This is a genomic window from Clostridium tyrobutyricum DSM 2637 = ATCC 25755 = JCM 11008, assembly GCF_000359585.1.
Taxonomy (GTDB): domain Bacteria; phylum Bacillota; class Clostridia; order Clostridiales; family Clostridiaceae; genus Clostridium_B; species Clostridium_B tyrobutyricum.
Map to the genome: position 1 here is coordinate 1 of NZ_APMH01000002.1, position 115343 is coordinate 115343.

Below are 115343 nucleotides of genomic sequence, written 5' to 3' on the forward strand. Positions count from 1 at the left end.
TCTGCTGCCATATCTACATCAAAACCCTTAATTTGATTTTTGCTGTCCCTGAATTCCATCGGTGGAAATGAATCCTCAAGTCCTATTTTTAACACGCCTGCTTTTTTTACACTTTCAAGTGTATTGGTACTAGCAGTGCCTGTTTTTCCACATCCAGATAACATAATAATGGAAACTGTAATCATAAAAAATGTTATTAATAGCGTTTTTATCTTTTTCATATTTATAACCCCTTTATAAAATTTATTTCTTTTTTCAAGAATACTATGTACATTTCTAGATAGTATATTTTTTAAGTCTACTTTACTGTTATGCTTAGAATTTGTATTCGTATTTGTATACAATTCGTTTTAAGATAAAATGGTAAATATTTAGGACTTTATCTGCTTTTGTTAACAGTATGATAACATATGTCTTGATAAATTACAATACTAATTATAAAAATAAGTTTTTTTAATTGATTTATCATAGCCATTAACATAATCTAATTAAATTGAATACTAAAAAATTTCTTAGATTAAGTGAAAAATACAGTTCACTTAATCTAAGAAATCTTCCTACTACTATATATACGCTTTCATACCCAATATAAAAGTCTTTTATCTATTACAATATAACATTTTTAAATAAATCATATAATAAGGACAACTCGTATTGATTTATCTTAATATGATATTTTTTTTCTATCTTTCTAAAAACATCTTTGGAAATTTCATAAAATTCTCTTTCACTATCTGTATAATTCACTTTTTCTTCCGGTTCATAATTATCGGAAGTCATTAACCTTTCAATCATAAAAGCTATGTGCATATACAAATTTAACTTTATATGGCCAATTAAATTTGTATTATAATACTGCTCATATCTATAAATAACATCCTCTACTTCATTAATTACTACATTTGGATTTAGAAATGTAAGCCTACTGGCAATTCCTTCTATGGAGAAAAACTTGACGAACTCCCTTTTCATGGATTCGAACTTTTGTTTATCCATTTCAGATTTCAGACCTTCCCATAGATATCGTTCGCCTTTACCGTCTAAAATATCATAAGCATTAACCCACGGTATGGATGTAAGCTGTGGTAAATTTGAAGTAGTAATTATAAGTTTTGTATATTTGAAATTGTCCTTGTTGTTCTGCTCAATCAAACTTTTTAAATTTTTATAATCCATTATAATAATATCCATAGTCTCGTAATTGACAAACTGTTCAATAATTTCTTTTATCTTGCTGGAAATCCCAACTCCCGACATACAGGATATAATTATATTGTTCCCTCGTGCTATGCCTTCAAAATACTGTATACCAATTTTATAAGCATTGTTTGAGCGTTCTGCAATATCTTTAAACGACATATTTTGAAGAATTTTTATTCCTATATCCATGGCAATTGCAGTTGTAACATTGTTCATAATCAGCAAATCCCCAGACAAGTGATTTTTAATAGAAGAATACATCTGATTTAAAGATCCCATATCTACCAATAATATAAGACCTTTGCTTGTATTTACTTTTTCAAGATATTTATTGACCTTTTGTATTGTTTCATCTGAAGATATTTCCATAGGCATATCGATGGATTCAAATACAAATGTACCGCAATTTTGATTGGCTACGGACTGGATACTGCTTGCAGTTGCATTTCCATGTGCTACAATCAATCCTTGAAGTTCAATGGTCTCCACAACATATTCTTGAAAGAAAATAGTATTTATGATCTCTAAAGATTTATTTACTCCAGATGCAATTGTACCTAATTCTTCACTGAGCTTTACAGCTATATAGTGAGTTCTCGGCCATATAGAATCCAAAAATTCTATAATTTTATCAAAATCAAATTTAACCAACATATCATCCTGAAATATTAAAATCAAGCAGTATATTAATTTCAGCGATTCTTTCGAACAATCAATCCCATAACGCTTAATAATTTTTTTGTAATTTTCTCTAAAGCTTTCTCTAACGAACAAATTCTGTTCTAAAAGTACTACTTCAAAGTAATTTTTAGTAGAATTTATCAAATTTTTAAATACAACAGAAATTTCTAATTTGGCTGATTCAACATTATAAAAAGAAGTTTTAGAAATATACTGGAAAAATTCGATGAATTTTTGTCTTATGTTTGAAATATCATCATACTCAACTTTAGGTAACTTATCATTATAAAGTATTTTAAGCGGACTCAATTTCCTAATAGATGGGTCAAAAGATATATAATGCTTGTACTGCATTAGATCCCAACAGGATTCCAAAGAAAGCAACCAGTGAATATAAAAACCAATTAACAGCCTAAAGTCCAAAATGTAAAGTTACAATCTTATGTTCTTCTCCTCTTGCTGCAAGTTTATCAAAAACAGGTGCGAAAAAACCTACCAGGAAAATATATAAAAGATTTTTAATTTGAAGCCCTAAAATTCCAATAGGTATAGCCAGTGTCAATGCAACTTTCGCTCCACCTCCCACCATAATTGCAAATGCTACCCCCACGGCAGTAGCAATACCTGGCTCGGCAGCTTGTGCACCTCCAATATTGACTACTCCCATAAATACAGCTTCAAGTGATGCTCCTATTAAAATCCCTGTATTCAGATCTCCAAGCAGTAAACCCACTACAGAACCTATAACAATAGGCCTGTTAAGCATGGTAAGTCCTGCTAATTCAGCGCCCCCTACACATATGAAAACAGAAATCGCCACTAAAATAGCCTGTACTAACATGTTTATTCCTCCTCCCGCAAAATCTTATAAGTTCATCTTTTTAATAATATCTTTCATGGGTTTTTTCTCATCAGAAGGTACAACCTGCAAACTAGTACCTGAATCAATTTCGACTAGTTTTTTCAAAGAATCGATTTCATCCTTTGTAAGCATAACGGTTGGACTTACCATTGTTTTTTCAGATGCATCAATTCCATCAAATCTTCCAACATTACCTATATTCACATATTCTATATTTTCCGTATTTTCACGAACCTTCAAAGCATCCTTAATATTTCTGGTCAAAAGTAAAATTCTCATATTTTGTGCTTTAGGATTATTAGCTACCTTAATGGCTTCATCAACAGGTTTTATCAATACCTTGATACTATTTGGCACTGCCATTTTTAATGTCATTTTCTGCATTTCATCTTTTGCAGTTTCATCATTTGCTATAATAATTCCTTTGATTTTCAAATCCTTTGACCAAGTTAGAGCAACCTGCCCATGTATTAATCTATCATCTACTCTTAATGCTACTATCATTATTTATACCTCCAATAAATTTATTTATTCTAAGAAATCTTCATCATTGTTATTTTCGTTTACATCTATTTCAACCAATTTCAATTGTTCTCTGCTCTCTGCAATAATCTCATTTAACCTTTCTTTGGATATTACTCCATTTTCCAATATAACTGTCAGTATAACCGGGAGATTAAAGCCGGAGACAACCAATGCATTTGACTGTGATGCATATGACACAATTTTTTGGTTTACACTTCCACCAATAATATCTGTAAAAACAACTACCTCGTCTTCTGACTTAATACTTTTAAAGAATTTTTCAATACTTTTTGTGATATCTTCGCCTTCCTTATCAACATATGCACTAATACAGGTGATATCTGCTATTTTACCTACTAGAAGTTCAATGGTATTTTTGGCACCTCTAGCCAAAGTTCCATGGGTTGCAATTAATATTTTCCTCACCTTTCATACTCCTTCCTATAGTTGTAATTGCTTTTTAATTTACACCTTTTTATACAGCAAATATCGTGCCAATATTTTTTAGACATAAAAATACTCTCTGAATATGGGGAGTATTGTTTTATTATTGTAGATTTGGTAGATTGATTTAAACACTCTAGGACTATAAATTGTATCTGTCTAAAAAATTATTTTCACAAAGATCCATTTAAACACTAATATATTTTGTGTCTAATGACAATGCCTGCCTTTATTTTAATTTATATATAGATAAAGAAGCCTGATGAACAAAAATGTTAATCAGGCTTCTTTAAGTTTATTATATTGAGTAAACCTTGTAGTATTCCAAATAATTTTCTAAAGAGACTTTACAAATTGCCTGCCGTATTCTCTGCACACATCCAGTTCTTTTTCATCAGGGATCCATAGAGAACGATGGCCGTTATCAACAATTTTAAAACCACTTTCTTCAAGAGCTTTAGTAAGCTGTTTGACAACTTCGCCGCTCCAGCCATAGCTTCCAAAGGCTGCAGCACTTTTACCCTTGAACTTTAATCCTTTTATCATTTCAACAATACCGCCAATTGAGAAAAGATATCCATTGTTGATAGTCGGTGAACCAACCAAAATTGCCTTCGAACGAAATACTTCCGTTATTATGTCATTTTTGTCATATTTTGCTGAATTCATAAGCTTTATCACAGTGGAAGGTGATACCTCATGTATACCTTCAGCAATTGCTTCTGCCATCTTTCGTGTTGAATTCCACATAGTATCATAGATAAATGTTATTTGATCTTCCTGATAACTATCAGCCCATTTTAAATATTGCTCTACAATTTGTGCAGGATTTTCTCTCCAAATCACTCCATGGCTGGGGCATATCATTGAAAGAGGGAGATTAAGTTTCAATATCTCATTGATTTTCTTTTTCACAAAGGTACTGAAAGGATTCAATATATTTGCATAGTACTTAATTGCCTGTTCATACAGTTCACCCTGATCCACCTTGTCATTGTACAATAACTCGGTTGCAAAATGTTGGCCAAAACCATCATTGCTGAAAAGAATATTTTCTCCAGTCAAATAAGTAAACATTGTATCTGGCCAGTGCAGCATAGGGGCTTCTACAAAAATCAGCTTGTTTTGTCCAATGTCAAGAGTATCCCCGGTCTTTACCTCCACAAAGTTCCAATCCTCGTGATAATGACCCTTTATGATTTTTGCACCATTTTTTGTACAGTAAATTGGTGTTCCAGGTATTTCACGCATGAGTTCTGGAAGTGCTCCACTGTGGTCGATTTCATTGTGATTTGCTATAATGTAGTCAATTTCCTTTAAATCGATTTCCTCCTTCAGCCTAGATACAAACTCCTTGTCATAGGGCTGCCATACAGTATCAATCAAGACAGTCTTTTTATCCCGTATCAAATAGGAATTATATGATGATCCCTTATGGGTTGAGTATTCATCTCCATGGAATCTTTTCAATCCCCAATCAACCTTTCCTACCCATGTAACTTTGTCTGTTATTTTCTTTCCCATATAAAAAACCCCTTTCTCAATTTTTATTCAGCAGTATTTTTTAGTGAGTTGTTCCAACATTTCAATATATTTTTTTTGAACTTGATTATCTCCTTCATCTCTTTCAAAATCCTTGATTTGCTTATCTACTGACTCCAATACATCATGTGGTAAATTTTTTTCCGCATATGGATATACTGCATTGTTTTCCTTGTCTATATGCCTTTTAAGTAAATTGGCATATCCCGCTGCACCTTCCAAAATACCAAGTTTATGTATTGTTTCAGGTTCTTTTTTATAAAGTTTCAAAGAGTTTTCCAGATCCAGAATGTGAAGACGTCCCAAATCATGTTCCACCAGCATTCCATGTTGAACCAGGTTTACTCCGATTTTGCCTAAATGCTTCAGCATCTCTGCAAACAATATTTGCTCTTCTTTACCATGATGGTGTTTGTCTGCATAGTTTCTGGCGAATAGAATCATGTTTTCAAAATCATCAAAATCCACTTCTTTTCCTTCCAGAATACCACAGCATGCATTTTCTACAACATGAATAAATTTCAATATATTATCATGCTCTTTTACCATAAGTTCCACAGTATACATGAACTACCACCTCTTTTTTGTAAAAAAATCACAGGGAACAATATAAAGTATTCCCTATGATTGAATTTCTTATTTATTCTATTTTCCAAAGAAAAGTTCTATATCATCCTCTACAGATCCTATACCTGCAATTCCGAAATTCTCAACCAATACCTTAGCTACATTTGGCGAAAGGAATGCAGGAAGAGTAGGTCCAAGGTGAATATTCTTTACGCCAAGGTAAAGTAAAGCCAATAGAACTATAACAGCCTTCTGTTCATACCATGCAATATTGTAGGCAATAGGAAGATCATTGATATCGTCCAATCCGAAAACTTCCTTTAATTTCAATGCAATTACAGCTAAAGAATAAGAATCATTACACTGTCCCGCATCAAGCACACGAGGTATTCCCCCAATGTCACCTAAGTTAAGTTTGTTATACTTGTATTTTGCACAACCTGCAGTAAGAATAATTGCATCTTTTGGAAGTGCTTTTGCAAAATCAGTGTAGTAGTTTCTGGACTTAGCCCTTCCATCACATCCTGCCATAACAACGAATTTCTTGATGGCTCCTGATTTAACTGCTGCTACAACTTTGTCTGCAAGTGCAAGAACTTGATTGTGTGCAAATCCACCTACGATTTCTCCTTTTTCTATTTCTTTAGGAGGAGCACATTTTTTAGCATGTTCAATAATTGCCGAGAAATCTTTTTCTTCTCCTATTTCACCAGCAATGTGTTTACACCCTGGGAATCCTGCAGCACCAGTAGTATAAAGTCTATCCTTATAGCTTGCCTTAGGTGGTACTATACAGTTTGTTGTCATAAGAATAGGTCCATTGAAGCTTTCAAATTCCTCTTTTTGTTTCCACCATGCATTTCCGTAGTTTCCTGCAAAATTGGAGTATTTCTTGAATGCTGGATAGTAGTGTGCTGGAAGCATTTCAGAGTGAGTGTATACATCCACACCAGTTCCTTCTGTCTGTTTTAAAAGCATTTCCAAGTCTCTAAGGTCATGTCCTGAAATCAATATACCTGGGTTATTTCTAACTCCTATATCTACTTTTGTAATTTCAGGATTTCCATAAGCAGAAGTATTAGCCTTGTCCAAAAGTGCCATGCCATTTACACCATATTTTCCAGTTTCAAGTGTCAATGCTACAAGATCATCTATACTTAAACTGTCATCCAGTGTTTTTGACAATGCACTCTGTATGAATGCATCAACTTCTTCATCATCCTGAAGAAGGGCATTTGCATGTTTGCTGTATGCAGAAAGTCCTTTTAATCCATAAGTAACCAACTCACGAAGGCTTCTTATATCTTCATCCTTTGTGGAGAGGACACCAACAACAGCTGCCTTTTTGACAAATTCATCCTTATTTGAAGATTCCCATGTTGCTGCATCAGGAAGGTTGTCCTTATTGTCAAGTTGAGCAAGCAATTCTCTTTTTTTATCTATAGTTTTTGTAATACGTGAAACAATAGCCTCTTCATCAAAATTTGCATTGGTTATTGTTGTAAACAAATTATATGTTACCATGTAATTAACCTGTTTGCTTATTCTCTTTCCTTCTTCACGAAGGCGTGTTGTAACTGCTGAAAGGCCTTTAGTTACATATACAAGCAAATCCTGCATAGCTGCTACTTCTGGTTTTTTGCCACACACACCTGCCTGGGTACATCCTTTGCATCCTGCTGTTTCCTGACATTGATAACAAAACATTTTATTTTCCATAATTACATTCCTCCTGAATTTATATTTATGTAGTTATTTTTGTTTTAAAGTTTTTTTAATTTCCTTTGTTGAATATATAGTAACATTATTATTTTATAAAGTATGTAACATAAGTTACGAAACTACAAATTTTTATAAATTATTTTGTTTTAATGATGTTTATAAGGGTATATAATATCAATATACTGTTTACAAACAGATTTTCGGAAGGATGATATGTATGACAGAAAAGTCTATCGAAAAAGTTGCCAGGCCAAATTACTGTTTGGTTGTTGTAGTTCTTGCACTTACAACTCTCATGGCTGCAATTGATACAAATATAGTCAACATTGCCCTGCCAACTGTAGCCAGGTCGCTTAATGCAAGCTTTGCCAGTGTCCAATGGATAGCCTTAAGTTACCTTCTTGCAGTTACCTCGCTTATAGTTGGAATAGGCCGTATTGGAGATGTATTTGGCAAAAAATCTATTTTCATATTTGGAATCATAGTATTTACTGCAGCTTCACTGCTTTGCGGAATATCCACATCAATATACACTCTTATACTGTTCCGTGCACTTCAGGGGGTAGGCGGTGCTGTACTCATGGCTCTCTCCTTTGCAATTTTAGGAGATTTGGTTTCAAAAGAAAAAATTGTACAGAGTATGGGAATTCTTACTGCAATGCTCCCTATAGGATTTGCACTGGGACCGTCAGTTGGGGGAGCCTTAATAGGTGTTTCTGGATGGAGATCAATTTTCTTTTTCAACGTTCCAATAGGGATCATAGCCCTTATACTTGTACTTAGATTTCCTAAAATTCCAATATCGGAAAAGGTTGAAAAGTTTGATGTGCCTGGGCTTATACTCCTATGTGCCGCCCTCAGCTGCTATGTACTAAGTGTAACTTTTGCAGAAGACAAGGGACTTAGTAAAATTGTGATTTTGTGCATAGCACTAACAATTATATTCATTATAGCATTTTTATCACTGGAGCACAGGATAAGTTATCCTCTTATAAGGCTCAGTATGTTCAGGGACAAGGTATTTAGTGGCAGTCTGGCTATAAGTGTAATCATGTATACTGTAATAACCGGAGCAGTACTCATACTTCCCTTTTATCTTCAGCGTGGAAAACTATTTTCTACATCCACATCGGGACTGCTTATGACTATAGGTCCTATAGGATGTACTATCTTTACACCTGTCTCCACCAAAGCTGCCAAACACCTTGGAAATTATGCCGTAATGATTATTGGAATAATTATTTTTGCCATTGGGTCCTTTTTCATGTCTACTTTAAGTGGTGATACGAGTATACTAAAATTTGCCGCTACAATACTTGTATTCAATGGAAGCCTGGCTTTTTTCCAGACACCAAACAACGCATCTATAATATCATCGGCAAAACCGGAGCAGAGAGGTCTTGCATCGGGACTTTTAAATTTATCACGTACTATAGGACAAACTACTGGAGCGGCTTTGATCGGAGCATTGTTTTACTTTTTCACAAAAACCAAATCCATAACTACAACAAGTCCAGCAAACATTGTATCTGGAATACAACATACTTTTTTAATTGCAGGTGGAATTGTAATTATTGCATTTGTAATTTCATTATTTACTCTTGTACCTAAGATTAAAGAAGAAAGGCGTGCATAAAAATAGCAGGACCTGATTAAATAGGTTCTGCTATTTTTATAATTAAAACAGGTTTGCTTCAAAACATAACGATCTGTTACTAAATCCCGTGATGATATTTCCATCATGTTTTAAATAAACTGGGTTGTCTCCATAAACCGGATGAATGTATTTCACTTCTATTTTTTTAGCTTTAGTTGACTCACAAAGTTCTTTCAAAATGAATAATCCCTGTACAACAGGGTTCTCGGTAAGATGAATGGAATTTGTATCTCCCGTTACATAGCTAAATTCCTTAATTTCTTCTTTTGAGAAATTACGCCATAACATCCAGTCATCTTGAATATTGTCCTTTTCTACGTCAGCTTTAACTTTTACATTCATCATTAAATACACTGTCAATGTCTCTGCAATTTCATCTTCTATATATCCACTGCAATTTATTATACAGAGCCTTCTATTGTTTTTTACAACCTCATTTTTATAAATTTCTTTACATACTTTCGGCTTAAACTGTTGATATTTTACCTTGGCAATAAATCCACCATCATAAGAAATGCCATCTATTTTTGAAAATGCTTTAAATAAATCTATCATTTTTCCTCCTGAATTGTAGTTATTATCATAATGTTATCAAAATGAATAATCAATAGCAATGCTAAAAATCGTCCCGGCTTTTCAACTCATATTTTGCATAAAAAAATAGTACTGGCGATCACCAATACTTTATTAAGTACGTTTAATATTATAATTAATCAGAAATATATATGCATAAGTATATTACTCCAATTATAGTAGATGCTATGTTTCCCAATTCCAGTTCAATCTTGTTAGATTTTATAAGGCTTATTGAACCAAATAAAATAACTGCACCAGATATTACAACAATTGAACTTCCCAAAACCATATGAAATAGTCCACCGAGCATAACCAAGGAAAAGGCCAATATGCATGAAATTGCTGTAAATACATTATCCCTATTCTGTTTAATAATTTCTGGCATAATTTTTCTCTCCTTTTTAAGTTATCTTTAATAATTATACCATATTTTTGCTAATTTATCAACGGTGCATTGTGAAATAGTTTTCATCTAATGAAAAATCAATATCTTTATTCAATAAATCCACGTATATCATACAGATTCCTGACTATATTATAATTTTTATACAGGATTTTGTTATGACTGTATTCCTTGTCATCCCTGGACATTAAAAAGGATTTAATTCCAAGTCTTATGGCACCATCACAGTTTTCCACAATGTCATCTATAAATATGCACTCTTTCGAACAGACCTTCAATTCATTAAGAGCTGTTTTGTACATTAATTCATCGGGTTTGGTTACACCCTGTATTGAAGATATTATAAAGGATGAAAAATATTCTCTCAATCCAGCTGTTACAAATACATTTTCAAGAGACGGCCAGGCATCTGATACAACTGCCAGTTTATATTTTTTACTTAATTCAGGTATTAATTCTAAAGCATCTTTGAAAAAAACATATTTTTTATAATTGTATACCAAATCCTTTGCAATATTTTGTACATCACTATCTTTCAATTTCAATTCCGGTAAATGCTTTGAAAATATACTGTAATAGGTAAAGAAATTTTCATACTCCTCCTGCTCATTTATAATGAGATTGTGTTTTTTCATATGTTTACCCGCTTGCCCTATTGCCTCTTTCTTTTTTTCATAAGATATTGAATCAAATTTACATTTATCTACATACTTGAAAAAATTAGGTGTTATAAGCCAGCTTCCAGTAACCGGTTCATTGAGTACTTTGCCTGAATCAAATAAAATTGCCTTTATTCCATGAATTTTTTCCACCAAATTCATCCCCTTTATTTCACATTCTCAACTTCACATTTCTCTTTCTTTAGATTATTTATAACCCTCATATAATACAAAACACCTGATATAATAATTATAATACTTATCAGTTCAATAAAATCCGGTAATTTTGATTCAAATATAAAATAATAAACAAGTCCAAAAACAGTTTCACCTACAACCATCTGCCCCACCAGGGAAACAGGTAACCCAACAGATGCCTTGTTCCAAAAAACTGCCCCAAGCCATGATACTGCAATTCCAAGGATTATAGAAATACACCAAAATTCAAAAGTGCTGTTGTTAAAATCTATTAGTCTATTCACCGAAAAAGAATGAGGCATTATAATTTTTATTATTACTATAAAAACTGGAACAAGAAACAAAGTAGCTGCACCTGTAATTGTAGACCATACTTGAGGGTTGATCCGTGAAGTTTGCCTTAGAAAATTAGCATTTGCAACTGCATACCATGTCCAGATAAATAGTGCAAACGCACAGGATATAATTCCATATATGTTAAATTTGCTGCTATTCCCTAATGATGCAAAGTTCATTAGCAAACTACCACCTATGATAACAAGAATAGGAATAATCAATTTTTTAAATGAGATATCCTTGTTTGTAAGATTTCCATATAATGAAGTTGTAATTGGCAGCAAACCTATTATAAGTGTGGAAATTACAGAACCCGTTAACTTGATGGACAATGCCAGAAAAAAATAGTAGCCTATATTCCCGCAAAACGCAAATACAATAGCCTTTTTCCACATATTTATGTCTATCAAATTTTTCCTGTGCTGAGTTTTTAAAAGTAAAATAGCCATGGAAAAAATCCCATATACAAGGTATCTTCCAACTGTTATTTCAATAGCAGTATAGTCTGATAATAAATTTGGTACTATGTATACAAATCCCCACATTGCATCAGCCATCAATGCAAAAAATATACTCATAATAGATAATTTTGGCATAGCTCTCTCCCCCATTAGATTTTACATATTCTAAGTAAACAAACTTGTTATTTTATGTCCTGTCATATATGCTAAAATTCCAAATACAATTGTAATTAATATATAACTTATTGCATTTATCTTTTTATCTGTATGAAAAAGCTTTACTCCATCAAACATAAAAGTTGAAAATGTAGTATAGGCTCCTAAAAACCCATCGCAGAGCAGAATATAAAATTTAGCATTCAAATTGGCTGCATTCAATATTCCCAGGACCAAAGCACCTGTTAAATTTATAATAATTGTACCTATTGGAAAGTATTTTCCAAGATGTTTCTGTATATATTGTCCTAAAGAATATCTAGTTAAACTGCCAAACATGCCGCCGATGCCTACAATTAGAAAATTCATTTTATCAATTCCTTTCTGCATGATATGTACTTAATAACCTTCCTTGCACAAAGAACTCCTAGTGCCGAAAGAATAAGTCCAAATATCAATGACATAAGTGTATATGATATTGCCTGCAAATAATATCCTTTTGAAAATATTGACCATATTTCTTTGCATATTGTGGAAAATGTAGTATATGCCCCTATTAAGCCTGTACATATCATAAGTTGAATATTAGAAGAGCTCTCTGCCATGTCAATCAGAATAGTAGTAATAAATGCAAGTAAAAAACTGCCTGTTAAATTTATAAAAAGTGTATTTATAGGAATTACTCCTGTGTAATTGTGGAATTTTAAACTTTCAATAAAATACCTTAAAATTGTACCTATAAATCCTCCTGCACATATATAAACATATTTTTTCATATCCTATATCTCCTTTAAATTTTATCCAATAATATGAAAATGACTTCTACTATATTGTATAGTAGAAGTCATCAATCCCGGAAGAGATGGTTAAAGGTGAACTTCATCACCTAAGATACATTTATTGAATTAATTATATCACATTGCTAAATTTAAATAAAGTGCAAATTTAAAGTATTTGTTCTATTAAACTAGAAAAAATCATACTTATTTTATAGGAGATATAAATAATTGAAAGGCTGAGAAATTCATATGGCTAATAAAATTCTTTATAAAATAAAAAAATCAACTTTTCCACATGCATCGGGAACATTCATACAACCAGATATGGTAATTAACTGGAATGATGCAGCATGGCAAAAGGAACTTTATTATTTAAAAGAAGTTAAAATGAGATATATTGTAATGAACAGTTTTATAGTTCAGGAGCAAAAGATTAAAAGAATATATGATGGTTCATTTAAAAATGATGTAGTGGATATGTGCCTGAGGAACTGCCAGGAATCAGGTTTTAAAGTATTCCTTGGAATTGACTACAACACTATGTGGTGGAAGCTGGGACCAAGGTATCCCTCTTTCCTATATGGGCAAATAAAGAAATCAAATTCCATAATAAAAGAATTATATGAAAAATACCATGAAAAATACAAGGATTCATTTTATGGGTGGTACTGGGTATATGAGGTAGATAATCTCAACTTTAAAAGCAAGAATGACTTTAAAATATTGTCCACAGCTGTGAATATAAATTTAGACTATATGGAGGATAATAATATGAGACTGCCATTTATGATGTCTCCCTTTATGAACTCCAAATACTCTACTTCCCAGGCCTATGCATACAACTGGAGGTACTTTTTTAGCTTGACCAATTTTAAAAGAGGAGATATTTTTTGTCCACAGGATTCGGTGGGTGGAGGCGGACTTACTATAAAAGAGGTAGCAGGCTGGTTTAATGCCCTTGGCAAAGCCGCAAAATCCAAAAGTGGGCTTTTATTCTGGGCAAATGTTGAAACCTTCAACCATAATGATTGGTCAAGTGCCCCCATAAAGAGATTTATAAAACAGATGAGATTGGAAAATCCATTTGTTGATAATATTATAACCTTTGCCTACAGTCATTATTATAGTCCAAATAATATAAACAATGGATTTCACAGAGCCTATAAGACATATTTATATCAGCATAAAATTCACAATAAAAGCCCTCATGCACCTAAATGGAGCAAACTCATCAAGTCAAATAATCAAACTGTTATTCAATGGGAAACATCTCAAAATACAGCAGCCTATAAATTATTCTGTAATGGCAGGAAAATATATTCTCCATCAGTACAGAGAAAATATGGTGGAAACAAAAATCAATCTTTAGGACAATTCAATCATAAAAACAGTCCTGACAATTCCAAATATGAAATTCAATCTGTGGACTTCTGGGGAAATGTATCAAAAAAAGCCACGATTAAAAAGTGACTTTTTCACAATTATACAATATTATATTTTTTGGCAGATAGTGCTTCTACAGCATCATTTACATCTGAATCCCTAATGAGAATATAATCTGTGTCATAGGTGGAAACAGCAAATATACTTATTTTTCTCTCAGCCAATATTGAACTTATGGAAGCTAGAATTCCAATTAGAGAAAAATCCAATGGTCCTTCAATCTTTAAAATTCTCCAGTTCTTCTCACATTTTATATCCTCAGGGATATTTTTTTCACAGCATACAATTGACAGCTCGTCTGATGTTCTAGTTGCAGAAAAGAACTCCCCTTTTTCTGCCCATTCAGGAATTGGTAAAGTATTGTCAAGTCTGCAAACTCCGTACTTGTCCTTCAAAAGCTTCAAAGTCAACATTTTTTCCTTCATTAATATATACACCTCCATAATATATATTATATACATATTTATATGGATTAAAGAACATAATATCTGGTATATTAGATAATTTAAGGAGTGATAAAATGTTTAATCCATTTGACCAAAAGCCAATGCCACTTGAAGATACTATAATGGACTGGCAAACCATGTACCCAAAACCATATTCAAAACAGACTGTTGATCCATACACAAAGGTCCGTATCATATTGATGAATGGAATCGAAGTGGAAGCAGCTCTCTTCTCCCATCAATTCAACCGCCACTGCAGCAACAACGATCTTCGCAGAGAACTGGCAATGATGCGCCGTGTGGAACAGCAGCAGCAAAAACACATCAACTGGTTGAAGCCTATTGACGAGACACAGCTTGAAACAACTATAGGATATGAACACGTTGCTGTAGATTTAACTGCCTGGCTTGCACAAAAAGAACCCGATTCCTATGTAAAACAGGCACTTGATTTTGCACTTCTGGAGGATTTTGATCATCTGTACCGCTACTCAAATCTACTGGATCTTGATGAAAACATTCCTGCAGAAAATCTTGTGAAAAAATATGTAGACATTACTCCAGGACGCCCAACTATAGCAGAACACCGTTGTCCGGAAGAAGAGGCAAAACGCTTTGTTGACTTCAAGACAGCAGATATACGTACAAAATTAAGTACCATGATTATTACTGCAGGTGAGCAGCAAACCATGAACTTCTACATGAATCTTGGTAATACATACTATAACGATATAGGCCGTCAGCTTTACCAGGAAATTGGAATGATAGAAGAGCAGCACGTAAGCCATTACGGATCACTTATCGATCCAAACTGTACATGGCTGGAAAGCCTGCTGCTGCACGAATACATGGAGTGCTATCTATATTACTCATTCTACGAAGATGAAGTGGATCAAAATGTAAAATCCATTTGGGACCTCCATCTTAATCAAGAAATATCCCATCTGCATAAAGCTGCAGAGCTTCTGAACAAATATGAAAACAAACAGTGGGAACAGGTCGTTCCAGGTGCCTTTCCTGAATTACTCAGATTCCACGACACGAGAGACTATGTAAGGGATACTCTTGCAAGTCAAATTGATCTTACTGCAGACAAAGAGGATTTTAAGAATGTTAATGATCTGCCTTCAGATCACAATTTTTTCTTTTATCAGAACAAGGTAAACCATGATATTTCCAAAGTGGCAAGTCATGTAGTAGTACAACAGCATCAGAGCAAAAAAGGTGAGGATTATCGTGCGGAATCCAAGCCTAATCCTGTAGCTGGACTGTCAGACAGAAAACAGGACAATACTGAAATAGCAAGAACAAAGAAATCCATGTCAATGATTTAAACATATAGTAATTATTAAAAAAGCGGTGGAGTTCTAAAAACTCTGCCACTTTTTATATGTCTTTTTCTATACACTTTCATCGATAATTCCTATGACTCTTCCTTAAATTACATTATTCTTGCATTGCAAATTTTCTTAATTATGATATCAACTAATCAGGAAATGATATAATATAATTATAGTTTTATAATTTATATGGATGGTGGATTATATGGATTTTAAAAAAATAGATATGAATACATGGCCGCGAAGAGAACATTTCAACTATTATATAAACAATATAAAATGTAAGTACAATATAACTTCCAATATAGAAATAACCAATCTCTTATTTGAAATCAAGAAGAAAAATTTAAGATTTTATCCAAGCTTCATTTATGTGGTTTCAAAGGCAATCAATGACAATGTGGAATTTCGCATGAGTTATGACAGTGAGGGCAAACTTGGCTACTGGAAGTATACAAATCCAGTGTATACCCTATTTCATGAGGATGACAAGACATTTTCAGATATATGGACATATTATAATGAAGATTTTTCAATATTTTACGCTGATTGTGTAAAGGATTTAGAAACTTATAAAGACGTAAAGGGAATTAAAGCAAAGCCAAACCAGCCTGAAAACTTCTTCCCTGTTTCAGCTTTGCCATGGCTCAGTTTTACTGGATGCAGCAATATTTCCCTGAATGAATCCAGAATGCTGTTTCCCGTTATTACTTTTGGAAAGTATTTTAAACAGGATAAAAAAGTATTTATACCATTTTCAATAATGGTCAATCATGCAGCTGCAGATGGATATCATACCAGTAAACTAATCAATGATATACAGGATTACTGCAAGAATGTTTATGAATGGATACAGGATACAGCAAATATCTAGTATCCTAATTTTGTATATGGTACTTCACCTCTATAAAAAGTGGCCATGTAATGTTGTAATTACCATAGCCACTGTATCATATTCCTATTTCCATGTTACATCTGCTTTTTTTCTTGGTACCGTCCTTACATATTTAACATCAGGATATCCAATCACCATACAGGTTACAATTTCTTTTCTTCTTTTAACCTGAAGAAATTCCTTTATGTCCTTGTTGTCTTTGGCCGCCCTTACAAAAAATCCACTAAACAGTACTCCAAGTCCCATTGCATTTGCCATAAGTTCCATATTTGAGGAAGCTAGTGCTGCATTTACTTCAGATGAAGCCGTAACAACTATTACTAATGGGGCATTGAAAAATATTCTGTCATTTTTAGGATTTTCTTTATAGTCATCACACATTTGAATCCACATCTTCGCGTATCTTCTAAATAGTTTGGCTTCAAGAGTTCTACTGTTTAATACCTCATCAGTTATATCCCTCATGCTCTTATAAGTCAGATTTTTCAATTGGCTTAGATTTTCCTTTACAACTGTATAGGAAACATCCTGGGCATTGCTGCCAGTTTCAGTAAATCGTCCTGCCTCTATAAGCTTATCAATCTTCTCCTGCTCAACTTTTTTGTCTTTAAACTGCCTTATAGTCCTTCTAAATTTTATAAAATTCAACAGATTATCTGCATCTACAGAAAATTTTTCCCTATCATACTCTTTAACATCTTCCATACTGTATTCATCCATGGAAACTGCTTTCTTTGGACAGACTGCAATACAATGCCCACATTTAAAGCAGAATTTATTATCAACTTCAGCCTTTCCATTATCAAGTTTTATACAACCTGGAAAACATTCCTTAACACACTGTCCACATCCAATACATTTTTCAATATCTACCTGTACCATAAATTCCTCTCCTTTTGTAATTTCCTATCAACTATTTTTTATACACTCTACCTCACCAGCATATTTGACTCCCCAACTGCACAAAACTGATAAAATGGGCAATAAATCTTTTCCATAACTGGTTAGAGAATATTCTACCTTGGGTGGAACCTGATTGTAAACCACTCTGTTTATCAGTCCATCCTTTTCCAAAGACCTTAACTGCTGTGTAAGCATCTTCTGGGTAATATGAGGCATGGATCTTTTGAGTTCATTAAATCTCATGGTTTTTTCAGCCAAATGCCATATAATCAATGATTTCCACTTTCCACCTATAATGTCCAAAGTTAGTTCCATGGAACAATTGTATTCTACTCCCCTGAATTTTATCATTCTTCACTCCCCCAACTCAATAATTATAAGTATACATACAGTTACTACATTACTAATAAGTGCGTACTTGCAGGCAATCACACTACGGTATATATTATATACCATAAACGGATTTTTGAATAATTTAAATTGAGGAGTGATGCTGAACAATTTCTTAGCTTTCATATGTAGAACTGTTTGCTACTGCACTTGGACTTGGTTCATGCTGGGCCGGGCTGTTTGAAATGTGTGTATTTGCAGATTATGCTCCGCTGTTGAATCTGTTTAACATACCTGAAGGTAAAATTATAACCGGGGCCCTTATGGTTGGCTATCCTAAATACAAATATAAAAGACTGGTAGATCGTAATCCGATTTCCATATATACTATATAATGATATAAAATAATACCAAAATAGGGCTATATATCATTACTCCCATTTTGGTATTAAAAGTCAATAGCTTTTCAAAACTTATTTATATGCTTCTTCCGCTGCTGATTTCAAGATTTCATATGCCTTGTCGCAATCTTCCCTATTTGCAATAAGCGGTGGCAGCACACGAATTACAGAAGTCCCTATCAATGTAACAAGGAGCTTTCTATCAAAGCAACCATGTTTTATATCCTTGCCTAGTGGTGAATCAAATTCGATTCCTATCATAAGGCCTTTACCACGTACATCTTTTACATGAGGAATTGTCTTTAATTTTTTCATGAAATAATTGCCTACTTCTTCTGCATTACCAGCTAGATTATTGTCCAGAAGTTCATTTATTTCAGCAAGTGAACCGGCACAACATAAAGGGTTTCCTCCGAAGGTAGTTCCATGGGATCCCATAGTGAAAGCTTTTGATACCTCTTCAGTTGCACAAATTGCTCCGATAGGCATTCCTCCACCCATAGCTTTTGCCATGGAAACAATATCAGGTTTTATGCCATAATGCATATATGCCATAACCTTTCCGGTTCTGCACCATCCTGTTTGCACTTCATCTATTAAAAGCAGCATACCTTTGTCATCACAAAGTTTTCTAATTCCTTTCATAAACTCCTGGGTAGCTGGGACAACTCCTCCTTCGCCTTGAATTGGTTCAAGCATAATAGCAATTGTATTTTCAGTCACTAAAGATTTGAAAGACTCCAGATCATTAAAATCGGCGTAGGAAAATCCCGGAAGCATAGGTTTGAGGCCAATTTGGCATGCATTGTCAGGTTGCCCTGTAGCAGTCAATGAACCGTACGTTCTTCCATGAAATCCCTGTTTGGCTGTTACAATATTGTATTTGTTAGGTCCATATTTTTCTACACCATATTTTCTGGCCATTTTGATCATAGCTTCATTTGCCTCAGTACCTGTATTTTGGTAGAATATTTTATCCATTCCAATAGTTTTACATACTTTTTCTGCTAAAAGTGCCTGTGGAATAGTATAAGGATAGTTAAATGTATGCATTACATCATCAATTTGTTCTTTTACAGCGGCAATAACCTTGTCGTTGCAGTTTCCTGCACTATTTACAGCAATACCACCATAAAAATCCAAGTATCCTTCTCCCTTGTCATCATAAAGATACATACCCTTTGCACGTTCACATACAAAATCATAACGTTCATATGTTTCAATCATATATTTTTTAACTAAGGATTTTACATCTTGTGCAGTTAGTCCTTTATCTTTTAACTTCATATTCAAAATCTCCTTTATTTACATAAATTTTATATACAATCATGGTAAATCTCTTTAATCTCTTCACAATTAAACTGCTTTGGATTATTCTTTAAAGATGCCATTGAAACCTTCATGCAGTTTTCAGCCATCCAGTCTACATCTTCGTGGGTAATTCCCATTTCCCCAAGGGTTATATTCAAATTTAAGTCTTCAAGCAATTTTCCAAGAACTTTCGAGCAGTCATTTTCATCTTTTCCACCCAATATTTTGGAAATGTTGGCAAACTTTTCAGGAGAGGACTTAAAAGATCTTTCAATTATAGTAGGCATTAATGCTGCCAGGCCTTTACCGTGTACTACATTCTTTAGTCCACTAACAGGATGTTCCAATCCATGAGAAGCTGCCACCCCTGAAATTCCAATAACCATACCACCTAGTGTAGAAGCAAGTGTCACCTTTTCCCAGGCTTCCAGGTCTTTTGGGTCGTTATAAACCTTTATTAGATTTTCCGACAGGAGATTTATTCCATAAAGAGCCTGAATTTCAGTAATAGGCTGGCTTGCCTTTGAAATATATGCCTCTATATTGTGAGTTAGAGCATCAAATCCTACTGAAGCAATAATTGACTTTGGCATTGTCATCATAAGCTCAGGGTCAATAATTGATGCCTTTGCATAAATAGCATTGGTTCTTAGAGATTTCTTATCCCCATTTTTAGGATTAGTTAAAACTGAAAAATTGTTTCCCTCACTGCCAGTACCTGCTGTTGTAGGAACTAGAATAATCGGCAGTGCAGTTTCACCATAAATTCTTCCAAAAATATAGTCTGAGATATCTCCTTTGTTTTTTACCATAAATGCGATAGATTTACTTGCATCCATTATACTTCCGCCGCCAATCCCAATTACAACATCACATCCAGTCTGAACTGCTAGAGCTGCCCCCTCCTCTACTGTAGTAGTTAAAGGATTCTGGGCTACCTTGTCAAAAACCACATATTCGATTCCCGATTTTTCCAGAAGATTCAATGCCTTATCAAGCAGCCCTGTTTTCTTGGTGCTGTTTCTTCCTGTAACAATAAAAGCTTTTTGCCCATATTTTGCTGTTTCTTCACCTAACACCTCTATCTTTCCAGCCCCAAAAATAAGATTTACCGGCAAATGATAATTAAACTTCATATTATTAGTGTCCTTTCTCTTCTTTAGTAAAATAAATTCTAATTTATTACCATAGTTTTTAAATAAAACTTGATTTTTCCCTATTATAGTTTTTTCCCATAATAAATCCATATTCATGAGGATCATAGTCATTTAATATAAGCCTATTAAGGCCTGTAATATATGCACTTCCTGTAATCTGGGGAATAATTGACTTTCTGCCATCAATTTTAATCTCCTTTGTTGCAATTCCCCTGAATATAGAACCTGTAATACTTTCATAGGAAAATTCTTCTCCAATACCTATTTTGCCTTTTTCATATAGATAGGCCAGTTTTGCACTAGTACCTGTACCACAAGGTGAACGATCCACTTGTGATTCACCAAAGACAACAACATTTTTCAAATCCGCTTTTGGATCATCTGATTTTCCATAAAACTCGACCAAATCCACAGATTTTATATCTAAATATGGATGTATGATTTCTATTGATTCATTGATCTTTTTTATAAGTTTCATAGCTATATCTTTTAATACGGATAAATTATCCTGTTCAATTGTAATGCCCATTTTTTCAGTATCAACAAGTGCAAAAAAACTTCCTCCAAATGAAATATCAAATTGAACTCTGCCATAGCCATCAACTTCCAGTTCCATATCTTCTTTGTATAAAAATGCTGGAACATTTAAAATACTCACTTCTACTGCCCTTCCATGTTCAACTTTTACTTTGGTTCTAATTATACCTGCCGGTGCTTCCAGCACTACATCTGTATAAGGTTCTTTGACTTCAACCAATCCTGTTTCTACTGCTACGGTGGCTGTTCCAATACTTCCATGTCCACACATATTCAAATAACCGCCGCTGTCCATGAATATTACACCTAGATCAGCTTCTTCACTGATGGGTTCTGTAATAACTGCTCCGAACATATCTCTGTGACCTCTTGGTTCAAGCATAAGAGCTGTCCTGTAGTGGTCATAATTTTCCTTTAGAAATTTTTTACGATCCATCATGGTTTTACCCTGTAGTTCCGGAAATCCCTGCAATATGATTCTTGTAGGTTCTCCCATAGTATGGGAGTCCACTGCAAGAAATGTTTTTTCAGCTTTTCGTAATTTTGGTGAATACTTCATGACTGCCTCCTATAAATCAAACATTGTGTCTATATTCATATGGCAATAGCTTCAACTGTCCAAAGTGATCAAATTCTGCTACACACTGAAGTGAATCCTTTAAAATACCCATCTGCATCTCTATGTTATTTGGTTCACCTGCATTTGAACCAATAGGTACATGAGCAGCTGCAATACGTGGAGCTCCCTGCTGCTGTGCAATTGGAGGCAATGCTGCAATTACTATACAGGACATTCCCGCTTCTTCACAAGCTCTTGTAACTATAGTTGCTGAACGATGGCATGTACCACAGCCTCCGGTGCAGAGTACAATGTCCACTCCCTGTGCTTTAAGCTTTGAAGCAATTTCAGGTCCAGTTTCATTTTTAAATTTGTCAACATTTCCACCGCCTCCCATGAAACCATACATTTCATCTGCAAGACTTCCTATAAATCCTTCTTCAACAAGTTCACGAAGCCTGTCTAGTGGAAACATTGCATTTACATCTTTATTGATATCTGAATTATCGAATCCACCATGTGTAACCATTAACTGTGAAGTTGGAGTATCTGATGGAATTGGACGATAAGTATAATCACCTGCTGTATTAAAAGGAACCTGATCTTTTTTATGAATACCCCCAGCTGTTATAAATGCTACTTTACATTCGCTTAAAGGTTTTTTCAGTTCAGTCCAAACTGGTTTTGGCGTAATTGGAACAAATATCTCCGATTTTAATCCTGATGCTGTTGTTAGTTTCATTTTATTTTCCTCCTCGATATAATTATTTATTTTTATCTACATTAAATAGTCTGCATATAACTGAAGTAAAATTGTACCATCTGGCCGGCTTCAAGCTTTTTGTCTGTAAATACCCATCTAAGGGGTACACAGATAACGCCAAGCCTTCCCTGAACATCTACTTTTACTGCAGTATCATTTACTTCAACAATTTTTCCCTTGGTCAATATTGGATTTAACTCAATCATTTCCAAGCACCTCGTCAGCAATTTTTTGATTTTTTTCTATTACTTCAGGATTCCACTTTCTTTCAGCTGGTTCAATAGGAATTCCGGCCATTTTTGTCTTCAACATGAGAATCGCCCTATCTGCATCTTCCTTTGTAATAGAACTGCAGCCTGCAATTTCATTTTCAAATCCATCTTTATCTTTATTTATCTCAATCATTGCATCCATATATTTATTTCCTACAACAAGTTGTCCTTGATAAGCACAAAATGATACACCTACAACTGGAATTCCCCTCATGCCAATTTGCTCAATATGAGATGTGAAATCAATATGATTGTTTCCAAAACCTTCAGTAGTAACTATTGCACCTTCTACTTCCAATGTTTCTACAAGTGCTCCCAGACGTTCTGAAACATAAGTCTTTTCATCATTGACCTGAGGACTTCCTACAAATATAACACCAATCAAATCCACTTCTTCATCTTCTGCCAATCCTTCAACTAATGGTTCACGGAAATAATGTCTTGTCATCTCTTTAGTTGCCGGTCCAATACATGTTAAAGCATGAATTGCACCATCACGTACTTGATTTGGTGTCATCATAACCGGTACATTACCAAGATCTACATTCTTCTGTCCGCCGTGTATTCCTGCAGGTTCTGTTGGACAAAGAACATTATCGTGCATTGCACCCTGCCCCATAATTTCTTTAATCAAAACAACTCTTGGCCTTCCATATTTTTTTACATCCTTGCATATTTTCTCTTCTTCTACTGGTTCGGATGTCTTCTTTATTGCATTTCTAACTTCCTGAATAACTACATCCTCTGCGGAATGTGCTGCAAAAGGTCCTCTTCTTTCCATTCCCGTACCCTTCTGAATAACTGCATGTACACGAATAATTATGTCATTCTCATCTGCACAACCAGGTCTTCCAAATTTCATCTTTTCATCTAAGTATCCTTCCGAGGAACCAAATTCATGAACTTGTACACCATCTTCATCAACACCTGTGAGCATAAATACAACTCCCTCCAGGGTATGCGAAATTCCTTCTCCAAGCTTTCCCTTAACTTTTGTAGATATTGGGCATACATCCATGATAGTTTCTGTATAAACATGTCTGTTATCCGGTGTAATAACATCCATCTTTAATTCCTTTACCAGAGGATCTGCTTTAATTGCCTTGTCTATAATATTTTTATCTATGGTCAATACTCCATCTTGAAATGATGTTTCCAATCCAATTTTTACTTCATTAACTTTATAATACTTTTTAATCAAAGTCCTTATAACTTTATCTTCTACTTTATTTGGTTGTGGTATATTTTCCGCTTCTACAGATTGATTTATAAACATACCTGCTGGTATATCCAACTTAAGGCCTTCCAATTTTGATATTTCAATGTGCATCATTTTATTATTTTCTATTTGATGCAACTCAACTTTTTCTTTTTCAGTTCCTTTTTCAGATTGTTCCGGAACCTCTGATATTGCATTAACACCATCCAGCATATCCTTTGTAATTGGTGTAAGTGCATCAGCATCTACTGTTAATGCTCTTCCCAATACCTGCTCAATTGTAAGACCATCGTCACTTAATGTCATAAGACCTGCTTCCACCATATCATCGAATAATGTAGGATCCTCAAGATCATGTTCACTGATTACGAGTCCCTTCTTTCTCTGGCAGCAGAAAATTGCTGGATCCTTCAAATGTTTTTTTATTGTTTCCTTTGTAATTGACATATTTGTTTCCTCCCATTTCTTAATATTCTATATTTTCTTAATATTTATTGTCCAATTTTAACTTGCCATGTTCAAGAAATCTTCAGTTTTCGTATTAATTTGTGATTGACTGCTCTCATTGCACCATCAGTACAATGGTATACTGGTAGTTTAAGCTTTGGGGCACAAGACATTACAGTATTTGTACAATCGCTGCAATTACTTATTAATAGTGCTTTGGCTCCCGCCTTTTTAAGAGCCATTACTTTTTGAACCTGTCCCGGGCATATTCCAGGATTTTCACATTTGTATCCGTTTTTTACTTTTCGTGCCTGTTTGCAATATTCTATTCCTGCAACCTGTGATCCCATATCTTCTGACATCTGTATCAATCTCTTTTCATCTGCCCCACATGCACATACTAGAAGCCCTATTTTATCAGGTCCCTTTAAGAAAGTTTCTGTAACAATTATTCCGCCAGTAGTTTTTACAATTGGCATCTCCACAGATGTTCTTTTACCTGTAAATGGTCCACCCATAATGATTTCACCATAATCCATATAGCATCCACCTGCTTTTTCTATAAGAGAGCCAACTTTTGTCCCAATCGGTACATCTTCAAAAACCTGTATCAAATCGCCTTTTAATTTTCCTGCTACTGTAACATCCTTGTCAATAAATGGTTTCCTTTCATCCACAGCCTCATAAATTTTATAAACTGTCTCTACATTTATTACAACAGAATTGGCTGAAGAAGGAAGCTTATCAATATCCAAAAGCATTCCCTTAGCTTGTCTTATAATTGCCCTTTCCTCTCCCATTGGATACATGTCAGGCAGCAAACAAATCTGGATTCTATCACTATCAATATATTTTTTAAGTGCTTCTATGGCTTTTTTATTCTTTTCTTTTATTCCGATTACAGCCTTTTGTGAATGAACTATATCCATAACAATCTGAATACCTCGAATAACCTTTTCTGCCTTCTTCTCTATCATAAAAATATTGTGGCTTAGAATAGGCTCACATTCTGCTGCATTTACTATTACTGTTCCATCTTTCGCAAGGGGTTTTGAAAGCTTAATATAAGTCGGGAATCCTGCACCACCCAATCCAACAATTCCAGATTCCTCTACAAGTTCCAGTGGAGTATTTCCCTGAAGCCTTACATATTCTTCAGTATTGATTTCTTCCTGCTGTTCAACTTGAATATATAAATCAGTTACACAGGTAACTTTACCATTCACACTGGAATGAATGTTTATGCCCATTACCCCTGGTGCCTTTCTGGCTATAAGCTGTCCTCGCTTCACCAGGTCACCTTGTTTAACCAGAGGATCTGAGGGTGCTCCAATATGCTGCTTCATCAAAAACCTGTAACTTTGCATACTATGTCTCCTTTCTATTGTCAGATTGTTTACTGAACATGATTTTAATTGCTAATTTGTTTTTTTTATCTGTTTACACTATAATAATTCATATTATGCAAATAGTAAAATTACAATTTTAATGGTTAGACATTATTTTTTTTCATGTCTAATAAATCTAATTGGTATATTGAAAGGAGCAAATATAAAATGGATTTAAAAAAGTATGAACTTCTCGCTGATATAGCAGAAACTGGTAACTTCACAACAAGTGGTGACAAACTCGGATATACACAATCTGGGGTCAGTCACATAATAAAGGGACTGGAAAAGGAAATGGGATTTCCACTGTTTGTAAGAACAAGACGTGGAGTATTGCTTACAGACAACGGCAAGAGAATTGTGCCTCTTATAAGACAACTGCTACTTGAAAATTCCCGTCTGGAACAGACAATCAATGAGTTGAACGGATTGAATACTGGTTCTATTACTATTGGAACATATGCAAGTATTTCTATAAACTGGCTTCCAAAAATCATATATGAATTTCAAAATGATTTCCCGTATATTGATATACACATGAAGGAAGGTGGTATTGATGAAATAGAATCATGGATTGAAGACAGCACCGTAGACTTTGGTTTGTGCAGTCACAGACCTTCTCAAAAATTTGACTGGATACCACTCCATGATGATCCATTGATGGCAATATTACCAAAGGATTTTCCAATTCCTGAAAGTGGAACTTATGAAATTTCAAATTTTCAAAATCAGCCTTTTATCATCTCTGAAGTTGGAATTGATTATGACGTACGTCTTGCATTAACAAAAGAGGATGTAAACCCATATATACGTTTTTCATCAACAGATGATCATGCTATTATTTCAATGGTTGCAAATCACCTTGGCATAAGCATACTTCCAAGCTTGATTATTCAAGAGTGGTCAAATCAAATTACTACTCTACCCCTTGAACCTTATCGTCATCGAAATCTTGGTATTGGAATAAAAGCACTAAATCATATTTCTCCTGCTTCAAAAAAATTTATTCAATACACAGAGGATGTAGTTGAAAATATAATTTTAAAATCATAATAAAATCCGCATAACAACAACATTACAGCATTACTTGGTTATTATTAATTTAAAGCTTTCACTGATTTATTGCTAAATAATCAAACAATTGAATGTATTATTGACAAAATTCTAAACAAATGATACTGTGTATAAAAAGATTAACTAATATCCGCTGTAAAATTAAACATCTATTAAAAATGTTTGATGTTATAATTTAGAGAATTTTTTAAAAATTACAATATTTAAAGGGGGAATACTTATGAAAAAATTATTAACAACATTGCTTATAGTAGTTCTATTAGGATCACTGGCAGGCTGTGGCAACAATTCAAACAACAAAAAGACTTCTACAAAGGCTTATACAGGAGAACTTCAAGGAGCCTTAAAAGACTATTCTTTTAAAATTGGAACTTCCGGTACTTATGCTCCTTTTACTTACTATGATAAAGACGGAAAAACCTTAGTAGGTTTTGACATGGATTTCTTAAAAGAACTGCAAAAATTACTTGGTTTTAAAATTGATGGCGGCGTTCAGGCCATGGACTACAGCCCATTGACTACTTCATTGTCACAGGGAAAACTGGATATTGGTATAGCAGCTATTTGTGCAACAGATACTAGAAAGAAAGTAATGAATTTTTCTAGTACCTACTATCAAGCAGGCCTTACAGTAATTGTAAACAAAAATTCAAGCCCAAAAGGGATAACAGGAATTGACAGCCTTATAAAAGGCAACTATAAAATTGCAGTTCAAAAAGGAGATGCCAGTAATCTATATCTAGTTAATGCCGGTGTATCTTCAGACCGACTTCAAGTACATGATGCCAGCACAACAGCTCTTGAAGCACTTGAGGATGGCAAGGCAGACGCCATGGTTTACGATGCACCCGGTAGTGCCTATTATATATCCAATAAAAAAGATTCAAAACTTAAAATGGTAGGTGACCAGTTTGCACAGGATCAATCACCATATGCAATTGCAGTTTCCTTTGATGCTTCAAAAAAGAATCCTGAATTGGTAAGTATATTCAATGCAGCAATAAAAAAATTAAAAGATGATGGAACAATAGAAAAACTAAATCAAAAATGGTGTAAATAAAATATATTATTCATACTGGAAATTTCTTCTGGCAACTCAATATGATTGCCAGAAGAAAACTTTTATACTTAAAGGAAGGGTTGATATTATGGATTTGAGTTTTTTAAATGTACTCATGCCAATGCTTTTAAAAGGATTGAAAATAACACTTGAAATTTCCCTACTTGGAATTTTATTTGGGTTTTTACTTGGAGGTTTTTCTGGTTTTGTACTTGGCTGCAGAAATAAAGCAGCCAAGTTTATCATTAATATATATTTGTGGATTATTCGAGGAACCCCTATAATTGTTCAAGCTTTATATGTATACTTTGTTGTACCTAAAATTATCGGATACGATCTAAAAAGCAACCTTGCCGGTATTATAGTAATCTCCCTGAATTCAGGTGCGTTTATTGCAGAAATAGTACGTGGTTCCCTGGAAGGAATCGATCCAGGCCAAAAAGAAGCAGGATTGTCACTAGGTCTTACACCATTTCAAACTCTATGGCACGTAATTGTACCACCTGCTTTCCGATCCATGCTTCCGGCTTTATTCAATCAATTCATTATCACGGTTAAAGACACAGCAATACTTTCTGTAATAGTGGTAAATGAAATAACAAAACAAATTCAAAACTATGCTGCAGTAACTTTTAATACAATACAAGCTTATACTGCAGGTGCAGTATTCTATCTGGTAATAATTTCAGTACTCATTATTATCCAAAAACAGGTTGAAAGAAGGGTTAAGGCATGAAAAACTTAATAGAAATAAAAAATTTATCTAAAAATTTTGGTGATTTAGAAGTACTTAAAGATATTAACCTGGAAGTTGCCGAAGGTGAAGTCATATGTATTATTGGTCCTTCAGGATCAGGTAAAAGTACGTTTCTCCGCTGCATCAACCAATTAGAAGTTCAATCTGGTGGTACTATCCATTACAACGGAAAAAATATATGTGATAAAAAGAATGATCTTCGAAAATACCGTGAAGAAGTTGGCATGGTATTTCAGAGATTTAATTTATTTCCAATGAAAAGTGTCCTTAAAAATATCACACTTGCACCAGTTTTAACAAAGAAAAAATCAAAACAACAATCTGAAAAAAAAGCACTTGAACTACTTGAAAAAGTTGGCCTGGCAGACAAAGCCAATGTAAAGCCCTCTACTCTTTCAGGTGGCCAACAACAGCGTGTGGCAATAGCAAGAGCATTGGCAATGGAACCTAAAGCCCTGCTCTTTGATGAACCTACATCGGCCCTTGATCCAGAACTGGTTGGAGATGTTCTTGAAGTTATGCGTGAACTGGCTGATGAGGGCATGACTATGATAGTTGTAACTCATGAGATGGAATTTGCAAGGGATGTTTCTGACAGAGTTATATTCATGAGTGACGGATATATTGTAGAAGAAGGCAAGCCACAGGAAATTTTTACAAATCCAAAGAATCAAAGAACAAAAAGTTTTCTTTCAAGAATAGTGGGGTGATCTGTATGAAAAAATATTGTGTAACCATTAACAGACAATTTGGGAGTTTAGGTAGACCTATAGCCAGAGAAGTATCTGAAATACTTGGTGTAGAGTATTACGACAGGGATATTGTAGAACAGACATCAAAAAAATTAAATCTTCCTGTATCAACTATCAGCAACCAGGAAGAAACAGGTTTCAAATCAAACTTTTTCAATATGCTTTTTCCATTAGGAGATTCGTCTAAAGATAAACAAAATAAAATATTTAAGGCAGAAAGTCAGATCATACTGAATCTGGCAGATAAGGAGTCCTGTATTATAGTAGGAAGGTGTGCTGACTTCCTTTTGAGAGACCACAAAAATTGCCTGAATATATTTATCTATGCTTCAAAAGAAGCACGTTTTGAAAACTGTGTAAAAACATTAAAGATGCGGCCTGAAGAAGCACGTAAGATGATTACAGAAGTAGACAGGGCAAGGAATACTTATTATAAAAACTATGCCGGATATTCCATGGAAGATATTAAAAACAAGCATATTATGATTGACAGCAGTTTATTTGGTGTCCAGGGAACAGCACACATATTATCTGAAATAATAAAAAAGAGATTTCAAATATCTTAAAATATTTTATAAAATATACTAAAAAGATATTGATTAATTATATTTATATGATATAATAATAATTAATCAATAACAATTATTATTTGATGTAAAAACCATATTTCCCCAAAACAATATATTCCCCTAACTTTATATTTTAATTTGAAAGCAGCCGAAAAGCTGCTTTCCTTTTTTGATAACAACAATTTGTAACCATCTTTATCATATGGAAAATAACATATATTGTAATAAAATTTATTATATAACAAATATAAAGTTGAAGATAAAATGCCTGATAATACTGTAATATCCTATGCAAATTTTTCAACTATAAATGTAAATGAACCACCAGTTTCAATCAAAACTGCCAGCTCTTCTGTTAAATTAGATATTGATTATAGATTTTATAAAATTATTGATTTATTGGGTTAACTTGTATTTTATCAGAAACACCAACTCTGTCCCCATAGATAAATCTTTTGATTTTACTGTAACTTTCCTCTAGTCCTATAGCTATAAATACATCATTTTCCTCAAATACAGCATAAGGCCCCGGAGAAAGTATTAGCTCCCCATTTCTTCTTATACCTATTATAGTGGCATTTGTACTCTGCCAGAATCTGCTCTCGGATACCGTTTTGCCTATAATAGGAAGCCCCTTGTATATCTCAAATTCAAGTGGAATAAATGGATTGCTCTTAATAAATCTATTTGAATAATCTATAACCTCATTGATTTTGCCTTCAATTCTCTTGTCCAATATATGTCTTTGATTTTGCAAGTCCAAAATCTCTTTTTTCATGGAATTTATAGAACTTATATTTTTAAACTTATTTATGAATTTCAAACAGTTGTCTACGGATTTAATGATAATTCCACTACCTTTTATGGACTGTACTATATCCATATCATTTAAAAGAATAATAGCCCTTCTGATAGTCTCCGGTGAAACATTATAATGACTTGATAGAGATGATCTGCCGTGAAGTTTGTCTCCTATGGAAAAATCTCCGCTTATTATTCTGTTTGCTATATCTATTGCTATTTTCTGATATACAGGTTCCTTAACATATCCTGATGACATTTTAAATTTTACCTCAAGATATACTTTATCTCAAAGTAATCCTCCCCTCGAAATTTCTAAATCATAAATAGTATAGAATATTCTTTCATACATGTAAATAAGAATATAAAATTTATTTTTATTATAATTTTTTACGCCTCACAAGACTCAAAATTCCCTGAGGGTTTATTGCCTTTACAATAGCATATCCAATTTTTGGAGTAAATATTCTGGAATGATATACTATATATCTTGATTCCCATTGTGTAGGTGCATATTTTTTCTTGGAATGATAAAGGCTTTTAAAGCTATATATCCCATTTAAGTTTTCATAGATAAAATTAAGTATTTTTCCTATAATAAATGATCTTCCATTGCTTCCTGCATTAACAAGAGGTGCAAACCCCATACTTCCCCATTTCACCCCTTCCGATTTCATCTTCATAAAAGCCTTGTAAATTATCTTTTCTATTACTCCCTGAGGTGCTCCAGGTATCCTTCTGGTTACATCTGCAAGATATCCACTTCCTCCTTCAAAAGGTATGAATACAACAAATCCAAGCATTTTTCCACTTGTATCCCTGGCAAAAAAATACCTTCTGTCACAAGGAGTCTCAAGTTCCGCTCCTCCAAGTATAAAAGACAGCAAACCTCCGTGTTTTCCCTTCTTCCACAATTGTGTAATTCCATCTATCTCACTTTCTATATTCTCATCCCTGCACTTCAACGGTTCATATTCTCCTACATCTATCCCAAGTTTATTTGCATGATTTATGGCAGCCCTTACTTTTGCTATTTTTCCACCTTTCAAATTCCAATTTGAAAACTCAAACATTGCATCTTCTCCACATTTCACATATTCAAATCCCATACTCTCATATATCTTCAAAAATTTTTCTGATACATCTATCAATACAAGGCTGTATCTATTCTGTTCACAAAATGATATAAATTCCAGAAGGAAGCATTTTACATTACTTGTCTGACATATTACATCACCACAACATACCACTACATGGGCTACAACGGTAAAAGCGGCAATCCCTTCTACCTTGTGTCCAAAATAATATTGCTTGTCATTGTCCAATACAAGATAGGATATAGTATTTTGTCCATATTGCATTACATAATTTCTCACCCTGTCTTTCTGAGATTGCTCTATTACATTATTATTTTTAATAAGATCTTCTCGTTCTATAAAAGTTTTTATAATATTAAAAGTACGCCTTGAAACAATAATATTTATGTGATTTGTACCTCTTATAACATACATGTGTGCATTTTTCAAATACCTGCTCATTTCTATCTGATGTTTTCTGTAAATAAAATCATATTTGGCAGCCAGTATAAGTATATCCGTATTTATTTTTTCAAGATCTTTTTCCGTTATTCCATAGTTGCTCAGCAATAAATTTATCTTCCATAAGGTAAATCTTGTATTTGGAAAAATCTTCTTGATTATCTCCATAATCAATTTTATAAACAATGCTGGTATTCTAATCAACCATTTTAAACCCTGTGCATTATAGTTACCTGAAATAAGCACCATCTTTCTAGCCAAATCAGGATAACTTGATGCAATTCTCAATGCCACATTGGCACCATCACTGTAACCTATAACAATAATATTGTTCAAAGATTTATTTCTGCAAAATTCAACCATGTCCTCTGCAAACAACTCAATTGAATAGGCTCTTTTCCCACTTTCACTCCCACCATGACCTCTACTGTCTACAGCCACAACATGATAAAATTTAGAAAGGTAATTGAACATTTTTTTCATCATTATACTGTTCATACTGTTTCCATGAATTAGTAATACAGTATCACCAGTACCTTTTTCATAGTATACAAGTTTAATATCACCTATACTGCAATACTTTCTTAAATTTCTACCAATCATTATTGCACGCCTTCTTTTCTTGAATTTTTAATATTTCAGAAAGCCTGTCTCCTATATTTAATTATATAATTAAAAACTTGTTAATTCATAGTATAAATTATATTTATAAAAATAAACATGTATGGATAGAGATATTAAAGGAGCTATTAAATATCCATGGATAATTCAGATTTCAACTGTTCAAACTTTTTGGATAACATAAGAAGCGACAAAGGAATAGAAGATTTAAAAAATTTTTTTACTGAACTGTGCAATAAAGATGTAAAAACTGCTTTAAAATTTATAAATGATGAAAAACTGAATTTTTCAACTCTATTTATATTAAGAGATGAAATCAAAAAATTCAGCCTGGTGAATAAACTTACTATAAAAAATAAAACTGCATTACTTATTATAAAAGAAATTCTATCAGATAATAAACACAATCTGGAACAGGAACACCTTTCTTTTGATTATATTCAAATAATTCATTCTACACTAAACTGGATACTGAAATCCGGTTATAAAAGCGACGGTTTAAATGATGAATATGACCGTGTCCTGGACATTACATGTGGAATACTTACAAAACTTTACAAGGATAAGGCACTGCTTCCAATTATGGCAGACTTGATCTTTGAAAGATATAAAAAGGGTACACTGATTCATGATCTTGTATGGGCATTTTTTCAAGCAGCAGATCCACAAAGTCTTCTTATAATAGGAGAAAAATTACTGTCAACAGCTGCGGAAGATGTTAAAATGGCGTGCAGGCTATTGAATTTCATACCTGCAGTAAACAATGGTATCAGCAAAGAAAAGAAATATACAAACTTTTTAAACTGGATGAAGGAAAACAGTCCTTTTCTCAAGTATACCGGAGAAAGTTTTCAGCAAACCACAAATCCTACACCTTATAAAATAGTTCTTGAAGGAAAATATCTATGTAAGAGGATATGCTGTGATACAGGAAAAGCTCTTCGATCTCCATCTGAAAAAGAGAACAGCCTACTCAATGATTTCAAAAAATTGGATCATGATACAAAAGTTCTTCTCTCAAACTTCTCATTGAGAATACATCATAAAAATATATACCTCTGGAACATATGGCACCGATATTCTTTAAATGAGCAAATAAAGATTGCCAGAATAGGAGGTGTACAATGATTACTATTGCCGGTGATAGAATGGATTTAAATAAATTATCCCATAATTATAAAAATAATAGTCTTGAAAAATATATATTGGACATACTTTCTTCAAGCAGTCATATCTACAATTATAATTCTGAAAAGGAGCTTAAATTTGAGCTGAATTTAAGAAAAAATATTGTAAATGCTTCTATATCACTATATAGAAGTGATTTTGGATTTAGTATATTTCGTAAATCAAGATGCAATACAGATTACTGGAAGAGAACAAGACAAGGCGGTTTTCTTCTAAAAGAGGGTGCAAAGCCTTCGTCTGCCATCGATGACATATTTACAAATGGAGATGAGTACGCTACAGAATGTGCTACAGCTATGGTTATTGTATACTATAAAGCATGTCTTGATTCTTTAGGATCAAAAATCTTCAACAACACCTTTCCGAAAATATATTTGATGAACTGGCACAATGTAGATAAAAACCTTGGGCTTACTACTGTTGAAAATGCAGCTGACAACATACCCGGTGACTGCAGGTATTTTCAAAACCCAGATGTCAATCCCCTAACTCCTGAATGGCAGGGGGAAAATGTAATCTACCTCGGTGACGATATGTATTATGGTCATGGAGTAGGAATAAAAAATAGTGATGAAATAATAACTACTCTAAATAGAACCAGAATTGCAGGTTCATCCCGTTCCGCCCATCTCCTGCCCTCTGCCACAAGGCCGGATTTTGAAAAACTTTCCCAGCTTAAATAAATTATTGGGGAATTATTGGGGAACAGTTAACAACTTTTACATAAAAAAGTTGTTAACTGTCCCCTTGGTTTATCTTCTGTACAATTTTACAATATCCCTGATTTTATGTGCAAGTTTCCCTGTAAGACAATCCTTTTTAATTCTCCAGCACCAATTTCCACCTATAGTAGCCGGAGTATTCATCCTACTCTCGTTTCCAAGTCCAATATAATCCTGCATTTGGACAATGGCAAGTTTTGCAACGGATGCCATAACCCCTCTTATAAACCCCCAGTTATACCCTTCTTCATGACTTAACCTCAAATATTTTTTTGCGAAATCAGCATCATCTTTTTTTACATTTTGAAGCCATCCCATAATAGGTTCATTGTCATGAGTACCTATATAGACTACACAATTTTTTATGTGATTATGAGGCAGGTAATCACTGTCCTCGTTAAAATTAAAAGCAAACTCAAGGACCTTCATACCAGGATACCCGGATTCAGCTCTAAATTTTTTTACGTCTTCTGTTAAATATCCCAGGTCTTCAGCTATTATATCTACATTTCCAAGCTTACTTTTTAATTTATGAAAAAATTTCATTCCTGGACCCTGCACCCATTTTCCATCTACAGCAGTATCATTTCCACAGGGTACCTCCCAAAATGATTCAAATCCCCTGAAGTGGTCTATTCTAACTACATCATAAAGTTCTACATTTTTTCTCATCCTATCTATCCACCACTTATATCCTGTATTTTCTAGATAACCCCAATTATATACTGGATTTCCCCACAACTGCCCGGTACTTGAAAATGCATCTGGAGGGCACCCTGAAACCAAAAGAGGATTTTTATTTCCATCAAGCATAAAAACCTCACTATTTGCCCAAGTATCTGCACTGTCCTCCGCAGCATACATTGGTATATCCCCGATAATTTTTATTCCCCTTTCATTTGCATAATTCTTTAGGGCTGTCCACTGTTTTAGAAATACATATTGAATAAATATCCAGTAATTTATCTCATCATTTAATTTAACTCTATAATACTCAACAGCGGATTTTTCCCTGAGCTTGATACTTCTATCCCACTCTTTCCAGGGTTTTAGAGCAAACTCCGATTTCAGTGCCATGTACATTGCATAATCTTCCAGCCATATTTTATTATTTTCTTTAAACACTTTCATATCTTCATTATATTTATCCCCTGTATTTTCATAAGCTGTTCTTAAAACTTTCATCTTGTTTATAAAAATTTTCCCATAATCTATCTTTTCAGGATCACTTCCAAAGTCCAGGTTATCATATGAAGATTTTTTCAGAATACCTTCTTTATTTAAAAAATCCAAATCTATAAAATATGGATTTCCTGCAAAAGATGAGAGAGACTGATAAGGAGAATCTCCTGCTCCTGTAGGTCCCATTGGAAGCACCTGCCAGTATTTCTGTGAAGAAGACACCAAAAAATCTACGAAATCATAGGCTTCTTTTCCAAAGGTTCCAATCCCATAAGGCGACGACAAAGACGTAATATGCATTAATATGCCACTCTTTCTTTCCATCATTAACATGTCTCCTTTTTTATTTCATATAACAAATATATTTAAATAAATGTAAATTATTTCTATATATATTATACATTTTATTCAAGCATAAAAGAATGTCTACATGGTTAATATAATTTTGTAGTAAAAGATTAAAAATGGAGGTTATATTATGGCTAAAGCTGGTATGAGAAGACCGGATCCAAGTGATCCACACGGTACTGAGAGCAATAAAAAGACAAAGTTTCCCAAAAATAATGGTTCACCTGTTGGAGAAATCCAGGGCAAGGCAAAAACAGGCAATAAAAAAGCTGATCCAATAGAGGAGTGATTCATATGGCAAAAGACAGCCAAATAGACAAGAAAGAAGTAAGGGAACAAAAGGCAAAAGGTCAGACACCACTAACCCGTGAAGGGCAAAACTTTAATCGTAATGCAAAGAAACATTCTATAAAAAACAATCACTTTTAATAAAAATGAGATTCTAGTTTAAACCTCTAGAATCTCTCATTTTTATTATATAATATACAAGTTTTGATATGACGTGAACAATCCACAAAAATGGAATTCCAATCATAGTGTCATAGGAAGGAAGGATAATGCCAAATATCTTATATCAAATATTCTACTCATAAAGCCATGGGTAATCATTGAAATAACTACAGCTATTTTCAAAAGTATACTTTCAGAAACCCAATCCTTGTAAAATATCAAAAATATAGTAGGTGTAGATATAAGATAGTGCATATGTACAAACCTGTCATACATTTTATTATAATTATTGGATAGATTTGAAAGACCCCCATAATACAATGACAATTTTCCAAAATCTCCATTGTCATACTTCCCTATAGCTGGATTAATAAACAATGAATTTACAAGTATAATTATTATTGGTACTAAAATCAATATTTCAATTATGTGTGTTTTAAACTGCATTTACTGGAGTTCCATTTAAAAATTTCTTTAAATTGTCCACTGCTATATCCATCAGTCTCTGTCTTGATTCCTTTGCAGCCCATGCAATGTGGGGCGTAATTATACAATTTTTCGCTTTGAGAAGTGGATTGTTAGCCTCTATAGGTTCTTTTGAAACCACATCAACTGCTGCTGCATGTACTTTTCCACTATTAAGTGCCTCAGCTAAATCCTCCTCTACTATTAAAGGACCTCTGGAAGTATTTATTATTATGACACCATCCTTCATCTTGGATATCGCAGCTTTATTTATCATTCCCCTTGTACTGTCAAACAATGGACAATGAAGGCTTACAACATCTGATTTTTTCAACAGATCATCCAATTCCGCATATTTCACGGTATTATTTTCAAGAGTCCTGTCTCTATGCCTGCTGTATGCAAGTACATTCATATCCAGTGCCTGAGCTATTTTTGAGGTTGCCTGACCTATTCTTCCATATCCTATAATTCCAAAAGTTTTCCCCTTAAGTTCTGTAAGTGGATATTTCCAGTAGCAGAAGTCCTTATTATTTGTCCAACCACCCTTTCTTACATCTTCACTGTGAATCCATACATGATTGCATATCTCAAGCAATAGGGCGATTGTCATTTGGGCTACTGCAGCAGTACCATATGTAGGAATATTTGTTACTACTATATTCCTCTTCCGGGTTTCTTCAATATCCACTACATTATACCCTGTAGCAAACACTCCAATATACTTTAGATTTGGCATACTGGCAAGTGTATGTTTTGATATGGGAAATTTATTTATTAAAATTATTTCAGCATCCCCTGCTCTTTCTTTAATAAGATCCGGACAATCTTCAGGAGTCCTGTCATAAACTTTTATATCCCCAAATGACTTGAATCCATCCCATGTCAAGTCTCCTGGATTTAATGTATATCCATCTAACACAACGATCTTCATAAGAACCCTCCTAATTTTTTCTTGTGAATCATTATAGCACAATTTTGTAATAAAGTTTTTAATTATACAAAAGGCTTTCAAAAACAATTTATTTTTGAAAGCCTGCTAAATTTTACTTTTCTATTATCCTCAACCTCACAATTTCATCATGAACTATTTCAAACAAAAGCCCTGCTGCAAACCATACTGGAATGTAATCTAATCTTATAATTCCATCTATAGAATAACGGCAGTTTCCATAATCCCACGGACAAACTCCAATGAACTTCTTTATTATATTGCCGGTAATATATTCTATTAGAAAGAAAATAACTGTATAAACACCTCCTCTAAGGACAATCGGCCAATGTCTAATCTTATTATGTACAGGCTCTAATAAAACAGCCATGCCATATATGGGAAACATCCATATATAAGTAAATGCAGTAAGCTTTAAGTTTCCATTTAATAATGATCCAAATCCAGTCCACACTATTTCAGTGCACCATCCTAATAAGCCATAAATTACAAATCTTATCTTCATAAAAATATCTTTTACATATAACGAATTTATATTCAGGTAAAATATTCATAAAGGTGAATTTATTTCTTAAATTTAATATAATATTTATCATTGTTTTGGTAACAATATAATTGTACAAATAAGGAGGCGATATTTTATGACACAACAGACAATTACTCCACGTGAAGCATTGGAAATTCATGAATTACTTTCTGCTAAAAATCTTTGCATGACTAAGGCAGTAAATTCAATCTCTCAAGTTACCGACCCTGAGTTAAAACAGATTATACAAGATGACATAACTAAAACTAGAACTCAAATTACAGAATTAAAGACATTACTTTGCAAAGCAGATATGTCTAAAATGGCTATGTCCGGAAGTACGATGTAGCAGCTTAACAATATAGAAAAGGGGTGTAATAATGAACGAACAAATGATAGCAGCTGAATTTTTGTCATCTGCCAAGGCAAGTATGAAAAACTATGCTTCAGCTATTTCAGAAACAGCTTCACCAGAAGTTAGAAGTATTTTGAAAACGCACTTGAATGACGCTATATGTCTTCACGAAAAGCTTACAGAATATATGACAAAAAAGGGATTCTACAATGCTCAGAATCCACAACAGCAATTCCAGAAAGATATACAGGCAGCAGATACTGCTTTGAACCTTAAATAGTTGATTTAAGTGAGGAAATGGCAGAAAATTTATTTACATAGATTTTCTGCCATTTCTATTGATATATATAATACATCCAATTATAATAATATATAAATCAAACAGATTGGATGTGCACTATATGGAAAACGTAAACAGTCAATTCTTTTTATCACTGCTGATTATAGGGCTGGGATATATATTCAAACGATTAAATATAATAAAGCAAGATGATGGAGATGGAGTATCTCGAATTATATTCAATATAACTCTTCCTTCACTTATAATATACAACTTTAATACCATGAAACTGGATGCATCTCTTATATTTATAACATTGACAAGCTGTATTTTTGGAATATTCATGGGCTTTCTGGGAATACTTATTTTTAGAAATGAAAGCAGAAAAATTCGAGGGACTCTATCCATGCTTATTCCAGGCTTTAATATAGGCCTTTTTGCATATCCACTTGTAGAGGGAATATGGGGAAAAAATGGCGTAAAATACTTTGGTATGTTTGACATGGGAAACACTATCCCTATATTTGTAGTATGCTACTTGATTGCAAGCTATTTTTCATCAGATGAAAAAAATCTCGATATAAAAATAACCATAAGAAAACTGCTCACATCTATTCCTCTTATGACTTACATAATAACACTCATATTAAATCTGTCAGGTCATCATTATCCTGGAGTGATAATAAATATTACAGCAATACTTTCCAAAGCAAATGCACCCTTATCCCTTCTTTTACTTGGCATATGCCTGAATTTCACTATAGACAAAGTATATAGAAAAAATATATTTAAAATTCTACTTATAAGATATTCTATTGGACTAGCTGTTGGAATTATACTATTTAATATTCTTCCTTTCAACGAGCTTTATCGCTATACTCTTCTCATAGGACTTATAATGCCCATTGGAATGGCAGATATTCCCTATGCAGTTGAATTCAATTACGATAAAAAGTTTATAGGTACTATTTGTGATGTGACTATAATTATTAGTTTCATACTTATGTGGATTATTGTTGGTTTCTTTTAATAAAAACAATTTATTGTTATTTTTTAATTAATAGCATTAATAATTAACAATTTAATAAAATATTAATGCTAAAAGTATTGAATTTTATGTTATTAATTTTTATAATAGAATTACTAGCTTATATAAGAAAATTTAGAATAATTTTCAAGGAGGTCAATTTATGAATGAAGCTCTAGACAGTATGCTTATAACTGATGATAGCAATCTCAATGGTCTTAACCTTATAGGCTTAACCAGCTGCCCCATGAAAAAAATTTTTAGGGAGAATCTAGAAAACACTCTTCAAAAATATAAACAAGCTACGGATAAAATCTTAAAATGTTATACCCCTACAGGCTGCCACAGCAAAGAACACATTGAGGAATTATTGAAATCCTCAAATTTTGATGATTTACCAGATGTATTTACAGCATTAGGCTATAGAAATACTTTTAAAAGCAGCATATTAGACAACTTCGCATATAGAGGATATTTCAAATCACCCCAAGATAAAAATATAAATAAAGATTTTGATGGGCTTGGGCTGATTGATCCCGAAGGTATATACTCAATATACTCTGTATCTTCTGAGGTAATGCTCATAGACAAGAATAAATTGGGAAAACTTCCTGTACCAAAAACCTGGGCCGATTTACTGGATCCCATATATAAAGGTAAAATAATAATAGGTGGCTGCGATGGTGATATACATGAAGATCAACTTCTCTACTATTATAAAGACTTTGGAGATGAAGGAGTGAAAGCCCTTGCAGAAAACTCCAAAAACACCTGGCATCCAGCTCAAATGGCAAAATCAGCTGCGGTTTCAAGCAGAGATGGTGCGGCTATCTATATAATCCCATGGTTTTTTGCAAATGCTTGTCCTGATAAGCCAAATTTGAAGATAGTATGTCCAGAAGATGGTGCAATGATCAGTCCATCCTTTATTCTCACAAAAAAATCCAAACTTGATGAAGTAAGTGTTTTAACAGATAGCCTTCTTGGCACCGAATTTGGCACCAAGTGTGCAGACAATCTATATCCTTCATTAAACCCCAATGTAAATAATAACATACCCGAAGGCTTTAAATTCAAATGGCTGGGCTGGGATTTTATAAGATCCATAAATATGGAGGAAACTATGAACAATATAGTTGATGAATTTATTGACACCTTTAATAGAACAGGTGGAGATGCAGTACTTGAGAAAAAATAATTAAACTTTATTCAAATAGAAAATCACAGGGATAAAATTACAAATAAGAATATCCCCGTGATTTTTTATTTTATATTGTTTATTAGATAATTCATCTCATCTTTATTTATGGAGCCTTCAATAATCCTACTTAAATCACCTTCCTTGTTGATTAAAAAAGTAGTTGGAAATGCACCTATATTGTATTCATCCATAACATTTCCTCCAATATCAAATAGAACGGGAAAATCATATCCATTTTTATTTAGAAAATCTGTAATACCCTGTTTGGAAATTTCATTTTCAATGTCCGGTGCAGCTACTCCTAGAATTATGACATTATTTTTATTATTTCCATATTGTCTGTATATTTTATCTATATCACATATTTCTACTCTGCAAGGAGGACACCATGTTGCCCAAAAATTCAAAAATACAGTCTTTCCCTTGTAACTGCTAAGATTATGGATTTTTCCATATTGATCAACTAAATTAAAGTCCAAAGGTCTTACCTTTATGGAGGCACCTACAGGGTTGTTTATACATATACAAAGTATTATAATTATACTCAATGTTAAAAACCAAAAATTAATCTTTTTAATATTATTTCCAATCTCCATTTAATCCTTCCCTTCTTTAAAATACGTACTTGTTTTAGTATGGTTGAAATGCGCCTGATTTATCACTACACTTGTAATGACAACATATTGTATTATATAGATAAAATATGTGCAAAATCTTAATAAACAACTATACTTCAAGAAAGGACTGAATAATATTATGACAGACTTAAAACTTGCCATATTTGATATGGACGGATTAATGTTTGATACTGAGAAAATTATGCACAATGCCTATATGGAAGCAGGTAACTTGTATAATTACAAATTTGATGATTCTGTATTTGCAAAAACTACAGGTGCCAGCAGCAAAAGAAGGAATAAAATACTTATTGACACTTTTGGGAAAGACTTCCCTCTTGAAAAAGTATTATCCTATAAAGAAAAGAAATTCAAAGATACGATACATAAGTATGGAGTACCTATAAAACCAGGGCTTATTGAGCTTATGGATTTTTTTAAAGAAAACAAAATCAAAATAGCTGTTGCATCTTCAAGCAAAAGAAGTATTGTTGAATACAATGTGTGCCACGCAGGTGTATATGATGATATTGACTATATAATAAGTGGAGAGGAACTTAAAGAAAGCAAACCAAATCCTGAAATTTTTTTAAAGCCCTGTGAATTTTTTAATATAAATACTGACAATGCCATCGTCATGGAAGATTCTACAAATGGTATAATAGCTGCTATTCGTGCACATATAAAACCTATATGGATTCCGGATTTAATACAGATTCCCGATGATGTGAAGGATAAACTCTTTGCACAGGCAAGAGATCTTTCGCAAGTAATAGATATTGTCAAAAATAAATTTAAATAAACAATAAAAACTCTATGAGATGAAGGTCTGCATAGAGTTTTTATTATATAAAATTTACTATATTCTATAATATACGGCATTGACTACTGAGACTTTTCCATGTGCCTCAACTTTGGTGTCCAGGTATCTATCATCCATATATGCTCTCAATGAAAAAATTTCTTCACCATCATTTACAAATATCTCAAAAGATGACCTGTCAGAAAAAACATGCAACTCTAAATTGTCACTGTGAGGCAACCCTACACTTCTTTTATTCCCAAATGTATAGTCTTTCTATCTACAGCCAATACGTCACTTGAAATTGAACATTTGCAAATTTATCTTGATTGCATCTCAAATGCAATGACAATTTTTCAGTGTGCTTTACACTAAAACGTATTTTCATCTCATATAAATCAGAATTAAAATTATTCAAATTTTTAAGTTCAGCTGCAGGTTGCTGATATATCTTTATCCTTTGATTTTTTACAAGGGGATTTTTTTATAGTTTGAAAGACTTTCTTCCATACTTTAAATACAGCACACACTAATAAGCCTCTCTGTCTCCATCTTTGTCTTTCATATTTCAGGTATATGTAATATGCAATTTTTTATTGACTTCAATATAACTTCCAGAATAACAACCATCCTTGTCATACCATATGTTCAGTAAAAGAGCAGGTTAAAGTCTCTCCCAATTACTGTAAAAATTTATTAACCTTGTCCAATGTAGGCAATGCTTCTGTTGCACCCATTTCTGTACAAGTTAATGCACCTACTGCATTTGCAAATTTTACAATATTGGAAAATGCATTATTGTCTTTTAAAATATCTTTGGAATCAGAATATGCCATTTTATATAGAAGAGCTCCTACAAAGGCATCTCCTGCACCTGTAGAATCAACTGATTTTATCTTCACGGAACCTACAGTTTCAACATGATCCCCTGCAATAATCAAAGTCCCTTCTTTTCCAAGAGTTACAAGAAGCACAGTTTCTCCAAGTTTTGAAAGTGCAAGTGCTGCATCTTTTACATCGGATATACCTGTTATAAGACATGCTTCTGCATCACTTACCTTTACTATGTCAGATTTTGCTATGTACTTTTTAGACAGCTCTATAAATTCCTGATCTCTTCCAGCCCATAGATTATCTCTATAATTTGGATCAAAGCATATTAATTTTTGACTTTTTTCTGCATAAGCAAAAAACTTGTCATATGTATCTCTAAGTGAACCACCTAAAAGAGCTGTAGCTGACCCAAAATGGAATATATCAAAACTTTCCATTTCCTTAGCTTCTTTTTCATCTGGTTCATAAATTTCGTCTGCACCTCTTGCAAATACAAAATCTCTTTCTCCATCTTCTTGAACTGAAACAAATGACATAGTAGTTGGCTTGCCTTCTCTCTTCAAGAAAGTAGTATCTACTCCTTCTTTTACAAGACTGTTTTCAAGGAAATCTCCAAACGGGTCTTGTCCAACGCTTCCCCCAAAGCTAGCCTTTCCACCTAATCTTGATATAGCTGATGTAACATTTGCAGGGGCTCCACCTGCCTTTTTCAAGAAATTATCTCCTGAAGAAAGAGATACTCCTATATCCGTACATATAAAATCGATAAGAAGCTCTCCTATGCATAGTACTTTTTTCATAAACTGTCTCTCCTTTTTTTATTTATTTTATCACACTTATAAAACCATCACCTATGCTTATTTCAGTGTCATCTTTGGATGCAACATCTGAATATTAATCTGCATTGGTAACAAGTACACATGTAGTTATATCATATCCTGCTTCTTTTATCTTTTCAATATCAAATTCTACCAGAACCTCTCCTTTTTCAACTTTGACCCCAGTATCAGCATAGGCTTTAAAATATTTACCTCCAAGTTTGACTGTATCTATTTCAACATGGATAAGTACTTCAACTCCATTATCGGCTGTAAGTCATATAGCATGTTTTGCATTAAAAAGTACACTTATAAAATGGTCATTCCTATAATATAATTAATCATTGACACGCCTATTTTTATAGCAACTTTTGGAACTCCTGCAGCTTCCCCGCCTTGTGCCACATTTTCCATATATTATATTGGGAAGAGACAACTTATTCCTATGGCTTTGTTTGCAAGCATCCCGACCTCTACAGCATGAAAACTATATTATATTCCTGTTATAACTATTAATGAATACAGCCCAAAAAAATTATTCTTGCTGCCAATCCAAATGTATAAAACATTCTTCATTTAACTTTCTCAATTACATGTAGAAAATTTAGAAATTTTACTGTAAAATTTAAGTTATACAAAATATATACAGGAGATGTAAAGTCATCATGATTAATTTTTTCAAAAAATTAAAAAATAATTCCTATAATAATAAAGATAATGATGCAAAATTCCACGATGATCTTAGAGAACTGTATAATAATTTCTCTTTAAGAATTGATCCTGAAAAATGGGATGCTCTTATACACAATGCTTCAAACAAATACAATTGGTATATGGATATTATGGGTGATAAACTAATGCATTTTCTCATGTCCAATTACAATCTTCCCTATCAGATATGGACTTTACTGGATCAACATTTTCAGTGGAAAAGTGGAAGTAGGGAACTTTCAAAATCCTATCCAAAGGATTTCATACAATTTGTAATATCAAATATAAACAACCAATATAGGTTAAGATACGATCTGTTCAAATCAAAAATAAATGGTTCATATGATGATTTCATAAATTTATATTACAAAGCTTATTTTTCACTGCAAAACAAAAATCTCCATACTGCCCAAAAGTCAATCCTTCAGGCAAAGCAAATCTTTGACGGACATCCTGACCTAATTATCCTTGAAGGCAGTTACCATGTTGAAATCAATAGGATTGATAAAGCTATCGAAAATTTCTCCCATGTTATAAATAAAGACGATAATGATTTTTATGCCCATTTGAATAGAGCTGATACTTATATAAAATCAGGAAAACTTAGCATGGCATATGAAGATTATAGAAAATGCCTGAGTATTGATCCTGAAAACACAAGAGTTCAATACCAGCTTGGGGATTGCTGTCTGTACATGGGAAATTATCAAGAGGCAAAAGATATATATACTAAAATACTTTCAAAATACCCAAACGACAAATTAATTTCACAAAATTTAAATTCAGCTTGTGACTTTTTAGAGGAGGAATTGAAATGCCAATCTTAGGAATAGATTTAGGAACTACAAACAGCCTTGTTTCATACTGGAACAATGAAAAATCCGTAATAATACCAAATGTTTTCGGCGAAAATCTGACTCCATCGGTAGTAAGTGTAGATGATTCAGGACAAATATTCATAGGCAAAATTGCAAAAGAACGCCTTATAACACATCCGGACATGACGGCAAGTGTATTCAAGAGAAATATGGGTTCAAAGAAATTATTTAAATTGGGAAATAAGGAATTCCTGCCTGAAGAACTTTCTTCACTTATAATCAGATCGCTGAAACAAGATGCCGAATCATATCTTGGACAATCTGTGGAAGAAGCCATTATAAGTGTCCCTGCATATTTTAACGATACCCAGAGAAAAGCTACAAAAAGAGCTGGAGAGCTTGCAGGATTAAAGATAGAAAGACTCATAAACGAGCCCACTGCAGCAGCCATAGCTTACGGATTGTACGAGAGAGAATCCAATAGCAAATTTTTAGTTTTTGATCTAGGTGGAGGTACTTTTGATGTATCAATACTGGAACTTTACAAAAATATAATGGAAGTAAGGGCTGTAGCTGGTGACAACTATCTTGGGGGAGAAGATTTTACCAATATCATTATGTCACTCTTCCTGGAACACAATAATTTAAAACTGGAGGATATTGAATACAAAACTGCAGCATATATAAAGGAACAGTCGGAAATGGCTAAAATTAAATTTTCCACAGCCAAAGAGGTTTCAATAAAATGTAAGATAAAAGACAAATTACTTGATTACACTTTAAAAATAGATGACTACGAAAGAGACTGCCAAAGTTTAATTTCAAAACTAAGGAGGCCTATAGAAAGAGCCCTAAGCGATGCTAAAATAAAAGCAAGTGAAATTGACTCTATAGTTTTAGTTGGAGGTGCTACAAAACTTCCCATTATACGAACTTTCGTAAGTAAATTATTTGGGCGTATACCAAGTGTAAATATAAATCCAGATGAAGCTGTAGCTCTTGGAGCAGGAATACAGGCTGCAATGAAAGAGAGGAACAGGCATTTGAAGGAAATAGTACTTACAGATGTGTGTCCTTATACTTTAGGTACTGATATATCAATAAGAAAGCCTGATGGATACTACGAACCAGGACATTTTTGTCCTATAATTGAAAGAAATACAGTAATTCCAGTAAGTAAAAGTGAACGTCTTTACACTATACAGGACAACCAGGAGAAAATAAATATTGAAATACTTCAAGGTGAAAGCAGACTTTCTAAAAACAATATACTACTTGGTGAGATAAATATTGATGTGCCCCCTTCACCTGCAGGAGAGCAGGCCATTGACGTAAGATATACTTATGACATAAATGGCATTTTGGAAGTTGAAGTAACTGTACTTTCAAATGGATTGAAGAAAAGAGCCATAATAGAAAAAAATCCAGGTTACATGTCAAAAGATGAAATTGAAAAAAGATTTCAAGAACTTAGCAGTATTAAAATTCATCCTAGAGAAAAGGAAGAAAATAAACTTATTATGGCCAAAGGGGAAAGATTATACGAGGAATCCACAGGTAAAATTAGAGAATTGCTGGATTATAATTTACAAGTTTTTGAAGATATTTTAAATAGACAGGATGATCATGAAATAGAAGAAGCTGCAAAGAAATTAAAAATGATATTTGCTCAAATTGAACAGATGAAGGAATTTTAATAATTTTATTATGATATAAGGAGGTAATTATGAGTTTTTGGGATATATTAGGGATAGAGCCTACAGAAGATAAATCCGCTATAAAAGAAGCTTATGCATCACAATTGAATTTACATCATCCTGAAGATGATCCTGAAGGATTTCAAGCTTTAAGGGAAGCCTATGAAGCTGCACTGAAATACGATCCAGACAATCAGGACATTTCTTCAAATAATGACATTGACATAATGCAAAATTCTCCAATAAAACAATGGATATCAAAAGTAAATATTATATACAATGACTTTTTTCAGAGGATAGATGAAAATAAATGGTATGACTTATTAAATGAAGACATATGCTTTCAAATCGATACATCTGAAGAAATAAGTTATGAACTTCTCAATTTTTTAATGGTCAACTATTATCTTCCCCATAAAATATGGAAAATACTTGATGATCATTTTTTATGGAGTGATAAAGCTGAACAACTGTATAATATTTTCCATCCTGATTTTATAAATTTTGTATTGGATAGTATAAAGAGGCCAACAACCTTTAGATATAATCTATTTAAAAATGGATTGAATATAAATTATGATAAATATATAGCAAACTACTATAATGCTGTTCGTCACCTTAATGCAAATAATATATATGATGCCAGAAAATCAATAGACAGTGCTGCTAAAATGTATCCCTGTCATCCAGATTTGAAAATTTTAGATGGAAGATACTATTTAACAACAAACAATCTGTCTAAAGCTATCAAAATATTCTCTAAAGTTATAGAATCACATGAAGATGATTTTGATGCCCATTTAAATCGCGGCATTGCACTTTTAAGACTTGGAAAGCTTCATGAATCCTATAAAGACTACAGCAAGGCTGTTAAAATTCTCCCCAACAGTACTAGTGCTGCATATGGACTTGCATATTGCTGTTTTTGCATGGGGAAATTTGGGCAGTCCAGGGAACTATTCCATGATTTATTGGAAAAATATCCATATAACTCGGATATAAAAGCAATGTTCATTTCCTCCAATGATTATTTGATTGATGAATATAAAAATAAACCAGATTGTCACTATAAACTGGCTCAATGCTATTTTTACGCTGATGAATTTGAAAAATGCCATGAACTCCTAAAAGACATTATGAAAGATCCAAAAGCAGACTCCAAAATCTATCTGCTGCTTGGTAATACATTAAAAATCTTAAACTCATTCAAAAAAGCTGAAATGTATATAAATGAATCCATAAAGTTAAATCCTGAAAACTGGGAAGCCTATTATTCGAAAGCTTTGTTATTTGAAAAAATGAACAAATATAAAGAAGCTTTAAATCTATATAACAGAGCTGAAATCATCAACAACACCTCACCTGTATTATATGACAATAAAGGTAATCTTCTATGCAAACTTGAAAAATTCGAAGATGCTGTTGAATCCTACGGGAAATCCATAGAACTAAATTCCAATATTCCCCATGTGTATATTCATAGAATTTCTGCACTTGTTGAACTTGGACTCTATGATCAAGCACTGGATAATTGTGATATTGGTCTAAAAGCATTTCCCTACTACCCTGATTTATATATAAAAAAATCAAAAATACTTTTCGACTTAAAAAAATATGAAGATACAATCAATACATGCGACAGTGCTCTTAAAATAAACATTGAACACAGTAAAATATACTATTACAAGGGAATGTCATCATTAATGCTTGACAATACAGATGCTGCAATCAAAATGTACTGTAAAGCTATAGAAATGGACCCTGGCAATGCAAAATACTGCTATCATCTGGCATGTTTGTATTACGATGAAAATAACTATGAATTAGCTTTCGAGTACTATGGAAAAGCATTGGATATAGAACCAGAGTATATAGACTGTTATAATGACAGAGGGGTATTATATAAAAAGCTTGGGGATTTGGAGAGAGCAAAACAGGATTTTGAAAAGATACTGGAAGTTGACCCCAAATATATAAGTGCCTATAATAATTTAGGTGCTATCTATGGCACGTTAAAAGATTTTAGAACATCAATAGACTACTATAATAAATCACTGGAATTAGATCCGGACAACCCAGAAGTATACACTTCAAGGGGATTTTCATATAAATGCATGAAAAAATATCAAAATACACTCTCAGACTACAAACATGCTATTGAGTTAGATCCAGAGTATTTGCTTGCCTATAATAATTTGGGGATTTTGTATTTTGACAATCTAAACGACTATGATAAATCATTGGAATATTTTCAAATGTGCATAAAAATATCCCGTGATTACCATGAAGCTTATAATAATATTGGACTTTTATATAATAAATTGAAAGAATATGACAAGGGAATATCCTATATAACAAAAGCACTGGAAATAGATCCTGACAATGAACTGTACAATCTAAATATAGCTATTCTGTATCAAAACAACCATGACTATCTAAAAGCCATAGAGCATTATGAAAAAGTCATGGAGATTTCTCCTGACAATCAAACCGTAGAAAGAGCTTTAAAGAAATTAAAGAAAAAATCAGGTAAAAAATAAACTCTCCAGCAGATGTACTGCTGGGGTTTTACATAGACTTATCACATTAAAAATACTGCAAATATAGTTGTAACAACCAGACCTATTACAACAGGTATCAAATTTCTCTTGGTGAGTTCAAAGGCATCTACTTTGCATATTGCAGCTACAGGTATAACCGCCCATGGTATTATAGTCCCTCCACCTACATATATAGCCGCTATCTGTCCAAGCGCTGTAAGTACATCTATTCCTCCACCAAGTGAAATGGAAAACATGTGGGCTATGGAACCGACAAGGGATATACCTGAAAATCCAGATCCATCGAGACCTGTTATAGCACCTACTGCAGTCAAGGTTCCAGAAGCTACAAATGGATTCAGAGGTACTATACTAGAAAGTGCAACTCCGAGGTCATTTACTATTCCCTGGGAATGTTTTGGAAGTATATTTCCAAAAATTTCACCAAAGGCTGAATCCCCAAGGTAAAAAAATGCGGCTATTGGAATTACAACACCAAATATTTTAAATCCAAATTGAAGCCCCGCCACAATGTTGTCAGTTATTTTTTCAAGAGATGCCTTTTTATAATATATAATTGAAATTATACTGAGGATAAATACTGCAGTTCCACCTATAAGTGCTGTAGCATCCCCTCCTTGAAATTTATAGGTATACATGAGGAATATATCTAATATGAAAACAGCAATTATTATAGCTGCCAGTGTTTTTCTAAAAGTTTGTGGGATAACCATTTGTGACTCTTCATTCGCTTCATCTTCCAAATCAAAATCCGTATTGATTTTTCCCCTTTTCATATCCTTTCTAAGCATGTAAAATGCAGTTATAGTAGTAACTGCACCCATTACAATAGTAAGGGGTACACTGGCAGATATTACTTTGGATACAGGTATACCAGCTGCATCTGCTGTAAGCTTTGGAGCTGCTTGTATTATAAAATCACTGGACAGTGCTATACCATGCCCAAACAAGTTCATTGCAACTGCAGCCCCTATTGCAGGCAGTCCAACTTTTTTAGCTATAGGAAGAAACAGTGCCCCTATTAAAGCTACTGCAGGAGACGGCCAGAAAAGCCAGGAAAGTGCCATCATCACAATACCTATTACCCAATAGGCAGATGCTGGTGATTTGATTATCTTGCCAAAAGGTTTAACCATCTCTTTATTTATCCCGGAAGTAACCAATACATTGCTCATGGCAGTTATTATAGAAATTATAAATATGGTTGGCATAAGCTCTTTGGTTGCATATACAAGACTGTTGAATACTCCAATGAGGGATTTTGAAACAGATGCAGTTCCGACTATCCCAAGAATAAAAATTCCGACTATACATATCAAGGATATATCCCTTTTCATTATCATTGCAACAATTATTACAACTATGAATATAAGATATATAAAGTGGAGATTTGTAAGTACAATATTCATATTTTTCCCCCGGACAAATTAGTATACTAATAAGTTATGCAGTATAAAATATGCTGTGATAGGAAATATTAAATAACAATAAGGCAAAAGTTTTTTTGACTTGTATCATTTTAAGTGTTATAATTAAAAACTGCATCAAGTATTTAATTGTTGCAGTTCTTGCTTAAAGAGCAATTTGCGTTTTACATTATGGGGGCGCATTTTGGTTTCGACGGGGGCAAGTTGGGTTTGAGAAGCGAGTCGAGGGAACCTGTGGACCCGCGTTAAAAAACTATGGGGTTTAAATATAAACGCAAATAATAACGAAGAATTAGCTTTAGCAGCGTAATCTGCTAGCCGTCAGTCCGGATTTCCCGCGTTCCGGAGCCTGGCGCCGATAGCGGGGTCCCGAGTCCAGGAAAGCTTTGACTTGGAAACGGAATTTATGAAGCTACTGAATTCAGAAGCCTGTCCTTAGGCGTCTGAAGGAGGGAATGTTAAAATAAGGACTGCACTCGGAGATGCTCAGGCGTTTCTGCTTTCGGACAGGGGTTCGACTCCCCTCGCCTCCACCAATTGGTAACAGAGTATTTTAATAAATGACTATTTATCATCATTTGATAAATAGTCATTTTTGATATTGCATAATATCATTACTGTATGGTAACTAATATATAAAAGTTTTATGCTTTGGATGTCAAAATGGATGTCATTAAATTATCTCAGATACCTGTAAATTCAAGGCTCTACAAATCTTTATTGTTTTACTTAATCTCACTTTTGTAAATGGTAAATGTAATAAAAGAATTAAAGAAAGAATGTTTATTTTTGTAATTTTAGACAAGCTAATAATTCCAATATTCTTACCTTGCATATTATTTTTAAGAGGTATATGATTAAAAAAGAAAATATTATGATTGCATCTATAATTCCTAAAAAAGTTTATGCAATGCTTGTTAAAGAAGCGGAATATGAAGATAGGTCTGTTAGTGGAATGATACGTAAAATAATAAAAGACCATTATAATATAAGAGATGATGAATAGAAGCCTTGATAGGTATATACTATGAATGAAAAGACTACATTATATATAGAACCAGAATTAAAAAAGAAAGTACAAGTAGAGTTAATAAAAGATGAAGACAAACAAAGTCTATCTAATTTAGTAAATATATTATTAGGTAAGTGGATAAGAGAGAGGGAATTGAGAGATAAGGAATATTAATATAAAGAGAGTTCTAAACTTAATTAGAACTCTCTTTATATTAAAGTTAACCTTGGATCCTATACGCACTTTTAAATCGAAATGTTCTGTCTCCTTTGCATAATCAATTTAACGTGCCACAAGCTTAAAAGCTCTATTTCTGTATTTTTGTAATTTACTGTCCTTGTCAATATTCTTGTCAATAATTGTAATGCTTTTAGTCCATTTGTTTTTAGAAGATTTACTGTTTAGCTTGTCGAAACTTTTGTACACATCTGCAAGATTGAGCTCGGTATTTTTATATACCTTTTCCATGTTAATCTTCCTCCTCATTATTATTAATTCTATCACAATATTTATAAGATTGATAGGCAGTTGCATTTAATAATGCCATGTTATAGCAATAAACTTCAATCACCTTAATCTCATGTTCGGATGGTTTGTTAGAAAAATCAACAGTTAAAACACCAAAATTTTTAATTGGTATTGCCAATATAGCACTGTACGTTTGTTTCCCAGAAAAGCCATTCCAATCAGGGTCATTTTCTAAATCATAAACAAATTCTTCTTTTTCTTTTCTGAAAGCTCTGCCTGCAATAGAATCATCAATAGGCAAATATTTTGTATCAGTTTTATAACTGGTATAATTTGCACTTCTATAGAATGATTGGAGAACAGGTTTCTTATCTTTTTCTATACGTAAAGCCCATAAGCTCACTCGTTTTTGATTACTTCCTACAATATCATTTGAAATTAAATTATTTATTATCTTAAATTGTTCCCCTATTCAATTACATTTTCATTTTCTATAGAATCAAATATAACTGATTGAGAACTATACAAAAAATTTGTCAATGTGTTTAAAGAATTCAGTATATTATTATTTATTGCTTCTGCTTTAGATAAATCATTATGCAATTCGTGATTCTGTTTGGATAAGTCAAAAATTTTTGTTTCCTTTGCAACCGACTTAGTATATTTATAAGCCGACGTTATTAAGAGTGCACAGATAGCCATAAAAGCTATTATAAAAGTTACCTCAAAATGCGAAGTCCTGTTGGAGAAAAAGAGCCTAAAACTGCTTTTATAGTGTCTTCCATATCATATAATATTCTCCTATATAAGTATATGTTAAATACATTTAATTATTATAATTCAAATATGTCTTCGTTAAGATTAAGTATTCTACAAATATATTTAAATTCCTGCTTATTTTTACAATACAAATAAAATATAGTTATACTACTACTTACAGTATAATGTAATTTCTATACACTAGCTGTATGAGGTGGCATATGAAAGGCATAGAAGAAGTCTTACTAGAAATAGAGAAATTAAGAAGTGAATTATACAGATTAATAAATAGCAAGGGAAATTTAATGGATAAGGATGTAGTTAAGGTAAGTCAAGAATTGGATAGGGTCTTGAATGAATACAGGAAATTAATTAAAAATAGTATAGATAATGAATAAAAGCCTTGGTTTAATCCAGGGCTTTTATTGAAAAAATGTCGACAATTAAAACAAAGAAAACAAGGTGCTGTTTAATTTTATTATATACTATCTATTGATAATTACAATAAAGCCAATGTTAAGTTTTCGTTATATAATACTCAAGTAATAAATTTGCAATGTGAGCATATATTGTAATATGTTCATCCTCTAACTAGCTTTCAGTTTGGCTTTTATTACATTAAATAAGAGAGCCCTAAATAGGACTCTCTATGCTGTGAAAAACTTATGGTATATAGGAGATATACCATGTATATTTTAACATAGCTTTCATATAATTACAAAACATATAGAAATAAGCCTTGGCATTAACCAAGACCTATTTTAAGGGAACTATAAGAAAAATATTATAGTGTTATTTTATTATATACGCTTTATTAAATAATTTCAACAGTAAAAGCCCTAGATTTGACTAGGGTTTTTACTAAAAAACTTTATGACAAAAGAAGAACTATGATTCAATTATATATAATTATGTAATTTATTTCAATACCTAGAATAAATTTATAGAATATGATATGATTATAGAGAACACAGTTGTGTTCTATCATTACTTAAAATTAAAAGCCGTCCTTTTCTTTTAACTGACTTAGTTGTCAGTTATTTTTTTATGTAAGAAAAGCCCCGAAATCAATCGAGGCTTTAGCTATTAGGAGGAAAATATGCTTTACTTTATTATATGAAGTTAATTATATAATGTTTCTACTTTTTTCTTGCCTCTTTATATTATATAGATTTATATTCGAGTTGTTACAATGAATAAAATTTTATTTTACAGAAATACTATTATTGTCTTGTAGATGTATTGGCTTTTTTCAGTATAAATAAATATATGATGATTTGAAAAACCTAGAGAGTAGTTAGCTTTCTAGGTTTTAAATTGCTACTCTATCTAGCACTATTTATCACCTCATTTATACGCATCCCATTTACTCTTAGGCTTGTCTTCCTCTTCGTTTTTGGGTATTACAAGTTTGCATCTGCTGGATATAGTTAATCCTAAATCAGACGCCGCAGCCCTGCACTGTTTGAAATATTTATCTTGTATGCCTACAATATCCTTATTAAATAAATAATCTGTTTCTGTAAGCATCTCTTGTGTGACTTTTACATACATTTTTCTTGCAATAATAAATCTAGCCAAGGCATCTTGATCAAGATTAGACATTATCTTAACCCTAATTAATTCCTTAGCTATTCTATCAAATTCCTCTTTTAAATCGCCATCCAAATAAGATGGTGCCCTTATATTATCATCTGGGGCTTTCACTTCTGCATTTTTTCTTTCTTCAATTTCAGCTTTGGTTAAGTGTTTCTTTCCTTTAGCTGCAATCAGGTCTATAGGTTGCCTAGGTCTAGCCATATCAATGTTTTTCCTCCTTTCATAGTGCAGTATATGAACTTTTAAAATTCATTTAGGGAGTTTGTGTGCACGAACAGGCCCCCATGTGGTGCTACGTGATGAGCCCAAACTTTCTTATATCCCCCTAGCATCAGTAGTTTCGAGGTTTATGATTTATATATAGGAATTTATTATAATCTTTTCTCTTGCCTTGTTTTACTTTATTTACCATTACGTGTATGAATATTGCATGATTACATATGTTAACTTGCAAACTGTTTGTTCCATTCATTTAATATGAATCTTAATCGTTCTTGTGTTCTTACTTTATCTTTCTTATATAATTCATGTATATACTTATGGTTCATGTCAGTTAGTGGTACAAGGTTATCTATATCTAGCTTCTTACTGTAATCATCTTCTATTGGTATAATATCCGCCTCCTATTTTCCAGATATGCATAACTTTTCTAACTTAGTTATGTAGCGATAAGTCATTATATCCAACCTCAATTTATACTTGAACAATTACATTGTCTTTTTGCAACTTTAAAAACACTCCGTTTATCTTTAATTATCTTATAATATCTCTGTATATAAATAAAAAGCTTACTTCCTTTATATTTTTTATTTATTGCTCACAACATTCAATAAAAATAAACTCTGCCAAATTAACTTCAACAGAGTTTGTAATTAGTATCAATAATTTCTAATAATTAACTCACTATACTTATACTCTTTATCTTTGTACTTTCCCACTAGATTGTGATTTCTCTCAACCTCATCTATATTGAAATCCTTGTATAATTCTCTTACGAATTCACAGTCATTATATGAAAGAATAAATCTGCCTTTCACATTTTTAAGAACTTCACACAACCTCATATGATCCTCTTTTGAAAATTGCGCCTGATAGTATTTTTCAGTACCGTAAAGAGTACTATGATAATTATATAATTGAGTAAAATACTTAACTTAAGTAAATACTATAAGGGAAAGTATTTAGAACCATAAAACATTCCATTTGCAAAGTTTTTTACTTTATGTATATTTGTAACTTATTAATTTTATGGGAGGAAATTTATAATGGATAATAATAAAAACAGAATGAAAGACAGACCTAAGTCTAACACTGAAAAAAGAAAAATGTATTGTGAAGCAGGCGCCGAGATAGGTATCGAACATGGCAAAAAAATAGGTTCTCACTCAAATGGGAAAAAATACACAAAGAGATCAAAATTATCTCATAACAAATAATAAAGCCTAGAGCATTTTCCCACTCTAGGCTTAAAATTTCTATTGAGCTGCTGCACTCCCGGCAGTACTTTGAATACTAGCAATAGTCTGCTTTAACTGAGTATTCTCAGCCTGTACTGCAGCCAAATCCTGATTTATCTTAGCAATCTGTGCATTCTTTTCAGCTTCACTTACAGGAGCATGTCCAAGGTCATTTACTGCTTCCTGGATAAAATCATCTATCAATTTCTTCTGATTTTCAGTAGGAGTTATATTGATTTCTTTTAACGCTGCATAAACTGTTTCCTGTGCAGATTTAAATTTTTCTTCATTCGTCTGAAGGCTTCCAGCATGAGCCAGCTGCTCTGCTGCTTTAACTCCTGCCACTGCTTTTTGTTCAATCCAATCTACAAGTGTTGCTGCAGGTTTTAGACTTGGGATTGTCTTTGCTACCTGGATGAGTGGCTCTGTTGCTTTTAATACATCTCCTGTAGTATCAAGTACCTTTTCAGTGTTAATATTCTTTTTCTTTAAATAAGGTACCAATCCATAGATACCACCAATTACCCCTACTAAAACTCCACCTACTGCTACAATATCATTTACATTAATCATATTTATTACCTCCATTATTTTGATAATTTCATAGATTAGCTATTTTACTAGCCCTGTAAAGCAAAATTCTCACACTACTTTCCAGTAGATAAAATGAAAATTTATTATTCATATAATTTTCACTTTACATTTTCATTAAAGTTTTGCATTGACTTTACAATACATGTTGTAAACAAAAGCTTGTCTATTTACCCCCATTTTTAATAAAATTAAGAACTAATTGCATAGTTGCATATCTATCTGAACCTGATATCAGTTTAGTAAGATAGCTTGTATACTGTTTTTCATTTCCACCAACTGCATATACATTCTCCACCTGGCTGAAATCAAACTTTCTACCATTGGAAATTGTAGGACAGTTAAGATAGTCAGCAAGTATTTCAGCACTATTCTGATCGGGTCCATAATTGTAAACTACTATATTTTTCACTTTTTTCTTTCCTCCCTTTAGAGAATTATAAAAATCCTCTGTCATATAATTGAGATCTATATATCCAATTACACCTGATATCTGTCCCTTGTCTATGAACTGCCATATTGAATATTTATCCCATAAAGTAAAGCTTGGTGATTTAACTCCATAATGAGCCACCCACAATGGATATTTGGTTATTTTACTGTTTAGATGTTCCTTTATATAGCTTGGATTACAATAGATAAGTGCTGGTGCTATATCTGATATAATATCCAAGAAAGCTAGACATGCATCTGTCATATCTCTACTGCATTTTTGCTCAAAGTCCAGGACTACAAAGTCAGGCTTTGCTCCTGCAGCAATTGACTTGAAAAAGTTAGCTTCACGAATGGCTTTGGCCCTATCCTGGAAGTTAGCGAAATGATATCCTCCAGCAATAAGTCCTAAAGCCTTTGTATTAGCAATATTATTATTGTAAAATCTATCTATAAAGGTTGCCCCTTCGGTTGCCTTTGATATAACAAACTGATGATCCTCATTTTTAAGCAGATTGATATTAACCTTTCCGTTAAGATTACTTATATCAACACCTTTAATCATATAAATACCTCCTCGTTTTTATATTATTTATGTGCCTTAAAAACTGACATTCTTTTCACTTCAGATGCAATTCAAGCAAATAAATAAAGAGCCCCAAAAATGAAGCTCCCAAATTCCCATACCCCACTTAAAAGTACTTATTAAACTTTTAAGCCTATCACATAAATCTTCCAGTTTTTCATCTACTCTCTCCCCTTTTACTTCAAGCATTTTAAGTCTGCTGTCATGTTCATCAAAAGTATTATCATATTCCTCTAATTTTTCTTTTATATGTCTGTGTCTTTCTTCATCTAGCTTTGCATCATAGCATTCACTCATTTCTAACCTCCTGTTTTTAAGTATCAAAAAAGAGTCCTGGATTTATTTTTATTTTGTTGTTCAACTTTATCCTTGAGGATCTACTTGACTTTCACACCTCTCCACCTTCTTTCAAAAACAAAAATAAGCACCAGCTTTGACCAGTACTTATTTTTGTTATCATTTTTACTTATATAATAGGGGGACTATTATTTTCATTTTCTCTAAGGCCATTTCCTTAGGACACTTATAATTATATATAGTATTTGTTACGGTTTAATGTCATATTTATTAATACTATGTAAACATATTCCACTATTTCATGAATAATGTTAAAAGACACCCAGATAACCAGATGTCCTGCACAAGATATAGTATTAAATTTTGCGGTTTCCCGCATTGGAGCTCCATTTAACCATGGAGGTATAGGTTTATTTGCCCCAACAGTTTCGCATTGTTAAGAGGCTTGATGGGTTATATTAAAAAAGGAGAACTTATGTCTTAGCCACAATTGACTATATATAGTATGTAATACTTTTACATGAATTTTGTCCCAGCTTTGTCTCACTTTTGTCCTATTTTTGTCCCAAATCTGTCTCATTTCTGTCTCACAATTTTCACTATTTATCTTTTACTTTTAATCCCAGTACCTTTACTTAACAAATATAAACAATATTGATTCATTACTTATACCTTCTTCTTTAGATTTTTCCATTAGTTCTTTATGAAGTGATTTAGGCATTCTCAACTTAAACTGACCCGAAAAATTTTCTTTTTCCATAATATTTAATATGTTCGTAAAATATCCAAACAGGAGCGTGACTAAGGTAAACGTAAGCTGTTTACCGTTTATATTTTCTTTCTACATTATTGTTTTATACTCCATATTATTTCTGGCATCCTTCCAAAACCAACACTGATCCAAAATTCTTCAGGCTCGTGCACAGATCTTCTCTTTCATGCACCGGCCCATTTCGCAAACCTGTAACAACAGGTACCTCTTCAGCATCAAATTCCAGTACCTCAAACATGTGTTTCGTATAATCAATATAAGATTTGAACAGGCCAGCATCAGGATTACCTTGATTAAATGAAAGAATCAGCTTTTGTTTCACAGCATTTTCTTTGAAAAACGGAGAGAATCGCGGGGAAAACCGTGCAAACAACCTATCGGTAAATATCTTGCCTTGGGCACTCATCTGACCCATGTAAATCGGTGAGCCTAAAACAATGGCATCTGCATACTCAAGTGCATCATAAATTTTCTGCATATCGTCGTTGATAACACACCCCTGATCGCCGTTGTGGCAAGCCCAACATCCACAGCATGGTTTGATATCAAGATCGCTGAAACTGAAAGTACTCGTCTGGGCACCCTGTTCCTTTGCACCTTCGAGTATTTTATTTACAATAAAAGCAGTATTGCCTTCTTTACGCTGACTTGCGATAATTCCGATGATATTCATGCTTTTTCCTCCTTGCATATCAGTTTTGTTTTCCGTTTGTTATGCGGATTGTATGTTCATTGTACGATCTCCTCTTATAACGGCATTTTTGTTTCCTTGTCAACATAATTATTTTATCATCTCATTGTTTCCTTGTCAATATCAATATTGAAGAGGAAACAATAAAGTCTGTGAATTTAAAGACGCACAAAAATGCAGCCCATCCTCAATAAGGGAGAGCTGCCGGAAATTTGTTGTTTCTTAATATGTTTCAAGGAGAGTCCGTAAAACTATAGGTTATCAGATTTCATATCTACACCCAGTTTCTTTATTTCCGTGTCCAAATGCATATTATACTTTTTCGCGAAGCCGAGTATAATATCAAGCTGTTCCTCTGTTACTTGTTCAAAAAAGGGTTGATCTCTATCCTTAAACTCTCTGTGCATTTCCTCATGGATATCGTAAATTGTTTTTCCTTGCTCAGTGAGTTCAAAATAGACTTCTTTATTATTATTCGGCTTCTGATAACTTTCTATAAGCCCTTTTTTTACGAGTTTCTTAGTTAGTTTGCTTATGGCACCTCTGGTCATGCCAAAAGACTCCGCCAGCTTTGTCACGTTGGAATCTTCATCTTCTCCTATATAAGCAATACAATGTATTTCAGAAGGATTATAACCCTTAAGCCTATCTTTCATCTTAAAGCTATCAAGCCATATTCTTTTTTTAAATATGTCCCATAAACCCTTCATTGCCCGTTCTTCTTTGTTCATTGCTTGTCCTCCAATCTGTTGACACTTAATCGTATTATATAATAGTTTCGTTTCCCAGGCAACAATAGCAAGGCAATTAGATATATAAACAATACATAAAAATGAGCACCCTAAATGACGAATGCTCATTTTGTAATATATTGTTGGGAGAACAACAATTATTGGTATCTAATGGCGGTTGCACTTAAGTTTGGTGTGCCCTGCAACCACAGGCACCAGTCTGGTAATTACCATTACTTTTATTCATTTATGTAAAAGCATTATTTCCGTTTTCTCTAAGGTATTTCCTTAGGACACTTATTATTCTATATAGTTTTTGTTACGGCTTAATGTCATATTGGTTAAGTATTTGTAAACAATTTATACCATTTTATGAATATTGTTAAAGAACAATTAGCATATGCCTGCTTATGAAAATAACTATTTAACAGCCTACCAAAATAAAATTATATTAATGGAATATAATATAAAATTATATCCGTATAACTTCCATCACCAAGCAAGTAACCAGCAGGAATAATACCAATACGATTAAATCCTATCTTTTCATACAGATGAATCGCACTTTGATTTGTACTTACAACAGCATTAAACTGAAGAATGGAAAAATTCAATTCCCTTGCCTTGTCCATAGAATGGCGCACCAACTTTTCTCCAATATGCTCCCCCCTATAATTTGCACAAACAGCATATGAAGCATTTGCAATATGACTACAGCGTCCAATATTATTGGGGTGTAAAATATACAATCCCAAAATTTGATTATCACAAACAGCAACTGCTGTAAATGACTGAGATGCAAAAAATATTTCTGCCTCCTTTTCACTCATTTTTTCTATTTGAGGAAATGCTTTTGCTTCTTCAACTATATTATTCCAGATCCTTGTAATGCATGGTATGTCTTTATCAATATACTTACGTATTGTAATTTTCATCTTTGGCATTCCTTTCTTTATCATAACTATTGAATATCGAAATTTACAAGAGATACTATATTAAATAAATTATATCATTATATTTCAAAAATAACCTTGAATGTGATGTATATAACAATGGTTACTAAAAGTAATCAGTTTAATATACTCCTATTTTTTCCTGTAAGCATAGAATTTTTAGTTAATGTCACAGTTTTGTAAACAAATTAGTCGTATAAGTAATATTTTTGTAAATAAAACATGCAATTTCTAATATATAATAGGCTTATATGCAAAATTAATTACATCAACTATTTTATGTAATAGGGAGGGTGATATTATTTATAAAATTATAATACTATTATTTATTAATCTGATGATTTCATCAATAGCTAATCCAATTTTAAGGTGCAATAATAATAATAAAAATACTTTAAAAAGTTTATATAATACAACAATAAAAGTATCTACCATAAGTAAAAATCCCAAAACCATTAATTTAAAATATACATCAGCAAAACCAATTTATACTTCTATAAATCTAAATTTTAACAAACCAGTTATAATAGCTCACCGTGCTGCAAGTGGTGCTGCCCCTGAAAATTCTATTCCTGCAATTGATGAAGCGTCAAAAATCGGATACTGGGGTGTAGAACTGGATGTGTGTTCATCATCTGATGGAGTTTTATATTTGCTCCACGATGGTACACTTGATAGGACCACTAATAGTTATGGCCCAATATCGTCAAAAACTTCCAAGGAAATAGACAAGCTTGTGATCAATAAAGGCCCGAATATATCCAATTACCCAAACTTGAAATTGCCTAGATTTGAAGATGCTCTTTTAGAATGTAAAAAATACAATCTTATACCGGTATTTGATATAAAATTTCTTAGCAACAAAACTAGAGATTTAAATACAATGTTAAGAATTATAAAAAAGCATAACTACAGCCATAAATTATTAATTCATTCATTTAACTATAAGGATTTAGAGTATCTTCGTAAAAGAGACAAAGGACTTATCTTGATGCCTATGGTAAACCCAAATAAAGAACTTTATGGCTATAGATATATAAAATCATTTAAATCTACTGAACTAGATTGTAATATTGACTATCTAAACAAGAATCTTATACATAAAGCCCATAAAGATGGGCTAAAAGTATTCTGCTGGACAATTGACAATCCTGAAGAACTTAAAAGGGCATTAAATCTAGGTGTAGATTTCATATACTCTGATAAATTTAATCCCAATGACATAAATGCATATTATAGGCCTAAAACAATAAGATAAGTAAAAAATTCCAGCTTTAAAATCAGGTTGGAGTTTTCTATTTATGAAGGATTTTTAAAATTATTGTCGAATATATCTATTTGGTTTTATTACATCGGAGGGAATGTGAGCAATGGTCAAAATTTTATTAATTATACTCGTTATCTTTGCACTATACTTTTTACTTGTATTTTTCAAAGACTATGTACAAAGATTAAAGGATAAAGAAGTAGACAATAAAAAATTTTTTATATTTGGAATAACAGGTTTTATAGCAAATTTTTTTGATACTCTTGGAATAGGGAGTTTTGCAATTTTAACTACACTTTTAAAAAACCTCAAACTTACTGAAGACAGACTCATACCAGGTACACTAAATGTAGCTTGTTCCATACCTGTAGTAGTTGAATCCCTTATATTTATAACTATAGTTAAAGTAAACGTATTTACTTTAGTGTCCATGATTATATCAGCTACAATTGGCGCTATTTTAGGAGCTTCATTTATATCAAAATTAAATGAAAGGAAAATTCAGATAGGAATGGGTTCAGCCCTCCTAATAGTGGCATTTATAATGTTTTCAGGACAGATAAATTTAATGCCCTCTGGAGGAAATGCTACTGAATTAACTGGAATACGTCTGGTTATAGGTTTAATAGGAAATTTCATATTTGGAGCTCTTATGACTGTTGGCATAGGAATTTATGCTCCCTGCATGGCATTGGTATTTGCCCTTGGCATGAGCCCAAGAGTAACATTTCCCGTTATGATGGGATCATGTGCATTTTTAGAAATTGCCGCTTCAATAAAATTTGTAAAAGAAAAATCTTATGATATAAGAGTTCCGATTCCAACTATGATATTTGGAAGTATTGGTGTCATAATAGCTGCATACATAGTTAAAACATTGCCTGTTTTTATACTCAAGTGGGTACTTATAGTAGTCATAGTATATACCTCGATAATCATGTTCAGATCTTCAAAACATAACTCCAAATAAATCTATATAAAAATATCCAACCTTGGTATAAGATTATATTAAGGTTAGATATTATATGATTAATATATATTTATCTCTTCAGTTATCTATATCTTTCTTTCATTTGCCTGTCTATATCCCTCTTGGCTGCCTTTTCCATAAGAGAATTTCTCTTGTCATAGTCTCTTTTACCTTTGGCAACCGCCAAATTTACTTTTACGCGTCCATGCTTAAGATAGAGAGACATTGGAACCAGGGTATACCCTTTTTGGGCTGTATATCCAAGAAGCTTCGATATTTCAGATTTATGAAGTAGTAACTTTCTCGTCCTCAAAGGATCCTTGTTAAAAATATTTCCCTTTTCGTAAGGGCTTATATGCATATTTTTTACATATATCTCACCATTCATTATATCTGCATAACTATCCTTCAGGTTTGCCTTTCCTTCTCTTATGGACTTTACTTCCGTTCCTACGAGTTCAATTCCAGCTTCCATTGATTCCTCAATAAAATAATCATGCCTTGCCTTTCTATTTTCAGCCAGGGTACTTCTCCCTGTCTTCTTTTTAGTCAACCATATCACCCCTTTACAAAGTTCAAATATTAAAGTTTAAATTTGCTCTTTGATATTTTTTTCATCTTTAATCATCTCAAAATAAATTTCATGAGCTGCCATATCAACTTTGAGCACCCTTACCCTAACTTCATCCCCCAATTTATAGATATTCCTGGTCTTCTCCCCTACAAGTGACAAATGCCTGTCATCATATATATAATAATCGTCAGTCATAGTACTTAGATGAATCAATCCTTCAATTGTATTTTCAAGCTCCACAAACATTCCAAAATTGGTAACAGAGGATACTATACCATTGTATTCTTCTCCTATTCTCTTACTCATGTATTCAGCCTTCTTCAAGTCATCCACTTCTCGTTCAGCATCCTGTGCCACCCTCTCCATTTCTGAAGATTGCTTTGAAGCATATTCAACTTTTACATTCAATCTCTTTACTTCTTTTTCATCCAGTTTACCATTTATTAATTCCTTTATTATCCTGTGAATGATTAAATCCGGATACCTTCTTATTGGAGATGTAAAATGGCAGTAATACCTTGCCGCCAGGCCAAAATGTCCTATACATTTAGAAGAATATCTTGCCTGTTTCATGGATCTTAAAAGAAGTGTACTGACTACTGTCTCTTCCTTTTTGCCCTTTACCTTTTCTATAATTTCCTGAAGTGCCTTTGGATGAACTTCCTGTCCCCACTTTATAGTGTACCCCAAGTTGTGTACAAACTCATTAAAGTACATCAACTTTTCTTCATCAGGGTCTTCATGTATTCTATATACGAAAGGCATATTGCTCCAGAACATATGCTCAGCTATAGTTTCATTACATACAAGCATAAATTCCTCTATTATGCGATTTGAAATTCCTCTTTCATAAGGCTTTATTTCTACAGGTTTTCCCAGATCGTCAAGTATTATACTGCATTCTTGAAAATCAAAGTCTACAGCTCCCCTAAGTATTCTCTTCTTATACAATATGTCGGCAAGTTTTCCCATAAGCTGGAATGTACCTGTCAGATAACTATATCTGCTTATCACCTTGTCGTCTTCACCTTTTAATATCTTGGTAACATCTGTATATGTCATTCTTTCACTTGTTCTTATTATGCTCTCCACAATTTTATGGTCTACTACCTTGCCTGTATCATCTATTTCCATAAAACAGCTTAAAGTAAGTCTGTCAACTTTAGGGTTCAAACTGCATATTCCATTTGACAATTTTTTAGGGAGCATAGGTATGACCCTATCTATTAAATATACAGAAGTTCCCCTCTTAAGTGCTTCTTTATCCAATGGGCTTCTATCTGTTACATAGTTGGAAACATCTGCTATGTGAACTCCTAAATAAAAATTACCATTTGGAAGCTTTTCAATAGATATGGCATCATCCAAGTCCTTTGCATCTTCACCATCTATTGTGACTATTGTAAGATCCCTTAAATCCTCTCTTCTTTCATATTCCTCCTCTGGAATTTCATTTGGTATATTATCTGCATAGCTTTCAACTTTTGCAGGGAACTCTTCAGGAAGACCATTCTTTTTGATTATGGTCAATATGTCTATTCCCTTTTCAGTCTTCTTTCCAAGTACGTTTATTACCTTCCCTTCTGGATTTCTTCTCCCATCAGGCCACTGAACTATCTCCACAATAACTACTTCCCCGGTTTTTGCCCCTTTTTTGCAATTCTTGGGTATAAATATATCCTGATATATTCTCTTTTCTTCTGGCACTACAAATCCAAAATTTCTGCTGTCCTCATAAATACCTATAATAGTCTTGTTAGCCCTTTCAAGTATCCTTATTATTTCTCCTTCACATTTTTTTCCGCTGTTTTCTTCTTTTAAAACTCTTACCATTACCTTGTCTTTGTTCATGGCACCATTCACACCGGAAATAGGTATAAATATATCGGTTCCCTCTTCAGGAATTACGAATCCATAACCTTTTTGATGCCCTTGAAACTTTCCTACTACAAGTCCCATTCTCTCAGGTACACCGTATTTATTGGTCCTTGTCTTAACTACCCGTCCGTCCTTTTCCATATTTCTAAGTATCTTCTTGAATTCCTTTTTTTCATCTTTTTTTATACCGAAAATTTTTTCCAATTCCTTTATATCTGTAGGCTTATATGCCTTTTCTCTCATAAAATTTAAAATTGCTTCTGTTATATTCATATATTCACCACCTTTTATTATGTTGGTACAATTTCACTAAAAATATTCAATATTTTTATAAACATATCCACTATTTACATTATACTTCTGAACTTAACCCTCGTATATAATTTTTTAAAAGTAATTCCAAACCCGAAGAAAACAATTATATAAAAAAATGAATACCTCAGAATCTAAACTCTGCTGTATTCACGGTATACCTACTTTATTAAATACTGAATTATACACAACACTGCAAAAATTATAGCTAAAATCACAGTCAATCTTGAAAGCATGGCTTCTGAAGTTCTTGATTTATTTTTGGAATAAAAACTCTCGCCAGCCCCACCTGATATAAATCCGCTTAACCCATTGGTCTTTCCAGGCTGTACCAATACTACAGCTATTAAAAGTACTGCTATTATAACTTGCACTACCAAAACAAAAGTATGCACGAAATCGCCCTCCTAATTATCAACTAACAACGCTATTGACATAACATACATTTTATCACATATAAAGCCTAATTTCAATTTTTAAAAGTATATATCTGAAAATTCCATATTTATCTTGTTTAAACTGCTATCACTATCAATAGCTATTTCATCATGATTTTCAGATACATTTTTTGCAGGTAAATTTACTATAAATTCACTTCCGACCCCCAGTTTGCTTTTCACATCTATAGTTCCTCCATGCAATTCTACAAATGATTTTACAAGATAGAGGCCTATGCCGCTTCCTTCACATGGCCTTCTAAGGCTTTTATTAACCTGGCCGAATCTTTCAAATATCAGTTTTATCTTATCTTGAGGAATACCTATGCCTGTATCTTTAAATTTAATGAGGACATGATCATTTTCATCTACTATATTTACAAATATCTTACCGCCTTTATCAGTAAATTTTATTGAATTGGAAAGAAGATTCAATACTATTCTTTCCATTTTGTCTGTATCTATAGCTACTATCTTTTCCTCAGTATCAGTATCAAAAATCAATTGTATACCCTTTTCATCCAAATAAGGAACTATGGATTGTGTTATATTCTCTACAAAGCTTACAATGTTGCTATTATGTAGACTAAGTTTTAAAAATCCAGAGTTGAGTTTTGTAACATCAAGTAGATTTTCTATAAGCCTCATAAGTCTGTAACAATTTTGCTTAACTATTTGCAAATATTTCTTTTCCTTTACTACATAGTTTTTTGAAGTTAAATCATCATTCATATCCAATACCTGAACAGCTGAGAAAATAACATTAAGGGGTGTTTTTAGTTCATGGGAAACATTTGACAGGAATTCTGTAATGAGCTTGTTTAACTCCCTGCTTTCATTTAATAACTTAATACTTTTTTGAACATCTTTTTCAAGCTTTTGAATTTGTTTTTCCGAACTAATATCATGTATTCTGGTAAGTACAGTAGGCTTGCCTTCATATGTAAAATATGTTGAGGTATTTCTTATTAATAGCATATTACCATTAATGTCCACTATTTCCTGATCAAAGGTATAATTAGTCTTCTTTTTAATATATATATTATTATATATTCCGTTTACCAATTCTCTATTATCCTTTGGTATTATATCATCCATACTTATATCCTTAATACTATTATATTGAGATATCCCTATAATTTTAGCTGCACTTTCATTTAAAAATATAATTTTCCCAAATCTATGCACAATAATTGAATCTCTTGAATTTTCTATCAACAGATTATAACAGGCCTTGTTTTTCAATATCATATCTTCTATTCTTTTTCGCTTAATATCCTGAATATTTATTTTGCTATTTAAATTTTCAAGTTCAATATTTTTTTCCTTATACTCTCATCTTCGATCTCCACATAGTGGCCTAATGGCCAGGCTGTAAGCACATATACTGCAGCTACAATCAGATCATTTTGGAATTGGAAGTTAACCCCAGAACTTGAAACTGGAACATATATCAAGTCTATGACCAGTACTGATACTGCTGACACCAAGGCTGTAATCATTCCATGTTTTATTCCAAGCTGAAGAGTGGCTGTAATAATTATAAACAAAAACATGAATTTATATTCAGATACACTGGATCTGCACATTATATCCAATACAGAATACAATGCTATAAAAATAAAGTTTTCAACTATCTCTATGGTTCTAGTATTTCTGAAATTAAGTATTTTTACAGAAAAAAAAGACCATGCAATATATATTAAAATTATGGAACAAATCAACACCTGAACTGTAAATACATTGGGAAATGCATTATTCATATTCAAATATATGTTCTTTGTAGAAATTCTGTTATAAACTATAATATAACAGAACAATAGGGAAACCAATTTTACAATGGATATAATATTGTATATCTTCTTTCGTTTCATATCCTCCAAATATCTCATATAATTACACATCCGTATCTTAAAATTTATAAGAAGTATAGGAATACTTCCTATACTTCACTCCATGATGTTATTTCTTATGTCTCATGCACTCAGGCTCTTTAGGTTGATATGCTGAGAGAACACATGCTGAATTATGTGTGGAAAATGCTGCATGAATAAATATTTTTTTGCTTAACTTGGCTACAGTTTTTTTAATTGAAATTTTCATAGTATATCATCTCCAAAATTTTATATTAAAATATTAAAATAAATTATTTTCTCTTTTCCTGTAAAGTACTTTATAACAAATTATTATACCTATAAAGAATAAAATCATAGATGGCATAAAATATATGTTCTTAAACAAATCATCATTTAATATTGTACTTACATTTTGTCCAAATATATGATTTAATACTACAGTATTTAATTGTTCACTTGCTGAAAGCATAGCCATTAAAATCAGAGAATATGCAATACTTTTAGCAAATGGAATCTTATTTATTTTTATACATAGTGTCACATACACAAGTATATTTAAAATAGTGTGAATTCCAAACTGTATTGGAAGCAATCTTATAGAATATACTGCGAAAGAAAAAATAACAGTACTGGCAATTATACGATTTCTATCAAATTTTTTATGACAGAACAAATATACAGCAAATACAAACAAAAATGATTCTGGAAATGTTCTCAATAATAAATCTAATAAAGATATTTTAAGCATGTGTCTATCTCCCCTATTATTAGAATATATTATCATTGTACTATTGTTCTGCATAAAAATAAATAATCAGACAGCAAATAAGTTTTTATGTATTAATTTGTCTACTATACATATTTTTCATTAGCAGATCTACTCCATATAAAGTTTTATATCCAATAGGTGTAAGGGTAAATGACTGCCATATAACTCCCATATATATACATACTGCTAAATTCAACAACATAGTATTATAATATTTAAAATAGAATGTCATAAGTAAGGTATCAATTATAACTAGCCCACATACAATTAAAATAGAATTTTTCTTTAGTCTATATATCATATTTTTATCTGAAATAGGCTTGGATCCAGTATCTGCTGGGGCAAACTTAAATACAAGACAAAATGAAATTATGAAACATAAAACTCCTATGGATACTATGAGTGCAATATTAAAATTTACAAATATATTTTTTATGACAAGTCCAAAAGATGTTGAAATAAATGTAGTAATTATCATACATCTTGATGGTGCAGTTGCATGCTGCCCCCCTGAATACTTTCTAAGAGCAGCTATTGTGCATACTACCAAAAGAGATTGAGGAAGTACATGAAATATGATTCCAAATAAAACAATCCAAAAAAAGCTTAATATTGTCTGTAAGGTACAAAATGCTCCATAACATATTATATCCTTTTCATCATCGTTCACATTTAAAATTGAAGCTATTTTTACAGCTATCTTATTTGATGCCTGTTCTACCAATGACATCAAAATTACCTCCTCTTTTGTGTTTGCAAAATAAATTGTAATATAAAGAAATACCAACTATAAAAAGTATGAGTGATGGCGCAAAATATAGATTTTTATGAAAATCATTTTTAATTATAATATTAAAACTATCTTCACATAATATATTTACAACAGCTATATTCAGTAATTCACTTGTAGAAAGCATGGCCATTAGTACCATTGCATACTCTATACTTCTTTTACACCCAATTTTATTTATATTAATTAACAATATCAAATAAACCGTCATATTTAAAATTATATGAACTCCAAACTGTATTGGAAGCAATCTTATAAGGTATATGCTAAGAGCCATAATAATACTGCTCTTGATTATTGAATTTACAGCAAATTTTTTATGAGAAAATATATAACTGGAAACAACAAATAAAAATGACTCTGGTGTAGCCCTTAACAATAAATCCAATAAAGTTATTCTAAGCATAGTAAAATTTACCTTTCCCAATATCAGACACATTATTATATATTATGACATAAATATATAAAATTATAATTTTTAATATATTATTACTTATAATATACTAATTATACCACTTTATTATGAAAAAGGAAGTACCCTTCCAAAAATTTTTATGTTTTTCAACAAAAAAGAATCTGGTACATAATACTTACTACCAGATTCCAAAATAAATTGCCTATTTTTTTAAATTATAGAATGCATTCAATCCTCTGAACTCAGCAGCTTCACCAAGTTCTTCCTCTATTCTCAAAAGTTGATTGTACTTAGCAACTCTTTCTGTTCTTGCCGGCGCACCAGTTTTTATCTGACCTGCATTTACACCTACAACCAAATCAGCTATAGTAGTATCTTCAGTTTCTCCTGACCTATGGGAAACTACTGCAGTATATCCGGCTCTTTCTGCCATTTCTATAGCATTTAATGTTTCAGTAAGGGTTCCTATCTGATTTAATTTTATAAGTATGGAATTTGCTACTCCAAGATCAATTCCCTTTTTAAGCCTTGTAGTATTTGTTACGAAGAGATCGTCACCTACAAGCTGAATCTTGCTTCCAAGTTTTTCAGTCAGGACTTTCCATCCATCCCAATCTTCTTCGGCCATTCCATCCTCAAGAGAAATTATAGGATATTTGTTTGCCAAATCCACATAAAAATCTACCATCTGTTCAGGAGTTAAAACTTTTCCTTCTCCCTTTAGATTGTATTTTCCATCTTCATAGAATTCAGATGAAGCTGGATCAAGTGCTATATATATATCTTTTCCAGGTTTGTATCCTGCTTTTTCTATAGCTTCTACAATTATCTGTATAGCTTCTTCGTTGGACTTTAAGTTTGGAGCAAATCCTCCCTCATCACCAACACCCGTATCATAACCTTTTGATTTTAAAAGTGACTTTAATGTATGATAAACTTCAGTACTCATTCTTATAGCTTCACTAAAACTAGGAGCTCCAGCCGGCATTATCATAAATTCCTGTAAATCTACATTGTTGTCAGCATGCTTTCCTCCATTTAATATGTTCATCATAGGAACTGGAAGAACCTTGCCATTAACTCCGCCTATATATTGATATATGCTGAGTCCAAGATATTGAGCTGCTGCTCTTGCGCAAGCAAGTGATACTCCAAGAGTTGCATTGGCACCCAATTTTGCCTTGTTGTCCGTACCATCTAGCTCTATCATAGTTTTGTCAATTAATATCTGGTCGAATATATTCATTCCTATTAATTCTTCTGCTATGATGTTATTTACGTTGTCAACGGCTTTAGTAACACCTTTTCCTTGATACACGTCTTTGTCTTCATCTCTGAGTTCAACAGCTTCAAAAGCTCCTGTTGATGCTCCTGATGGTACTCCAGCTCTTCCAACAGTTCCATCTTCCAAGGTAACTTCCACCTCTACTGTAGGATTTGCTCTTGAATCAAGAATTTGTCTTGCACTTACATCTACAATTTCTACATAATTTTTCATAAATGCCACCGCTAAATAAAATAACGGTTCTTTCAACTCCTTTCTAATTTATACTTTTTGTTTCAAACTAATTATATCATTTAAATGACAAATCATACAATTAATATTGGAAGCTATAACTAAAATACACTATTTTTTGATAAGGCTCCTGCCAGTCATTTCCTTTGGTTTTTCAAGTCCCATGGCTTCAAGCATAGTTGGAGCTATATCTGCAAGTACTCCACCGTCTCTCATCTCTGAAGCATTATTTGCCACATATACAAAAGGAACGGGATTTGTAGTATGTGCTGTCATAGGATTTCCTGTAGAGTAGTCTATTTCCTGCTCTGAATTACCATGATCGGCAGTTATAAACACAGTTCCATCTTTCTCTAGTATTTTACCCACAATTTTGCCGAGACATACATCTACAGCTTCAATTGCTTTTTTTGCAGCTTCAAGAATTCCTGTATGGCCTACCATGTCTGGATTTGCAAAATTCAATATGATCATGTCATATTTATCCTGATCTATTCTCTTCAAAAGTTCATCGGTAACTTTGTAAGCACTCATTTCTGGCTGAAGGTCATAAGTTGCAACCTTTGGTGATGGTATTAAAGCTCTGTCTTCATTCTTGTTTGGTTCTTCCACTCCGCCATTGAAAAAGAATGTGACATGAGCATATTTTTCAGTTTCAGCTATTCTAAGCTGATTTTTTCCTAAATTGCTTACATATTCTCCTAATGTATTCTTGTAGTGTTCATTTTTGAAAGCTACGTCTACATTTTTAATTGTATCGTCATATTCTGTCATGGTGACAAATTCGATATCCAGGTTTTCTCTCTTGAATCCATCAAATTCTCTGTCTATTATAGCTCTTGTAAGTTGTCTTGCCCTGTCTGGTCTAAAATTGAAGAAAACTATAGAGTCTTTATTTTTAACAGTTGCAATTGGTGCATTGTTTTTTTCAATTACTGTTGGAATTATAAACTCATCTGTCTTTCCATCTTTATAGGAATTATCTACAGCTTCCTGGGCACTATTGGCATTCTTACCTTTTCCAAGTACTATGGCATTATAGGCAAGTTCCACCCTTTCCCATCTTTTGTCTCTATCCATAGCATAGTATCTTCCTGAAACCGATGCTATCTCACCTAATCCAATTTCTTTCATGTAATCTTCCATATCTTTTATGAATTCTTTAGCAGATGATGGTGGTACATCCCTGCCATCTGTAAAAGCATGAACATATACTTTCTTTAATCCCTTTTTTTTGGCAAACTTAATAAGTCCCTTTAAATGCTCTGAATGAGAATGAACTCCTCCAGGTGATAAAAGCCCAAGCAAATGAAAAGCTGAATCATTTTTCAATGCATTGTCCGCAGCCTTGTTAAGTGCTTCATTTTCAAAAAAGTCTCCATCTTGTATTGATTTTGTTATCTTTGTAAGAGCCTGATATACTATTCTTCCTGCACCTATATTTAAATGCCCAACTTCTGAATTTCCCATCTGTCCATCAGGTAATCCTACACTTAATCCACTTGCACCTAATTCAGTGTGAGGATAATTTTTGTAGTATTTATCAAAATTTGGTTTGCTTGCTGCTTTAACTGCATTTCCTTCTACTTTATCGGAAATACCGAAACCATCAAGTATCATAAGCATTACTGGTTTTTTATTCATATTTACCTCCAAATTTTATTACAAATTAGTAATTTACTATCTTTGAGAAGTCTTCTGCTTTAAGACTTGCTCCTCCAATTAATCCACCATCTATATCTGGTTGAGCCATCTGAGCTTTTATTGTAGCAGGCTTAACTGATCCACCATACTGAATTCTAGTCTTTTCAGCAGTATCTTTTCCATAAAGTTTTCCAATTACGCTTCTTATATAAGCTATTGTAGCATTTGCCTGTTCATCTGTAGCAGTTTTTCCTGTTCCTATAGCCCATATTGGTTCATAAGCTACAACTAATTTTTCTACTTGTGATTTTTCAAGTCCTGCCAAATCCAATTTAATCTGTTTTCCAAGTACTTCTTCAGTTACATCTGCTTCTCTTTCTTCTAAAGTCTCTCCACAGCAGATTATAGGAATTAAATTGTGTTCAAAAGCTTTCTTTACCTTTTTATTTATAGCAGCATCTGTTTCGTTGAAATACTGTCTTCTTTCACTGTGTCCAAGTATTACATATTCTACACCCATTGATTCCAGCATAGCTGGTGCAATTTCTCCTGTATATGCACCACTTTCTTCAAAATGCATGTTTTGAGCTCCAACTTTTATGTTGGTTCCCTTTGCAGCTTTAAGAACCGTGTCAAGGCATACATAAGGTGGACATACAACTACATCTGCCTTGGCATCCTTTACCAATGGTTTTAATTCTTCAATTAATTTTGCTGCCTCATCAACAGTTTTATTCATTTTCCAGTTTCCTGCAATTATTGCTTTTCTCATTTATATCTCCCTCTCTTTTTTTAAAGTTCAAAGTTCAGAGAACAAATATCAAATTCGGAAGATTTTCGGCTGTATCCGAAAATCCTCATTATTTGTTCTTTGTTCTTTGTTATTTATCATTAAGTGCTGCTATTCCTGGAAGTTCTTTTCCTTCTAGGAATTCAAGTGAAGCTCCACCACCTGTAGATATGTGAGTCATCTTATCACCAAATCCCAATTGGTTAACTGCAGCTGCACTGTCTCCGCCGCCTATTATTGTAGTGGCACCTGATTCTGCCATAGCCTTAGCTACTGCAATAGTTCCTTTGGCAAAGTTTTCGAATTCAAATACTCCCATAGGTCCGTTCCATACAACAGTCTTTGCATTCTTTATAGCATCTGCATATAATTTAGAAGTTTTAGGTCCAATATCAAGTCCCATATATCCATCTTTTATGTTTTCATCTTCTGTTATAACAGGTTTTGCTGATGCATCAAATTTGTCTCCTACAACATTATCTATAGGCAGAAGTAATTTTACTCCCTTGTCCTTTGCCTTTTGTATCATTTCTTTTGCATAGTCTATTTTATCTCCTTCAACTAATGAAGTTCCTATAGTAAATCCTTGTGCTTTTTCAAAGGTATAGGACATTCCGCCTCCGATTATAAGTGTATCTACTTTTTCAAGTAAATTGTTTATAACATTTATCTTGTCTGAAACTTTTGCCCCTCCAAGAATAGCTATGAAAGGTCTTGTTGGATCTTCTACTGCATTTCCAAGGAATTTAAGTTCTTTCTGGATCAGGTATCCACATACAGCTGTATCTATGAACTGAGTAACTCCAACAGTTGAGCAGTGTGCCCTGTGAGCTGTACCAAATGCATCATTTACAAATACATCTGCAAGGGATGCAAGCTCTTTTGAAAAGTTTTCTTTATTCTTTGTTTCTTCTATTCTATATCTTGTATTTTGAAGTAATACTGCTTCTCCGTCCTTTAACTTTGCAACTGCAGCTTTTGCATTTTCTCCTACTACATTGTCATCTGCTGCAAACACTACTTCTTTTCCAAGCATTTCTGAAAGTCTCTTTGCAACTGGTGCCAAAGAAAGCTCTGGCTTTGGTTCTCCCTTTGGCTTTCCAAGGTGTGAACACAATATAACCTTTGCACCTTTCTCCAATAAATATTTTATTGTAGGAAGTGCTCCAACCAACCTGTTTTCATCTGTTATCTTTCCGTCCTGAAGTGGAACATTGAAATCGCATCTAACTAAAACCTTTTTTCCCTTGACATCTATATCTTCAATTGTCTTTTTATTAAAAGCCATAATAATATACCTCTCTTCTTAAATTTTTTATTTATTTTGGTATTAATTATTAAAGGCCCGGCCTCATAGCCTCAACTACAAAACCAGACCTTTACTATGCTACCAGTTTAATATATACATATTAAATAATCAGCTGTAAATTTTAACTATTTAGCAATTTTTGCAAAGTAAGCTAAAGTTCTAACTAATTGTGAAGTGTATGACATTTCATTATCATACCATGAAGCAGTCTTAACTAATTGTGATCCGTTAACATCTACTATTTTAGTTAAAGTTGCATCAAATAATGAACCATAGTTGATTCCTACAACATCTGCAGAAACTATTGGATCTTCAGTATATCCGAATGATTCATTAGCTGCTTCCTTCATAGCTGCATTAACTTCTTCAACTGTAACATTCTTCTTAAGAACTGAAACTAATTCAGTTATTGAACCAGTTGGAACTGGAACCCTCTGAGCATTTCCGTCTAATTTTCCTGTTAAGTCTGGAATAACCTGGCTGATAGCTTTAGCAGCACCAGTTGAGTTAGGTATTATGCTGACAGCAGCAGCTCTAGCTCTTCTTAAATCACCTTTTCTGTGTGGTCCGTCTAATGTATTCTGGTCATTAGTGTATGCATGGATTGTAGTCATGAATCCTTTTTCTATTCCGAACTTGTCATTTAATACTTTAGCCATTGGAGCTAAGCAGTTAGTTGTACATGATGCACCTGATATAACTGTTTCAGTTCCATCTAAAGAATCATTGTTTACATTGAAAACTATTGTCTTCAAGTCATTTCCAGCAGGAGCTGATATAACAACTTTCTTAGCGCCGGCTCTTATATGAGCTTCAGCTTTTTCCTTCTTAGTGAAGAAACCTGTGCATTCAAGAACAACGTCTATTCCAAGTTTTCCCCATGGTAATTTTTCAGGATCTGCTTCAGCAAAAACTTTAACTTCTTTTCCGTTAACTACGAAAGCTCCTTCTTTAACTTCTATTTCACCATTGAATCTTCCCTGTGATGAATCATATTTGAATAAATGAGCTAACATCTTTGTATCAGTTAAATCATTGATTGCAACGACCTCTAAGTCTGGTACTTCAAGAATTCTTCTTAATGCCAATCTTCCTATTCTTCCAAAACCATTAATAGCTACCTTTGTCATTTAAACTCCTCCTAAATAATTAAATATTTATAATAAATAAAAAATTTATTGACCATTTATAAGTTCTACGATTTTTTTTGCAGCACCTTCGTCTGTAATCAATACACCACCATGTGTACTTATTTCTGTGGAAAGTATGGCTTCTGCCTTACTGCCTCCCCCTGCAACTGCTATTACTGTACTTATTTTGTCTATTTCACTGTTTTTTATTCCTATGCTTGGGGTTGCATAAACTATATTTCCCTTTTTATCAAAATAGTATCCAAAGGCCTCTCCAAGACCTCCGTCGGCTTCTATCTGGTGTATTTTTTCATCACTCAGGCCTCTTCTTTTAGCCATCTTGTTGGCCCTGCCTATACCATATATCAGTATATCTGCATTGTAAATAAACTGCAATATATCCTGTATGGACTTTTCCTTTATAATAGTACTAACAGCGTTATCACTTAAACTATCCGGGATATGAAGTAATTTATAATTGCCATCCAACTTTTTAGCAAGTCTTGCCGACAAGGTATTTGCCTGGGTCTCTACATTGGCACCCATACCACCTCTTGCCGGTACTACAAGAACATTTTTTATATTAGTTACCCTTGGCATATTATCAACTACCTGTTTCATTGTAGAGCCTCCGGTAATGGCAATAGTACTGTCATTTTTTAAGATACTCTTCAAATAAATTGCGGCTGCCCTTCCTATTTCACTCATTATGGTTTTATCTAGATCACAATTTCCAGGCACAATTATAGCTTTTTCAAGTTTGAATCTTTCCTTTATAAAATCTTCGATTTCAGACAGGCCCCTTAGCTCATGTATGGAATCTTTCAACTTATCTATAATGTCCTCTCCATCTTTTGTTATAGTCATTCCAGGAGTATTTATTTCAATAAAGCCTTGAGTTTTTAAAAAATTTATTTCTGTTCTAACTATTCTCTCACCAATTCCCAAATCATTTGCAAGTACTCTTCTGCCAATAGGTTGGTTATAGTAAATAGTTCTTAAAATATTGTACCTTTTTTCCAGTAAATCAACTAGTTCGGGTACTATTCTTTTTTGTAATTTAAGTACTTCTTCCACATCCATACCTCCTGGCCTGTTAGTGTCCCAGTACTTTACTAACTGTCCCACTACTATTATAAAACATATACAAGCTTTTTTAAATAGTATTTTAAAAAAAATATTAAAAACTTGTTATTAAAGGCATATCATCAGTACCTTTTTCTCCCTTTTGACGACTTTATTCCAAGTTCCTCTCTATATTTTGCTACAGTTCTTCTTGAAATATTCATACCCTTTTCATTAATTAAATTGCACATTGACTGGTCAGATAATGGTTTTTTCTTGTCCTCCCCGTCTACTATACTTTTAATTTCCATTTTAATAATCGATGCAGAAATATTTTCACCATTTAAAGATGAAGAAATTCCAGTAGTAAATAAATTCTTTATTTTTACCGTTCCTCTGCTTGTGTATATATATTTCTCTCTTATTGCTCTGCTTATAGTAGATTCATGCATGTCTAAACTTTCTGATATTTCTTTTAAAGTCATAGGTTTTAAATAACTGTCTCCATAATCAAAATAATCTCTTTGAATTTCAAGTATCTTTTCCAGTACTCTATATATAGTACTTTTTCTATGTTGGATACTCTTTATTAAAAATACAGCTCTGTTTAGTTTGTCCTTTACATAGTCCAGTGCATTTTTATCATTTTCTTTTGAATCTTCACCCTTTATTATATCCTTATACATGGAATTTATGGTCAATCTAGGTACAAGATCATCATTCATCAAAATAAAATATTCTCCATCAATTTTTCTTATATATGCATCAGGCATTATATATTTTACCTCTTCGCCTGTATAAAAACCACGTGATGGCTTAGGATCCAATCCTTTGATTATATCTCCATATTTTTGGGCACATTTTACATCTATATTCAATTTTTTTGCTATAGTATCATATCTATTTTCAGCAATAAGTTCCAAGTAGTTATCTATAATCTGTATTATATTTTCATCCGATAATTTTTTTCTATTTAATTGTACTTTAAGACATTCATTTAAATTTCTGGCACCTATTCCGCTTGGATCTAAAGATTGTACAATTTTTATACAATAATCTGAAAGGTCTTTTGAAATTTTAAGTTCTTTTCCAAGTTCCTCATTGGACAGAATCAAATACCCTCTTCTATCTATATTCTCTATAATATAATTACATACGGCTTTTACGTAATCCTTTTCACCCAAATATCTTATTTGTTCTGTTAAATACTCTTTCAATGACTTTTTCTCAGATATAAAATTAAAAGGGGAAATTTCTTTATCTTCATTTCTTTCATAACTATGATGACTATAATTATCAAACTCTATATTTTTTATAAACTCCTTATAATCAAGTTTAGTTTCTTCTTTATTATTGTTGTTTAATTCAATATCTTTTGCATCTAGAATAGGATTTTCCTGTACTTCCTTTTCTATATATTCTTTAAGTTCAAAACTTGACATTTGGAGAAGCCTTACAGAAAGCTGCATCTGCTGTGTCATTACCAACTTTTGTTCTTGTGTTAGATTGAGTCCAAAATTCAAGTTCACATTTATACCCCCTTTATTCAATTAGCAGTTCACAATTAACAATTCACAATTGCACACTGTGAATTGTTAATTGTTAATTGTCTAACTATATTATATCATTAAGTTATTTAAAAATAGAGCCCAAATTATATAAATCAGACTCTATTTTATGTATTTAACATAAATATTATAACTTTTGGTTTTCTATATATGCTTCAGCTTCTACAGCTGCAATTGCACCATCTGAAGCCGCTGTTACTATCTGTCTTAAAGTCTTTTGTCTAACATCCCCGGCAGCAAAAACTCCAGGTATATTGGTTTTCATATTTCCATCTGTAATTATATAATCTCTTTGATCCAAATCTACCTTGCCTTTAAATAACTCTGTTACAGGGTTGTATCCTACAAATACAAAGCATCCATCTATTTTGAGTTCACTTGTCTCTCCAGTGTTTTTGTCCTTTATTCTGAGTCCTTCAAGTACTTCTTCTCCTAACGCCTCTTCTACCTGGGAATTCCACATAAAACTTATTTTAGGGTTTTTAAATGCCTTTTCCTGAAGTGATTTAGCCGCCCTAAGTGCATCTCGTCTGTGAATAACTGTGATATGTTTTGCAAATTTAGACAAATATATGGCTTCAGTTATTGCTGAATCTCCTCCTCCTACAACTGCTACATCAAAGTCAGTGAAAAAGTCTGCATCACAAGTTGCACAATAGGAAATTCCTTTTGCCCTTAGCTTATCTTCATTTTTAAATCCGCCTGGCCTTGGGTTCGCTCCTGTGGCTATTATAACTGTCTTGGTTTTATAAGTCTTGTTTTTACCTTTTATAGATTTTATTTCAGGGGAAAAGTCAACATCAACTATTTCATCTGAAATAAATTTAGTTCCAAACATTTCAGCCTGGCTTTTCATTCTTCTGCTTAAAGTATCTCCGGTAGCATTTTCTACAGATCCTGGATAATTATCTATATCTACAGTAGTAACCACCTGTCCGCCATAACTTTCTCTTTCTATTACAACTGTATTTAATTTTGCTCTTGCGGAGTAAAGTCCTGAGGACAGCCCTGCAGGGCCTCCTCCAATTATTATAGTATCGTAAACGTCATCCATATTTCATCCTCCTTATTATATAAATATCATATTATTAGAATTTTTCTATAAAAAATAATCCACATGCACCAGCACCTGAGTGTACCCCAACTACACACCCTACTTCACTTTCTATAAACTCTATTTTTCTATTGATAAGCTCCTGCCTCAATGGGTCAAGTACTTCCGTATTCCCTACATGTAATAGTATGGCTGGTTCTCCTTGTTTTACTCCCTTTTTATCTATATAATCAAGCATACTTTTAAGGGCTTTTTTGCTTCCCCTCACTTTATCTGAGACTGCCATCTGGCCATCTTTTACATTGATTATAATCCTAATTCCAAGTATATTGGCTATAGTACCTGCAGTTTTGGAAAGCCTTCCTCCCCTGACCAAGTTTTTAAGACTGCTGAATTCCAATTTAGTCTTTACATGAGGTTGAATCCTCTTTATTTCCTTTTCTATCTCCGCTAGGCCAAGATTCTTCTCTATAAGTTGAGCTGCCTTTATAACCATAACACCCAGACCCGAAGTAACATTCAGGCTGTCTATTATTACTATATCATCAGTTTCCAGCATATTTTTGGCAACACATGCAGATTGATAAGTGCCGCTCATTTTAGAGGATATATGAATGGAAATTATCTTATATCCCTCATCCAGATATCTTTTGTAGCATTTCATAAACATTTCAGGATTAACTTGAGCTGTGGCCGGGAACTCACTGGTATTCTCCATTTTTTCAAGAAGTTCAGGAAGTTTTATATCTATTCCATCTCTATAGGTCTTCTTGTCAATAATTACGAAAAGAGGCAGCACTTCTATATTATATTTTTCTATTATATAATCAGGTAGATCCGACGTACTGTCCGTAATCAATTTTATCTTTTCCATAACAAAAATCACCCTCCTCTATTTCATAACAGGAAAGTTCATCTGCCTTAACGCTTCATACGCCACTATAGCTACTGTATTTGATAAGTTCAATGAACGTGTAGTAGTATTTATCATTGGAACTCTTATACATGTATCACTGTTCTGTTCCCTTATATAATCAGGCAATCCACAGGTTTCCCTGCCAAATACTATGAAATCTCCATCCTTGTATTTAGCTTTATCATAATAGTGTCCTCCATGAGTGGTAGAAAAATAAAAAGTTCCATCTTTATATTTTTCTCTCAGTTCTTCATAAGAATCATATAGTGTCAAATCAAGATATGGCCAGTAATCCAGTCCTGCTCTCCTTAAATGCTTTTCATCAAGGCTGAAACCTAAAGGTTTTATCAAATGCAATTTGGAACCTGTAAGCACACAAGTTCGTGCAATATTTCCAGTATTTTGCGGTATTTCCGGTTGAAACAGTACTATATTTAAACTCAAAAGTTTTCCTCCTTCAGTATATAAAACAATTCAAAACATACTATTTATACTATTCAGTATAAAGTCTTATTAATATATTACTATATTATAATTGTTCTGTCACTATACTGTAAAGATTGAGATAATAGAAAAGATGCTGTTACACAGCTTTGCTCTGCAACAGCATCTTTTCTATTATTCCATATACTCCATTCCAATTGAAAACTCTAGTTATATTTTCATCTGATACTTGTCTATTATAGTTTGTATCAAGCAAAATTACCTTGAATCCACTTTGTGACAGTTGCAGAGCATTTTGTGGACTATCTTCTATAAATACATCACAATTGAGTTTCTCTGCTATGTCAACTTTATGGGGAGATCCTAAAAGATATACACCATCATAAGGTATATTGTGTCTGTTTAAATAATTATAAGTTAAAATCTCAAGCTCCTTATATCTAGCAGTTACAAAGTATATATTGCTGGTATTATATAACTTGCATATAATATCTCCGGCATCTTTTCTTATCTCTTCTTTATCATGAATTTCAAACTTGTTTTCATTGTAAAACTTTATATATTCCTCCTCTGATATTCCCATAGTTTTATCTATAGGATATTCAGTAACTTCTTCAGGCTTAATATTTTTATGAAAATATTCATTTGCACTTGGAATCCAGTAGTAAGGGTCAGTAATTGTTCCGTCTATGTCTATACATATATTAAATTCTTTCATTCGAACACTCCTTTTTATTATTTAATTGTAAATGTGATTTTTATAGAATACTATATAATAAGATTAAAGTTAAATAAGTGTGATTAAAATATTATTTGAAAAGTTTTTATAAAAGACACGTTAATATATTAAGCATCATAGATATTATGTTAATATAAAACTATTAAAATGATATTAAATTCATATTAAATATTTGTAATTAATTTTAATGCTACTTATTATATATAACATTTGATTTATAAACTGTCAATGTTATTTACAAATCTTTTCCAATTATACTAACTTTCAAAGATTTATATATTGGAGCATCAACAGAAAACCAGACAACTTTATAGGCTGATAATTCCCATATGTTCCAGCAATATTTTCAAACCCATCAACATCAGTATAATTCCTCCGGAAAGCTCAGCCCTGGATTTAAATCTCGCACCAAATATATTGCCGATTTTTACACCCAGCATAGATAAAATGAGAGTTATAATCCCGATAAATAAAGTTGCCGAAACAATATTTACACGAAGGAAAGCAAATGATATTCCCACTGCCAGTGCATCAATACTTGTAGCAATAGCAAGAGGCAGCATTTCAACAGGTTTTAAAGATGCTTCCTTTTTACTTGGACGCTCTCCACCAGGACATTCCCTATCCACACATGTTTCAGTAGGGCATGTCCTGTCAGTACATCCTTCTTTTTTAAAGCTTTCAACAATCATTTTGCCTCCGATAAAACAGAGCAAAACAAATGCTATCCAGTGATCAAAGGCCATTATTTTATTGGCAAACTGTTTGGCAAATATATATCCGATAAGGGGCATCACACCTTGAAAAATGCCAAAATACAAGCCTACAGTCGAGGCTTTTTTTATAGTTAGCTTAGTCATGGCCAATCCGGAGCAAATAGCTACGGCAAAAGCATCCATGGAAAGTCCAATAGAAATAATAAATAATTCCAATACATTCATTTTACATTCTCCTCTACAAAGTCAAATTTCAAAAAGGAAAAGCCCAAGTATTACTCATACGAGCTTATATTTGGGCTTTCATAAAAATAAGGACCATGCATAGCTGTAAAAGTTATACATGAGTCTCGTTTTTTAAGACAAGCCAGACCGCTATCGGTCAGTATGTTGACTTGTCACGCACATTGCGCTAACTACTCCCTCACGGGCATTTTCAATTTGTAACAGTATATCACGATTTTGTGTAAAGGTCAATCCAAGGCAATAACACCTTCATGGCAAATGCATTTTTGGATAAATTTATAAGTTGTATTGTAAAATAAAAATACACTAGGTCTCAAAAGATTATTTGAACCCTGGTGTATAAATATTACTTAACTATATATTTAAATAATTATATTACCTGATTTGGTGCGGATAACAGGACTTGAACCTGCATGAAGTTACCCTCACTAGGACCTGAACCTAGCGCGTCTGCCAATTCCGCCATATCCGCAAATTATATGACTTTTATAAATCCTTCGTACAAAAGACCATAAGTTACTTACATAGTATATCACAAGGTAAAAAAGAAAACAACTGCCCTTACATATGATTTCATCCTGACTTTCAATGAATTTTTGACATGAAAACTTTCTTGACATAAAAACTTCAAAAATGCTTTAATATAGTAATAGCAAATAACTATTTTCAAGAAAGAAGGTACAAAATGAGCTCCTTTTTTGACTCATATAAGAAAAATATTTACGGAATTTTATTGATTTTTATAGCATCCCTGTTAACCTCCTTTGGACAGATGTTCTGGAAATTATCATATCAGAATTCCAAATATCTCGTATTTATAGGCTTCATCTGTTATGGACTAGGTGCACTATTGATGATTGTAGCCTTCAAACATGGCAGCTTTTCCGTTCTACATCCCATGTTAAGCCTAAGCTATATTTTTGCTATATTTCTAGGTATCATTGTTATTAAGGAAACTGTAGATTTTATAAAATTGCTTGGAATATTGTTTATTATGTCTGGAGTTGTTTTAATAGGAGGTGGAGACAATTAATTATTTAGTTTTGGTCTGCATGACTATTATAGGAGCCTTCGCAGGATTTTCCCTGAAAAAGTCCACTTCCCAGTCATCCAGTATATTCAAGGTAATTTTAAGTAAATGGTTTTATATAGGTTCTTTTCTATATCTTATGGGTGCATTGTTAAATATATATGTTTTGAAATTTTTACCATATACTGTAGTACTGCCGATGACATCTCTTACATATATATGGACAATGATTATATCATTTTATCTGCTTAAAGAAAAAATAACTTTTAAAAAAATACTTGGAGTCATGCTCATATTAATCGGTGCATTTTTGATAAGCATAAGCTAAAAAATTGCATATAAAAAGTCCTCTCAATAATATTTTAGAGAGGACTTTTACTATTTTTTCTCTGCTGAATTAGAATATATATTAAAAACAACACTTCCGCCTGAGGTATATCCTTGCACATATACCGGATATTTAAAGTCATTTCTGAATTTATAATCTATATTTCCATAATCTACAGTAGCATCCATACCTTTTGCAACATAATGTACAGGCATTGTATGATGTACTCTTTCAGTAGAGGTCAATCCAGCTGCATTTACTGCATTATAAAGTGTAGTGGAAACCTGACATATGCCACCGCCTAATCCATCTTCCAGTTTATCTCCAATTATAACTGGGGCTGCTTTATAGCCTTTAGCTGCTGTTCTCTCCCCTACAACTCCATTAAAACTAAATTCTTCTCCCGGCATAATAACCGTACCATTTATACTCTTTGTAGCAAGTTCTATATTATTTGCCCTTTGTGAGGATGACACCGATCCATAGTTTGTACTAAAATTAGAAATCAACGTATTCACTTTCTGTAAATCCGAACTTTTAATAGATGCAGCAACAGTATCTATTTTAGCATTTATTTTCAAGTCACCAGTTACATCTCCATCTATTTTAGATAATAACTGCTTTTCTAAATCTTTCTGGTCAAGTTTAAGTCCATTTACTTCAGGAGTTATGTTAAATCCAATTCCACCCATACTTATAGCAGCATTTTCAGGATCCCTATCCACATCACCTGCTATCTTTTTTACAAGTTCCTTAACAGGCTTTTCATCATAAGTAAATTTCAGTTTATAAATTACCTTGTTTGAACTCTTGATCATACTATACTTTTTAAGTATATTTGAATTCTTTCCGTAAGAATATGCCTGGTTAACTATATCATCCACATTAAATTTCCCATTAATATTTGAATAATTTAACGTATAAGTGCTGTCTGAAGCAGATATAATTATTTTTTTATTTTTCAATTTTTCTACATAAGCCTTGTTTATCATATTCTTTGCCTCAGCTTTCGTTTTACCTGATAAATCCAGACTCTCAACCGTTACACCAGGATATATCAATTTGTCCCAATATTTAACTTCATTATAATGATATACCATGAATCCTGCAGCAACACCTAAAAAAGCAATTACACAGGCAATGATTATAATCATCAGCCTATTCGTGCGTGCCTTGTTTCTAGATTTTCTAGACCTTCTAGGATTATTCATTTCATCCATCTCAACACCTCTTTTTACAATAACTATATAACATTATACTATACAAGCATTAATTTTAATATACTAATTAACCATCTATATATATTTATGCTATTATAAAATTATATAATATAATTCAACAAAATAATAGTTACAAAATAATTAACATTGGAGGAAACATCTTATGAAAGCAGAGATATTATGTGTAGGAACAGAAATTCTATTAGGTGATATAGTGAATACAAATGCACAATTTATTTCAAGAGAACTAGCAAGTATTGGCATAGATGTATATCATCAATCAGTGGTAGGTGATAATCCAAAACGTCTTTTAGAAGAATTAACAAGCTCTTTCAAAAGAGTAGATATAGTTGTAACTTCTGGAGGGCTTGGACCGACTCCTGATGATCTTACGAAAGAGATAGGTGCACAATTTTTTAAAAAGAAAATGATTCTGGACCAAAATACAGTAGACAAATTAAAAAATTATTTTGATAAAATGGGGAGATCATACCTTAAAGGCAATAATATGAAACAGGCCTATTTCCCTGAGGGCTGCACAATAATGGAGAATGATCATGGAACCGCCCCTGGCTGCATTATAAATGAAAACGGGAAAATACTTATAGTTCTTCCAGGTCCCCCAAGAGAATTAAAACCTATGTTTCTAAATTCAGCTGGTCCTTTTTTAAAAAAATACAGCAGTGAAACTATAAAATCCAAAATTCTTAGACTATATGGAATTGGTGAAGGAGAAATGGCCCAGAGAATAAAGGAATTAATAGATAAAAGTTCTAATCCGACAATAGCTCCTTATGCCAAAGAAAATGACGTTACACTTAGAATTACAGCTAGGGCAAATACTGAAAAAGATGCCTTGAAGCTTATAAAACCCCTGGAGGATAAGGTAAAAAATATATTTGGAGATAATATATATGGTTATGGAGAAACTTCCATGGAAGAAGTAGTTGCTAAAATTCTGGTTGAACGAAATTTAACTATATCTACTGCTGAATCCTGTACTGGAGGACTGATAGCCGCAAAATTCATAAATTATCCCGGTATATCTTCAGTATTTTTAGATGGTGCTGTTACCTATAGTAATGAGGCAAAAATGCACAGACTTAATGTAAAAAAAGAAACCCTGGATAAATTCGGAGCTGTAAGTGAAGAAACTGCAAGAGAAATGGCTGAGGGCATAGCAAAAACTTCTGGAACTGACATTGGCTTGTCAACCACAGGTATTGCAGGTCCAGATGGAGGGTCTGAAGAAAAACCAGTAGGTCTGGTATATGTTGGATTGTATATAAAGGGAGATGTCTTTGTTAAAAAGCTGCAACTTTCTGGTGAGAGAAACAAAGTTAGGAATAGGGCTGCCGTATCAGCCATAGACTATCTCAGAAGAAAACTAATATAATGATAATGAGCATGGATTTTTATAAAAACGAAATCCATGCTTATATATATTTGCCTAATTAAAATTTTAATGCTTCTCTGCAGGATGATTGAAATAATCACAATAAGGAGCCACCGGACAGCGTTCACAATCCGGTTTCCTTGACTTGCATATTTTTCTTCCATGCCATATTAAATAATGATGGCTTATACTCCACATATCCCTAGGTATATTTTTCATAAGTTCTTCTTCGACTTTTAGGGGAGTAGTTCCCTTACCTATCCCAAGCCTGTTTGAAACTCTAAATACATGTGTATCTACTGCAATAGCAGGTATACCAAAGGCATTGGACAATACTACGTCCGCGGTCTTTCTCCCTACACCTGGAAGCTTTATAAGCTCTTCCATAGTATTTGGCACATGTCCACCAAACTTTTCAATAAGAACCCTACTGGTAGCCAGGATATTTTTACTTTTATTTCTATAAAAACCACAACTTCTTATTTTTTCTCCCAATTCCGGTTCCGTAAGTGTAACCATTTTTTCAGGAGTATTATATTCTCTATACAATTCATCAGTAACCTTATTTACCCTCACATCCGTACATTGAGCTGAAAGTATTGTGGAAACAAGAAGTTCATAGGGAGAGCCAAAAGAAAGTGCACATTTAGCATCAGGATAAGTCTCTCCAAGTACCCTTAATATTACATCTACATTTTTATTTTTCAATTTTATCACCTTCATCAAAACTGTATACCCCTCTATATCTTTCAGGCAAAAGTTTTGCTATTTCGCACATAAAAAAATCACTTACTCTATCTTCATATTCATGTTTTTTTTCATCTTTATGTTTCTTTGGTATTTCTAATTTCTTTCCTATATTTACTTTAACTTTGGCATATTGAAAACTTTCATCAGCCATATCTTTATCACTTATTGGAAGAAGATTTTCCGTACCGCAGATTCCTACTGGAATTACTGATGCTTTAGTTAGTTTCTGTATAAGCACTACTCCCTTTTTTGCCTTATTCATAGAAGCTGTTCTACTTCTGGTGCCCTCTGGAAATATAAGCACACTGTCACCTGATTTAAGAGCTTTAACTATATTGGATATAGCATTCTTATCCGCAGTATTTGGATTTATACATATTGTCTTCGTCATGCTCATTCCCAATTTAGTAAGAGAATTATTGTTTAATTTTTTTCCAGCTACAAAAGTAAGATTTTCTTCTTTGAATACGTTGCCAAGAACCAAGGCATCTGAATTACTAAGATGATTGCTGATAAATAGTATAGGCCTTTTAACACCATTTAAGTGTTCCTTGCCTATTATATCCATATCAGCATATTTTTTTACATAACCATTTAGGACCTTATCAGAAATATATCCTGTAATACTTTTAGGAAAGCATCCTACTAATTTTACCACAAGTGGAGATATCATAATATACTAAAACCACCTTTCTTTAATAAAACTGTCTATAAATATATAAACAATAAAGTTTTAAATGTACCCATTAATATAAATTATAGTTTGAAAAGCTTAAAAAGTCTATTGTAATAATCCTGAACATAAGGTGATCTTATATTTTTAATTGTAATATTCTTACCTAAAATGAAGGAATTTATTAATGCATTCCTTATAATTATATTTTTCCCTCTCCATCCACAAGAAGTTATAGCGTATTTCTGCCTGAATATTTTATTATCCATATTTAAAATTTCAGATAGATCTACATCTTCCATAAATTCAAATGGTCTAAATTCCTGTATATTGGAAAATAAGATTTTCCTATTATATGGACATATATTCTGACAAATATCACATCCAAATAGGTTTCCTCGAAATTTAAGAATCCACTCATCTTTAATATGTTTTTTTTGTGTAATATAGGACATGCACTTGTTGGAGTTTTTTTCTCCTCTTATGGCCCCAGTAGGACAAGCTTTTAAACAAATATTGCAACCCCTGCATTGAGATTGTAATATTTCACTGTTGCCAAGAGCCAGATCCGTTATTATCTCTCCAAGAAATACATATGACCCATATCTTTGTGTAATAAGCATGTTATTCTTTCCTAGAAATCCTATTCCACAAAGTTTGGCAATATATCTTTCTGGAAGCATATTGCTATCCACAAGCGGCACTGCACTGCCTCCCATACTCTCTATAAAGCGGCATATTTTATTTAGATACTTAAATACTACCTTATGATAATCCTGCCCTCTAGTATAAAGAGAAAAACCTATTTTATCTTTTGTACTTCTATTAAACAAATAGGGAAAGGCAACTGATATTATTGTCTTTCCCTCTTTCATATATACAAAAGGATTAATCCTCTTATTTTCATCTTTTTCTTCAAATTCATTGCTAAGTGAATTCAATCTTCTAAATTTAAGAGAATTGTATAATTCACAAAATTTTCTGCATTCTGTAAATCCAACAGTATCTATTCCAATTTTTCTACAAAACTCTATTAACTCATTTCTATAATTCATATACACACCTACTGAAAGAAGATTATATTATCATCTCATTATATATCTTTTTCCTTTTGCCTGCATAGTCCTTTATTTCTATAACTTCACATCTTTTTTTGTATATTGTTCTCGCTGGTATTCCAACTGCTGTACAATCTGATGGTACGTCTTCCAGTATAACTGCATTGGCACCTACTTTTACTCTATCTCCTATTACTACAGGTCCAAGTATTTTAGCTCCACTTCCTATGAATACATTATTTCCTACAGTAGGATGTCTTTTACCTGTGTGCTTTCCTGTACCTCCTAGTGTAACGCCATGATATAGTGTTACATTATCTCCAACTTCAGCTGTTTCTCCTATTACTACACCCATTCCATGATCTATAAAAAGTCCCTTACCTATTTTGGCACCAGGATGAATCTCTATTCCAGTGAATAATCTTGAAAATTGAGACACAAATCTTGCACAGAAAAACATTTTCTTCTTATAAAAAAAATGTGATATTCTATAACTTATAAGTGCATGTATAAAAGGATACAATAAAAATACTTCTAGTGAATTTCTCGCCGCAGGATCATTTTTCATGGCATTTTTTATATCATAGTTTAAAAGTTTAAATAAATTCCTCATTTTAATCTTCCTTTCATAATAATAAACCCGTTTCCCAATGATTAAATTACCTAAAACCCAAGTGCACTTTTATATAATCTTAGGTTTTAGATAACTCAAATGTTTATGTGCAATAAGTCTACTTGATTAACTAGAAAGTATTATTTATACAATCCCATGGATAAATATTTTTCTCCTCCATCTGGTGCTACTGTAACTACAGTCTTTCCACTACCAAGTTTTTTAGCTAGTTCAAGCGCTGCATATACATTGGCTCCTGAAGATATTCCTACCAATATGCCTTCTTCTTTGGCTACAAGTCTTGCATACTCAAAAGCATTTTCATCACTTACAGTTATTATCTGGTCCACTATTTCAGGCTTGTATATATCAGGTATAAATCCTGCTCCAATTCCCTGTATTTTATGAGGTCCAGTCTGTCCTCCTGAAAGCACTGGTGAGCTTGCTGGCTCCACTGCAACTACCTTAGTACTCTTGTCATGTTTTTTAAGGTTTTCTCCCACTCCTGCCAATGTACCGCCAGTACCTACACCTGCAACAAATACATCTACTTTATTTAAATCCTTTAATATTTCTTCTGCAGTAGTCTCATAGTGTTTCTGTGGATTAGCAATATTTATAAACTGTTGTGGTATATAATATCCAGGCTTATCCTTTGCTATTTCATAAGCTTTTTCTATAGCACCTTTCATTCCCTTAGTTCCATCTGTTAAAACTAATTCGGCACCATAAGCTTTTATAGTATTTCTTCTTTCAATACTCATAGTCTCAGGCATTACTATTATTACATTATAGCCTTTTAATTTTCCTATCATTGCCAAAGCTATACCTGTATTTCCACTTGTAGGTTCAACTATTGTATCACCTTTTTTTATCAGATTATTTTTTTCTGCCTTTTCAATCATTCCAAGTGCAGCTCTGTCTTTTATACTTCCACCTGGATTAAACTTCTCCAATTTCAAATATACATCTGCAGATCCTTCTACCTTTAAATTATTCAATTTCAATAAAGGTGTGTTGCCAATCAAGTCTATAGCATTTTCAAAAATCATTTTTAGTCCTCCCAAAATAATATTTAAGTTAATATTAAAAAAGCTTCATCTCTATAGTTAACTATAGAGACGAAGCTTAGACTCCGCGGTTCCACTCCAATTAGACATGAAAGTCCCATCTTTATTCAAGCACAGTATCATGCTTAATCACAGTAACGGATGAATCCGATGCAGCCTACTGTTAATTCGGTGCATAACTCAAAAGGGCACTTCACTTAAACTAAATTTAGAAATCTTTCAGCATAAAATTTCCTCTCTTAAAATTCACATCTAAGTTACTTTCCTTTTTCAAAGTATTTAATCACTTTCATCTATTGTTTTAATTCTATATTATATATTATACAACTACCTATAATTTTGTCAATAAATTTAAAATAAACTTTTAAAAATATTTGGGATGTCTGCTTATCTACAGAATCTGTGTTTTCCTATTACTTTTATAAGGGGTCTAGACCAAATCCAGTTACTGGTAGCTGTGGCAGGATTGAAATAGTAAACAGCTCCTCCAGAAGGATCCCAGCCGTTTAAAGCATCTCTTGCCGCATTTATAGAATTTTGTTCTAAATTCGCATGTATCTGACCATCCACAATGGCTGTAAATGCTCCTGGTTGATATACTACTCCTGCTATGCTGGATGGGAATCTTGGATCTCTGGTTCTATTCAATATTACGGAACCAACTGCTACCTGTCCTTCATAGGGCTCACCTCTTGCCTCACCATTTATAATTCTAGCAAGCAGCAATTCATCCTGACTGCTACCAGATAATTGAGAAGATGAATTGCTGCTTGCTGTATTTATTCCAAGAGCTTTTAGTGTAGCATCCCCTGCTACTCCATCTACTTTAAGTCCATTTTTTGATTGAAAATATTTTACAGCAGTAAATGTTTGATATCCATATACATTGTCAATACTTCCATTGTAATATCCCCAACTCTTTAATTTTTTCTGTATAGTTCCTACCGCATTTCCTTTGGAACCATAGTAATAAGCTATAGCCTGCACTGCATTATTATAAGGAGCTATAAAAATAGAATTTCCTATGTAGGTTACGAGAATTACTAGGACAAGTATTATTGCCTTTCTAAATTTAAATATTTTTTTTGTCATAAAAACTGCACCTCACAAATGTAAAAAGTGTAATAAAATTTGGCTTCTATGCTTATATTGTGCAGATAAATTAAAAAAATACGTAAAAATATCAACTTCAAAAAGTTTTGAAGTTGATATTAATTTTCAATAGGTAAAATTCAATTTTTACATTTTATATGCGTGTCTTATATGGCCTTTTTTAATTTTTTTTTCCAGTTTGGAGCAAGTACATCCTCTACAATATCATTCATTATAACTATCCCACATAATTTTTTATCGTCATCTACTACTGGAATTGATAATAGATTATACTTTATGCATAAATCTATTGCCTCATTTATATTTTTTTTATGATTTACTTGTTCTACTTCACAGAACATTATATCTTTTAATTTGCTATTAAGATCAGCTAATAGCAGATCCTTTAAAGATACTACACCTTGGATCTGACTATCAAAATCAGTTACATATATATAATGGCATACCTCTTCATCTGGCTTTATATCTTTTAATATATTTACAGCTTCTTGAACAGTCAAATTTATATTAAAAGATATAAAGTCTTTATTCATTATACTTCCTACAGTTTCATCCTCATAATCCATAAGCGACCTCACTTCATCAGCGTCTTTCTTCTTCATATCGGAAAGTATTTCATATGCCATATCCCTGTCTGTTTCTTCCAATATGTCTGCAATCTCATCATTTGGCATATTATTAAGTACTTCGTTTCTTTTAACCTGACTTAAATTCTTCAATATATCAAATTGCAAATTAGGTTCTATTTCCTCTAAAGTATCTGCTGCCAGATCATCATTTAAGCTTTCAAATACCTTTTTTCTATAATTTATATCCATATCTTCAAGTATATCTGCTAAATCTGCAGGATGTAGTTTGGAAAGTTTTTCATATGGTACTGAAAGCTGGAGATTTTTATCTATCATTTCAAGAGACTGAACATTATCCCAAACTATAAGACTATCTTCCAATTTTTTATGAAATTTTCTGCAACAGTTTTTTACAAAATTTTCTATTCCAAATCTTCTTCCAAGCGCCAAAATTCCTGTGTCAACAGCAACTACTCTATATTCTCCTGCCATTTCTGTAATTCTGAGATCATTTACCCGTACAAGTTTTTTTCCATTTATATCAACTATTTGTTTATCTAAGAGATGTTTTGAAAGCAAATATGAATATTTTTGAAGCATGATGTCTCTCATACCTTCAACTTTAATTATGACTTGATCTCCATCTCCATAAAAATTTATATTCTTGAATTCACAATTGTATATTCCCAAGCTACTTCTTATCTGATATGCTATAGCTCTAGGCATTCCTAAATCAGTTGCCACATAAATATCTTTTAACCTTCCAACTAATTCATTTGATTCATTATAAATTTTTTTATGAAGAATTTTGCTTAAGAAAAAACTAGATAATTTTTTCATAAATATTCCTCCTTTACATATACAGAGAAATATCTATAAATAATTAACCATTGATACTTTTCTGTATATCAAATATTCGATTTTTTTTGTAACTACACCGACCTCCATAAGGGCCAATATCCATTTAATATACACCACCTAAGAAAAATATTTTGGTATAATATAATAAAAAGAAGCTCTATCAGGCTTCTTAAAACTGTAATAGTTTTAGCACTATATAACTTTGGACACAAAAATCCAGCTGCGTTAAGTAAAACCTTGATACGGTAGTACCTGTTAAACCCCAGTGGCATCTTGCGATGGTTAAGGGCAGCAGCTTATATTTATATAGGAGCCTCACCTAATATTCTAATTTTATAATTTATTATATTACTAATTATATTACAACTACGTATAAAAATACAACCCAAAATATAATTTTATACCTACATTTAAAATGACATATTATCTATAAATTGTCTATTAAATTCATCATCCATTGATATATCAATGTTCTCTGCAATATCTATTATATGCTGCATATCTCTTTTTGTGTTCTTATTGAGCATATACTGTACAGCTCCTGATAATGAGCTATTACCTACAAGTTCAACCTTGCTGAGTATATTCTCAGGCACAAGTCCTATAGCTGCAGCATTTTTAAGATTAATTTTGCTTCCAAAACCTCCTGCTATGTATACTTTTTTTATTTCATCATAAGAACAATTAAACTTTTTTATTAAAATTTCAATTCCAGATCTTATAGCTGATTTGGCCATCTGAATTTCTCTTATATCCTTCTGTGTAAATACTATATCAACTTCATCTTCTTTGTCCCCAGTTATATTTATAAAACTATTTTTCAATTTGTTGTCATCAAATTTTCCAGTTTTGTCTATAATTTTATTTTTAAATAACTCTGCAGTTATATCGACAATTCCAGATCCACATATACCTAATGCAGGTTTATTGCCTATAGTATCATAATATATATTGTTTTTATCTATTTTTACTGAAGAAATAGCACCCCCTATACTTCCCACTCCATTTTCTATGTTTGCTCCTTCAAAAGCAGGTCCCGCTGCTGTAGAAGTACATAGTATTCTTTCCTTGTTTCCAAGAGCCATTTCTCCATTTGTACCTATGTCTACAAGCATGCATATATCCTCAGTTTTGCCAAAATCACATGCAGTAAGCCCACTTACTATATCAGCTCCAACATATGCAGAAATTGATGGCAAAACTGATACTTTGCAATTTAACATTCTACTTTTAAAGAGCTCATTAAATTCCATCTCCACAATATCGTTTGTTACAGTATTAAAAGGATATAATGCTATAGAATCACAAAACAGTCCCATTAGCAAATGCTGCATTACATTATTTGCAGAAATGCTCAACTCATATATTGATTGTCTCTTTATATTGGACTCATCAATCAATTTTTCTACACCTTCTATTATGTCATCTTTTACACATCTGCTTATTTCCTCCAGACTGTTTTCCATGCTGTATTGTATCCTGGACACTACATCTGCCCCAAATTGTCTTTGTGAATTCAGTAAAGATGTATAATTTATCTCCCTGCCTGAAGCAATATCTACAAGACTCATAACTATAGTTGTAGTACCAATATCTACCGCAATTCCATAGGTATTTGAGTCCTCCTTGTTATTAAATATATCAATAACCTGATCCTCACTGCACACCATATGAATTTGACTATCTTTATAGAAACTACAGTCTGCCTGCTTTACTGAACTTTCATTTATTAATGTGGATAATTTTCTAAGTGCCTTTAAAGTAAATTTATAATTGGTATTTAATTTTATATTTACACTTTCAGTTAGGCTTTTATTGCCCAGACTGTTTCTATCAATTTTAAGTGAAACCTTTTTAATTTCCGGATCTATGTCGACTTGATTCACCTTAAAATCCTTCAATACGGAAAAGCTCTGACTTTCAACTTTTGATAATGATATTGTACAATCATCCTCGGCATATGTCTGGCATGCTAGATAATCATTATTATTATTTTTAACTTTTGTATTTACTTTACCATCTATAAGGTGAATTTTGCATTTTCCACAGGTTCCATGTCCATTGCAGGGTGCAGATATCTTTATATTATTATCTATCAAATTTTCCAATATGGTCTTTTGGGAATTATATTTTATACTATATGTTTTATCATATTTTATAATCTTCAAATTCAACTTTATTTCTCCTCTCAATAGCCTGTATTCAGTATATCATAAGTTTATACATTTTTATTTGATTATGCTATACTGTATTAAGTTTACAAATAATATACAAAAATCTATCAAAAGGAGATTTTTATGAAATTAAATGATACATTTTTACCAATAAACAAGCAGGATATGAAGAATCAAAATATAGATCAGTTGGACTTTGTACTTATAACAGGGGATGCCTATATAGATCACCCATCTTTTGGAAGCGCCATAATATCCAGAGTGCTTGAGGATCAAGGCTTTACTGTGGGCATAATAGCTCAACCCAACTGGAAGAACACATCGGATTTTAAAAGACTTGGAAAACCCAAATTAGGTTTTTTAATAAACTCAGGAAATATTGATTCAATGGTAAACCACTATACTGCAGCCAAGAAGAAGCGACATAATGACCTGTATTCTCCTGGAGGGAAATCTGGATATAGACCGGATAGAGCTTTAATAGTATATTGCAACCGTGCAAAAGAGGCGTATAAAGATGTTCCCATAATAATAGGTGGCATCGAGGCCAGTTTAAGAAGATTTGCCCACTATGACTACTGGAGCAATAAAATAAGAAGAAGTATACTTCTAGATGCAAAAGCTGACCTTCTAATATACGGCATGGGTGAAAAAACTATAGTTCAAATGGCCAATTTACTTAAATATGGAATGAAAATTGAAAATATGACGGATGTAAAAGGTACAGTATATTCCTCAGGCAGTACAGATGGACTTGATAATTTTGTGGAAGTCCCTTCTTTCGAAGATATACTTAAAGACAAACTGTCTTATGGAGAAAGCTATAAGCTGGAATACTATGAACAGGATCCTATAAGAGGAAAAACTATTATTCAGAAACATGGAGATAAATATATAGTCCAAAATCCTCCTCAGATTCCCCTGACTCAAAAAGAAATGGATATGGTATACAATCTTCCCTACACAAGAACCTATCATCCAATCTATGAAAAGATGGGTGGTATTCCTGCAATAAACGAGGTTCAATTTTCAATAACAAGTCATAGAGGCTGCTATGGAGGCTGTTCCTTTTGTGCCCTGACTTTTCACCAGGGTAGAATTATACAAAATAGAAGTCAGGACTCCATAATTGATGAAGCAAAGCTTTTAACTACTTTAGATAACTTTAAAGGTTACATACATGATATAGGAGGGCCTACTGCCAATTTCAGGCACAGAGCCTGTAAAGTACAGGAAAATGCTGGGGTATGCAGGAACAGGCAGTGTTTATTTCCTTCACCCTGTAAAAATCTTATAATAGATCACAGTGAATATTTGAATCTTTTAAAAAAGACAAGAAAACTTCCTGGTATTAAGAAAGTATTTATACGTTCCGGAATAAGATATGACTATCTTATTGAAGATAAGCACAATGAAGCCTTCTTCGAGGAATTATGTGAATATCATATAAGCGGCCAGCTAAAAGTGGCGCCGGAGCACATAAGCGATAAGGTACTGCAACAAATGGGGAAACCAAAAATGTCTGTATACAACAAATTTGTAAATAAGTATAATGCTATAAATAAAAAACTGGATAAAAAACAATATCTAGTTCCATACCTCATGTCAAGTCATCCAGGTAGTGATTTAAATGCGGCTATAGAACTGGCGCTATATATAAAAAATATGGGATATATTCCAGAACAGGTACAGGACTTCTATCCTACTCCTGGAAGTCTGTCAACAACTATGTATTACACAGGTATAAATCCTCTTACAAATAAAAAAGTATATGTACCTAAAACACAGGAAGAAAAAAATATGCAGAGAGCACTCCTGCAGTTCTCAATACCTAAAAATTATAGATTAGTTAAGAAAGCGCTCATAGAAGCAGACCGCCGGGATCTCATAGGAAAAGGTCGCAATTGCCTTATACCTGAATTTATGCCAAAGAAAAACTTTAATAAAAATAAACGCCATAAAAAATTCAATTAATTGTTTTTTAATTTAGTAATACCATAAATACAGGTTATAATAAAGCAAAGGTCACCAAATATATTTTCCGGAAAAAAACTTATATTTATGATAGTTGCTAAATATTCCAATATAGTTATGAATGCAGAAAATGCAAGCATATATAATCCTATTTTATTTACATGGGGTTTTCCAGAAAAAACAATACTGAGAAATAATAAAGCTGTATTAAATATTATGTATATCCAATATACAATCATATTGTTTTCAAATACCATATTATAGCCAAAACCACTAATATCCCTAGTTACGCATGAAAGATTAATCATTCCAAAAATATAGGCTATGATTACAGCAGCAGAAAATAAAAACACATAATTAAAATTTATATTGTTCCTTCTTAAAAACACATAGCCTATAATGAATACAATTATAGGTATACCAATAAAATTTAAAAAATAAGTAATTTTTAACATGTATAAATTCAAAATACTGTAAGATACAAGCATTTTAAAAACACATATATATCTGGCTAGCATCAATGCAATTGCAATACTTCCCAGTATTCTTATTTTTTTAGGTGAAAACTTAATTATATAAATTGAATAAAATAAAAGTACAAGTATAATAGGCAGTATAAAAATATAAATATTAAATAGCATAATTCAACCTCGCTTCATATTGCTATATTTATATTTACTATAACTGCCAAATTTATATTACTATTATTTTATTATTTGTGGATTATTTATTCCAAGAACCTGTATTCCGTGTTTTACACACTCTATGGATAATGGAAAATCCGGGCCTCTTTCTCCATCTATATCAGTCACTATACCCTCATCACATTCAATTTCCAATTTATTAGCCTTAAAATATACGAGCCCAGGAGTATTTTCAAGATGGTCTCCTCTTATCATTTTTATAAAGATGGTTATTATATCCTTTATCACTACTGCTTTTACTATGATAACATCCAGCATACCATCATCTATTTCCGCCTTATATGCAAATTTAAGATTGCCTGCAGTCTGTCCGTTAAATACCATAAATAGATACATATTACCATCAAATACTGCATCTTCCGATTTAACCTTGACCTTTATATTCCTCAAGCTGGGAAGTTGTTCCAATCCTTTGACATAATAGGCAAGTTTACCTATAGTATTTTTCAAATTTATATCTATCTTTTGAGATACGTCTGTAAAAAGTCCTGCACTAGCTACATTTATAAAATACTTGTCATTTATTTTTCCAATATCCACAGACTTAGGACTACTATTCAGTATCTGCTCACAGGCGGATTTTATTTTGTGAGGCATACCTATGAATTTTGCAAAGTCATTAGCAGTTCCTACAGGTAATATCGCTATAGGTATATTTATATTTAATTTTTTCATATGATTTACTACATTGTCTACTGTTCCATCTCCACCTGCTATGAGCACATATTTATAAGTCTCATCAATTTCCTTAAGTGTTTCTTCAATACTATAATCTGAACCTATTCTAAAAGGCATTACTTCATAACCATATTTTTGATGAATCATAATAACGTTATCTATATTGGATATTATATTGCTTTCACCCGAATACGGATTATAAATAAATTTTACTTTATTCATAAAACTTCCCCTACTTCCAAATAAAGTTTAATTGTTGTTAGTTCAAAATTAACTATTATATTATATCATTTTATGTAATAAATTCACAAGATTATCAAAATCATCTTGTTTTTATACCAAAAAAGAGTTGTTTCAATATACAAAATATTTCTGTATTGAAACAACTCTCGCAAAATACAAGTTCAGTTTAATATACTAAACTTTAAATTTTTAGAATACAGACCCACTTGTTTCTGAAATACTGCTAAGTGCACCCTGTGCCTCATGATCGCATTTGGGCTCTACTGCCAGGTCTCCAAGTGCAATTACTCCAACTAAATTTCCGTTTTCAACAATAGGAAGTCTTCTTATCTGTCTCTCACTCATTATTCTAGATACATCATGAATATCCATATCTGGAGATCCAGTTACAGGATTTGAAGACATTATATCTCTTACGACCTTAGTTTTTGAATTCTGACCTTCTGCTGAGGATCTTATAGCTATATCTCTATCTGTTATTATACCTACTACTTTGTTTTCCTCACATACAGGAACAGAACCTATATTGTACTCTTTCATAAGTTCAGCCGCTCTTTCTATAGTATCATTTACATTTAAACTTACTACAGATTTGGTCATTATATCCCTTATCTTCATTTACAATCACCTCTCCAAATTAGTTTACAGGCTTATTATATGTGTTATTTCAATTTTCTTACCTGTAAATTATTAGATGTTTTTTATCCTCTTTCTTAATGCTATTGCAATTATTACTACAATTACCAGCAATAGTATTGGGAGAATGAATTTTATGGAAAATGGATGTTCTATATTTTTTCCCATAAATGAATATGTAATCATTTCAGGAAATATTCCTATGAGAGTCCCAAGAATAAAATCCCTGTATTTCATTTTGCTAAGACCACTTGCATAACTTAAAGGATCAAACGGGAATACAAAACTTAACCTCATCATAGTCATTATCTTAAAACCATATTTTTCTATATTATTGTCCAGTTTTAAAGCTTTACCACGCAAAACTTTATCCACAAAGGTTCTTCCAAAAAATCTGGCAAGAAAAAAGGCTACAGTGGCAGATCCAAAACAGCCTATCATGCTCAATATGGCAGCCACATAAGGTCCATATATGCTTCCTGCTAAAATAGACATGAGGGAAGAAGGTATTATAAATAGAACAGGTTTAAAAGAATATATAATTATAAATATAAATACAGAAAACTTGCCGTAACTCTGTATATAGTTTCTAAGTTTATGTAATCTTAAATGACGTAAGCTTTTACCATATTTAAATAATATGTATATTACAACAACTGATAGTATGGCCAAGAATGTGTATTTTATGATTTGATTTTTTTTAATTTTATTTTCCATAAACTAACTCCTATAATAAATTTTAAGTTTAATTTCATAATATATTATAGCAAATAAACCCTTCTCATATTATATTATAAGTCTTTTAATTACAAATAATTCTATAGATTACTTATAAAGGTTAACAAAAAATTAATAAGTTTTTTACCAAATTGTATTACTCTTATTCAAAAATTAGTTTATAATGAATCTATATCATTAAGGCGTAAGATGTTGGAATTATGTTTATTTTTAAATTTTAAAGATTTTTATTTTATAAGGAGTGGTTATTTTGGCTAAAATAGCTAAAAGTTCCGTACCTAATGCGTTTACACTTGCAAATCTTGCTTGCGGTATAATATCGGTTTTAATGTCTTTTCAAGAGGATTATGTATTAGGTGGAATTTTTATTTTACTTGCCTGTTTAGCGGATAGATATGATGGCAGAGTAGCCAGATATTTAAATGTATCCAGTGAACTAGGGAAGGAATTGGATTCACTTGCGGACTTGGTATCCTTTGGTGTTGCACCTTCAATTTTAATATTCAATATATATCATTTTTCAAGTTTGGGAATATTGGGTTATATAATGGTTCTTGTGCTGCCATTGTCAGGAGCATATAGATTGGCTAGATTTAATGTAACTGAATTCGATGGAAAGTTTTTTGGTATTCCTATAACCTTTGCAGGTATGTTTGTAGCAATATTTTGTCTAATTACAATGAGACGTCCCATTCATATTGAGTTTGCTTTATTAATAGTTATATTACTGTCTTATCTTATGGTTTGTAATAAAAGATTTAAGAAATTTTAATAGGTGCAGATTAATTCTCACCTATCTTTTTTATCATCATCTTCATCTAAGTCTTCATCAATTTCATTTAAATACAATTCTTCATCAATTTCATTTTCCATGTACTCCATTTTTATTTTCCCCTTGATTAATTCAGAACGAATTCTACAATAATTGGTATAGCATCCGCTGGATTTATTTAATGCATTTATTATTTCATCAATAGTGTTTCCCAACTTATTCACTCTATCTATAGCAGCTTTTACATCCTTTTTATGTGCCAATGCTACTGTATTCAGTTCACTAGCCCCTCCAATCAACAATCTGTATGAGTTGGTAAGTTTTCCGAGCATATCTGACAAGTTGTTTATATCACAGTAGTAACCCTCAATTATTTTTCTATGAGACATTTTAAATCACCCTTTTTAACCCTTATAATATTAAAATTAATGATAAGTAACCTGGGGCTCTAATCGAGCTTGTATCTTAAATATTTTGTTAAAAAGCTGATTTTTTATATTAAATCTTACAAGGGTTCTTTGAAAATCATTACTTTTTATATAAAAAATTAAATTCTGATCTGTAACTGAAATGCTATTTAATACATTATTAAATTTATGTTTGTGATCAAGTGCATCTGAAATTCTGAGTATAGATATTAAAATTTTCAATTTATCTTGTATATTCTCATTGTAGAGCTTAATACTTTTATCTATACTTTTTCTATGACTTGAAGATATTATAGATAAATAGTGTCTTAAATCATCTGGTATTACATCAAATTCCGAATCTGTCAAAATTATATATCGTGTATGTTTATGGTGTTTATTTTTACTTATAAAGCACCCTATATCATGTAAAAGTGAACTACAGCACAAAAGATTTTTATATGAATCGGTAAGATTGTGTATATGTTTGGTCTTGTCAAATACTGCCATGGCAAACGAAGCTATTTTTATTTCATGATCCATTGTTTTATCTGCATTGTATTTTTCTGCAACATAAATTGCAGACTGAAAACTTAAATAATTATATATATCAAGCATAAAAAATCTCCCATTACATAATTTATACATTATATGATGAAAGATTTTTATTTATTATTCTATAATCAATCTTCTGCCAAATGCCTTTTCAAAAGTGTCCCTATAATTCTCAATTGAATTTATCTCAATAGATGGCTTTTGTTCTGAAACCAGCTTCAAAATTATATCTTCACCTTCTACATTAATAGTTATGTCCAATATATTGTTATCCATTGCCCTATCTAATCCTCTGGCTACATGTAGCACGGCAGACATCTTTTGCACTGTCAATATATCCTCATATGTAATCATGCTTTCAAAATAACTTGAATTCTTAATTTTATCTTCTTCAAAATTCAAGACTGTAAATGCAGCCATGATCTGCTCCCTATGGGTCAATCCATTTATCCTAAGGTCCCTCATAATTGAAAATGAATATTTTTCACTGTTGTCAAATCCAACAAATCTTCCACAGTCATGTAAATAACATGCAGTTTTTAATATTCTTGAATTCTCTTCCTTAAAATCAGTATTATTCAAAAGAGGTTTGCTTAATTTATTACACATTTTCCAAACCTGTTCTACATGAATTTTATTTAGTGAAAATTTATTTATTATATTATTCAACGAAAAGTTCAATATGTCTTTAATGATAATAGGATAATCATTGATCAATTTTCTGTAAAGCACACCCTGACGTATTCCATTTTGGCTTATTATTACTTTTTTAGACTTACAATATTTTATAATGGCTATAATAGATATCATGGCACCTAAGAATATATCTGCCCTTTCCTTTGATATGCCCTTAACTTTTTTGTATTGGGATATTTCTCTGTATTTTAATAAATCATATATATCTATAATCTGTTTTGAAGACATTCTATAATTATGTAGATTATTTATAGGATAATCATACTTGTTTCTATGGACTTTAGCCATAGTTCTAAAACTTCCCCCTATACCTACAATAGGCATACCTTTTGCATTCTTGAGCCATACTATAGATTTAAAAGTATCATTTAGGAACTTATTCATTTCCTTTAATCTTTTATCAGTGCTTCCACTAAAAGATAAGAATTTATCTGTAAGTGTAATCGCACCCATTGGAATACTTATGGAATTCTGTATTTCCCTGTCTTTAACCATTATAAATTCAGTACTACTTCCCCCTATGTCCATAAGGAGTGCGGAATTTACATCTATACTGTTTATTGCTCCAAGATAATCATGGTATGCCTCTTCATCCCCAGTTAACACCCTTATGTCAATTCCAAAGCTATTTTTTACTCTTTCCAAAAACTCTCTTTGATTGCTGGCTTTTCTAACCGCTTCTGTGGCTACTGCAATAATTTCACTAACTTCATTTGAATCACATAATCGTTTGAACTTGGATAATGCCTCCATTGCCATTTCTATTCTAGTTTCACTTAAGCAACTATCCGTGGTCATATCCTTTCCCAGCCGAACAGTTGATTTAAGTTCATCTACAACTTCATAGTACTTATCTTCACAAAGTTTCACAATAAAAACTCGCATGGAATTTGACCCAATATCTATTATACCCAATTTACTCATACAAACACTCCCTGTATAATAAGTTTAATAGCTACTATATTATAAATGATTTTACTAATACTTATTAAAAAAAGCAACTAAATGTTAATATATCGTTAATTTAAGTTTGTTACTTGAAAAAATACTGTATAATTTAAATATGGATTACAATACTAATAAATAGGGTGATACATATGATAAACAATGGTTCCAGCCAAACAGCAGCATCTATAGATGTAGGTTCAAACTATTTGAGAATGATGATTGCAGATATAAACAACAATAGTGACATAAGTATACTTGATGATATAATAAAACCTGTAAAAATAGGAAAAGATACTTTTTCACATGGGCGGATTTCTGTAGAAACCATTCATGAGACCTGTAATATCTTAAAGAGCTTTGCACTTCTAATGAAAGAATACAAAATAAAGAATTATAAAGCTGTTTCTACCAGTGGAATCAGAGAAGCTGAAAACAAACAGTACATACTGGAACAAATTCACTTGAGAACTGGAATTGAAGTTGAAAGTATAAATATATCACAAGAACGATTTTATATTATGAAAGCTCTTAGATATAATACAGCAAATACAGACCTTTTTGATATGAAAACAAGTTTGGTTACAAATATAACAACAGGAGCTGTAGAAGCATCAATTTTTAAGAACGGAAAACTGAAATTTACAGAGCATGCTCAAATAGGTTCATTGAGGCTAAGTGAACTTCTTGAAGGCCTACAGCATACAAATGCCAATTTTATAGATTTGATGGAACAATATATAGACAGCAAACTCTACTGGTCAAAGTCAAATATTGGTAATATGACTATTAAAAATTTTATAGCCTTGGGAGGAGAACTTACCTCTATAATAAAATTAATTGGAATAGAAAATAAGAATAGTATTCCTAGAAATACCATATCCAGAAAAAACTTTAATGACCTATATAATAAACTCAAAGATATGAGCAGCGACCAGATTAGATTCAAATATGGTCTAAGCAAGAAAAAAATAGATCTTTTAATACCTACTATATTAATATTCTATAGTTTTCTAAATATGACGGAATCCAAAGTAATATATACACCTAATATAAATTTAAGATTGGGTGTAATTCTGGATCTGGCTGATAACATTTTTCATTTTCAAAGAAGACAGTTTTCACTAAATGATATATTAAGTTCAACATTGTATTTATCAGATAAATATAAAATAGATAAAGTCCATGCAGACTATGTAGAAAAGATATCCATGTCCATATTCGATCAGACTCCCAAAATACATAAATTAGGCCCTAGAGAACGTCTATACTTGCAAATTGCAAGCAAACTGCATGACATAGGAAGCTTTATAGATATAGTAGATCATGAAAATCAATCCTATAATATAATAAGTTCTCAAGATATAATGGGATTTTCGGACAGGGAACTTCTTATAATTGCAAATATAACAAGATATCATTCCAGTACTATACCTGATGATAACCATTATAATTATTTCATTCTAAGCTATAGGGATAAAATGGTTGTTTCAATGTTATCCGCCATATTAAAATTATCAGAAGCGCTTGATGTATCTCATCTACAAAAAATTCAGAGCATAAAGCTTGTTCTAAAAAATAATATGCTTTATTTTAATATTACTTCAAATGATGATTTAGGTCTTGAAGAATGGAATTTTAACAAAAGAGCCAATTTCTTTGAGGAAGTTCTAGGCGTCAAACCCATAATATAAAGGAGGACCTAACATGAATAAATTTAAGCGGCACGAAAATTTTATAAATAGAGAATTAAGCTGGATAGAATTTAACAAGAGGGTTCTTGAAGAATGCAGGAATACAAATCATCCACTTTTTGAAAGGCTTAGATTTATAGCTATTACCAGTTCAAATTTAGATGAATTTTTTATGGTTAGAGTAGGTTCTCTTCTAGATCAGATAAAAGTAGGATTTACTAAAACTGATCCTTCGGGAATGACTCCAAAACAGCAACTGAGCGAAATATGCAAAAGTACTGCCAAATTGGTAAACAGCCAGTGCAACTATTTTAACCGTTCCCTTAAGATAGCTCTTGGAAGGGAAAATATAAATTTTTTGACTATAAAAGATTTAAATCGAGAACAACTTGACTATATTCATGATTATTACTATAAAAATATTTTTCCTGTAATAACTCCAATGTTAATAGATAGAAGCACTTCATTTCCATTAATTTTGAACAAAAGCTTGAATATAGGTTTAATAATAGAAGAAAACGATGAAAAGACCTTTGCTACAGTGGAAGTACCTTCAGTACTTGATAGAATAATAAAAATACCTTCGGATTCTGGCCTAAATATAATAATGCTGGAAGATATACTGAAATTAAATCTTTCTTCACTATTTGGTACTTCAAAAATACTGGCTTCAGGTTGCTATAGGATTACACGAAATGCAGACTTAACCTTGGATGAAGAAGGCGCCGAGGATCTGCTGGAAGCCATAGAAGAGTCTATAAAACAGCGTAAATGGGGTGCAGCAGTAAGGCTTGAAGTAGAACATGGAATGGATAGCGATATTTTAAGTATTCTTGAAAAGGAACTTGAAATAACAAAAGAACAGGAGTATAAAATAAATACTCCCCTTGATCTGTCTTTTCTAAATAAATTAATCAACAACAAAGAATATGAGCGTTTATGTTACAAACCTATAAAACCATATAATCCTTTAAAGTATATTGATGATGAAGATATATTCGACACTATATCAAAAAAAGATATACTTCTGCAGCACCCTTATGAATCATTCGACCCAATTGTAAATCTCGTGAGACAATCTGCCAAAGATCCTTCTGTACTTGCCATAAAACAGACATTGTACAGGGTAAGTGGCAATTCTCCTATAATAAAAGCCTTAATTGCTGCTGTTGAAAATAAAAAACAGGTTACAGTTCTGGTGGAATTAAAGGCACGATTTGATGAAGAGAATAACATAAACTGGGCAAAACAACTTGAAGAAGCTGGATGCCATGTAATTTATGGACTTGTAGGCCTTAAAACCCACTGCAAACTTCTCCTTATAGTCAGGAGAGAAAAAAATGGTATAAAAAGATATGTTCACATGGGTACGGGAAATTATAATGATGTAACAGCAAAAATATATACGGATATAGGTCTTTTATCTTCGAATCCATACTATGGTGAAGATGCTTCCATGATATTCAATATGCTAAGTGGAAGATCCATTCCAAAAGATTTGAAAAAATTGTGCATAGCTCCACTAAATTTAAGAGAAAGATTTTTATACCTAATAGATCAGGAGACTAAAAATGCAAAAATTGGCAAGCCTGCAAAAATAGTCGCCAAGATGAATTCAATTGTAGACAAAGAAATAATTCAAAACCTGTATAAGGCATCCTCTGCAGGAGTTAAAATTCAATTGATTGTACGGGGGATTTGCTGCCTCAAGCCAAAAATTCCTCAAATAAGTGACAATATAACTGTAATCAGTATAGTTGGAAGATTTCTCGAGCACAGTAGAATATTTTATTTCTACAATGAAGGTGAGGAACTCATATATCTCTCCAGTGCAGATTGGATGAATAGAAACCTTGACAGAAGAGTGGAACTTCTATTTCCAATTGAAAATATAGAGATTAAAGAAAAGATCAAACGCACTTTAAGAATTTACTTAAAGGACACATTAGGGGCAAAACAATTAAATAATGATGGAACTTATTCAAGAATAGATAAAAGAGGCAAAAAACCCCTTGATAGCCAGGAAACATTCTATCAGTACAGTTTAATAGAAAATGATAAACACTCCAGTTTAGAAAAGACAAAAATTTCAAAGACAAAATGGAGGGAAGAAGGTTTTAAAGTAAAACAAAATCAAGATTAAAAAACAAAGGAGATTAAGTTTTCTTAATCTCCTAATACTTCTTCTTTCAACTTTAATCCTGTTTTTGTTACTGCAAGTCCTCCCATTGCAGTTTCCCTGAGTTCACATGGCATGTGCCTGCCTACCTCATATAAAGCCGAAACTGCATCATCAAAGGGAATCTTGCTATATACACCTGCCATTACCATATCTGCAGTAGTAAGTGCACTTACAGCTCCTGAAACATTTCTTTTGGCACATGGTATTTCCACAAGACCTGCTACAGGATCACAAACCAATCCAAGTATATTTTTTATAACTATAGCTGCTGCACTAAGGCACATTTCCGGAGTTCCACCCATCATTTCAACTACAGCTGCAGAAGCCATGGCAGCTGCTGAACCACATTCAGCCTGACATCCCCCTTCTGCTCCAGCAAGAGTCGCATTTTTAGCTATCAAAACCCCAATACAGCTTGAAGTAAAAAGAGCCCTAACCAGATCATCTTCGCTTTTATCGAGTTTCTCCCCTGCACTTATTATAACTGCAGGTAAAATTCCACAGGAACCGGCTGTAGGTGCAGCAACTATCTTTCCCATAGCTGCGTTTACTTCAGAAGATGAAATTGCCCTTGCCATGGCTTTTACCATAAACTCTCCAGTTAATGTATCTGATTTTTTCAAATAAGTATTTAACCTGTATGCATCCCCTCCTATAAGACCGCTTACAGACTTCAAACTCTTATTTAATCCATATTCAGAAGATTGCTGCATGACCTTCAAATTTTTTCTCATGCTTTCAAAAACTTTGTATTCGTCAATTTCAAATGATCTTGCCTCTTCCTGAAGTGCATATTCCCATATCTTAATATGGTTTTTTTTACATACATCTATAAGTTCACTACCATAATTAACCATGTTATTCCTCCTCTTTTACAGGATTTATCGCTATAGCATCTTTTATATGTGGAATTTCGTTTATACATTGTATTAGATTTTCAGGAACCACATTATCTACTTCCAAAACCATAAATGCATTGGAGCCTTTTCCACTGGTCCTGTAAACTCTCATAAAAGCTATATTTATATCATTTTTATATAGCACATCACATACTTTTTTTATCATTCCAGGCATATCATAATGCCTTATGACTATAGTAGGGTAATTTCCTGTAAATTCCACCTTATTTCCGTTTATCTCGTTTATAACTATATTTCCTCCACCAATTGAAGAACCAACTAGCTCTGTTTTATTTCCATCCTCTTTAGTTATGACAAATTTCACTGTATTTGGATGTACATTTCCTAGATCAGTTTCTATGAATTTAATGTCTATACCCTTTTCCTTTGCTATACTCATTGAATTTCTCAAGTTTTCATCCCATGGATTCATTCCAAGTATTCCTGCAACCAAAGCTTTATCTGTTCCATGTCCCTTATAGGTTTTGGCAAATGAACCATGAAGATAAAACTCTACTGCTGAAATTTTTCCATCAGCTATGGTTCGTGCAACTTTTCCAAGTCTTGCCGCTCCTGCTGTATGAGAACTGGATGGACCTATCATTATAGGACCTAAAATATCAAAAACACTGTATTCTCTCATATTATCCCCTCTTTTAGTTATAAAAGCAGCTTCCACCTATAAATTCCCTGAGTATCGAATTTTCAGGCACATATTTTCCATCTAAATTTTTAAAAAATTTAAGAAAATTTATCAGCCTAACAGCTTCACAGTAGACACTGCTGCTCTTTTTGATTTTCCTTAGTTCCTTTAAAGCATATTTTTTTAAAACACATAATTCATATACTAATGTAGAATTAAACATAACATCTGCATTTTCTTGAAACACAAATATATTCTTTTCTTCTCCTCTTTTTACTGATGGCCACATTTTCAACGTATCTTCTGCACTATATCCCCTGAACAGGTGGTCTCTTACTATCCTTCTTATTATTCTCACATCCGTAGTAGATATTCTAGTATGATTGTCTAAGTTTAATTGAGTAAGGGCACTTATATATATCTTAAATTTATTTTCTTTAGGTATGGATGAAGTTAATTTTTCATTTAACCCATGGATTCCCTCTATAACAATCAATCCATTCTCAGGCAGAGAAACTTTTTTCCCATTCCACTTCTTTGTTCCAGTTTTAAAATCAAAAGTGGGAAGCTGTACTTCCTTTCCCTCCATAAGAATGCTTAAATCTCTATTAAACAATTTAAGGTCCAATGAATTTATAGATTCAAAATCATAATTGCCATTTTCATCTTTAGGGGTATATTGCCTGTCCAAAAAATAGTCGTCTAGAGATATTGGCAAAGTAGAATATCCATTTACTCCAAGCTGAATGGCCAGCCTCTTTGAAAAAGTAGTCTTTCCAGAGGAACTTGGTCCTGCTATTAATACAACCTTTACTGACTTATTTTCGTGTATCATATCCGCAATACTGGCAACTTTTTTCTCGTGAAGGGCCTCCGATACTCCAACTATATAAGAGATATCATTATTCTTAATTTTATCGTTCAAACTACCTGTATTGGATATCCCAAGCAAATTAAGCCATTGTTTTGTTTCTCGAAATATATTATTAAGTTTTTTATAGTCCTCAAGCTTTGGTATGGCTACACTATTGTTTCCATCAGGATATATAAGCAAAAATCCTGAATTATAATATACAAGATCAAATAATTGTACTTTACCCGTGGATTCAGCTGTATTTCCATAAAAATAATCATATGTGCCATCTAATTCATATAAATATAAATAAGCTACATCTAAATCATTTAACAAATTTACCTTATCAATCATATTATATTTTGTGAAAATGCCCATAGCTTCATTCTTGCCAACTTTTATTTTATTTATAGGTATGTCCTTATCTATTATTTCCTTCATTCTATTTTTTATCTTCATTACATCCAATTCATTTAACGGTGTATTCTTGCTTATTTCACCAAATACACCCCTACCTAAGGAATGTTCTATAGTCAATTTTGAATTTTTAAACACATCATAAACAGCTTTAATTAATACAAACTGCAATGTTATCTCATAGGATCTATTTACCATAATCTTGCTGGATTTGCTGCTGCATATTATTTCAGATCTCAATTCGCTCACTTTACCACCTTCTTGAATTTGTTCTGTACTAATATTATACGTCATATTTATATATAATTGTTCTAATTTTACTTATATTTTTAGCATTAATGCAAAACATAATTACAGAGGTGATTTTTGTGCTTATCGTACTTTTTAGAGCAATATTACTATATATAATTGTAGTAATTTCCATGAGGCTTATGGGCAAAAAACAAATAGGGGAGATGGAGCCTTTTGAACTGGTAATAGCTATTATGATATCTGAACTTGCGTCTTTACCAATGCAGGATACAAGAATTTCTTTAATGAGAGGTATAATTCCTATAATCACACTTTTATTTCTTCAAGTTCTCTTTGCTATTTTAGAACTAAAAAGTGAAACTGTCAGATTAATCTTCAGTGGAAAACCAAGCATACTTATAAATAAGGGAAATTTGAACTTTGAGGCCCTTTCAAAGGAAAAATTCAATTTAAATGACCTACTGGAAGAATTGAGACTTCAAGGTTATTACAATATATCAGATGTAGAATATGCAGTTCTTGAAACAAGTGGAAAGATTTCAATAATACCAAAGACAAATATGGAGCCAGTTACCAAAGAAGATCTTCAGATTAAAACTACCCAGGATAAATTACCCACAACACTAATATTAGATGGTAAAATAAATTTTGAAAATTTACACAAGATAAATAGGAATAAAAATTGGCTTGGAAATATGCTTAAAAAAAATAATATCAATTCTCCTAGGGAAATCCTAATAGCAATGATGGATTCCAAAGGCAAATTTTTTTACCAAAGAAAAAATACCCGAAATTAAAATTTTACAGAATGGGAGATGATAAATTGAAAAGTTCTATAACCTCTATCTCTATATTTATAATAATGGTATTGTTTATAGTGTTTTCTGTACATTATTTAAAAATTATAGACTCTAAACTTATTTATTCCAGCAACCAGATAGAAAAATCACTAGACTCAAATTCCTTTGATAAGGCCGATGACTTCTTGAAACAGTTCAAAATTAATTGGAACAAATATTCAAATAAGATGACTCTGTTTACAAACAACAATGAAATAGACGATATAAACCTTGAACTTTCAGAATTGAGTCAACATATAAGATTCAAAAATAAGGAAGAAGCCCTTGTATCCATAAACTCCATAAGAAACATAATTAATAGCATAAGTGATATGGAAAGATTAAGTTTACAAAACATTTTTTAAAATAATTATACTGTTCACAAAGCCCATAAAATAATTTATAATTAAACTATAGAAAATAATATCCTTATGGATTATAATATAATTGTAGATTAACATTAGAGTCCCAGTGGGACTTATGTTGCCCCACGAGGGATGAATATACAATATATATTTTTTAAAATAAAATTTTCGAAGGGTGGAATAAAAATGGCACTAGTCACTACAAAAGAAATGTTCAAAAAAGCTTATGCAGGAAAATACTCTATAGGTGCTTTCAATATCAACAACTTAGAAATACTTCAGGGAGTTGTTAACGGTGCAAAGGCTAAAAATTCAGCTGTTATAGTACAATGTTCATCAGGTGCAATAAAATATGCTGGCCCAAAATACTTACAGGCAATGGTTAAAACTGCAGTTGAGGAAACTGGAATAGACCTGGCTCTACATTTGGATCATGGTCCTGATTTGGATACTGTTAAATTATGTGTAGAAAATGGATTTACATCAGTTATGTTTGACGGATCACATTTTGATTATGATGAAAATGTAGCAAAAACAAAAGAAGTAGTAGATTATGCTCATGCTCATGGAGTAGTAGTAGAAGCAGAACTTGGAGTTTTAGCAGGAGTTGAAGATGATGTATCTGCAGCTGAACACATCTATACTGATCCAGACCAAGCTGTAGACTTTGTAGGAAAAACAGGAATCGATTCATTGGCAATAGCTATTGGAACATCCCACGGAGCATTTAAATTTCCACCAGACTTTAAACCATCCTTAAGATTTGATATACTAGAACAGGTACAGGAAAAATTACCTGATTTCCCAATAGTTCTTCATGGAGCTTCAGCTGTTGACCCAGAAGCTGTTGCTACTTGTAACAAATATGGTGGAAATATAGCAAATGCAAAGGGTATACCTGTTGATATGCT

121 protein-coding genes, 1 tRNA gene, 1 other RNA gene, 5 pseudogenes, 2 riboswitches and 1 other annotated feature (1 of these 131 running past the window's edge) are annotated in these 115343 nt (G+C 32.5%); of the genes and pseudogenes, 40 read left to right on the forward strand and 88 right to left on the reverse strand.

Going from position 1 to position 115343, the window contains the following annotated elements:
• From J418_RS15385 to hcp, 8 genes are all read right to left on the reverse strand, one after another.
• On the reverse strand, positions 1–221 hold a 221-nt coding region (locus tag J418_RS15385), incomplete at its 3' end, for a transporter substrate-binding domain-containing protein (protein ID WP_027084106.1).
• A 385-nt stretch (positions 222–606) separates the two neighbouring features.
• Complete coding sequence (locus J418_RS15390; protein WP_235806994.1) at positions 607–2256, reverse strand: PRD domain-containing protein; 1650 nt, start codon at positions 2254–2256, stop codon at positions 607–609.
• 37 nt (positions 2257–2293) lie between these two features.
• Positions 2294–2722 carry a PTS sugar transporter subunit IIC gene (locus J418_RS15395; protein WP_017894599.1) on the reverse strand — a complete coding sequence of 143 codons (429 nt, stop codon included), beginning with the start codon at positions 2720–2722 and terminating at the stop codon, positions 2294–2296.
• Between the two features lie 24 nt (positions 2723–2746).
• Positions 2747–3247 (reverse strand): PTS sugar transporter subunit IIB, encoded by a 501-nt coding sequence (locus J418_RS16750; protein ID WP_017894600.1) that lies wholly within the window; start codon positions 3245–3247, stop codon positions 2747–2749.
• A gap of 24 nt (positions 3248–3271) precedes the next feature.
• The gene (locus tag J418_RS16755; protein WP_017751690.1) at positions 3272–3694 is read right to left on the reverse strand and encodes a PTS sugar transporter subunit IIA; all 423 of its coding nucleotides are present in this window, start codon (positions 3692–3694) and stop codon (positions 3272–3274) included.
• 354 nt (positions 3695–4048) lie between these two features.
• Positions 4049–5236 (reverse strand): anaerobic nitric oxide reductase flavorubredoxin, encoded by a 1188-nt coding sequence (locus tag J418_RS0101050; protein WP_017894601.1) that lies wholly within the window; start codon positions 5234–5236, stop codon positions 4049–4051.
• A gap of 27 nt (positions 5237–5263) precedes the next feature.
• Positions 5264–5821 carry a hemerythrin domain-containing protein gene (locus tag J418_RS0101055; protein WP_017894602.1) on the reverse strand — a complete coding sequence of 186 codons (558 nt, stop codon included), beginning with the start codon at positions 5819–5821 and terminating at the stop codon, positions 5264–5266.
• Positions 5822–5899: 78 nt separating this feature from the next.
• Positions 5900–7540 carry a hydroxylamine reductase gene (hcp, locus tag J418_RS0101060; RefSeq protein WP_017894603.1) on the reverse strand — a complete coding sequence of 547 codons (1641 nt, stop codon included), beginning with the start codon at positions 7538–7540 and terminating at the stop codon, positions 5900–5902.
• Positions 7541–7760: 220 nt separating this feature from the next.
• On the opposite strand from hcp, the gene J418_RS0101065 reads away from it, so the two are divergent.
• Complete coding sequence (locus J418_RS0101065) at positions 7761–9179, forward strand: MFS transporter (protein ID WP_017751686.1); 1419 nt, start codon at positions 7761–7763, stop codon at positions 9177–9179.
• Positions 9180–9221: 42 nt separating this feature from the next.
• On the opposite strand, the gene J418_RS0101070 is transcribed toward J418_RS0101065, so the two are convergent.
• The 6 genes from J418_RS0101070 to J418_RS0101095 form a co-directional block, all read right to left on the reverse strand.
• Positions 9222–9755, reverse strand: coding sequence for a hotdog family protein (locus J418_RS0101070; protein ID WP_017894604.1), 534 nt, complete (start codon positions 9753–9755; stop codon positions 9222–9224).
• A gap of 154 nt (positions 9756–9909) precedes the next feature.
• On the reverse strand, positions 9910–10161 hold the full coding sequence (locus J418_RS0101075) for a hypothetical protein (RefSeq protein ID WP_017751684.1): 252 nt from the start codon (positions 10159–10161) through the stop codon (positions 9910–9912).
• 107 nt (positions 10162–10268) lie between these two features.
• The gene (locus tag J418_RS0101080; RefSeq protein WP_017894605.1) at positions 10269–10991 is read right to left on the reverse strand and encodes an HAD-IA family hydrolase; all 723 of its coding nucleotides are present in this window, start codon (positions 10989–10991) and stop codon (positions 10269–10271) included.
• A 14-nt stretch (positions 10992–11005) separates the two neighbouring features.
• Positions 11006–11968, reverse strand: a complete 963-nt coding sequence (locus tag J418_RS0101085) for a DMT family transporter (RefSeq protein WP_017751682.1) — start codon at positions 11966–11968, stop codon at positions 11006–11008.
• Between the two features lie 30 nt (positions 11969–11998).
• Positions 11999–12358 (reverse strand): fluoride efflux transporter CrcB, encoded by a 360-nt coding sequence (gene crcB / locus J418_RS0101090; protein WP_026093905.1) that lies wholly within the window; start codon positions 12356–12358, stop codon positions 11999–12001.
• A complete protein-coding gene (locus J418_RS0101095) occupies positions 12355–12765 on the reverse strand; it encodes a fluoride efflux transporter FluC (RefSeq protein WP_017751680.1) in 411 nt (136 codons plus the stop codon). Before J418_RS0101095 ends, crcB begins: the two co-directional genes overlap by 4 nt.
• 55 nt (positions 12766–12820) lie before the next feature.
• Positions 12821–12885: riboswitch (Fluoride riboswitch) on the reverse strand.
• 132 nt (positions 12886–13017) lie between these two features.
• On the opposite strand from J418_RS0101095, the gene J418_RS0101100 reads away from it, so the two are divergent.
• Positions 13018–14238, forward strand: coding sequence for a DUF4434 domain-containing protein (locus tag J418_RS0101100; RefSeq protein ID WP_017894606.1), 1221 nt, complete (start codon positions 13018–13020; stop codon positions 14236–14238).
• 11 nt (positions 14239–14249) lie between these two features.
• On the opposite strand, the gene J418_RS0101105 is transcribed toward J418_RS0101100, so the two are convergent.
• Positions 14250–14636: an ACT domain-containing protein gene (locus tag J418_RS0101105; protein ID WP_017751678.1), complete on the reverse strand. Its 387-nt coding sequence runs from the start codon at positions 14634–14636 to the stop codon at positions 14250–14252.
• A gap of 95 nt (positions 14637–14731) precedes the next feature.
• Between J418_RS0101105 and J418_RS0101110 the strand changes: the two genes are divergently transcribed.
• Both J418_RS0101110 and J418_RS0101115 read left to right on the forward strand, forming a co-directional pair.
• A complete protein-coding gene (locus J418_RS0101110; RefSeq protein ID WP_017751677.1) occupies positions 14732–15991 on the forward strand; it encodes a hypothetical protein in 1260 nt (419 codons plus the stop codon).
• A 211-nt stretch (positions 15992–16202) separates the two neighbouring features.
• Positions 16203–16871: a CatA-like O-acetyltransferase gene (locus tag J418_RS0101115; protein ID WP_017751676.1), complete on the forward strand. Its 669-nt coding sequence runs from the start codon at positions 16203–16205 to the stop codon at positions 16869–16871.
• 84 nt (positions 16872–16955) lie between these two features.
• Here J418_RS0101115 and J418_RS0101120 read toward each other — a convergent pair whose 3' ends face one another.
• Positions 16956–17774, reverse strand: coding sequence for a nitroreductase family protein (locus tag J418_RS0101120; protein ID WP_017751675.1), 819 nt, complete (start codon positions 17772–17774; stop codon positions 16956–16958).
• Between the two features lie 27 nt (positions 17775–17801).
• On the reverse strand, positions 17802–18146 hold the full coding sequence (locus J418_RS0101125; protein ID WP_017751674.1) for a winged helix-turn-helix transcriptional regulator: 345 nt from the start codon (positions 18144–18146) through the stop codon (positions 17802–17804).
• 158 nt (positions 18147–18304) lie between these two features.
• Here J418_RS0101125 and J418_RS16000 point away from each other — a divergent pair.
• Positions 18305–18520 (forward strand): annotated as a pseudogene (locus J418_RS16000) (nitroreductase family protein); the annotation flags it as partial.
• A gap of 78 nt (positions 18521–18598) precedes the next feature.
• On the opposite strand, the gene J418_RS0101130 reads toward J418_RS16000, so the two are convergent.
• The 7 genes from J418_RS0101130 to prdC all read right to left on the reverse strand — a co-directional run bounded on the left by J418_RS0101130 (position 18599) and on the right by prdC (position 26176).
• Positions 18599–19813: an aspartate aminotransferase family protein gene (locus J418_RS0101130; RefSeq protein WP_017894607.1), complete on the reverse strand. Its 1215-nt coding sequence runs from the start codon at positions 19811–19813 to the stop codon at positions 18599–18601.
• A gap of 29 nt (positions 19814–19842) precedes the next feature.
• Positions 19843–20973 (reverse strand): iron-containing alcohol dehydrogenase, encoded by a 1131-nt coding sequence (locus J418_RS0101135; protein ID WP_026142608.1) that lies wholly within the window; start codon positions 20971–20973, stop codon positions 19843–19845.
• Positions 20974–21031: 58 nt separating this feature from the next.
• Positions 21032–22090, reverse strand: a complete 1059-nt coding sequence (locus tag J418_RS0101140; RefSeq protein WP_017751671.1) for a proline racemase family protein — start codon at positions 22088–22090, stop codon at positions 21032–21034.
• Between the two features lie 16 nt (positions 22091–22106).
• Positions 22107–22832, reverse strand: a complete 726-nt coding sequence (gene prdB, locus J418_RS0101145; protein WP_017894609.1) for a D-proline reductase (dithiol) protein PrdB — start codon at positions 22830–22832, stop codon at positions 22107–22109.
• A 41-nt stretch (positions 22833–22873) separates the two neighbouring features.
• A complete protein-coding gene (locus J418_RS0101150) occupies positions 22874–23059 on the reverse strand; it encodes a CBO2463/CBO2479 domain-containing protein (protein ID WP_017751669.1) in 186 nt (61 codons plus the stop codon).
• Positions 23052–24791, reverse strand: coding sequence for a D-proline reductase (dithiol) proprotein PrdA (gene prdA, locus J418_RS0101155; protein ID WP_017894610.1), 1740 nt, complete (start codon positions 24789–24791; stop codon positions 23052–23054). Before prdA ends, J418_RS0101150 begins: the two co-directional genes overlap by 8 nt.
• 71 nt (positions 24792–24862) lie before the next feature.
• Positions 24863–26176, reverse strand: coding sequence for a proline reductase-associated electron transfer protein PrdC (gene prdC, locus J418_RS0101160; RefSeq protein ID WP_257725539.1), 1314 nt, complete (start codon positions 26174–26176; stop codon positions 24863–24865).
• A gap of 171 nt (positions 26177–26347) precedes the next feature.
• Between prdC and J418_RS0101165 the strand changes: the two genes are divergently transcribed.
• The 6 genes from J418_RS0101165 (at position 26348) to J418_RS16525 (ending at position 30799) form a co-directional block, all read left to right on the forward strand.
• Complete coding sequence (locus J418_RS0101165; RefSeq protein WP_017751666.1) at positions 26348–27232, forward strand: LysR family transcriptional regulator; 885 nt, start codon at positions 26348–26350, stop codon at positions 27230–27232.
• A 241-nt stretch (positions 27233–27473) separates the two neighbouring features.
• On the forward strand, positions 27474–28313 hold the full coding sequence (locus tag J418_RS0101170; RefSeq protein ID WP_017751665.1) for a substrate-binding periplasmic protein: 840 nt from the start codon (positions 27474–27476) through the stop codon (positions 28311–28313).
• Between the two features lie 88 nt (positions 28314–28401).
• Positions 28402–29049 carry an amino acid ABC transporter permease gene (locus tag J418_RS0101175; protein WP_017751664.1) on the forward strand — a complete coding sequence of 216 codons (648 nt, stop codon included), beginning with the start codon at positions 28402–28404 and terminating at the stop codon, positions 29047–29049.
• Complete coding sequence (locus J418_RS0101180) at positions 29046–29780, forward strand: amino acid ABC transporter ATP-binding protein (RefSeq protein ID WP_017751663.1); 735 nt, start codon at positions 29046–29048, stop codon at positions 29778–29780. Before J418_RS0101175 ends, J418_RS0101180 begins: the two co-directional genes overlap by 4 nt.
• A gap of 5 nt (positions 29781–29785) precedes the next feature.
• The gene (locus J418_RS0101185; protein ID WP_017894612.1) at positions 29786–30388 is read left to right on the forward strand and encodes a cytidylate kinase-like family protein; all 603 of its coding nucleotides are present in this window, start codon (positions 29786–29788) and stop codon (positions 30386–30388) included.
• A 267-nt stretch (positions 30389–30655) separates the two neighbouring features.
• The gene (locus J418_RS16525; protein WP_017751661.1) at positions 30656–30799 is read left to right on the forward strand and encodes a hypothetical protein; all 144 of its coding nucleotides are present in this window, start codon (positions 30656–30658) and stop codon (positions 30797–30799) included.
• Here J418_RS16525 and J418_RS0101195 read toward each other — a convergent pair.
• Together J418_RS0101195 and J418_RS0101200 are read right to left on the reverse strand one after the other, a co-directional pair.
• Positions 30780–31451 carry a GntR family transcriptional regulator gene (locus J418_RS0101195; RefSeq protein WP_017894613.1) on the reverse strand — a complete coding sequence of 224 codons (672 nt, stop codon included), beginning with the start codon at positions 31449–31451 and terminating at the stop codon, positions 30780–30782. The genes J418_RS16525 and J418_RS0101195 overlap by 20 nt on opposite strands.
• Positions 31452–31572: 121 nt before the next feature.
• Positions 31573–33333, reverse strand: coding sequence for an alpha/beta fold hydrolase (locus J418_RS0101200; RefSeq protein WP_017894614.1), 1761 nt, complete (start codon positions 33331–33333; stop codon positions 31573–31575).
• Positions 33334–33489: 156 nt separating this feature from the next.
• Between J418_RS0101200 and J418_RS0101205 the strand changes: the two genes are divergently transcribed.
• Together J418_RS0101205 and J418_RS0101210 are read left to right on the forward strand one after the other, a co-directional pair.
• Positions 33490–34479, forward strand: a complete 990-nt coding sequence (locus tag J418_RS0101205) for a hypothetical protein (RefSeq protein ID WP_017894615.1) — start codon at positions 33490–33492, stop codon at positions 34477–34479.
• Complete coding sequence (locus J418_RS0101210; protein ID WP_017751657.1) at positions 34476–35222, forward strand: protein-glutamine gamma-glutamyltransferase; 747 nt, start codon at positions 34476–34478, stop codon at positions 35220–35222. Before J418_RS0101205 ends, J418_RS0101210 begins: the two co-directional genes overlap by 4 nt.
• A gap of 69 nt (positions 35223–35291) precedes the next feature.
• Here the strand turns inward: J418_RS0101210 and malQ are convergent, their stop codons facing one another.
• On the reverse strand, positions 35292–36767 hold the full coding sequence (gene malQ, locus J418_RS0101215) for a 4-alpha-glucanotransferase (RefSeq protein WP_026142609.1): 1476 nt from the start codon (positions 36765–36767) through the stop codon (positions 35292–35294).
• A gap of 154 nt (positions 36768–36921) precedes the next feature.
• Here malQ and J418_RS16530 point away from each other — a divergent pair, with 154 nt between their 5' ends.
• The gene (locus J418_RS16530; protein WP_017751655.1) at positions 36922–37080 is read left to right on the forward strand and encodes a hypothetical protein; all 159 of its coding nucleotides are present in this window, start codon (positions 36922–36924) and stop codon (positions 37078–37080) included.
• Between the two features lie 5 nt (positions 37081–37085).
• On the forward strand, positions 37086–37220 hold the full coding sequence (locus J418_RS16920; RefSeq protein WP_017751654.1) for a hypothetical protein: 135 nt from the start codon (positions 37086–37088) through the stop codon (positions 37218–37220).
• Between the two features lie 102 nt (positions 37221–37322).
• Here the strand turns inward: J418_RS16920 and J418_RS0101230 are convergent, their stop codons facing one another.
• From J418_RS0101230 to J418_RS0101240, 3 genes are all read right to left on the reverse strand, one after another.
• Positions 37323–37688 (reverse strand): hypothetical protein, encoded by a 366-nt coding sequence (locus J418_RS0101230; protein ID WP_017894617.1) that lies wholly within the window; start codon positions 37686–37688, stop codon positions 37323–37325.
• Positions 37678–38640 carry a D-2-hydroxyacid dehydrogenase gene (locus tag J418_RS0101235; RefSeq protein WP_017894618.1) on the reverse strand — a complete coding sequence of 321 codons (963 nt, stop codon included), beginning with the start codon at positions 38638–38640 and terminating at the stop codon, positions 37678–37680. The genes J418_RS0101230 and J418_RS0101235 overlap by 11 nt, the downstream gene beginning before the upstream one ends.
• 112 nt (positions 38641–38752) lie before the next feature.
• On the reverse strand, positions 38753–39163 hold the full coding sequence (locus tag J418_RS0101240; RefSeq protein WP_017894619.1) for a putative ABC transporter permease: 411 nt from the start codon (positions 39161–39163) through the stop codon (positions 38753–38755).
• Between the two features lie 136 nt (positions 39164–39299).
• Between J418_RS0101240 and J418_RS0101245 the strand changes: the two genes are divergently transcribed.
• From J418_RS0101245 to J418_RS0101260, 4 genes are all read left to right on the forward strand, one after another.
• A complete protein-coding gene (locus J418_RS0101245) occupies positions 39300–39533 on the forward strand; it encodes a hypothetical protein (protein WP_017751650.1) in 234 nt (77 codons plus the stop codon).
• A 31-nt stretch (positions 39534–39564) separates the two neighbouring features.
• Positions 39565–39819 carry a spore coat protein gene (locus J418_RS0101250; RefSeq protein WP_017751649.1) on the forward strand — a complete coding sequence of 85 codons (255 nt, stop codon included), beginning with the start codon at positions 39565–39567 and terminating at the stop codon, positions 39817–39819.
• A 121-nt stretch (positions 39820–39940) separates the two neighbouring features.
• Positions 39941–40849: an AEC family transporter gene (locus J418_RS0101255; protein ID WP_017751648.1), complete on the forward strand. Its 909-nt coding sequence runs from the start codon at positions 39941–39943 to the stop codon at positions 40847–40849.
• A 160-nt stretch (positions 40850–41009) separates the two neighbouring features.
• On the forward strand, positions 41010–42044 hold the full coding sequence (locus J418_RS0101260; protein WP_017751647.1) for an ABC transporter substrate-binding protein: 1035 nt from the start codon (positions 41010–41012) through the stop codon (positions 42042–42044).
• A 65-nt stretch (positions 42045–42109) separates the two neighbouring features.
• Here J418_RS0101260 and J418_RS0101265 read toward each other — a convergent pair whose 3' ends face one another.
• Positions 42110–42643: a peroxiredoxin family protein gene (locus tag J418_RS0101265; protein ID WP_017894620.1), complete on the reverse strand. Its 534-nt coding sequence runs from the start codon at positions 42641–42643 to the stop codon at positions 42110–42112.
• 160 nt (positions 42644–42803) lie between these two features.
• Between J418_RS0101265 and J418_RS0101270 the strand changes: the two genes are divergently transcribed.
• A complete protein-coding gene (locus J418_RS0101270) occupies positions 42804–43466 on the forward strand; it encodes an HAD family hydrolase (protein WP_017751645.1) in 663 nt (220 codons plus the stop codon).
• A gap of 57 nt (positions 43467–43523) precedes the next feature.
• On the opposite strand, the pseudogene J418_RS0101275 reads toward J418_RS0101270, so the two are convergent.
• The 4 genes and pseudogenes from J418_RS0101275 to J418_RS17040 all read right to left on the reverse strand — a co-directional run.
• A pseudogene (locus J418_RS0101275) lies at positions 43524–43712 on the reverse strand (GH32 C-terminal domain-containing protein); the annotation flags it as partial.
• Positions 43713–44034: 322 nt separating this feature from the next.
• A complete protein-coding gene (locus J418_RS17035; RefSeq protein ID WP_145915619.1) occupies positions 44035–44118 on the reverse strand; it encodes a glycoside hydrolase family 32 protein in 84 nt (27 codons plus the stop codon).
• A 28-nt stretch (positions 44119–44146) separates the two neighbouring features.
• Positions 44147–45100 (reverse strand): carbohydrate kinase family protein, encoded by a 954-nt coding sequence (locus J418_RS0101285; RefSeq protein WP_017894621.1) that lies wholly within the window; start codon positions 45098–45100, stop codon positions 44147–44149.
• A gap of 94 nt (positions 45101–45194) precedes the next feature.
• Positions 45195–45383 (reverse strand): annotated as a pseudogene (locus tag J418_RS17040) (PTS glucose transporter subunit IIA); the annotation flags it as partial.
• Between the two features lie 400 nt (positions 45384–45783).
• Between J418_RS17040 and J418_RS0101295 the strand changes: the two are divergent.
• The 3 genes from J418_RS0101295 to J418_RS0101305 are packed head-to-tail and all read left to right on the forward strand — an operon-like array spanning position 45784 to position 50884.
• Positions 45784–46656, forward strand: a complete 873-nt coding sequence (locus J418_RS0101295; RefSeq protein WP_017894623.1) for a tetratricopeptide repeat protein — start codon at positions 45784–45786, stop codon at positions 46654–46656.
• On the forward strand, positions 46644–48344 hold the full coding sequence (locus tag J418_RS0101300) for a molecular chaperone HscC (RefSeq protein ID WP_017894624.1): 1701 nt from the start codon (positions 46644–46646) through the stop codon (positions 48342–48344). Before J418_RS0101295 ends, J418_RS0101300 begins: the two co-directional genes overlap by 13 nt.
• A 29-nt stretch (positions 48345–48373) precedes the next feature.
• Positions 48374–50884 carry a J domain-containing protein gene (locus J418_RS0101305; RefSeq protein WP_017894625.1) on the forward strand — a complete coding sequence of 837 codons (2511 nt, stop codon included), beginning with the start codon at positions 48374–48376 and terminating at the stop codon, positions 50882–50884.
• A 41-nt stretch (positions 50885–50925) separates the two neighbouring features.
• Here the strand turns inward: J418_RS0101305 and J418_RS0101310 are convergent, their stop codons facing one another.
• Positions 50926–52314 (reverse strand): hypothetical protein, encoded by a 1389-nt coding sequence (locus tag J418_RS0101310; protein WP_017751637.1) that lies wholly within the window; start codon positions 52312–52314, stop codon positions 50926–50928.
• 191 nt (positions 52315–52505) lie between these two features.
• Here J418_RS0101310 and ssrA point away from each other — a divergent pair.
• Positions 52506–52868: a transfer-messenger RNA gene (ssrA, locus tag J418_RS16010) on the forward strand.
• Positions 52869–53005: 137 nt separating this feature from the next.
• Here the strand turns inward: ssrA and J418_RS17045 are convergent.
• Positions 53006–53167, reverse strand: a complete 162-nt coding sequence (locus J418_RS17045; RefSeq protein WP_136710855.1) for a helix-turn-helix domain-containing protein — start codon at positions 53165–53167, stop codon at positions 53006–53008.
• Between the two features lie 39 nt (positions 53168–53206).
• On the opposite strand from J418_RS17045, the gene J418_RS16925 reads away from it, so the two are divergent.
• Together J418_RS16925 and J418_RS16535 are read left to right on the forward strand one after the other, a co-directional pair.
• Positions 53207–53338: a hypothetical protein gene (locus tag J418_RS16925; RefSeq protein ID WP_254903704.1), complete on the forward strand. Its 132-nt coding sequence runs from the start codon at positions 53207–53209 to the stop codon at positions 53336–53338.
• A 21-nt stretch (positions 53339–53359) separates the two neighbouring features.
• On the forward strand, positions 53360–53518 hold the full coding sequence (locus J418_RS16535) for a hypothetical protein (protein WP_017894627.1): 159 nt from the start codon (positions 53360–53362) through the stop codon (positions 53516–53518).
• 108 nt (positions 53519–53626) lie between these two features.
• Here J418_RS16535 and J418_RS0101325 read toward each other — a convergent pair whose 3' ends face one another.
• Both J418_RS0101325 and J418_RS0101330 read right to left on the reverse strand, forming a co-directional pair.
• On the reverse strand, positions 53627–53812 hold the full coding sequence (locus tag J418_RS0101325) for a hypothetical protein (protein ID WP_017894628.1): 186 nt from the start codon (positions 53810–53812) through the stop codon (positions 53627–53629).
• Position 53813: 1 nt separating this feature from the next.
• The gene (locus J418_RS0101330; RefSeq protein ID WP_017894629.1) at positions 53814–54215 is read right to left on the reverse strand and encodes a GAF domain-containing protein; all 402 of its coding nucleotides are present in this window, start codon (positions 54213–54215) and stop codon (positions 53814–53816) included.
• Between the two features lie 577 nt (positions 54216–54792).
• Between J418_RS0101330 and J418_RS0101340 the strand changes: the two genes are divergently transcribed.
• Entirely contained in the window at positions 54793–54969 is a 177-nt protein-coding gene (locus J418_RS0101340) for an aspartyl-phosphate phosphatase Spo0E family protein (protein ID WP_017894631.1), read from the forward strand.
• A 949-nt stretch (positions 54970–55918) separates the two neighbouring features.
• On the opposite strand, the gene J418_RS0101345 is transcribed toward J418_RS0101340, so the two are convergent.
• Both J418_RS0101345 and J418_RS0101350 read right to left on the reverse strand, forming a co-directional pair.
• Positions 55919–56371 (reverse strand): phage terminase small subunit P27 family, encoded by a 453-nt coding sequence (locus J418_RS0101345; protein WP_017894632.1) that lies wholly within the window; start codon positions 56369–56371, stop codon positions 55919–55921.
• 677 nt (positions 56372–57048) lie between these two features.
• Positions 57049–57291: pseudogene (locus J418_RS0101350) on the reverse strand (DNA adenine methylase); the annotation flags it as partial.
• Positions 57292–57435: 144 nt separating this feature from the next.
• On the opposite strand from J418_RS0101350, the gene J418_RS16540 reads away from it, so the two are divergent.
• Positions 57436–57606, forward strand: a complete 171-nt coding sequence (locus J418_RS16540; RefSeq protein ID WP_017751634.1) for a hypothetical protein — start codon at positions 57436–57438, stop codon at positions 57604–57606.
• Positions 57607–57645: 39 nt separating this feature from the next.
• Here the strand turns inward: J418_RS16540 and J418_RS0101360 are convergent, their stop codons facing one another.
• The 7 genes from J418_RS0101360 to J418_RS0101390 all read right to left on the reverse strand — a co-directional run bounded on the left by J418_RS0101360 (position 57646) and on the right by J418_RS0101390 (position 62662).
• Positions 57646–58200, reverse strand: a complete 555-nt coding sequence (locus J418_RS0101360; protein WP_017894634.1) for a hypothetical protein — start codon at positions 58198–58200, stop codon at positions 57646–57648.
• 184 nt (positions 58201–58384) lie between these two features.
• Complete coding sequence (locus J418_RS0101365) at positions 58385–59215, reverse strand: glycoside hydrolase family 25 protein (RefSeq protein WP_017894635.1); 831 nt, start codon at positions 59213–59215, stop codon at positions 58385–58387.
• Positions 59216–59275: 60 nt separating this feature from the next.
• A complete protein-coding gene (locus J418_RS15400) occupies positions 59276–59533 on the reverse strand; it encodes a hemolysin XhlA family protein (protein WP_023625217.1) in 258 nt (85 codons plus the stop codon).
• A 631-nt stretch (positions 59534–60164) separates the two neighbouring features.
• Positions 60165–60293, reverse strand: coding sequence for a toxin-antitoxin system HicB family antitoxin (locus J418_RS16015; protein WP_023625216.1), 129 nt, complete (start codon positions 60291–60293; stop codon positions 60165–60167).
• A gap of 106 nt (positions 60294–60399) precedes the next feature.
• A complete protein-coding gene (locus J418_RS0101380) occupies positions 60400–60978 on the reverse strand; it encodes a flavodoxin family protein (RefSeq protein WP_017753164.1) in 579 nt (192 codons plus the stop codon).
• 269 nt (positions 60979–61247) lie between these two features.
• Complete coding sequence (locus tag J418_RS0101385) at positions 61248–61727, reverse strand: MarR family transcriptional regulator (RefSeq protein WP_017753163.1); 480 nt, start codon at positions 61725–61727, stop codon at positions 61248–61250.
• A gap of 446 nt (positions 61728–62173) precedes the next feature.
• Positions 62174–62662: a GNAT family N-acetyltransferase gene (locus tag J418_RS0101390; RefSeq protein ID WP_017753162.1), complete on the reverse strand. Its 489-nt coding sequence runs from the start codon at positions 62660–62662 to the stop codon at positions 62174–62176.
• A 355-nt stretch (positions 62663–63017) separates the two neighbouring features.
• On the opposite strand from J418_RS0101390, the gene J418_RS0101395 reads away from it, so the two are divergent.
• Positions 63018–63938, forward strand: coding sequence for a glycerophosphodiester phosphodiesterase (locus J418_RS0101395; RefSeq protein ID WP_017894636.1), 921 nt, complete (start codon positions 63018–63020; stop codon positions 63936–63938).
• A gap of 112 nt (positions 63939–64050) precedes the next feature.
• Positions 64051–64917, forward strand: a complete 867-nt coding sequence (locus J418_RS0101400; protein ID WP_017894637.1) for a sulfite exporter TauE/SafE family protein — start codon at positions 64051–64053, stop codon at positions 64915–64917.
• An 82-nt stretch (positions 64918–64999) separates the two neighbouring features.
• Here the strand turns inward: J418_RS0101400 and smpB are convergent, their stop codons facing one another.
• The 21 genes and pseudogenes from smpB to J418_RS0101505 all read right to left on the reverse strand — a co-directional run bounded on the left by smpB (position 65000) and on the right by J418_RS0101505 (position 85557).
• Complete coding sequence (gene smpB, locus J418_RS0101405; protein WP_017753159.1) at positions 65000–65470, reverse strand: SsrA-binding protein SmpB; 471 nt, start codon at positions 65468–65470, stop codon at positions 65000–65002.
• Positions 65471–65506: 36 nt separating this feature from the next.
• Positions 65507–67642 (reverse strand): ribonuclease R, encoded by a 2136-nt coding sequence (gene rnr / locus J418_RS0101410; RefSeq protein WP_017894638.1) that lies wholly within the window; start codon positions 67640–67642, stop codon positions 65507–65509.
• A 200-nt stretch (positions 67643–67842) separates the two neighbouring features.
• Positions 67843–68076 (reverse strand): preprotein translocase subunit SecG, encoded by a 234-nt coding sequence (gene secG / locus J418_RS0101415; RefSeq protein ID WP_017753157.1) that lies wholly within the window; start codon positions 68074–68076, stop codon positions 67843–67845.
• Between the two features lie 81 nt (positions 68077–68157).
• Positions 68158–70010: pseudogene (locus J418_RS15405) on the reverse strand (sensor histidine kinase).
• A 70-nt stretch (positions 70011–70080) separates the two neighbouring features.
• Positions 70081–70221, reverse strand: coding sequence for a cyclic lactone autoinducer peptide (locus tag J418_RS16020; RefSeq protein WP_017894639.1), 141 nt, complete (start codon positions 70219–70221; stop codon positions 70081–70083).
• 33 nt (positions 70222–70254) lie between these two features.
• Positions 70255–70722, reverse strand: a complete 468-nt coding sequence (locus J418_RS0101430) for a hypothetical protein (RefSeq protein WP_017894640.1) — start codon at positions 70720–70722, stop codon at positions 70255–70257.
• 85 nt (positions 70723–70807) lie between these two features.
• Positions 70808–71473 carry an accessory gene regulator ArgB-like protein gene (locus tag J418_RS0101435; protein ID WP_017894641.1) on the reverse strand — a complete coding sequence of 222 codons (666 nt, stop codon included), beginning with the start codon at positions 71471–71473 and terminating at the stop codon, positions 70808–70810.
• Positions 71445–71939, reverse strand: coding sequence for a hypothetical protein (locus J418_RS0101440; protein ID WP_017894642.1), 495 nt, complete (start codon positions 71937–71939; stop codon positions 71445–71447). Before J418_RS0101440 ends, J418_RS0101435 begins: the two co-directional genes overlap by 29 nt.
• 211 nt (positions 71940–72150) lie before the next feature.
• A complete protein-coding gene (eno, locus tag J418_RS0101445) occupies positions 72151–73446 on the reverse strand; it encodes a phosphopyruvate hydratase (protein ID WP_017894643.1) in 1296 nt (431 codons plus the stop codon).
• Positions 73447–73575: 129 nt separating this feature from the next.
• On the reverse strand, positions 73576–75108 hold the full coding sequence (gpmI, locus tag J418_RS0101450) for a 2,3-bisphosphoglycerate-independent phosphoglycerate mutase (RefSeq protein ID WP_017894644.1): 1533 nt from the start codon (positions 75106–75108) through the stop codon (positions 73576–73578).
• Between the two features lie 25 nt (positions 75109–75133).
• The gene (gene tpiA / locus J418_RS0101455) at positions 75134–75880 is read right to left on the reverse strand and encodes a triose-phosphate isomerase (protein WP_017894645.1); all 747 of its coding nucleotides are present in this window, start codon (positions 75878–75880) and stop codon (positions 75134–75136) included.
• Between the two features lie 109 nt (positions 75881–75989).
• Positions 75990–77186 carry a phosphoglycerate kinase gene (locus J418_RS0101460; RefSeq protein ID WP_017753148.1) on the reverse strand — a complete coding sequence of 399 codons (1197 nt, stop codon included), beginning with the start codon at positions 77184–77186 and terminating at the stop codon, positions 75990–75992.
• A 146-nt stretch (positions 77187–77332) separates the two neighbouring features.
• Positions 77333–78337 carry a type I glyceraldehyde-3-phosphate dehydrogenase gene (gene gap / locus J418_RS0101465; RefSeq protein ID WP_017753147.1) on the reverse strand — a complete coding sequence of 335 codons (1005 nt, stop codon included), beginning with the start codon at positions 78335–78337 and terminating at the stop codon, positions 77333–77335.
• Positions 78338–78382: 45 nt separating this feature from the next.
• The gene (locus tag J418_RS0101470) at positions 78383–79414 is read right to left on the reverse strand and encodes a sugar-binding transcriptional regulator (protein ID WP_017894646.1); all 1032 of its coding nucleotides are present in this window, start codon (positions 79412–79414) and stop codon (positions 78383–78385) included.
• A gap of 131 nt (positions 79415–79545) precedes the next feature.
• Complete coding sequence (gene rpoN, locus J418_RS0101475; RefSeq protein WP_182915968.1) at positions 79546–80925, reverse strand: RNA polymerase factor sigma-54; 1380 nt, start codon at positions 80923–80925, stop codon at positions 79546–79548.
• Positions 80926–81097: 172 nt separating this feature from the next.
• Entirely contained in the window at positions 81098–82024 is a 927-nt protein-coding gene (gene trxB, locus J418_RS0101480) for a thioredoxin-disulfide reductase (RefSeq protein WP_017753144.1), read from the reverse strand.
• A gap of 34 nt (positions 82025–82058) precedes the next feature.
• Positions 82059–82898, reverse strand: coding sequence for a DegV family protein (locus J418_RS0101485; RefSeq protein ID WP_017894648.1), 840 nt, complete (start codon positions 82896–82898; stop codon positions 82059–82061).
• A gap of 18 nt (positions 82899–82916) precedes the next feature.
• The gene (trmL, locus tag J418_RS0101490) at positions 82917–83384 is read right to left on the reverse strand and encodes a tRNA (uridine(34)/cytosine(34)/5-carboxymethylaminomethyluridine(34)-2'-O)-methyltransferase TrmL (RefSeq protein ID WP_017894649.1); all 468 of its coding nucleotides are present in this window, start codon (positions 83382–83384) and stop codon (positions 82917–82919) included.
• Positions 83385–83523: 139 nt separating this feature from the next.
• On the reverse strand, positions 83524–84102 hold the full coding sequence (locus J418_RS0101495) for a 5' nucleotidase, NT5C type (protein WP_017894650.1): 579 nt from the start codon (positions 84100–84102) through the stop codon (positions 83524–83526).
• A 329-nt stretch (positions 84103–84431) separates the two neighbouring features.
• Positions 84432–85064, reverse strand: coding sequence for a manganese efflux pump MntP (locus J418_RS0101500; RefSeq protein ID WP_017894651.1), 633 nt, complete (start codon positions 85062–85064; stop codon positions 84432–84434).
• A 406-nt stretch (positions 85065–85470) separates the two neighbouring features.
• Positions 85471–85557: transfer RNA gene (locus tag J418_RS0101505), tRNA-Leu, on the reverse strand.
• Between the two features lie 213 nt (positions 85558–85770).
• On the opposite strand from J418_RS0101505, the gene J418_RS0101510 reads away from it, so the two are divergent.
• Positions 85771–86118 carry an EamA family transporter gene (locus J418_RS0101510; RefSeq protein ID WP_017753139.1) on the forward strand — a complete coding sequence of 116 codons (348 nt, stop codon included), beginning with the start codon at positions 85771–85773 and terminating at the stop codon, positions 86116–86118.
• Positions 86105–86443 carry an EamA family transporter gene (locus tag J418_RS0101515; RefSeq protein WP_257725350.1) on the forward strand — a complete coding sequence of 113 codons (339 nt, stop codon included), beginning with the start codon at positions 86105–86107 and terminating at the stop codon, positions 86441–86443. Before J418_RS0101510 ends, J418_RS0101515 begins: the two co-directional genes overlap by 14 nt.
• A 50-nt stretch (positions 86444–86493) precedes the next feature.
• On the opposite strand, the gene J418_RS0101520 is transcribed toward J418_RS0101515, so the two are convergent.
• Positions 86494–87663 (reverse strand): VanW family protein, encoded by a 1170-nt coding sequence (locus tag J418_RS0101520; RefSeq protein WP_017894653.1) that lies wholly within the window; start codon positions 87661–87663, stop codon positions 86494–86496.
• A 163-nt stretch (positions 87664–87826) separates the two neighbouring features.
• Here J418_RS0101520 and J418_RS0101525 point away from each other — a divergent pair, with 163 nt between their 5' ends.
• Positions 87827–89059, forward strand: coding sequence for a competence/damage-inducible protein A (locus J418_RS0101525; RefSeq protein ID WP_017753136.1), 1233 nt, complete (start codon positions 87827–87829; stop codon positions 89057–89059).
• A gap of 66 nt (positions 89060–89125) precedes the next feature.
• On the opposite strand, the gene nth is transcribed toward J418_RS0101525, so the two are convergent.
• The 8 genes from nth to J418_RS0101565 form a co-directional block, all read right to left on the reverse strand.
• Positions 89126–89782: an endonuclease III gene (gene nth, locus J418_RS0101530; RefSeq protein ID WP_017894654.1), complete on the reverse strand. Its 657-nt coding sequence runs from the start codon at positions 89780–89782 to the stop codon at positions 89126–89128.
• The gene (locus tag J418_RS0101535) at positions 89757–90482 is read right to left on the reverse strand and encodes a lysophospholipid acyltransferase family protein (protein WP_017894655.1); all 726 of its coding nucleotides are present in this window, start codon (positions 90480–90482) and stop codon (positions 89757–89759) included. The genes nth and J418_RS0101535 overlap by 26 nt, the downstream gene beginning before the upstream one ends.
• An 83-nt stretch (positions 90483–90565) precedes the next feature.
• A complete protein-coding gene (gene queG, locus J418_RS0101540; protein ID WP_017894656.1) occupies positions 90566–91537 on the reverse strand; it encodes a tRNA epoxyqueuosine(34) reductase QueG in 972 nt (323 codons plus the stop codon).
• A gap of 22 nt (positions 91538–91559) precedes the next feature.
• Positions 91560–92153, reverse strand: a complete 594-nt coding sequence (epsC, locus tag J418_RS0101545) for a serine O-acetyltransferase EpsC (protein ID WP_017753132.1) — start codon at positions 92151–92153, stop codon at positions 91560–91562.
• A 140-nt stretch (positions 92154–92293) separates the two neighbouring features.
• Positions 92294–93205, reverse strand: coding sequence for a cysteine synthase A (gene cysK, locus J418_RS0101550; RefSeq protein WP_017894657.1), 912 nt, complete (start codon positions 93203–93205; stop codon positions 92294–92296).
• 62 nt (positions 93206–93267) lie between these two features.
• Positions 93268–93506, reverse strand: a binding site (T-box leader).
• Between the two features lie 104 nt (positions 93507–93610).
• A complete protein-coding gene (gene sleB, locus J418_RS0101555) occupies positions 93611–94315 on the reverse strand; it encodes a spore cortex-lytic enzyme (protein ID WP_017894658.1) in 705 nt (234 codons plus the stop codon).
• Positions 94316–94482: 167 nt separating this feature from the next.
• Entirely contained in the window at positions 94483–95745 is a 1263-nt protein-coding gene (locus tag J418_RS0101560) for a magnesium transporter MgtE N-terminal domain-containing protein (protein ID WP_017894659.1), read from the reverse strand.
• A gap of 187 nt (positions 95746–95932) precedes the next feature.
• Positions 95933–96100: riboswitch (M-box (ykoK) riboswitch) on the reverse strand.
• Positions 96101–96176: 76 nt separating this feature from the next.
• Positions 96177–97940: an ASKHA domain-containing protein gene (locus tag J418_RS0101565; RefSeq protein ID WP_017894660.1), complete on the reverse strand. Its 1764-nt coding sequence runs from the start codon at positions 97938–97940 to the stop codon at positions 96177–96179.
• A gap of 123 nt (positions 97941–98063) precedes the next feature.
• Here J418_RS0101565 and J418_RS0101570 point away from each other — a divergent pair, with 123 nt between their 5' ends.
• Positions 98064–99914 carry a YgiQ family radical SAM protein gene (locus tag J418_RS0101570; protein WP_017753127.1) on the forward strand — a complete coding sequence of 617 codons (1851 nt, stop codon included), beginning with the start codon at positions 98064–98066 and terminating at the stop codon, positions 99912–99914.
• On the opposite strand, the gene J418_RS0101575 is transcribed toward J418_RS0101570, so the two are convergent.
• From J418_RS0101575 to J418_RS0101590, 4 genes are all read right to left on the reverse strand, one after another.
• A complete protein-coding gene (locus J418_RS0101575) occupies positions 99911–100555 on the reverse strand; it encodes a hypothetical protein (RefSeq protein ID WP_017753126.1) in 645 nt (214 codons plus the stop codon). The genes J418_RS0101570 and J418_RS0101575 overlap by 4 nt on opposite strands.
• 63 nt (positions 100556–100618) lie before the next feature.
• Entirely contained in the window at positions 100619–101518 is a 900-nt protein-coding gene (locus tag J418_RS0101580; protein ID WP_017894661.1) for a YegS/Rv2252/BmrU family lipid kinase, read from the reverse strand.
• Positions 101519–101728: 210 nt separating this feature from the next.
• Positions 101729–102157, reverse strand: a complete 429-nt coding sequence (locus tag J418_RS0101585) for a CBS domain-containing protein (protein ID WP_017753124.1) — start codon at positions 102155–102157, stop codon at positions 101729–101731.
• A 72-nt stretch (positions 102158–102229) separates the two neighbouring features.
• Complete coding sequence (locus J418_RS0101590) at positions 102230–102892, reverse strand: TVP38/TMEM64 family protein (protein WP_017753123.1); 663 nt, start codon at positions 102890–102892, stop codon at positions 102230–102232.
• A gap of 271 nt (positions 102893–103163) precedes the next feature.
• Here J418_RS0101590 and pssA point away from each other — a divergent pair, with 271 nt between their 5' ends.
• Positions 103164–103685: a CDP-diacylglycerol--serine O-phosphatidyltransferase gene (gene pssA, locus J418_RS0101595; RefSeq protein ID WP_017753122.1), complete on the forward strand. Its 522-nt coding sequence runs from the start codon at positions 103164–103166 to the stop codon at positions 103683–103685.
• 17 nt (positions 103686–103702) lie between these two features.
• On the opposite strand, the gene J418_RS0101600 is transcribed toward pssA, so the two are convergent.
• From J418_RS0101600 to ppx, 3 genes are read right to left on the reverse strand one after another with little or no spacing between them, the layout of a single operon-like run.
• Entirely contained in the window at positions 103703–104074 is a 372-nt protein-coding gene (locus J418_RS0101600) for a hypothetical protein (protein ID WP_017753121.1), read from the reverse strand.
• Positions 104075–104110: 36 nt separating this feature from the next.
• A complete protein-coding gene (locus tag J418_RS0101605) occupies positions 104111–104710 on the reverse strand; it encodes a hypothetical protein (protein WP_017753120.1) in 600 nt (199 codons plus the stop codon).
• Between the two features lie 54 nt (positions 104711–104764).
• Entirely contained in the window at positions 104765–106267 is a 1503-nt protein-coding gene (gene ppx, locus J418_RS0101610; protein WP_017894662.1) for an exopolyphosphatase, read from the reverse strand.
• Positions 106268–106440: 173 nt separating this feature from the next.
• Here ppx and J418_RS0101615 point away from each other — a divergent pair, with 173 nt between their 5' ends.
• A complete protein-coding gene (locus J418_RS0101615) occupies positions 106441–107982 on the forward strand; it encodes a Ppx/GppA phosphatase family protein (protein ID WP_017894663.1) in 1542 nt (513 codons plus the stop codon).
• 13 nt (positions 107983–107995) lie between these two features.
• Positions 107996–110125: an RNA degradosome polyphosphate kinase gene (locus tag J418_RS0101620; protein WP_017894664.1), complete on the forward strand. Its 2130-nt coding sequence runs from the start codon at positions 107996–107998 to the stop codon at positions 110123–110125.
• 23 nt (positions 110126–110148) lie between these two features.
• Here the strand turns inward: J418_RS0101620 and sdaAA are convergent, their stop codons facing one another.
• From sdaAA to J418_RS0101635, 3 genes are read right to left on the reverse strand one after another with little or no spacing between them, the layout of a single operon-like run.
• Entirely contained in the window at positions 110149–111021 is an 873-nt protein-coding gene (gene sdaAA, locus J418_RS0101625) for an L-serine ammonia-lyase, iron-sulfur-dependent, subunit alpha (protein WP_017894665.1), read from the reverse strand.
• A 1-nt stretch (position 111022) separates the two neighbouring features.
• A complete protein-coding gene (gene sdaAB / locus J418_RS0101630) occupies positions 111023–111706 on the reverse strand; it encodes an L-serine ammonia-lyase, iron-sulfur-dependent subunit beta (RefSeq protein ID WP_023625212.1) in 684 nt (227 codons plus the stop codon).
• A gap of 13 nt (positions 111707–111719) precedes the next feature.
• A complete protein-coding gene (locus J418_RS0101635; RefSeq protein ID WP_412778456.1) occupies positions 111720–113270 on the reverse strand; it encodes a nucleoside kinase in 1551 nt (516 codons plus the stop codon).
• 74 nt (positions 113271–113344) lie between these two features.
• Here J418_RS0101635 and J418_RS0101640 point away from each other — a divergent pair, with 74 nt between their 5' ends.
• The 3 genes from J418_RS0101640 to fba form a co-directional block, all read left to right on the forward strand.
• Complete coding sequence (locus J418_RS0101640; RefSeq protein ID WP_017894667.1) at positions 113345–114025, forward strand: YetF domain-containing protein; 681 nt, start codon at positions 113345–113347, stop codon at positions 114023–114025.
• 26 nt (positions 114026–114051) lie between these two features.
• On the forward strand, positions 114052–114432 hold the full coding sequence (locus J418_RS0101645) for a DUF4363 family protein (protein ID WP_017894668.1): 381 nt from the start codon (positions 114052–114054) through the stop codon (positions 114430–114432).
• A gap of 186 nt (positions 114433–114618) precedes the next feature.
• On the forward strand, positions 114619–115343 hold the 5' portion of the coding sequence (gene fba / locus J418_RS0101650) for a class II fructose-1,6-bisphosphate aldolase (RefSeq protein ID WP_017753111.1). Its footprint extends 208 nt past the window's final position; 725 of the gene's 933 nt are visible here — the first part of the coding sequence; its start codon is at positions 114619–114621; its stop codon lies beyond the right edge, outside the window.

Coding starts and splice junctions, on each gene's coding strand:
- J418_RS0101240 (WP_017894619.1), bottom strand. CDS start 39,163: ATGAAGATAAGATTTGTAATTTATGGCTTATTAGGATGGTGCACTGAA.
- J418_RS0101295 (WP_017894623.1), top strand. CDS start 45,784: ATGATTAATTTTTTCAAAAAATTAAAAAATAATTCCTATAATAATAAA.
- J418_RS0101245 (WP_017751650.1), top strand. CDS start 39,300: ATGACACAACAGACAATTACTCCACGTGAAGCATTGGAAATTCATGAA.
- J418_RS0101205 (WP_017894615.1), top strand. CDS start 33,490: ATGGATAATTCAGATTTCAACTGTTCAAACTTTTTGGATAACATAAGA.
- J418_RS0101110 (WP_017751677.1), top strand. CDS start 14,732: ATGTTTAATCCATTTGACCAAAAGCCAATGCCACTTGAAGATACTATA.
- J418_RS0101235 (WP_017894618.1), bottom strand. CDS start 38,640: ATGAAGATCGTTGTGTTAGATGGATATACATTAAATCCAGGAGACTTG.
- J418_RS0101125 (WP_017751674.1), bottom strand. CDS start 18,146: ATGATAAAATTCAGGGGAGTAGAATACAATTGTTCCATGGAACTAACT.
- J418_RS0101390 (WP_017753162.1), bottom strand. CDS start 62,662: ATGAAAATTACAATACGTAAGTATATTGATAAAGACATACCATGCATT.
- J418_RS0101210 (WP_017751657.1), top strand. CDS start 34,476: ATGATTACTATTGCCGGTGATAGAATGGATTTAAATAAATTATCCCAT.
- hcp (WP_017894603.1), bottom strand. CDS start 7,540: ATGGAAAATAAAATGTTTTGTTATCAATGTCAGGAAACAGCAGGATGC.
- rnr (WP_017894638.1), bottom strand. CDS start 67,642: ATGAATATAACAGAAGCAATTTTAAATTTTATGAGAGAAAAGGCATAT.
- sdaAB (WP_023625212.1), bottom strand. CDS start 111,706: ATGAGAGAATACAGTGTTTTTGATATTTTAGGTCCTATAATGATAGGT.
- J418_RS0101340 (WP_017894631.1), top strand. CDS start 54,793: ATGAAAGGCATAGAAGAAGTCTTACTAGAAATAGAGAAATTAAGAAGT.
- J418_RS0101120 (WP_017751675.1), bottom strand. CDS start 17,774: ATGGTACAGGTAGATATTGAAAAATGTATTGGATGTGGACAGTGTGTT.
- J418_RS0101180 (WP_017751663.1), top strand. CDS start 29,046: ATGAAAAACTTAATAGAAATAAAAAATTTATCTAAAAATTTTGGTGAT.
- sleB (WP_017894658.1), bottom strand. CDS start 94,315: ATGACAAAAAAAATATTTAAATTTAGAAAGGCAATAATACTTGTCCTA.
- J418_RS0101070 (WP_017894604.1), bottom strand. CDS start 9,755: ATGATAGATTTATTTAAAGCATTTTCAAAAATAGATGGCATTTCTTAT.
- J418_RS15395 (WP_017894599.1), bottom strand. CDS start 2,722: ATGTTAGTACAGGCTATTTTAGTGGCGATTTCTGTTTTCATATGTGTA.
- J418_RS0101345 (WP_017894632.1), bottom strand. CDS start 56,371: ATGGCTAGACCTAGGCAACCTATAGACCTGATTGCAGCTAAAGGAAAG.
- J418_RS0101385 (WP_017753163.1), bottom strand. CDS start 61,727: ATGAACAAAGAAGAACGGGCAATGAAGGGTTTATGGGACATATTTAAA.
- J418_RS0101095 (WP_017751680.1), bottom strand. CDS start 12,765: ATGAAAAAATATGTTTATATATGTGCAGGAGGATTTATAGGTACAATT.
- J418_RS0101285 (WP_017894621.1), bottom strand. CDS start 45,100: ATGAAAAAAGTACTATGCATAGGAGAGCTTCTTATCGATTTTATATGT.
- tpiA (WP_017894645.1), bottom strand. CDS start 75,880: ATGAGAAAAGCAATAATTGCAGGAAACTGGAAAATGAATAAAACTGTT.
- J418_RS0101260 (WP_017751647.1), top strand. CDS start 41,010: ATGAATGAAGCTCTAGACAGTATGCTTATAACTGATGATAGCAATCTC.
- J418_RS0101085 (WP_017751682.1), bottom strand. CDS start 11,968: ATGCCAAAATTATCTATTATGAGTATATTTTTTGCATTGATGGCTGAT.
- J418_RS0101510 (WP_017753139.1), top strand. CDS start 85,771: ATGAGCTCCTTTTTTGACTCATATAAGAAAAATATTTACGGAATTTTA.
- J418_RS0101270 (WP_017751645.1), top strand. CDS start 42,804: ATGACAGACTTAAAACTTGCCATATTTGATATGGACGGATTAATGTTT.
- ppx (WP_017894662.1), bottom strand. CDS start 106,267: ATGAGTAAATTGGGTATAATAGATATTGGGTCAAATTCCATGCGAGTT.
- J418_RS0101635 (WP_412778456.1), bottom strand. CDS start 113,270: ATGACGTATAATATTAGTACAGAACAAATTCAAGAAGGTGGTAAAGTG.
- prdB (WP_017894609.1), bottom strand. CDS start 22,832: ATGAAACTAACAACAGCATCAGGATTAAAATCGGAGATATTTGTTCCA.
- J418_RS0101195 (WP_017894613.1), bottom strand. CDS start 31,451: ATGTCATCAGGATATGTTAAGGAACCTGTATATCAGAAAATAGCAATA.
- J418_RS0101135 (WP_026142608.1), bottom strand. CDS start 20,973: ATGAAGTTTAATTATCATTTGCCGGTAAATCTTATTTTTGGGGCTGGA.
- J418_RS0101150 (WP_017751669.1), bottom strand. CDS start 23,059: ATGATTGAGTTAAATCCAATATTGACCAAGGGAAAAATTGTTGAAGTA.
- J418_RS0101365 (WP_017894635.1), bottom strand. CDS start 59,215: ATGATTAAAGGTGTTGATATAAGTAATCTTAACGGAAAGGTTAATATC.
- J418_RS0101075 (WP_017751684.1), bottom strand. CDS start 10,161: ATGCCAGAAATTATTAAACAGAATAGGGATAATGTATTTACAGCAATT.
- J418_RS0101525 (WP_017753136.1), top strand. CDS start 87,827: ATGAAAGCAGAGATATTATGTGTAGGAACAGAAATTCTATTAGGTGAT.
- prdA (WP_017894610.1), bottom strand. CDS start 24,791: ATGTCAATTACAAAGGAAACAATAAAAAAACATTTGAAGGATCCAGCA.
- J418_RS0101265 (WP_017894620.1), bottom strand. CDS start 42,643: ATGGAGATTGGAAATAATATTAAAAAGATTAATTTTTGGTTTTTAACA.
- J418_RS0101615 (WP_017894663.1), top strand. CDS start 106,441: ATGATAAACAATGGTTCCAGCCAAACAGCAGCATCTATAGATGTAGGT.
- J418_RS16020 (WP_017894639.1), bottom strand. CDS start 70,221: ATGAAAATTTCAATTAAAAAAACTGTAGCCAAGTTAAGCAAAAAAATA.
- J418_RS0101310 (WP_017751637.1), bottom strand. CDS start 52,314: ATGAATATTGTACTTACAAATCTCCACTTTATATATCTTATATTCATA.
- J418_RS17045 (WP_136710855.1), bottom strand. CDS start 53,167: ATGCAAGGTAAGAATATTGGAATTATTAGCTTGTCTAAAATTACAAAA.
- J418_RS0101175 (WP_017751664.1), top strand. CDS start 28,402: ATGGATTTGAGTTTTTTAAATGTACTCATGCCAATGCTTTTAAAAGGA.
- J418_RS0101430 (WP_017894640.1), bottom strand. CDS start 70,722: ATGCTTAAAATATCTTTATTAGATTTATTATTGAGAACATTTCCAGAA.
- crcB (WP_026093905.1), bottom strand. CDS start 12,358: ATGAATTTTCTAATTGTAGGCATCGGCGGCATGTTTGGCAGTTTAACT.
- J418_RS0101460 (WP_017753148.1), bottom strand. CDS start 77,186: ATGGCTTTTAATAAAAAGACAATTGAAGATATAGATGTCAAGGGAAAA.
- J418_RS0101300 (WP_017894624.1), top strand. CDS start 46,644: ATGCCAATCTTAGGAATAGATTTAGGAACTACAAACAGCCTTGTTTCA.
- J418_RS0101485 (WP_017894648.1), bottom strand. CDS start 82,898: ATGGAAAAGATAAAATTGATTACGGACAGTACGTCGGATCTACCTGAT.
- J418_RS16525 (WP_017751661.1), top strand. CDS start 30,656: ATGCCTGATAATACTGTAATATCCTATGCAAATTTTTCAACTATAAAT.
- J418_RS0101605 (WP_017753120.1), bottom strand. CDS start 104,710: ATGCTTGATATATATAATTATTTAAGTTTTCAGTCTGCAATTTATGTT.
- J418_RS0101560 (WP_017894659.1), bottom strand. CDS start 95,745: ATGAAAAAATTATCTAGTTTTTTCTTAAGCAAAATTCTTCATAAAAAA.
- J418_RS0101250 (WP_017751649.1), top strand. CDS start 39,565: ATGAACGAACAAATGATAGCAGCTGAATTTTTGTCATCTGCCAAGGCA.
- J418_RS0101055 (WP_017894602.1), bottom strand. CDS start 5,821: ATGTATACTGTGGAACTTATGGTAAAAGAGCATGATAATATATTGAAA.
- nth (WP_017894654.1), bottom strand. CDS start 89,782: ATGAAGGTGATAAAATTGAAAAATAAAAATGTAGATGTAATATTAAGG.
- J418_RS0101325 (WP_017894628.1), bottom strand. CDS start 53,812: ATGGAAAAGGTATATAAAAATACCGAGCTCAATCTTGCAGATGTGTAC.
- J418_RS16750 (WP_017894600.1), bottom strand. CDS start 3,247: ATGATAGTAGCATTAAGAGTAGATGATAGATTAATACATGGGCAGGTT.
- gap (WP_017753147.1), bottom strand. CDS start 78,337: ATGACAAAGGTAGCTATTAATGGTTTTGGAAGAATAGGAAGATTGGCA.
- J418_RS16535 (WP_017894627.1), top strand. CDS start 53,360: ATGAATGAAAAGACTACATTATATATAGAACCAGAATTAAAAAAGAAA.
- J418_RS16925 (WP_254903704.1), top strand. CDS start 53,207: ATGATTGCATCTATAATTCCTAAAAAAGTTTATGCAATGCTTGTTAAA.
- J418_RS0101105 (WP_017751678.1), bottom strand. CDS start 14,636: ATGAAGGAAAAAATGTTGACTTTGAAGCTTTTGAAGGACAAGTACGGA.
- J418_RS0101600 (WP_017753121.1), bottom strand. CDS start 104,074: ATGTCTCATAGAAAAATAATTGAGGGTTACTACTGTGATATAAACAAC.
- cysK (WP_017894657.1), bottom strand. CDS start 93,205: ATGATTTTTGAAAATGCTATAGACTTGATTGGCAACACACCTTTATTG.
- malQ (WP_026142609.1), bottom strand. CDS start 36,767: ATGGAAAGAAAGAGTGGCATATTAATGCATATTACGTCTTTGTCGTCG.
- J418_RS0101200 (WP_017894614.1), bottom strand. CDS start 33,333: ATGATTGGTAGAAATTTAAGAAAGTATTGCAGTATAGGTGATATTAAA.
- J418_RS16920 (WP_017751654.1), top strand. CDS start 37,086: ATGGCAAAAGACAGCCAAATAGACAAGAAAGAAGTAAGGGAACAAAAG.
- J418_RS0101255 (WP_017751648.1), top strand. CDS start 39,941: ATGGAAAACGTAAACAGTCAATTCTTTTTATCACTGCTGATTATAGGG.
- J418_RS0101380 (WP_017753164.1), bottom strand. CDS start 60,978: ATGAATATCATCGGAATTATCGCAAGTCAGCGTAAAGAAGGCAATACT.
- J418_RS0101130 (WP_017894607.1), bottom strand. CDS start 19,813: ATGAAGTTAAAAGATAAAGGACTAACTGCACAAGATGTAAAATCCTTA.
- J418_RS0101495 (WP_017894650.1), bottom strand. CDS start 84,102: ATGAAAGAATTTAATATATGTATAGACATAGACGGAACAATTACTGAC.
- J418_RS0101115 (WP_017751676.1), top strand. CDS start 16,203: ATGGATTTTAAAAAAATAGATATGAATACATGGCCGCGAAGAGAACAT.
- J418_RS0101585 (WP_017753124.1), bottom strand. CDS start 102,157: ATGAAGATAAGGGATATAATGACCAAATCTGTAGTAAGTTTAAATGTA.
- J418_RS0101590 (WP_017753123.1), bottom strand. CDS start 102,892: ATGGAAAATAAAATTAAAAAAAATCAAATCATAAAATACACATTCTTG.
- J418_RS0101500 (WP_017894651.1), bottom strand. CDS start 85,064: ATGAATGTATTGGAATTATTTATTATTTCTATTGGACTTTCCATGGAT.
- J418_RS0101165 (WP_017751666.1), top strand. CDS start 26,348: ATGGATTTAAAAAAGTATGAACTTCTCGCTGATATAGCAGAAACTGGT.
- J418_RS0101400 (WP_017894637.1), top strand. CDS start 64,051: ATGGTCAAAATTTTATTAATTATACTCGTTATCTTTGCACTATACTTT.
- J418_RS0101230 (WP_017894617.1), bottom strand. CDS start 37,688: ATGCAGTTTAAAACACACATAATTGAAATATTGATTTTAGTACCAATA.
- trxB (WP_017753144.1), bottom strand. CDS start 82,024: ATGGATGACGTTTACGATACTATAATAATTGGAGGAGGCCCTGCAGGG.
- J418_RS16530 (WP_017751655.1), top strand. CDS start 36,922: ATGGCTAAAGCTGGTATGAGAAGACCGGATCCAAGTGATCCACACGGT.
- J418_RS0101570 (WP_017753127.1), top strand. CDS start 98,064: ATGAAATTAAATGATACATTTTTACCAATAAACAAGCAGGATATGAAG.
- eno (WP_017894643.1), bottom strand. CDS start 73,446: ATGAAAAATTATGTAGAAATTGTAGATGTAAGTGCAAGACAAATTCTT.
- queG (WP_017894656.1), bottom strand. CDS start 91,537: ATGAATTATAGAAATGAGTTAATAGAGTTTTGTAGAAAAATTGGAATA.
- J418_RS0101360 (WP_017894634.1), bottom strand. CDS start 58,200: ATGATTAATGTAAATGATATTGTAGCAGTAGGTGGAGTTTTAGTAGGG.
- J418_RS0101185 (WP_017894612.1), top strand. CDS start 29,786: ATGAAAAAATATTGTGTAACCATTAACAGACAATTTGGGAGTTTAGGT.
- J418_RS0101520 (WP_017894653.1), bottom strand. CDS start 87,663: ATGGATGAAATGAATAATCCTAGAAGGTCTAGAAAATCTAGAAACAAG.
- J418_RS0101620 (WP_017894664.1), top strand. CDS start 107,996: ATGAATAAATTTAAGCGGCACGAAAATTTTATAAATAGAGAATTAAGC.
- J418_RS0101050 (WP_017894601.1), bottom strand. CDS start 5,236: ATGGGAAAGAAAATAACAGACAAAGTTACATGGGTAGGAAAGGTTGAT.
- J418_RS0101575 (WP_017753126.1), bottom strand. CDS start 100,555: ATGCTATTTAATATTTATATTTTTATACTGCCTATTATACTTGTACTT.
- J418_RS16015 (WP_023625216.1), bottom strand. CDS start 60,293: ATGGAAAAAGAAAATTTTTCGGGTCAGTTTAAGTTGAGAATGCCTAAA.
- J418_RS16540 (WP_017751634.1), top strand. CDS start 57,436: ATGGATAATAATAAAAACAGAATGAAAGACAGACCTAAGTCTAACACT.
- J418_RS0101065 (WP_017751686.1), top strand. CDS start 7,761: ATGACAGAAAAGTCTATCGAAAAAGTTGCCAGGCCAAATTACTGTTTG.
- J418_RS0101435 (WP_017894641.1), bottom strand. CDS start 71,473: ATGTCATTGGTAGAACAGGCATCAAATAAGATAGCTGTAAAAATAGCT.
- gpmI (WP_017894644.1), bottom strand. CDS start 75,108: ATGAATAAAAAACCAGTAATGCTTATGATACTTGATGGTTTCGGTATT.
- J418_RS0101535 (WP_017894655.1), bottom strand. CDS start 90,482: ATGATATCTCCACTTGTGGTAAAATTAGTAGGATGCTTTCCTAAAAGT.
- J418_RS15400 (WP_023625217.1), bottom strand. CDS start 59,533: ATGAGTGAATGCTATGATGCAAAGCTAGATGAAGAAAGACACAGACAT.
- J418_RS0101140 (WP_017751671.1), bottom strand. CDS start 22,090: ATGAAGTATTCACCAAAATTACGAAAAGCTGAAAAAACATTTCTTGCA.
- J418_RS0101305 (WP_017894625.1), top strand. CDS start 48,374: ATGAGTTTTTGGGATATATTAGGGATAGAGCCTACAGAAGATAAATCC.
- J418_RS0101100 (WP_017894606.1), top strand. CDS start 13,018: ATGGCTAATAAAATTCTTTATAAAATAAAAAAATCAACTTTTCCACAT.
- sdaAA (WP_017894665.1), bottom strand. CDS start 111,021: ATGGTTAATTATGGTAGTGAACTTATAGATGTATGTAAAAAAAACCAT.
- J418_RS0101580 (WP_017894661.1), bottom strand. CDS start 101,518: ATGAATAAAGTAAAATTTATTTATAATCCGTATTCGGGTGAAAGCAAT.
- J418_RS0101440 (WP_017894642.1), bottom strand. CDS start 71,939: ATGCTTAGAATAACTTTATTGGATTTATTGTTAAGGGCTACACCAGAG.
- J418_RS0101170 (WP_017751665.1), top strand. CDS start 27,474: ATGAAAAAATTATTAACAACATTGCTTATAGTAGTTCTATTAGGATCA.
- J418_RS0101395 (WP_017894636.1), top strand. CDS start 63,018: ATGATTTCATCAATAGCTAATCCAATTTTAAGGTGCAATAATAATAAT.
- epsC (WP_017753132.1), bottom strand. CDS start 92,153: ATGAGGAATTTATTTAAACTTTTAAACTATGATATAAAAAATGCCATG.